74 protein-coding genes, 1 pseudogene and 1 CRISPR repeat array are annotated in these 88,924 nt (G+C 60.2%); of the genes and pseudogenes, 54 read left to right on the top strand and 21 right to left on the bottom strand.

Going from position 1 to position 88,924, the window contains the following annotated elements; all coding sequences use genetic code 11:
• The 3 genes from E4U03_RS13090 to E4U03_RS12720 all read left to right on the top strand — a co-directional run.
• The coding region (locus E4U03_RS13090; protein WP_209304109.1) for a hypothetical protein at positions 1–282 on the top strand (282 nt) is incomplete at its 5' end.
• 189 nt (positions 283–471) lie between these two features.
• Positions 472–1,929, top strand: coding sequence for an RNA-guided endonuclease InsQ/TnpB family protein (locus tag E4U03_RS02445; RefSeq protein ID WP_135011397.1), 1,458 nt, complete (start codon positions 472–474; stop codon positions 1,927–1,929).
• A 192-nt stretch (positions 1,930–2,121) separates the two neighbouring features.
• Positions 2,122–3,066: a CRISPR direct-repeat array (repeat unit 28 nt; unit sequence GTGATTCCCGTACATGCGGGGGTGGTTC).
• 2 nt (positions 3,067–3,068) lie between these two features.
• Positions 3,069–3,212 carry a hypothetical protein gene (locus E4U03_RS12720; protein ID WP_167752235.1) on the top strand — a complete coding sequence of 48 codons (144 nt, stop codon included), beginning with the start codon at positions 3,069–3,071 and terminating at the stop codon, positions 3,210–3,212.
• 64 nt (positions 3,213–3,276) lie between these two features.
• Here the strand turns inward: E4U03_RS12720 and E4U03_RS02440 are convergent, their stop codons facing one another.
• The gene (locus E4U03_RS02440; protein WP_135011396.1) at positions 3,277–4,179 is read right to left on the bottom strand and encodes a LysR family transcriptional regulator; all 903 of its coding nucleotides are present in this window, start codon (positions 4,177–4,179) and stop codon (positions 3,277–3,279) included.
• A 177-nt stretch (positions 4,180–4,356) separates the two neighbouring features.
• Between E4U03_RS02440 and E4U03_RS02435 the strand changes: the two genes are divergently transcribed.
• From E4U03_RS02435 to E4U03_RS02415, 5 genes are all read left to right on the top strand, one after another.
• Positions 4,357–7,842, top strand: coding sequence for a proline dehydrogenase family protein (locus tag E4U03_RS02435; RefSeq protein ID WP_135011395.1), 3,486 nt, complete (start codon positions 4,357–4,359; stop codon positions 7,840–7,842).
• A gap of 238 nt (positions 7,843–8,080) precedes the next feature.
• Complete coding sequence (gcvH, locus tag E4U03_RS02430; protein WP_135011394.1) at positions 8,081–8,467, top strand: glycine cleavage system protein GcvH; 387 nt, start codon at positions 8,081–8,083, stop codon at positions 8,465–8,467.
• A 277-nt stretch (positions 8,468–8,744) separates the two neighbouring features.
• Complete coding sequence (locus E4U03_RS02425) at positions 8,745–9,185, top strand: FHA domain-containing protein (RefSeq protein WP_135011393.1); 441 nt, start codon at positions 8,745–8,747, stop codon at positions 9,183–9,185.
• 2 nt (positions 9,186–9,187) lie between these two features.
• Positions 9,188–9,943, top strand: a complete 756-nt coding sequence (locus E4U03_RS02420; protein ID WP_135011392.1) for a MerR family transcriptional regulator — start codon at positions 9,188–9,190, stop codon at positions 9,941–9,943.
• Positions 9,944–10,170: 227 nt separating this feature from the next.
• Positions 10,171–10,764, top strand: a complete 594-nt coding sequence (locus E4U03_RS02415; protein WP_135011405.1) for a MerR family transcriptional regulator — start codon at positions 10,171–10,173, stop codon at positions 10,762–10,764.
• 84 nt (positions 10,765–10,848) lie between these two features.
• Here the strand turns inward: E4U03_RS02415 and E4U03_RS02410 are convergent, their stop codons facing one another.
• Positions 10,849–11,667 carry a ParA family protein gene (locus E4U03_RS02410; protein ID WP_135011404.1) on the bottom strand — a complete coding sequence of 273 codons (819 nt, stop codon included), beginning with the start codon at positions 11,665–11,667 and terminating at the stop codon, positions 10,849–10,851.
• A 291-nt stretch (positions 11,668–11,958) separates the two neighbouring features.
• Here E4U03_RS02410 and E4U03_RS02405 point away from each other — a divergent pair, with 291 nt between their 5' ends.
• The 3 genes from E4U03_RS02405 (at position 11,959) to E4U03_RS02395 (ending at position 17,214) form a co-directional block, all read left to right on the top strand.
• Entirely contained in the window at positions 11,959–15,408 is a 3,450-nt protein-coding gene (locus E4U03_RS02405; RefSeq protein ID WP_135011391.1) for a pyruvate carboxylase, read from the top strand.
• 124 nt (positions 15,409–15,532) lie between these two features.
• Positions 15,533–15,751, top strand: coding sequence for a hypothetical protein (locus E4U03_RS02400; protein WP_135011390.1), 219 nt, complete (start codon positions 15,533–15,535; stop codon positions 15,749–15,751).
• 56 nt (positions 15,752–15,807) lie between these two features.
• Positions 15,808–17,214 (top strand): mycothione reductase, encoded by a 1,407-nt coding sequence (locus E4U03_RS02395; RefSeq protein WP_135011389.1) that lies wholly within the window; start codon positions 15,808–15,810, stop codon positions 17,212–17,214.
• Positions 17,215–17,438: 224 nt separating this feature from the next.
• Here E4U03_RS02395 and E4U03_RS02390 read toward each other — a convergent pair whose 3' ends face one another.
• Entirely contained in the window at positions 17,439–19,484 is a 2,046-nt protein-coding gene (locus E4U03_RS02390) for an AMP-dependent synthetase/ligase (RefSeq protein ID WP_135011388.1), read from the bottom strand.
• 292 nt (positions 19,485–19,776) lie between these two features.
• Here E4U03_RS02390 and E4U03_RS02385 point away from each other — a divergent pair, with 292 nt between their 5' ends.
• A complete protein-coding gene (locus E4U03_RS02385; protein ID WP_135011387.1) occupies positions 19,777–20,520 on the top strand; it encodes a lysophospholipid acyltransferase family protein in 744 nt (247 codons plus the stop codon).
• A gap of 144 nt (positions 20,521–20,664) precedes the next feature.
• On the top strand, positions 20,665–22,026 hold the full coding sequence (locus E4U03_RS02380) for a class II 3-deoxy-7-phosphoheptulonate synthase (RefSeq protein WP_245207642.1): 1,362 nt from the start codon (positions 20,665–20,667) through the stop codon (positions 22,024–22,026).
• Between the two features lie 136 nt (positions 22,027–22,162).
• On the opposite strand, the gene E4U03_RS02375 is transcribed toward E4U03_RS02380, so the two are convergent.
• The gene (locus E4U03_RS02375) at positions 22,163–23,626 is read right to left on the bottom strand and encodes a serine/threonine protein kinase (protein WP_167752233.1); all 1,464 of its coding nucleotides are present in this window, start codon (positions 23,624–23,626) and stop codon (positions 22,163–22,165) included.
• 107 nt (positions 23,627–23,733) lie between these two features.
• On the opposite strand from E4U03_RS02375, the gene E4U03_RS02370 reads away from it, so the two are divergent.
• The gene (locus E4U03_RS02370) at positions 23,734–24,105 is read left to right on the top strand and encodes an Rv2175c family DNA-binding protein (RefSeq protein WP_135011384.1); all 372 of its coding nucleotides are present in this window, start codon (positions 23,734–23,736) and stop codon (positions 24,103–24,105) included.
• A gap of 83 nt (positions 24,106–24,188) precedes the next feature.
• On the opposite strand, the gene E4U03_RS02365 is transcribed toward E4U03_RS02370, so the two are convergent.
• Positions 24,189–25,301, bottom strand: a complete 1,113-nt coding sequence (locus tag E4U03_RS02365) for a polyprenyl synthetase family protein (RefSeq protein ID WP_135011383.1) — start codon at positions 25,299–25,301, stop codon at positions 24,189–24,191.
• Positions 25,302–25,426: 125 nt separating this feature from the next.
• On the opposite strand from E4U03_RS02365, the gene dinB reads away from it, so the two are divergent.
• From dinB to dnaE, 23 genes are all read left to right on the top strand, one after another.
• Positions 25,427–26,710, top strand: a complete 1,284-nt coding sequence (gene dinB, locus E4U03_RS02360) for a DNA polymerase IV (protein WP_135011382.1) — start codon at positions 25,427–25,429, stop codon at positions 26,708–26,710.
• Between the two features lie 142 nt (positions 26,711–26,852).
• Complete coding sequence (locus tag E4U03_RS02355; protein WP_135011381.1) at positions 26,853–27,251, top strand: DUF3040 domain-containing protein; 399 nt, start codon at positions 26,853–26,855, stop codon at positions 27,249–27,251.
• Between the two features lie 302 nt (positions 27,252–27,553).
• Complete coding sequence (gene mraZ, locus E4U03_RS02350; RefSeq protein ID WP_135011380.1) at positions 27,554–27,988, top strand: division/cell wall cluster transcriptional repressor MraZ; 435 nt, start codon at positions 27,554–27,556, stop codon at positions 27,986–27,988.
• Positions 27,989–28,035: 47 nt separating this feature from the next.
• A complete protein-coding gene (gene rsmH, locus E4U03_RS02345) occupies positions 28,036–29,031 on the top strand; it encodes a 16S rRNA (cytosine(1402)-N(4))-methyltransferase RsmH (RefSeq protein ID WP_167752232.1) in 996 nt (331 codons plus the stop codon).
• The gene (locus tag E4U03_RS02340) at positions 29,028–29,711 is read left to right on the top strand and encodes a hypothetical protein (protein WP_135011379.1); all 684 of its coding nucleotides are present in this window, start codon (positions 29,028–29,030) and stop codon (positions 29,709–29,711) included. Before rsmH ends, E4U03_RS02340 begins: the two co-directional genes overlap by 4 nt.
• 125 nt (positions 29,712–29,836) lie before the next feature.
• Positions 29,837–31,687: a peptidoglycan D,D-transpeptidase FtsI family protein gene (locus E4U03_RS02335; protein WP_135011378.1), complete on the top strand. Its 1,851-nt coding sequence runs from the start codon at positions 29,837–29,839 to the stop codon at positions 31,685–31,687.
• 69 nt (positions 31,688–31,756) lie between these two features.
• The gene (locus E4U03_RS02330; RefSeq protein WP_245207641.1) at positions 31,757–33,454 is read left to right on the top strand and encodes a Mur ligase family protein; all 1,698 of its coding nucleotides are present in this window, start codon (positions 31,757–31,759) and stop codon (positions 33,452–33,454) included.
• A gap of 15 nt (positions 33,455–33,469) precedes the next feature.
• Positions 33,470–35,065 carry a UDP-N-acetylmuramoyl-tripeptide--D-alanyl-D-alanine ligase gene (locus E4U03_RS02325; RefSeq protein ID WP_135011376.1) on the top strand — a complete coding sequence of 532 codons (1,596 nt, stop codon included), beginning with the start codon at positions 33,470–33,472 and terminating at the stop codon, positions 35,063–35,065.
• Positions 35,066–35,086: 21 nt separating this feature from the next.
• On the top strand, positions 35,087–36,205 hold the full coding sequence (gene mraY / locus E4U03_RS02320; protein WP_135011375.1) for a phospho-N-acetylmuramoyl-pentapeptide-transferase: 1,119 nt from the start codon (positions 35,087–35,089) through the stop codon (positions 36,203–36,205).
• A complete protein-coding gene (gene murD / locus E4U03_RS02315; RefSeq protein WP_135011374.1) occupies positions 36,205–37,740 on the top strand; it encodes a UDP-N-acetylmuramoyl-L-alanine--D-glutamate ligase in 1,536 nt (511 codons plus the stop codon). Before mraY ends, murD begins: the two co-directional genes overlap by 1 nt.
• Before the next feature lie 114 nt (positions 37,741–37,854).
• Entirely contained in the window at positions 37,855–39,681 is a 1,827-nt protein-coding gene (locus tag E4U03_RS02310; protein WP_135011373.1) for an FtsW/RodA/SpoVE family cell cycle protein, read from the top strand.
• 99 nt (positions 39,682–39,780) lie between these two features.
• Complete coding sequence (murG, locus tag E4U03_RS02305) at positions 39,781–40,878, top strand: undecaprenyldiphospho-muramoylpentapeptide beta-N-acetylglucosaminyltransferase (protein WP_135011372.1); 1,098 nt, start codon at positions 39,781–39,783, stop codon at positions 40,876–40,878.
• The gene (murC, locus tag E4U03_RS02300; RefSeq protein ID WP_228065713.1) at positions 40,875–42,365 is read left to right on the top strand and encodes a UDP-N-acetylmuramate--L-alanine ligase; all 1,491 of its coding nucleotides are present in this window, start codon (positions 40,875–40,877) and stop codon (positions 42,363–42,365) included. Before murG ends, murC begins: the two co-directional genes overlap by 4 nt.
• A complete protein-coding gene (locus E4U03_RS02295; protein ID WP_135011371.1) occupies positions 42,365–43,258 on the top strand; it encodes a cell division protein FtsQ/DivIB in 894 nt (297 codons plus the stop codon). The genes murC and E4U03_RS02295 overlap by 1 nt, the downstream gene beginning before the upstream one ends.
• A 195-nt stretch (positions 43,259–43,453) precedes the next feature.
• Positions 43,454–44,662, top strand: a complete 1,209-nt coding sequence (gene ftsZ, locus E4U03_RS02290; protein WP_135011370.1) for a cell division protein FtsZ — start codon at positions 43,454–43,456, stop codon at positions 44,660–44,662.
• Between the two features lie 122 nt (positions 44,663–44,784).
• Positions 44,785–45,621 carry a polyphenol oxidase family protein gene (locus E4U03_RS02285; RefSeq protein ID WP_135011369.1) on the top strand — a complete coding sequence of 279 codons (837 nt, stop codon included), beginning with the start codon at positions 44,785–44,787 and terminating at the stop codon, positions 45,619–45,621.
• A 29-nt stretch (positions 45,622–45,650) separates the two neighbouring features.
• Positions 45,651–46,463, top strand: coding sequence for a YggS family pyridoxal phosphate-dependent enzyme (locus tag E4U03_RS02280; RefSeq protein ID WP_135011368.1), 813 nt, complete (start codon positions 45,651–45,653; stop codon positions 46,461–46,463).
• Positions 46,464–46,619: 156 nt separating this feature from the next.
• Positions 46,620–47,336 carry a cell division protein SepF gene (locus E4U03_RS02275; RefSeq protein ID WP_245207640.1) on the top strand — a complete coding sequence of 239 codons (717 nt, stop codon included), beginning with the start codon at positions 46,620–46,622 and terminating at the stop codon, positions 47,334–47,336.
• 6 nt (positions 47,337–47,342) lie between these two features.
• Positions 47,343–47,645: a YggT family protein gene (locus tag E4U03_RS02270; RefSeq protein ID WP_135011367.1), complete on the top strand. Its 303-nt coding sequence runs from the start codon at positions 47,343–47,345 to the stop codon at positions 47,643–47,645.
• Between the two features lie 306 nt (positions 47,646–47,951).
• Complete coding sequence (locus E4U03_RS02265; protein ID WP_135011366.1) at positions 47,952–48,644, top strand: DivIVA domain-containing protein; 693 nt, start codon at positions 47,952–47,954, stop codon at positions 48,642–48,644.
• 160 nt (positions 48,645–48,804) lie between these two features.
• Complete coding sequence (gene lspA / locus E4U03_RS02260) at positions 48,805–49,377, top strand: signal peptidase II (RefSeq protein ID WP_245207639.1); 573 nt, start codon at positions 48,805–48,807, stop codon at positions 49,375–49,377.
• Entirely contained in the window at positions 49,377–50,330 is a 954-nt protein-coding gene (locus E4U03_RS02255) for an RluA family pseudouridine synthase (RefSeq protein WP_135011364.1), read from the top strand. The genes lspA and E4U03_RS02255 overlap by 1 nt, the downstream gene beginning before the upstream one ends.
• Positions 50,331–50,356: 26 nt before the next feature.
• A complete protein-coding gene (gene dnaE / locus E4U03_RS02250; RefSeq protein WP_135011363.1) occupies positions 50,357–53,893 on the top strand; it encodes a DNA polymerase III subunit alpha in 3,537 nt (1,178 codons plus the stop codon).
• A 96-nt stretch (positions 53,894–53,989) separates the two neighbouring features.
• On the opposite strand, the gene E4U03_RS02245 is transcribed toward dnaE, so the two are convergent.
• Positions 53,990–54,418 carry a winged helix-turn-helix transcriptional regulator gene (locus E4U03_RS02245; protein WP_135011362.1) on the bottom strand — a complete coding sequence of 143 codons (429 nt, stop codon included), beginning with the start codon at positions 54,416–54,418 and terminating at the stop codon, positions 53,990–53,992.
• 120 nt (positions 54,419–54,538) lie between these two features.
• Between E4U03_RS02245 and E4U03_RS02240 the strand changes: the two genes are divergently transcribed.
• The 5 genes from E4U03_RS02240 (at position 54,539) to nrdR (ending at position 57,952) form a co-directional block, all read left to right on the top strand.
• Positions 54,539–55,147, top strand: a complete 609-nt coding sequence (locus E4U03_RS02240) for an NAD(P)-dependent oxidoreductase (RefSeq protein ID WP_135011361.1) — start codon at positions 54,539–54,541, stop codon at positions 55,145–55,147.
• A gap of 30 nt (positions 55,148–55,177) precedes the next feature.
• Positions 55,178–55,528 (top strand): DsbA family protein, encoded by a 351-nt coding sequence (locus E4U03_RS02235; protein ID WP_135011360.1) that lies wholly within the window; start codon positions 55,178–55,180, stop codon positions 55,526–55,528.
• An 84-nt stretch (positions 55,529–55,612) separates the two neighbouring features.
• Positions 55,613–56,047 (top strand): MmcQ/YjbR family DNA-binding protein, encoded by a 435-nt coding sequence (locus E4U03_RS02230; RefSeq protein ID WP_135011359.1) that lies wholly within the window; start codon positions 55,613–55,615, stop codon positions 56,045–56,047.
• A gap of 36 nt (positions 56,048–56,083) precedes the next feature.
• Positions 56,084–57,454, top strand: a complete 1,371-nt coding sequence (gene hisD / locus E4U03_RS02225) for a histidinol dehydrogenase (protein WP_416220603.1) — start codon at positions 56,084–56,086, stop codon at positions 57,452–57,454.
• 21 nt (positions 57,455–57,475) lie between these two features.
• A complete protein-coding gene (gene nrdR / locus E4U03_RS02220) occupies positions 57,476–57,952 on the top strand; it encodes a transcriptional regulator NrdR (protein ID WP_135011358.1) in 477 nt (158 codons plus the stop codon).
• 91 nt (positions 57,953–58,043) lie between these two features.
• On the opposite strand, the gene ppgK is transcribed toward nrdR, so the two are convergent.
• Together ppgK and map are read right to left on the bottom strand one after the other, a co-directional pair.
• Positions 58,044–58,889 (bottom strand): polyphosphate--glucose phosphotransferase, encoded by an 846-nt coding sequence (gene ppgK / locus E4U03_RS02215; RefSeq protein WP_135011357.1) that lies wholly within the window; start codon positions 58,887–58,889, stop codon positions 58,044–58,046.
• A 26-nt stretch (positions 58,890–58,915) separates the two neighbouring features.
• Positions 58,916–59,821: a type I methionyl aminopeptidase gene (gene map, locus E4U03_RS02210; protein ID WP_135011356.1), complete on the bottom strand. Its 906-nt coding sequence runs from the start codon at positions 59,819–59,821 to the stop codon at positions 58,916–58,918.
• A gap of 123 nt (positions 59,822–59,944) precedes the next feature.
• Here map and E4U03_RS02205 point away from each other — a divergent pair, with 123 nt between their 5' ends.
• On the top strand, positions 59,945–60,145 hold the full coding sequence (locus tag E4U03_RS02205) for an SPOR domain-containing protein (protein ID WP_135011355.1): 201 nt from the start codon (positions 59,945–59,947) through the stop codon (positions 60,143–60,145).
• Positions 60,146–60,245: 100 nt separating this feature from the next.
• Here the strand turns inward: E4U03_RS02205 and panB are convergent, their stop codons facing one another.
• Entirely contained in the window at positions 60,246–61,130 is an 885-nt protein-coding gene (gene panB, locus E4U03_RS02200) for a 3-methyl-2-oxobutanoate hydroxymethyltransferase (RefSeq protein ID WP_135011354.1), read from the bottom strand.
• A 216-nt stretch (positions 61,131–61,346) separates the two neighbouring features.
• On the opposite strand from panB, the gene glnA (E4U03_RS02195) reads away from it, so the two are divergent.
• Positions 61,347–62,690, top strand: coding sequence for a type I glutamate--ammonia ligase (gene glnA, locus E4U03_RS02195; RefSeq protein WP_135011353.1), 1,344 nt, complete (start codon positions 61,347–61,349; stop codon positions 62,688–62,690).
• A 69-nt stretch (positions 62,691–62,759) separates the two neighbouring features.
• Positions 62,760–65,930, top strand: coding sequence for a bifunctional [glutamine synthetase] adenylyltransferase/[glutamine synthetase]-adenylyl-L-tyrosine phosphorylase (locus tag E4U03_RS02190; protein WP_280741414.1), 3,171 nt, complete (start codon positions 62,760–62,762; stop codon positions 65,928–65,930).
• A 157-nt stretch (positions 65,931–66,087) separates the two neighbouring features.
• Here E4U03_RS02190 and budA read toward each other — a convergent pair whose 3' ends face one another.
• Complete coding sequence (budA, locus tag E4U03_RS02185) at positions 66,088–66,840, bottom strand: acetolactate decarboxylase (RefSeq protein ID WP_135011352.1); 753 nt, start codon at positions 66,838–66,840, stop codon at positions 66,088–66,090.
• 110 nt (positions 66,841–66,950) lie between these two features.
• On the bottom strand, positions 66,951–68,375 hold the full coding sequence (gene glnA / locus E4U03_RS02180; RefSeq protein WP_135011351.1) for a type I glutamate--ammonia ligase: 1,425 nt from the start codon (positions 68,373–68,375) through the stop codon (positions 66,951–66,953).
• Between the two features lie 285 nt (positions 68,376–68,660).
• On the opposite strand from glnA (E4U03_RS02180), the gene E4U03_RS02175 reads away from it, so the two are divergent.
• Positions 68,661–69,122, top strand: coding sequence for an RDD family protein (locus E4U03_RS02175; RefSeq protein WP_135011350.1), 462 nt, complete (start codon positions 68,661–68,663; stop codon positions 69,120–69,122).
• Positions 69,123–69,134: 12 nt separating this feature from the next.
• Positions 69,135–69,836: a hypothetical protein gene (locus E4U03_RS02170; RefSeq protein WP_135011349.1), complete on the top strand. Its 702-nt coding sequence runs from the start codon at positions 69,135–69,137 to the stop codon at positions 69,834–69,836.
• A gap of 74 nt (positions 69,837–69,910) precedes the next feature.
• Here the strand turns inward: E4U03_RS02170 and E4U03_RS02165 are convergent, their stop codons facing one another.
• The 3 genes and pseudogenes from E4U03_RS02165 to lipB all read right to left on the bottom strand — a co-directional run.
• Entirely contained in the window at positions 69,911–70,660 is a 750-nt protein-coding gene (locus E4U03_RS02165) for a DUF4191 domain-containing protein (protein WP_245207638.1), read from the bottom strand.
• Positions 70,661–70,787: 127 nt separating this feature from the next.
• The gene (lipA, locus tag E4U03_RS02160; protein WP_135011348.1) at positions 70,788–71,795 is read right to left on the bottom strand and encodes a lipoyl synthase; all 1,008 of its coding nucleotides are present in this window, start codon (positions 71,793–71,795) and stop codon (positions 70,788–70,790) included.
• 69 nt (positions 71,796–71,864) lie between these two features.
• Positions 71,865–72,548, bottom strand: a pseudogene (gene lipB, locus E4U03_RS02155) (lipoyl(octanoyl) transferase LipB); the annotation flags it as partial.
• Positions 72,549–72,737: 189 nt separating this feature from the next.
• Here lipB and E4U03_RS02150 point away from each other — a divergent pair.
• On the top strand, positions 72,738–74,303 hold the full coding sequence (locus tag E4U03_RS02150) for a protein kinase (RefSeq protein WP_135011346.1): 1,566 nt from the start codon (positions 72,738–72,740) through the stop codon (positions 74,301–74,303).
• 108 nt (positions 74,304–74,411) lie between these two features.
• Here the strand turns inward: E4U03_RS02150 and E4U03_RS02145 are convergent, their stop codons facing one another.
• The 4 genes from E4U03_RS02145 to E4U03_RS02130 form a co-directional block, all read right to left on the bottom strand.
• Complete coding sequence (locus E4U03_RS02145) at positions 74,412–74,795, bottom strand: hypothetical protein (protein ID WP_135011345.1); 384 nt, start codon at positions 74,793–74,795, stop codon at positions 74,412–74,414.
• Positions 74,796–74,956: 161 nt separating this feature from the next.
• Positions 74,957–76,621 carry a 2-oxoglutarate dehydrogenase, E2 component, dihydrolipoamide succinyltransferase gene (sucB, locus tag E4U03_RS02140; protein ID WP_135011344.1) on the bottom strand — a complete coding sequence of 555 codons (1,665 nt, stop codon included), beginning with the start codon at positions 76,619–76,621 and terminating at the stop codon, positions 74,957–74,959.
• Positions 76,622–76,720: 99 nt separating this feature from the next.
• Complete coding sequence (lpdA, locus tag E4U03_RS02135; protein ID WP_135011343.1) at positions 76,721–78,115, bottom strand: dihydrolipoyl dehydrogenase; 1,395 nt, start codon at positions 78,113–78,115, stop codon at positions 76,721–76,723.
• Between the two features lie 177 nt (positions 78,116–78,292).
• Positions 78,293–79,807 carry a leucyl aminopeptidase gene (locus E4U03_RS02130; RefSeq protein ID WP_135011342.1) on the bottom strand — a complete coding sequence of 505 codons (1,515 nt, stop codon included), beginning with the start codon at positions 79,805–79,807 and terminating at the stop codon, positions 78,293–78,295.
• 295 nt (positions 79,808–80,102) lie between these two features.
• Between E4U03_RS02130 and E4U03_RS02125 the strand changes: the two genes are divergently transcribed.
• The 3 genes from E4U03_RS02125 (at position 80,103) to E4U03_RS02115 (ending at position 84,273) form a co-directional block, all read left to right on the top strand.
• Complete coding sequence (locus tag E4U03_RS02125; RefSeq protein ID WP_135011341.1) at positions 80,103–81,068, top strand: proteasome assembly chaperone family protein; 966 nt, start codon at positions 80,103–80,105, stop codon at positions 81,066–81,068.
• Between the two features lie 221 nt (positions 81,069–81,289).
• Complete coding sequence (locus E4U03_RS02120; protein ID WP_135011340.1) at positions 81,290–82,696, top strand: DUF4192 family protein; 1,407 nt, start codon at positions 81,290–81,292, stop codon at positions 82,694–82,696.
• A gap of 188 nt (positions 82,697–82,884) precedes the next feature.
• On the top strand, positions 82,885–84,273 hold the full coding sequence (locus E4U03_RS02115; protein ID WP_135011339.1) for an RNA polymerase sigma factor: 1,389 nt from the start codon (positions 82,885–82,887) through the stop codon (positions 84,271–84,273).
• 121 nt (positions 84,274–84,394) lie between these two features.
• On the opposite strand, the gene E4U03_RS02110 is transcribed toward E4U03_RS02115, so the two are convergent.
• Both E4U03_RS02110 and E4U03_RS12715 read right to left on the bottom strand, forming a co-directional pair.
• Positions 84,395–84,898, bottom strand: coding sequence for an Rv3235 family protein (locus tag E4U03_RS02110; RefSeq protein ID WP_135011338.1), 504 nt, complete (start codon positions 84,896–84,898; stop codon positions 84,395–84,397).
• Between the two features lie 20 nt (positions 84,899–84,918).
• Complete coding sequence (locus E4U03_RS12715; RefSeq protein ID WP_167752231.1) at positions 84,919–85,134, bottom strand: LysM peptidoglycan-binding domain-containing protein; 216 nt, start codon at positions 85,132–85,134, stop codon at positions 84,919–84,921.
• A 748-nt stretch (positions 85,135–85,882) separates the two neighbouring features.
• On the opposite strand from E4U03_RS12715, the gene E4U03_RS02100 reads away from it, so the two are divergent.
• A complete protein-coding gene (locus E4U03_RS02100) occupies positions 85,883–86,440 on the top strand; it encodes a hypothetical protein (protein WP_135011336.1) in 558 nt (185 codons plus the stop codon).
• Between the two features lie 10 nt (positions 86,441–86,450).
• On the opposite strand, the gene E4U03_RS02095 is transcribed toward E4U03_RS02100, so the two are convergent.
• Positions 86,451–86,681: a helix-turn-helix domain-containing protein gene (locus E4U03_RS02095; protein WP_135011335.1), complete on the bottom strand. Its 231-nt coding sequence runs from the start codon at positions 86,679–86,681 to the stop codon at positions 86,451–86,453.
• 211 nt (positions 86,682–86,892) lie between these two features.
• Here E4U03_RS02095 and E4U03_RS02090 point away from each other — a divergent pair, with 211 nt between their 5' ends.
• Both E4U03_RS02090 and E4U03_RS02085 read left to right on the top strand, forming a co-directional pair.
• Entirely contained in the window at positions 86,893–87,540 is a 648-nt protein-coding gene (locus E4U03_RS02090; protein WP_135011334.1) for an SAF domain-containing protein, read from the top strand.
• Positions 87,540–88,922: an AAA family ATPase gene (locus tag E4U03_RS02085; RefSeq protein ID WP_135011333.1), complete on the top strand. Its 1,383-nt coding sequence runs from the start codon at positions 87,540–87,542 to the stop codon at positions 88,920–88,922. The genes E4U03_RS02090 and E4U03_RS02085 overlap by 1 nt, the downstream gene beginning before the upstream one ends.
• Positions 88,923–88,924 lie beyond the last annotated feature (2 nt).

Below are 88,924 nucleotides of genomic sequence, written 5' to 3'. Positions count from 1 at the left end.
TCGGCCAGTAGGCGTAGGGCTCTTGTTTTGAGTTCTTGGGGGTATTTGGTGGGCATGGGTGAAGTTCCTTTGCTCTTTTTTGTTTGTTTCCAATGTACGGGGTCGGAACTAAACCCAGTACATATCAATTTGGTGGGCATGGGTGAAGTTCCTTTGCTCTTTTTTGTTTGTTTCCAATGTACGGGGTCGGAACTAAACCCAGTACATATCACTCATGTTTTTGCCGTTGGTGGGGCTGTTGTCTGGTTGGTGGGTGTGGGGTGTGCTCTTACTTTTGAATAAGCCTCTTTGTAAGTATAATTTTCTAAAAGCTGAGAGAAGAGCGATGACGCATTATTCTTTTATGAAAATATTTCTGCTATTTAGTATAAATTAATTTAAATACATCTTTTGTTTACTTATATGATAAAAGAGCGCTTCTGTTGAGAAGTGTGATGTTTGCTTTACTTAATCTTTGAACTAGGAGAAGATATGACTACTGAGATTGCCCATAAGGCCTTCAAATATCGCCTCAAGCCCACGCAGACTCAAGAGAACGCATTTCGACAGGCTGTTGGTGCTGCTCGTGTTGCCTATAATATGCTCACTGCCCTTAATCGTGATGTTCTCAGGCGAGGGTGGGAGATTCGTAATCAGCTCATCGAACAAGGACTGAGTGAAGCTGAGGCTAGTGCCCAGATGAAGAAATTAAGGAAAGAGGATCTGTCCTTAAAGATTATGTCGTCATTTGCTTGGCAAAAGGATGTACTTACTCCTGAAATTGCCCGTCATAAGCAGGCTGCCGCCCGTATCGCTGCCGGTGATCCCATTGAAAGTGTTTGGTCTGGCGAACGTTTTGCTGAGCCCTGGTTTCACGCCGTCCCCCGCAGGGCTTTTGTCTCGGGAGCAGACCAAGCAGCGACCGCTATAAGTAACTGGATGAAATCTGTTGCCGGGCAACGCGCAGGTAACAAAATGGGCCTGCCCCGATTCAAAAAAGCAGGTCGGTCCCATGATTCAATAACCATTCCTGTTGTTGATGGTAGCAGTCCAGCTGGTGGGTACGGTGCATCCTATAAGCGGGGTGAACCCCGTAAGGGATTTATTCAGGACCATCATCGTCTGCGTCTTGCCATGTTTGGCACAGTTGTTACCTACAATTCCACGGCTCCTTTGACTCAGTTGGTAACTCAAGGTGGAACGATTAAATCTTTCACTATTTCACGAGACGCCCAATATTGGTATGTATCTCTTCTAGTGGAAGCCCCTATCAATTTGTTGCATCGCCCGGGCCCGACCAAAGCTCAAGAGAAAGCCGGCGTAATCGGTGTTGATTTGGGAGTGAAGGCAAAGGCCGCGCTTTCAAACGGTGAAATTATTAATAACCCCCGACATCTTCAACTATCCCTTAAACGTCTCGCAAAGTTGCAAGTAAAACTTTCACGAACCCAAAAAGGGAGCAAAAATCGTGAACATCTTAAAAAACAAATCAGTAGATTGCAGCACAAAATTGCATTGCAGAGAGCGGCAAGTAACCACCAAATGACTAAAGAACTAAGTACTACCTACGTTGGTGTAGGAATTGAAGATCTTAATGTCGCAGGGATGACCAAATCTGCCTCTGGAACACTTGAAAATCCCGGGAAGAACGTGGCTGCTAAATCGGGGCTGAATCGGAATATCTTAGATGTGAGTTTTGGACAGATTAGAAACCAGCTTGAGTATAAAACCAAGATGTACGGTTCTGCTCTCACTGTCATTGGCAGATATGAGCCAACCTCAAAGCGCTGCTCACAGTGTGGTGCTATGAAATCTGACCTATCGCTTAAAGAGAGAACTTATATTTGTGTTGAGTGTAATTATCAAGATGATCGTGATATTAATGCGGCAAAAAATATAAGAAACCTTGCTGAGAAAGAGCTGGGCATGGTATCGTCAATCTCGTCATAATTGACAAGCTCGCCTGCGAACGAGGGAGAGTGTAAACGGCCGTTGCGGATGCGTCTCAAAACGAGGCAAGTCCCGCCTGAACAGCACCGGCAAGCCTAACCCCGTAAAGACGGGTACCGGTACATTGGGGTGGAAACGCCCCTTCTGCCCCGAAAATAAGTTAATACGAGGAAAAATGCCTAGTCACTTAGGGTGATTCCCGTACATGCGGGGGTGGTTCCGTCGCCCTGCATGACGACACCGCCCGCTACATGGTGATTCCCGTACATGCGGGGGTGGTTCCCACTGCTCGGGCTTCATGCCTAGGTCTGCCAGGTGATTCCCGTACATGCGGGGGTGGTTCTGGCGTCACGGATTTCTGAAATAATCCCTGCGAGTGATTCCCGTACATGCGGGGGTGGTTCCTACTTCCCCCGTTTCGGAGTTTGAGCTTGCCAGTGATTCCCGTACATGCGGGGGTGGTTCCGGCCCTGCGGTGATGTCCATGCTCTCCGGTGAGTGATTCCCGTACATGCGGGGGTGGTTCCCAGCAACAGCGGTTCCAATACCGAAGCATCGAGTGATTCCCGTACATGCGGGGGTGGTTCCTGGTGAAGTTGTTGACTTGGGCATCGATTCTCCGTGATTCCCGTACATGCGGGGGTGGTTCCGGCTAGCAAGTCCCGCCGCACCAAGGCAGATAGTGATTCCCGTACATGCGGGGGTGGTTCTCAGCCCCGCCGACTAGGTGTTTTCCCTAGTGGGTGATTCCCGTACATGCGGGGGTGGTTCTACCGTCCTCTTTTCAAACCACACCGGCTACGGGTGATTCCCGTACATGCGGGGGTGGTTCTCCGGCTAATGGCCTCTACGCTCATGCCATAGGGTGATTCCCGTACATGCGGGGGTGGTTCTGGAATAGTCAAGAGGCACGGGAAGTAGTCAAGGTGATTCCCGTACATGCGGGGGTGGTTCAAGCCCGGTTGCCCCTGCTTATAAGACTTCCGAGTGATTCCCGTACATGCGGGGGTGGTTCTTCGGCGGTGGGGATGAGTTCGTGCAGTTTCTCGTGATTCCCGTACATGCGGGGGTGGTTCCGGATGGATGTAACCATGACTAAGGAATTTGCTGTGATTCCCGTACATGCGGGGGTGGTTCCCGTGGACCTCAGGCTTACTCTGGCCGGAACTCTCGATATAGGGCAGGTTCCCCAAATCCAGTTAGGGGCCCGGGCTGTGCTCGTTACCGCAGCCTACGGCTACGACGAGGTGCAAGCCCCTGAACAGGTGCTCACCCGCCTCTAAGAGACAAGCGGACGCCCGCCCTATCTGGGGCGGGCGTCCGCTGATAAAAATCTAGTGAGTCGGGCTAAGGCAGCTGCCCCACCGCCGCCTTCAGCGCGTCTTTCACAGCCCTAATGGCGGGCTGGCCTGTGCTTTCGGTGCGGGTAGCCACATAAATCTCGCGGAAGGGGGCACCGGGCAATGGAATAGCCTTCACCCCGTGTGCCCGACTCAGCTCGTTGACGGCAGCGGGCAGGGCAAAGGACGGCATAATAGCCGCCGCCCCACCTGCCGCCAGCTGCAAATGTGTGTTCAAATCATCAATCACGTAGCGCACCTGCGGCTCATACCCCGCCGCCCGGCACTGGTTGATACCCCAGGTGCGTGACGTGTTGTGCTCACCCTCAAAAACCCAGGGGAGGCGGGCAGCATCGTCCAAGCTCTCAACCTCAGAATCAGCGGCAACCACTAGGTTGAGGGTGTCCTCGGTCAAGAGCTCAGAGGTGAGCTCGGGGTACTCGGGAATGTAATGGTGGGGGTAGGACTCCGCAATCACAAGGTCAAACTCCCGGCTTCGGGTCAGCGAGAGACCGGTTTCGGGGTCAATCTGCACCACATGCAGCTGCACCTGTGGGGCGTGCTCTGCCAGATGGGCTAGGGCACCCGGCAAAAGTGCTTTGGCTGCCGACTGGAAAATCGCCAGCCGTACCTGCCCGGCAGGTACCCCCTCCAACAGGGTGATGCGGGTGCGGGCAGCGTCCAGCTCCTTCAAAATATTGCGGGTGCTCTCCACCAGAATCAGAGCCTCGGTGGTCAGCTCCACCCGGCGCCCCACCTTACGCAGCAGGGGAGTGCCCACCTCTTTTTCCAGGGTGGTGATCTGCTGGGAGATAGCGGAGGACGTCAGGTGCAGGGCTTTGGCGGTTGCTGCGAGTGTGCCGCGCTCGTGGATCTCAAGCAGCATGGCCAGACGGCGCAAATCGTACATGGGGCACTCCTTAGGAAGGGGTGAATGGCGTCATGAATACAGATTAGCAGAACTAAACGTACTGCCTAAATAATATTCATTTTTTCTAATAGTGTAACTTACACCCAAAGATGGTGAAATGGATAACAAGTAACAAGTTCACCCCGCTCTCGTGCGGGCTAGCAGGAGGTACCACCCTTGGCACAGCCTTTTAGCGATACCCACCACCAGCAGCTAGCTGACCAGGCCGTCCAGCTCGTCGCCGACTGGGTCAAAGAAGCCCAGAACATCCCCGCCGACCCCGCAGCAGAGAAGCTGGCAGACGTCCTGAAGGACCCCCATGGACTTGAGTTTACCGTCGGCTTTGTCGACGGCGTGGTACGCCCCGAAGACCAGGCCGTTGCTGGTAAGAACCTGGGCCGTATCGCCCCCATCGTCCCCTCCTTCCTGCCCTGGTACATGAAGAGCGCCGTGGGCCTGGGCGGCAAGCTGGCCGCTCAGGCCTCCTGGCCCACCGTGCCGATCGCCCGCACCGTCCTGCGTCAGATGGTCGGCCACCTGATTGTCGATGCCCGCGACGAAAAGCTGGGCCCTGCCATTAAGCACCTCACCTCAACCGGCAACAAGCTCAACATCAATCTGCTGGGCGAAGCAGTACTCGGTGACCGCGAAGCAGAGCGTCGTCTGACCGAAACCAAGCGCCTGCTAGCCCGCGACGACGTCGACTACGTTTCCATCAAGGTGTCCTCCGTTTCTGGCCCCCACTCCCACTGGGCCTTCGAAGAAGTCGTGGACGAAGCCGTCCGCCGCCTCACCCCCCTCTACGAGCTGGCCGCTAACTCTCCCGCCCAGAAGTTCATCAACCTGGACATGGAAGAGTACAAGGACCTCGACATGACCATCGAGGTCTTCACCAAGATCCTTGACCAACCCCACCTGAAGAATCTTGAAGCCGGTATCGTGCTCCAGGCCTACCTGCCCGACACCCTGGCCGCGATGCAGCGCCTACAGGAATGGGCAGCTAAGCGTGTAGAAGCCGGCGGTGCCCGCATCAAGGTCCGCCTGGTTAAGGGCGCCAACCTCTCCATGGAAAAGGTCGAAGCCGCTGTGCACGGTTGGCCCCTGACCACCTGCGACTCCAAGCAGGACTCAGACACCAACTACAAGCGCATCCTTAACTACGCCCTGCAGCCCGAGCACACCAAGAACATCCGCCTGGGCGTTGCTGGCCACAACCTCTTCGACGTCGCCTTCGCCCTGCTACTGGCCGAAGACCGCGGTGTTGAAAAGGACATCGAGTTCGAAATGCTCATCGGTATGGCCTCCCAGCAGGCTGAGGTCATTCGCCAGCGTGTGGGCCACCTGCTGCTCTACACCCCCGTCGTGCGCCCCGAAGAGTTCGACGTTGCAATTTCCTACCTGGTCCGCCGCCTGGAAGAAAACGCCTCAAGCGAGAACTTCATGAGCGCCGTCTTCGACCTCGACTCTTCACCCGCCCTCTTTGACCGCGAGAAGAACCGCTTCCTGCGCTCCCTGAATGAGGTCACCGACGAGGTGCAGCCCCCGCAGCGCACCCAGAACCGTCTGGAAGAAACCGAAGAGAACGTCTTCAAGCCCGCCGACGGTACCTTCGAAAACACCCCCGACACCGACCCTGCCCTGGCCGGTAACCGCGAGTGGGGCCGCGTCATCCTGGAGCGTTCAAAGACCACCCAGATCGGCATCGAAACCCTGGCAGCCAACGAGCTGGGTTCTGCCGAGGATGCCGAAACCCTGGTTGCCGAGACCGTGGCAGCTGGCGAGGCCTGGGGCGCCCGCCCCGCTTCAGAGCGCGCTGAGATTCTGCGCAAGGTGGCGGTAGCCCTGGCAGTCCGTCGCGGCGACTTCATGGAAATCATGGCTCACGAGGCTGGCAAGACCCTGGACCAGGGCGACGTTGAAGTCTCAGAAGCCGTTGACTTCGCCTACTACTACGCCATGCTGGCAGAGCGCCTCGACTCAGTAGACGGTGCCCAGCATCGCCCGGTCAAGCTAACCCTGGTTATCCCGCCGTGGAACTTCCCCACCGCGATCCCCGTCGGTGGCGTTATCTCAGCCCTGGCAGCAGGTTCAGCGGTCATCTTCAAGCCCGCCTCCAACACCGCCCGCATCGGTGCCCTCATTGCTGAGGTGCTGTGGGAAGCTGGCATACCCCGCGAGGCCCTGCGTCTGGTCAAGGTCACCGACCGCGACGCCGGTTCAAAGATGATTGCCCACCCCGCCGTTGACCGTCTGATTCTGACCGGTGGCTACGAGACCGCCGAGATGTTCCGATCCTGGCGTAAGGACCTGCCCCTCTTCGGTGAGACTTCCGGCAAGAACTCCATCATCGTCACCCCCAACGCCGACCTCGACCTGGCGGTCAAGGACGTCGTCTACTCAGCCTTCGGACATGCCGGTCAGAAGTGCTCGGCGGCATCCACCGTGATTCTGGTTGGTTCGGTAGGGGAGTCCAAGCGCTTCTACAACCAGCTGGTTGACGCCGTGAAGTCCCTGCACGTTGCCCACCCCCAGGACATCGAATCAGAGATGGGCCCCGTCATCGAGAAGCCCGAGGGCAAGCTCAAGCGCGGCCTGACCACCCTGGGTGAGGGCGAAACCTGGATCATTAAGCCCGAACAGCTCGATGAGACCGGCCGCCTCTGGTCACCCGGCGTTCGCGCAGGCGTCAAGCCCGGCAGTGAATACCACCTGACCGAGTACTTCGGCCCCATCCTGGGTGTCATGAAGGCCGCCACCCTCGAAGAGGCTATCGAACTGCAGAACGCCACCGACTACGGTCTGACCGCTGGCCTGCACTCCCTTGACTCCGGCGAGCTGGAACTGTGGCTCTCCAAGGTTCAGGCGGGTAACCTCTACGTCAACCGCGGCATCACCGGCGCTATCGTGCAGCGTCAGCCCTTCGGTGGCTGGAAGAAGTCAACCGTAGGTTCCGGCACCAAGGCCGGTGGCCCCAACTACCTGGTCGCCCTCTCCGACTGGGAGACCGCAGAGTCCACCGCCACCACCGCTCCCTCACATGCGGGCGTCCGCTCCATCCTGGCTGCCCTGCGCGAGCCCACTGCCACCAACGACGGCTCCCTCGACATGCTGGCCCGCGCGGCAAGCTCCGATGCCGAGGCCTGGGCCACCGAGTTCGGCGTGGGCCACGACCCCAGCCAGCTGGGCGTTGAGCGCAACATCCTGCGCTACCTACCCGCCACCGTCCAAGTGCGTCTGGACGAGGACGGCGACCGCGACCGCGCCCTGCGCGTCCTGCTGGCAGGTGTAGCAGCCGGTGCCACCATCGAGTTCTCCACCGGCCAGAGCATCCCGGTAGCTGTTGCCGGCGCCCTGCGCGGTGTGGGTGTCACCTTGGTTGAGCAGAGCGCCGCCGCCTACCGTGCTTCGCTGGCCAAGATTGCAAAGACCCCCTCAAAGCAGCTTGAGGGAACCGCCTTCGAAGGTGCCCGCATCCGCTACATCGGTAGCGACGCCGCCAGCATCTACGAGGCACTCGACGGCCGCCCCGACATCGCGGTCTACTTCCAGCCTGTCACCGAAGCTGGCCGCATCGAGATGCTGCCCTTCGTCCGCGAGCAGGCAGTCTCCATCACCGCCCACCGCTTCGGCAACCCCTACAAGTTCTCTGAGGGTGTTATCTAAGAGGTCTAGGTAAGGACGCCCCACCCCGCTTTCCCCGTGCAGGAAAGTGGGGGGCGTCCTTTTTTATTTAAGAGAAAACCCGGTCGTTTTGGTGGCGCCCGCCACCAGCACCTGTACCCTGTGTCATATAATCGTTAGGTGAGAGCTCCTTCTCCCTCGTCGGAGCTCACCTCGTCGAGTTTCACGCACCTCGATCGGCACTCCCACAGAAGTCCCACAAAAGAAAAGGACACCTCCGATGAGCAACGTTCCTGCAGAACTCAAGTACACCAAAGAGCACGAGTGGGTCAGCGAACTCACCGCTGATGGCACCGTCCGCATCGGTGTTACCGACCACGCACAGAGCGAACTGGGCGACGTCGTCTACGTCGATTTGCCCGAGGTAGGCGAAACCATCGACGCAGAAGCAACCTTTGGTGAAATCGAATCCACCAAGAGCGTCTCTGACCTCTTTGCTCCCATCGCCGGTGAAGTTGTTGCCGTCAACGAAGACCTGGCAGATGCCCCCGAAACCGTCAACTCAGACCCCTACGGCGCGGGCTGGCTCATCGAGGTTCGCCCCAACGACGCCGCAGACATCGAAGGCCTGCTCTCAGCAGCTGACTACGAGGCAGAAATCGCCTAAAACCCGGCAGTAGCACCACGCTATGAGCCCGCGCAAGGGCCGTCTTTTCCACAGGAAAAGGTGGCCCTTTTGCTCTAGGTAAAAAACAGGAAAATTTGGTGGGAGAACACGGCGCGAACCGGGCAGAATAGAGGCGAAGTGGCTAAGATTAAACGAACGGTTCACTGTTTACCATTTCGTGACCTTGAACCGCTTACACCACACCACACATAACGTTTAGAACACAGGCACAGTATGGGCGTAGCCCCGCCGCCCGAAAATATAAGGACGAGACCGTATGGCCCAGCATGAAGCACACCCGCCCACAAGCACCATCGCTATGGTAGCCCTGGGCGTATCCCAGTCCCACAACCCCACCGCCGAAGAACGCGACCTGCTGGCAACCCTGCCCGCCGGGTCTGCCGTCCTCATTGGTCTGGACGGCCAGTTCAAGGGCGCCCGCTTCCTCCTGAACCCCGAAACCGACGAAGACGGTGTTGACCTGCCCATCATCGCAGGCCGTAGCCCCCAGTCAGACATCTACCTGGACGACGTCACCGTCTCCCGCCGCCACGCCCTCTTCATTCCCAACGCTGGCAGCTTCATCCTGACCGATGCTGACTCCCTGAACGGCACCTACGTCAACAAGGACCGCGTGGACGAGGCCTACCTGCGCAACGGCGACGAAATCTACATCGGCAAGTTCCACTTTGCCTTCTACCAGGGCCAGGGGCAGTAACCATGGCTCAGGCTCACTCTGCTGAAACTGCTGGGGCAAAAAACAAGACCATCGGTCAGGTGCTCAGCGCCCTCGAAGGGGAATTTGAGGGCATTAGCGCCTCGAAGATTCGCTTTCTTGAAGATAAGGGTCTGGTGAGCCCGCAGCGTACCAATACCGGCTACCGCAAGTACTCCGAAGAAGATATTGAGCGCCTGCGTTTTGTGCTGCAGCTGCAGCGCGACCAGTACCTGCCGCTCAAGGTGATTCGTCAGCGTCTGGCCGACATCGACGCGGGGTTAGCACCCGCCCCCGGCAGCGAACCTGCCGAGGGGCAGGGGAGCGGGGCGGACGCGTCCGCGCAGCCGGGGGCCGAAGAGCTGCCGAGCGCCCGCCCGGCAGCCGATACGGAACCGGCCCGCACCTATACCCTGCGTGAGCTGGGCCAAGCAGCCGGGGTCGATATGCCCCTGCTGCGTGAGCTTATGAACTACGGTTTGCTGGCTGACAACAAAGAAGAGTACGACCAGTACGACCTGGCCGTCACTAGGGTGAGCGACCAGCTCACCGCCCACGGCCTGCACCCGCGCCACCTGCGAGCCTTCCGGGCCGCCGCCGACCGCGAAGTCGACCTGGTAGAAACCGCGGTGGGCCCTCTGGCCCTGCGTAAGGACGAAGAGTCCCAGGCTCGTGCGGCCGAACTCGCCGGTGATATTGCCCAGCTACTACTCCGCCTGCACATGGCCCTAGTGGCCGGGAGTATGCCCAGCTTCGACTAACCCCACCTATCCTTGCGCGAAGGGCACCGGGTGAACGTGGTCTGTCTTAATGACCAGAACCACGTTAAAACGCCGGTGCCCCTGCCGACCGATTAACCGGCAAAAGGGTTGCCGGGCAGGTAGGATAAGAGAGTCCATGATCAGTTCAAGGGAAGGAACCTCAAACCGTGACACAGTACAACGGTGAACCTAGCGCCCCCGCCGCGCTGCGAGGCGTACCTGCCCCCATGGATCAGCCCCTGCTGGGCTTTGAAGAAGTCATGCCCCGCACCTCACCGGTGGGTGAGCAGGGCGTCCTCTTTGACGACCCTGTTTCTCTGGTTGACGAGAACCTGGGCTACCGCGGCCCCACCGCCTGCAAGGCTGCGGGCATTACCTACCGCCAGCTCGACTACTGGGCTCGCACCCACCTGGTGGAGCCTACCGTCCGCTCGGCCCAGGGCTCTGGCTCCCAGCGTCTTTATTCTTTCCGCGATGTGCTGGTGCTCAAAATCGTCAAGAGCCTGCTCGATACCGGCGTATCTCTTCAGCAGATCCGCACCTCGGTCGACCATCTGCGCTCCCGCGGCGTTGAAGACCTCGCCGGAATCACCCTTATGTCCGACGGCGCTTCGGTCTACGAATGCACCTCGGCTTCTGAGGTGATTGACCTGGTACAGGCAGGCCAAGGCGTCTTCGGCATCGCCATCGGCCGTGTCTGGCGCGAACTGGAAGTATCGCTGAGCGAACTGCCCGGCGAAAGCACCGCCCAAGAAGTGCCGCAAGAAGCCGAAGTGCACGACGAACTTTCGGCCCGCCGAGCCCGCAAAGCCGGCGCCTAAAGAGCATAGAAAACTACCCCGCCTCGCAGCCGCGATGGTGGGGTAGTTTTTTTGCTGCGCTGTGAGCCTGCGCCCCTATACGTCTTATTCCGTAGCGTCTACATCGTGCAGGCCTGCCAGCAGCGCGGTGAAGGCGATAGCGAGTTCCTGAGCTTCTTCCTCGGGCCAATAGTGCACGGGATAGGCAGATCCTTGAATGCGCTGGAGCAGGTGCGTCTCGGGCAGGATAGTTTCAGCGACCAGGCCGCCAAAGAGAACCTTCATTTCTTCGATGCGGTAGTCGTGTTCGGGGTCGCCTGCACGTACCTTATTGATCACGATGGAGGCCGACTCCACGGCGTAGGGGGTATTTTCTTCGAAGCGGGCGATAGCGCGCAGAGTGCGCTCGGAACCCGCGACGGAGAAGAGGGAGGGCTCAGCGACAGACAGCACCCGGTCAGAGGCAGCCCAGGCCATCTCGGTGAGACGGCCCAGGGTGGGCGGGCAGTCGATGAGAATTAGGTCAAAGCTCTCACGGGCAGGCTCAAGGAGGCCTGCCAGGCGGGGGAGCAGGGTGGCTGAGTCGAGCTGTTCTAGGGCAGTAAGACGGGCGGACGCGCGCCCAACCCAGGTGCCTGCGTCCTGCCCGGTGCGGGAGGCGTTGCCCAGGCTACCGAGGGCAGCCCACGAAGCGGGGGCGAGCTCGTCTGCCAGGGAATACTCGGAAGGGGCGAGCAAAATGGTGCCCATGTCGGTGCCTTCGGTGGTATTGACGCCTAGGCCGGTTGAGGCGTCCCCGTGGGGGTCGAGGTCGATGACGAGGGTGCGGAGCCCGCTGGCCTGGGCTGCGGACGCCAGCCCCAACACGACCGATGTTTTGCCTACGCCGCCTTTTAGACTGCTGATACTTACCACGCTGCTCATTGCCACGAAAGCCTCTCGAATTCGGCGGATACACACTGACCTTCTATGCTACCGAACAGGGCAGGTGCCTGACGCTGGGCAGTACAGAAAGTCAGGGAAGCTCACAGCCTACACCTCGGTCGTATGTAGTCATGCTCACAATAAAATCTTTTCGTTACGTCCCGCATCACAAAAAATGAGACAAAACCAGGTGCTTTGGGAAGTCTAAAGATATATTTGAGGTGTTCACACACGAACTGTGGCTTAGCCTCACCGCACCCCGCTGTGCTGGGTGGGGCGGAACGGAAGAAAATGTTTTCAAAGATTCTGGTCGCTAACCGCGGCGAAATCGCAATCCGCGCCTACCGCGCGGCCTACGAGCTCGGCGCTAAGACCGTCGGCGTCTTCCCCTACGAAGACCGCCACTCCATTCACCGCCAGCAGGCCGATGAGGCCTACCCGATTGGTGAAGAGGGCCATCCCGTCCGTGCTTACCTCGATGTTGAGGAGATTATTCGCGTCGCCAAAGAAGCCGGCGCTGATGCTATCTACCCGGGTTATGGCTTCCTCTCGGAGAATCCTGATTTAGCGCGCGCCGCCGCGGATGCCGGTATCACCTTCATCGGCCCCCCGCCGGAGGTTCTGGAACTGGCCGGTAACAAGGTTGAAGCGCTGAAGGCTGCCCGCCGTGCCGGTATCCCGGTGCTCAAGTCCACCGAGCCCAGTGCAGACGTTGAAAAACTGCTGGCTGAGGCTGAAGAAATTGGCTTCCCCATCTTTGTCAAGGCTGTTGCCGGTGGTGGTGGCCGTGGTATGCGCCGCGTTGAGAAGCGTGAAGACCTGCGCCCCTCTATGGAAGCGGCGATGCGCGAAGCCGACACCGCCTTCGGCGACCCCACTGTCTTCCTTGAGCAGGCAGTGCTGCGCCCCCGCCACATTGAGGTGCAGATCCTGGCCGACGGTGAGGGCAACATCGTTCACCTCTTTGAGCGTGACTGTTCCCTGCAGCGCCGTCACCAGAAGGTCGTTGAAATTGCTCCCGCCCCCAACCTCGATGAAGAGATCCGTCAGGCCCTCTTCCGCGACGCGGTCAAGTTCGCCAAGGAACTGGGCTACGTGAACGCAGGTACCGTGGAGTTCCTAGTCGATACCGCCGGTGAACGCGCTGGCCAGCACGTCTTTATCGAGATGAACCCCCGTATCCAGGTTGAGCACACCGTGACCGAAGAGGTCACCGACGTTGACCTGGTACAGTCCCAGATGCGCATTGCTGCCGGTGAGACCCTGGAAGACCTGGGCATCCGCCAGGAAGATTTGCGCGTGCGCGGCTTCGCCCTGCAGTCCCGCATCACCACCGAAGACCCGGCGAACGGCTTCCGTCCCGACGTTGGCAAGGTTACCTACTACCGCTCAGCCGGTGGCTCTGGCATCCGCCTGGACGGCGGTACCGTCTACACCGGTGCCCAGATTTCACCCCACTTCGACTCCATGCTGGTCAAGCTCACCTGCCGTGGCCGTACTTTCGAGGACGCCGTCCACCGCGCTTCTCGCGCCCTGGCCGAGTTCCGTATTCGCGGCGTCGCCACCAACATCCCCTTCATCAAGGCGGTGCTCGAAGACCCCACCTTCCGCGCTGGTGATGTCTCTACCCCCTTCATCGATGAGCACCCCGAGCTGCTGACAAAGAAGCCTTCAGCCGACCGCAGCTCCAAGGCTCTGCAGTACCTGGCAAATGTCACCGTGAATAAGCCCCACGGCGAGCGTATCGAGGGTCTTGACCCCCGCTGGAAGCTACCTGCCTTCCCCGGCGATAAGATCGAAGAGCCCTACCGCTCACCCTTCGACGCTTCTACCCACGAGCCCCCGGCAGGCTGGCGTCAGCGCCTGCTCGAACTGGGCCCCGAAGGGTTCGCTAAGGCTGTACGCGACACCAAGGAAGTGTTGATCACCGACACCACCTTCCGTGACGCCCACCAGTCCCTGCTGGCCACCCGCGTCCGCACCCGCGACCTGCTGGCCGCCGCGCCCGCAGTAGCTCACGTAACCCCCGAGCTCTTCTCAGTAGAAGCCTGGGGCGGTGCAACCTACGACGTCGCCCTGCGCTTCCTCTCCGAGGACCCCTGGGAGCGCCTGGCCCACCTGCGTGCGGCCATGCCCAACCTCCCCATCCAGATGTTGCTGCGCGGCCGCAACACCGTGGGATACACCCCGTACCCCACCGAGGTCACCGACGCATTCGTCAAGGAAGCAGCCGAGACCGGTGTCGATATCTTCCGTATCTTCGACTCCCTCAACGACGTCTCCCAGATGACCCCGGCTATCAAGGCCGTGCGAGCCACCGGCACCGCAGTTGCCGAGGTCGCTATCTGCTACACCGGCGACATGCTGGACCCAGCCGAGCAGACCTACACCCTGGACTACTACCTGAACCTGGCTGACCAGGTAGTAGAAGCCGGCGCCCACATCCTTGCCATCAAGGACATGGCCGGCCTGCTGCGTCCGGAAGCTGCCCGCCGCCTCGTCACCGCCCTGCGCGAGCGCTTCGACCTGCCCGTGCACCTGCACACCCACGACACCGCAGGTGGTCAGGTCGGCGCCCTGCTTGCCGCTGTTGAGGCTGGCGTGGACGTTGTTGACGTGGCTTCTGCATCCATGGCAGGTACCACCTCCCAGCCGTCCTTCTCAGCCCTGGTCGGCGCTCTCCAGTACACTGACCGCGCTCCCTCCATCACCCTGGAAGCTGCTTGCGCGCTTGAACCCTACTGGGAAGCCGTCCGCACCATCTACAAGCCCTTCGAGATGGGCTTGTCATCGCCCACCGGTCGTGTCTACACCCACGAAATCCCCGGTGGACAGCTCTCTAACCTGCGCGCTCAGGCAACCGCCCTGGGGCTGGGGGAGCGTTTCGAGGACATCGAGGATATGTACGCAGCTGCTGACCGCATGCTGGGGCATATTGTCAAGGTAACCCCCTCCTCCAAGGTGGTTGGCGACCTTGCCCTGCAGCTAGTCGGTATGGGCGTCTCACCCGAGGACTTTGAGAAGGACCCGCAGAAGTTCGATATCCCCGACTCGGTGATTGGTTTCCTCAACGGCGAGCTGGGCACCCCGCCCGCTGGATGGCCCGAGCCCTTCCGCACCCGTGCCCTGGAAGGCCGTAAGCTCTCCAAGCCCTCGGTCAACGACCTGTCAGCCGAAGACCTGGAAGCCCTGAACGGGGACTCAGCCACCCGCCGAGCCACCCTCAACCGCCTCCTCTTTGCCGGACCCACCCGCGACTTTGAGAAGGCCCGCGAGGAATTCGGCGACCTGTCGATTCTGCACACCCGCGACTTCCTCTACGGCATGATGTTCAAGCGCGAACACGTGATTTCGCTGGGTAAGGGTGTGCGCTTGATTGCAACCCTGCAGGCTATCTCAGAACCCGACGAAAAGGGTATGCGCGAGGTTATCTGCACCCTGAACGGCCAGCAGCGCACCGTCAACGTCCGCGACACCTCCGTGGAGTCCAACGTGAAGGAAGCTGAGAAAGCGGATGCTTCTAACCCCGGCCACATTGCAGCCCCCTTCGCAGGTGGCGTGTCTATCTCGGTCAAGCCCGGCGACGAAATCTCAGCCGGCGACCAGGTAGCCACCATCGAGGCCATGAAGATGGAAGCCTCCATCACCTCAGCGGTTTCAGGTACCGTCGAGCGCGTTGTCTACAACGAGGTCTCTCAGGTAGCTGGTGGTGACCTGTTGATCGTGGTCAACGTCAAGTAACCCCCATATCAGGAATACCTAAGGGGCGGACGCCCGCACCCGGCTTACGTAAGCCGGGGCGGGCGTCCGCTCTTTTGCTCCCAGTAGGGACCAGAAAAGTGCCGATACCTGTAGGCTAGGAAGCATGAACGTAACTCACCTGATGATTATTGGTTTTGGCGCGATCCTGCTGCTAGCTGGGGTTCTTGCTCCGCAGGGCGGCTGGAATATCTATGTGATGATTCTGGGCTTCCTGCACATCGTGGTCGGTAACGTGCTGGTTTTCCGCCAGATGCAGAAGAACTTCCGCGAAAATGCAGAAGCTGCAGCACAGGCACACAGTGGAGCTGACAGCCGGGAATGAAACCTTAGCCTATCCCGTTGAAAACCACAGACGTACCCCGCACGAAAGGTAGCCCCATGAGCTCACCCCGCCACTACGACCTCATCATTATCGGATCTGGCTCCGGTAACTCCCTGCCCAACGAGGACTACGAGGGCAAGAAGATTGCAATCATCGACGGCGGCCGCTTTGGCGGTACCTGCCTTAACGTGGGCTGTATTCCCACCAAGATGTATGTCTACCCGGCCTCAACCATTGCCCGCGCTAAGGACGCTGCCCGTCTGGGCGTAGAGCTAGAGCACAAGCACACTGCCTGGCGGCAGATTCGCGACCGAATCTTCGGCCGTATCGACGCTATTAGCGAGGGTGGGCTGGCCTGGCGGAAGTCCCTTGGGAATGTGGATGTCTACGAGGAGTACGCTAAGCTGACCGGCCCCCGGAGCGTGGTTACTGCGTCCGGTCTTGAGCTGACCGCCGACCAGCTGGTACTGGCTACCGGCTCCCGCGTTACCCTGCCCCAAGTCCCCGGTATCGACCTACCCCAGGTGCATACCTCAGATACCGTCATGCGCATTGATGAGTTGCCCGAGCGCGTGGTGGTTATCGGCGGCGGCTTTATCGCAGCCGAGTTCGCTCATGTCTTCTCGGGTCTGGGTGCTCAGGTGACCCAGGCTGTGCGCTCAGACCGCCTGCTCCGCAGCCACGACGATACCATTGCCGAAATCTTTACCCGCGAGGCTGCCCGCCAGTGGGACCTGCGCACCAACCGCGCCCTGAAGGCTATCGAGCCTGCCGACGACGGGTCTGCGACGGTGGTATTTGAGGACGCCGGTGAGCGGGTTACCGTACCCGCTGACCTGGTGCTGGTAGCAACGGGCCGCACCCCCAACTCCGATACCCTCGATGCCGCCACCTACTTTGATGTGGATGAGCGGGGCCTGGTGCAGGTGGATGAGTACCAGCGGGTGCTCTCCGGCGGCCAGCCGGTCAAGGGCGTCTGGGCCCTGGGCGATGTGAGCTCCCCTTACCAGCTCAAGCACGTGGCTAACGCCGAGATGCGCACCGTGCAGTGGAATATCGTGCACCCCGACCAGCTGCGGGCCACCGATCACCGCTACGTGCCCGCTGCTGTATTCACTCACCCGCCCATTGCCACTGTGGGCCTGACCGAAAGCCAGGCACGGGAGCAGGCTGCTGCTGAAGGGTTCGAGATTACCGTTAAGGCGCAGAAGTTCGGTGACGTAGCCTACGGCTGGGCTATGGACGATAGTGAAGGTGTCTGCAAGCTCATCGCCCGCAAGGATACCGGTGAGCTACTGGGTGCCCACCTTATTGGTGAGGAGTCACCCAACCTGATTCAGCCCCTGATTCAGGCCATGAGCTTTGGTCTGAGTGCCTGCGATATGGCTCGCGGCCAGTACTGGATCCATCCGGCCCTGACCGAGGTTGTGGAGAACGCCCTGCTGGGGCTTGAGCTCGACTAGGTGTTCCAATAGAAATACAAAATCCCCGAGCTGAAATTGGCTCGGGGATTCTTCTATATACGGGCAGATAAAGGGGCTACTGCTTATTCATAATGGGAGGTGGAGCAGGCTCACAGCGAAGCTGCTGGCTCGGCGGCTGGCGTGAATCGCCCTTGTGAGCGAAGCGAACCAGGCGAGAGGGCCGGCAGCGAGCGTGAGCCTGCGAAACCGCTTATGAATATGCTTTATTGAGACTGTTCTTCGTTGCTCTGATCCTTAGCTCCGGGTAGGGGAGCAACCTGCTGGATTTTATCTGCCAGCTCGTGTAGCTTCTGCCCCTGGGCCTCGGTGAACTCCTGAATCTTCTCGGCCTGCACAGCCTTGAACTGGTCCCATTTCTCGGCCTGCTCGGCACGCAGCTCCTGAACACGTTCAGCGGTATGCGCGGCGGTCTCGGTCACGGTGGACTTGGTGCGGTTGTACATATCTTCAACATAGGAGTTGAAATCAGCCAGCACCTGCTTGCGGCGAACCTTCATAGAGGGGGTCAGATGCCCCTCGGCCTCGGTGAAGTCCTTATCGAGAATGCGGAACTCACGGATAGACTCGGCCTTCGACACAAAGGCGTTGGCGTCGTCGATGAACTTCTGAATAGCCTCGCGGACGCGGGGGTTGGTGGACGCCTCCTTGAGGGAGAGGGTGCGGGGCAGGCCGATACGCTCAAGCTCATCGGGCAGGACGTCGGGGTCCAGGGTAATGAGCGCCGAGATGAAGGGCTTCTCATCACCCACCAGCATGGCCTGGGAAACGAAGGGGGACTGGCGCAGACGGTCTTCGGCGGGCACCGGCATGACGTTCTTACCGCCGGCGGTGACAATGATTTCCTTCTTGCGGCCGGTAATAAAGATTTTGCCGTCGTCGTCGATGCGGGCCAGGTCGCCGGTGCGGAACCAGCCGTCCTTGGTGAAGGCCGCAGCGTTCTCTTCGGGGTTGTCGAGGTAGCCCGAAATCAGGCCGACGCCCTTGAACTCGAGTTCGCCGTCCTCAGCGATACGGGCAGAGCCACCGGGAATCAGGGTACCCACGTTGCCGATATCGAAGTTGCGGATGCGGCCAACGGCCAGGGGAGCGGTGGTCTCGGTCAGACCGTAGCCCTCAACGACCTCGATGCCCACAGCGTGGTAGAAGTGACCGTAGTGGGGGGCTAAGCGTCCGCCGCCGGATACCGCGAAGCGCACCTTACCGCCCATGGCGTCGCGCAGCTTGGAGTAAACCAGCTTGTCGTAGAACTTGTGCTGCAGGGTGAGGGTGCGGGTCATCTTGCCCGCAATCTTGGCCTGGGACCACTTGATAGCTACGTCTACTGAGCGGTGGAAGAGCTTGGCGTTGACCTTACCGCCCTTCTCAGCCTTCTTGATAGCTCCCTCGTAGACCTTTTCAAAGACGCGGGGCACAACCAGCAGCATGGTGGGCTGGAAGGAGGCCAGGTCGGTGGAGAGGTTCTTGATGTCGGGGGCATGGCCTACCGTCAGGCCCGCGTCGAAGGCCAGCACCTGAATCAGGCGACCCAGCACGTGGGCCAGGGGCAGGAAGAGCAGGGTCGAGTTGGTCTCGTTGGCAATCTCGGGGATGGTGAGCTTGGTATTGGCAGAGAGGCGGACGAAGTTGCCGTGGGTAATCGGGCAGGCCTTGGGGCGGCCGGTGGTACCGGAGGTATAGACGATGGTGGCTACGGTATCGAGGTTGGCGAGGGACCGGCGTTCTTCGACATCCTCATCAGAGATAGAAGACCCATCGGAGACCAGGGTGGGGAGAATCGAATCTTCAATGACCCAGACGTCCTTGAGAGCATCAAGGGAGAGCTCATCATCAGTGAGCTTACGGGCCTGGCTAATGACGTCTGCCAGTTTGCTGTTCTCGACGAAGATAGCCTTAGCACCGGAGTGAGACAGAGCCCAGGCAGCCTGGGCAGGAGATGAGGTCTCGTAGACGGGTACTGTCACAGCGCCCGCGTGCCAGATAGCAAAGTCAATCAGGGTCCACTCGTATCGGGTACGGCTCATAATGCCAACGACGTCGCCCGCCCCAATACCTGCGGCCATAAGACCCTTGGCTAGATCAATGACCTGACGGCGGAAGTCCTTTGCTGTAACGGGCACCCAGTTGCCGGTCGATTTCTGCACCCGGTAGACCAGAGGATTGCGACTGTCCTGAGCGCGGCGTTCCACCATGTCGGTGATGTTGACTGCCGGATCAACAGTAACAATCTGGGGGGAGTGAATTTCTTTCACGGTGTTACCTTGTCTCTAACGGGCCCCGGCGGCGGGGGAGGGCTAAGGTGCGCTGGCGACGATGCCGGGCACGCGGTTCTTCCTGGCCATTTTACAGCCCGCCCCCGGCTAAAATCCCACTTTTGCGGGGTGTGACGCTCTGAGGGGAATAGCTTCACCTCGTTGGGGAGGGCTTTGTAACTCCTGTTTCTGAGCTGGTCGCCCTCGGGCATACAATATGTAGTGGAAAGCCGCTCGCTGACTGCTCTAGCCACGAGACCCCTGATATTGCCCTATCGCAAGGAGAGATACCATGTATATGCAGCTACGCACCGTGCTCAAGCCCTTCTTGCAGCGGGCCTATCACCACGAGGTTGTGGGGGTCGAAAATATCCCGGTAGCAAGCGGCGCTATTTTGGCAAGTAACCATGTGTCTTTTATTGATTCTATTTTCTTGCCCCTTGCGGCTCCGCGTCAGGTATTTTTCTTGGCTAAGTCAGACTACTTCACTACTCCCGGTCTTAAGGGGCGCCTGATGAAGTGGTTTTTCACTTCTGTGGGCCAGCTGCCCATTGACCGTTCTGGTGGTGCTAAGTCGGCTGAATCTCTGGCTGCTGCCGTCACTGCCCTGCGCGAGGGTAAGCTCGTGGGTATCTACCCTGAGGGGACCCGTAGCCCCGATGCTCGCCTCTACCGGGCCAAAATTGGTGTGGCCCGCCTGGCCCTGGAGGCCGGAGTCCCCATTATCCCCGTTGCCCAGTTCGGTAACGAGGACGTGCAGGTGCCCGGCTCCAACCGCCTGCGCCTGCGGAAGGACGGCAAACCGATCCGGGTGAAGACCGTCATCGGTCAACCCATCGACGTGACCCCCTATCTGGGGCGGGACGACGAATGGGCCGCCCAGCGGGAACTGGCAGACCTGGTCATTGAGCGGATTAGCCAGATGATCGGCCGCCCCATCACCCCGGTCTATGCAGCCGACGTTAAGAAGCTTATGACGGCTGAAGGAATCAGTGCGGACGAGGCTACCAGCCGCCTGCTTGAAACCCGCCCCTAGCTCGTCCGCCCCATTCTAAGAGCTGTATGTCACATGGTGGACACAGCTTTGAACCCTCCACATCAAGCCCCAATACTTTTGAATAAGAGACAAGAGCCTAACCCTCAGCTAGGCTCTAGCGACCACATACAAAGGAGTCACCCCGTGACCAACCCCGGCGCCGTACCCACCCCGAACGACTTCCCCGAACTCGAAGAGTGGCGCTCCCTGCACATCGACCAGCATCCCCAGTGGGCTGAGCACCCCGACTTTACCGCCGTCATCAATGAACTGAACAGCGTCCCTCCGCTGGTTTTTGCCGGTGAGGTTGACCAGATGCGCGCTGACCTAGCTCGCGTTGCCGAAGGTGAAGCCTTCTTGCTGCAGGGTGGCGACTGCGCCGAAACTTTTGCTGGTGCTACCGCCGATAAGATTTCAGGCCGCGTGCGCACCCTGTTGCAGATGGCCGTTGTGCTGACCTACGGTGCCTCTATGCCCGTGGTTAAGATGGGCCGTATGGCAGGGCAGTTCTCTAAGCCCCGCTCATCGAACGACGAGACTCGCGACGGCGTCACCCTGCCCTCCTTCCGCGGTGAAATGGTTAACGGTTTTGACTTCACCGAAGAATCCCGTGTACACGACCCCAACCGTATGCTGCGCGGCTACCACACCAGCGCCAGCACCCTTAATCTGATTCGGGCCTTCACCAAGGGCGGTTTTGCTGACCTGCGTTCGGTGCACTCCTGGAACAAGGGCTTCACCTCCAATCCTGCCCACGCCCGCTACGAGTCCATCGCCGGCGAAATTGATCGCGCCATCAAGTTCATGGAAGCCTGTGGCACCGACTTTGGCCCCCTGAAGACCACCGACGTCTACACCGGCCACGAGGCCCTGCTACTGGACTTCGAGCGCGCCATGACCCGCGTTGACTCCCGCACCCACCTGCCCTACGACACCTCCGCCCACTTCCTCTGGATCGGTGAACGTACCCGTGGCTTGGACGATGCCCACGTCAACTTCCTCTCCAAGATCCGCAACCCTATCGGCGTGAAGCTCGGCCCCACCACCACTGCCGACGATGCCATGGCCCTGATCGACAAGCTGGACCCCAACCGCGAGTCCGGCCGCCTGACCTTCATCACCCGCATGGGCGCCGGCAAGATTCGCGAAAACCTGCCCGCCATCGTTGAGGGCGTGCAGAAGGAAGGCGCTAAGGTCGTATGGGTCACCGACCCCATGCACGGCAACACCATCTCTGTACCGTCCGGTTACAAGACCCGCCGCTTCGATGACGTCATGAACGAGGTTCAGGGCTTCTTCGAGGTGCACGAGGCCCTGGGCACCTTCCCCGGCGGCATCCACGTAGAGATGACCGGCGACGACGTTGCTGAATGCCTGGGCGGTTCTGACCCCATCGAAGAAGCAGCTTTCGCAGACCGTTACGAGACCCTCTGTGACCCGCGACTGAACCACCAGCAGTCCCTGGAAATCGCTTTCCAGGTCGCTGAGTACCTGGCCCGCCGCTAAGGCTAAGGCCTCTAGGGTACAGAGCAAGCCGCCGTTACCTGCCTCTTGAACACAGGTTTCAAGAGCAGGGCCACGGCGGCTTTTTCTTTGCGTGGCTTCTAGGCGGGCACTAGGGCCGGGCAGGAGCGGGCGGGTGCTAGAGAATCAGGCTGGCCAGCCACCAGCCCACAAAACCTGCGGTCACAAAGCCCAGCAGTATCAGGACTAGGATCAGGGCCAGGGCTGCCGGGGATAGCGGCGGACGCCAGCGCTCAGCAGGGGTACGCCGCTGCGCGTCGGTCCACTGGGCAGGGTTGGTGGGGCGCACCGAGGCTGCTTGCGGGGCGGACGCGGGTGTGGCGTCCGCGCGCTCGCTACGGTAGGCGGCAGCCCGCTGCCGGTTATATCCGGCTGAGATAGGGGGCTGCTCGACCACCGCTGGGTCCTGGTCAGCTTCATGCTCAGAGAGCTGGGCATCGAGGACGGCCTGGGTTTCGGTCTTGGGCCCAACCCTGGGGAAGTCGGTGGGGGCATAGACCTCAACGGGGGCATCCGCGGCAGAGCGAACAGCCTGCTCATGCTCGCTGAGCGGGCCAGAAGAACCTGCATCGAGTAGGTCATCGGCGGCCCCAAAGCCGGTGATAGCGGTCTGCCCGTGGCGTACCCGCCCCGACTGTTCGGCGATGTCGGCAACATCCTCCCAGAGGGTAGCAGTGGGTTGGTCTGCCTGATCTAGGCGGTAGCCCTTTTCCTGCTCGCTGGCGCGGGCCTCAATATCGCGCAGGGCCCGGTAGAGTTCGGTGGCGTCCTGGGGACGGTCGCGGGGATTGCGGCGGGTGCACCAGCTCACCACACCCGCGATGTCAGAGGAGATGCCCTCAGCCAGGTGGGTGAGCGAGGGAATGTCGGTGTTCATGTTGTGGTAGAGCACCTGCTGGTCGTTATCGGCCCCGGCAAAAGGCATACGGCCGGTGAGTATACGGTACATCATCACGCCCAGGGCAAAAATATCGGCAGGAGGACCGACCGGCGAGGCAACGTCGAGGATCTCGGGAGCCACAAAGGAGGGGGTGCCCATGAGCTGGCCGGTGGCGCTCTGGTCGGCCCTGCGTGTCAGGCCAAAGTCGGAGAGCTTAACGCCCTCTGTATCGGCTTCTAAGAGAATGTTAGCGGGCTTGATATCGCGGTGAATCAGGTGGTGGGCATGTACCTCAGACAGGCCCTCAACCGCAGGAATCATGACATCGAGCATCTCGCCCACCGACAGCACCGGGCGCAGCTGCATGAGCTGGGCCAGGGTACAGCCGTGCACGTATTCCAGCACCAGGAACATGACCTGCTGGCCGTGCACCAGCTTGGTGCCCTCGTCGATGACGCCCACCACGTTCTCGTGTTGAATCTTCTTGAGCGCCGAGCCCTCCCTAAAAAACTTCTGTTGCTGGGCGGGGTCGGTAGAGAGATGGGGGAGCAGGACCTTGAGAGCCACCGGGTTATCTGACCACAGGTCAACCGCATGGTACACCTCGGCCATGCCACCGCGCGCAATTAGGTGGCCCACCTCAAAATGGCCTTTGAATATCACCCCGGTCAGCCAGGGGGCAGCAGAGAAGTCATCAGTCATCCTCACCATTGTACGGGCGGCCCCTGGGAAGAGGCCGAAAACCAGCCTTGGGAGCTACCGGGCGGGCTTGCCTACCGATTCCCCGGTTTCTGGGGCACAATGGATAGGTGACTGATGAAAAAACTACACCCGAAGTAATTGCTCTGGTTGGCGACTGGCTGACCATCCCCGATATCGCAGAAGCCCTTGACCTCAAGGTCACCCGCGTCCATAACCTGCTGGCTGACGGAACCCTGCTGGCCGTGCGCGACCCCGAAACCGGCGTCCGTAAGGTCCCCGCCCTCTTCATGCGTGAAGACCGCGTGCTTGAGCCCCTCAAGGGCACCCTGAGCGTGCTGGCCGATGCCGGCTTCACTGCAGAAGAAGCTATCGTCTGGCTCTACACTGCTGACGAGACCTTGCCCGGCCGTCCTATCGACGCCCTGATTGAAGGTCGCAAGACCGAAATCCGCCGCCGCGCCTCGGCCCTGGCCTGGTAAGGCTTTTAAAGATTTAGATAGAGAACAGCAGGCTCACACTCCGGTGTGAGCCTGCTGCGTTTAATCAGTTCTACAGTGGTGTGCTAGAAGGAGCGGTGCAGGGCCTTGGCGGCAATGGCCCGCAGGGCCTGCTGCACGGATGCTTCGAGGTCGAGGGACTCAAGGGCAGCTAGGGCCTCGTCCCCCTTGGCCTGAATCATCTCTTCGACGGCCTGGAGGGCACCGGAGTCTCGCATGAGGTCTTGGAGCTCTTGGATGGTTTCTGCCCCCGGGGTGGGGGAGCCCAGGGATTCTTCGAGGAAAGCCCGCTGGCCGGCATTACTCTTCATGGCGGTAAAGGCCGTGAGGACGGTGCGCTTGCCCTCGCGCAAGTCATCGCCGGCAGGCTTGCCGGTGGTTTCGGGCTCGCCGAAGACCCCCAGTACGTCATCGCGTAGCTGGAAACCCTCGCCCAGGGGCAGGGCAAAAGCCCGGTAGCCTGCAACCAGTTCAGAGTCCTGGCCGTGAGCCAGGCCCAGCCCCAGGGCCCCGCCCAGGGCAATGGGGTGTTCACAGGAGTATTTAGCGGCCTTGTAGCGAATCACATTCTTGGCCCGTTCAAGGACAACTTCTGGCTCTTCTTCGGGCACGACTTCGCCCACAATATCGAGGTACTGGCCGGCCATGACCTCGGTGCGCATCAGGTTAAAGATAAAGCGGGCCTCGCTGGCGGCGGTGAGCTCAGGAATGGACGAGAACACCATTTCTGACCACGACAGGCACAGATCTCCAGCCAAAATTGCGCTTGATACACCGAAGGATGAGGGGCTGGTCTTATAGCCTAGCTCCCGGTGCATGGTCTCAAACCGGCGGTGCACGCTGGGGGCACCCCGTCGGGTGTCGGAGGCGTCGATGATGTCATCGTGGATGAGGGCAGCGGTCTGGAAAAGTTCGATCGCTACACCCGCCCGAACGATGGACTCGGTCGCTCCCGCTCCACCTGCCCCGCGGTAGCCCCAGTAGGCTAGCAGCGCCCGAAGACGTTTACCGCCGGTGGAAAGGGCGCGGACGGACTCCAACAGGGGCAGGGTCTCAACCGAGACGGTTGCCATAAGTTCCTGCTGGGTATCAAAAAAGCGGCCCATTTCGGCTTCGAGAGCCTCAAGGTAGGCTGCGGACTCGTCGGGGCCGGTAGCGGGGGCTGGCTGGGGGGTCATGACGTCCTTGGGTCTGGGGATAGCTCTGCACACCAGTCTAGTAGATAGGGGCCTGCACCTGGTCAAAACTTACCTGACTGGCTAGGATAGATTAGAACATAGTTTCGATAGATGAGGTGGGGTGCATGGGCCAGCTGGCTGCTAGGGGTGGGCATGCGGACGCACCTGCCCGCATCATTATGCACCTCGATATGGACGCCTTCTTCGTCAACGTCGAACTTCTTACACAGCCCCAGCTGCGCGGGCGTCCGCTCATCGTTGCCCGCAACTCGCCGCGCTCAGTCGTCCTCTCCGCCTCCTACGAAGCCCGCCGCTACGGGGTGCGCTCAGCCATGCCCCTGGCCCGCGCTCGCCAGCTCTGCCCAGCTGCCCTGCTGCTGGAGCCGTCCGCCCACTATCGCAGCTACTCGGCCCAGGTCATGACTATCTTGGGAGCCATCACCGACCGCCTAGAGCAGGTCAGCGTTGATGAAGCTTTTCTGGATCTGACCGGGGCCGTCCGTGCCCAGGGGAGCCCCATCGATATCGCCCAGCAGGCCCGGGACCGCATTAAAACCGAGCTGGGCCTACCGAGTTCCGTAGGGATTTCATCGAGTAAATTCGTTGCCAAGATGGCCTCGGCCGGATCCAAACCCAACGGCCTCTGGGTGGTCCCGCCCCACCGGGTGCAGGAGTTCCTGGACCCCCTGCCGGTGGGCAAGCTCTGGGGCGTCGGAGCTAAAAGTGCCACCCACCTTGAGGGGCTGGGTATTCATACCGTCGCCCAGCTGCGGGAATACGACCTGCCCTGGCTCCAGGGCCGCTGCGGGCAAGCGGCAGGCCTGCACCTCTATGAGCTAGCCCGCGGTATAGACCGCCGCGAGGTCACCCCCGAGCGTATCGAAAAATCAATCGGGGCCGAACATACCTTCACTGCCGACCAGACCGATGCCGAAGCGATTGCCGCCGAGCTCTACTCCCTCTGCCTGACCGTAGCCCGCAGACTGCGGGCCGCCGGGCGGCAAACCCGAACCCTCAGCCTCAAAATCCGCTACTCGGACTTCGAAACCCTCACCCGCTCCTGCCCCCTACCCCTTGCAACCGTATCTGGCCGCGTTATGTTTGATGCCGTCATCGCCCACCTCAAACAGCTCGAGGTCTTACAGGCGGACGGCTCCTCCCACCGGCCAATACGCCTGCTCGGCGTGCGCGCAGAAAAACTTGAAGGGCGGGACGCCGGTGTGCAGATGCAACTCTTCACCCCAGGCTCACCCGGAGCGGCTAAACAAGCTGCCTTGCCGACCCAGGATTCCTTTGCCGAAGAATGGGAAGAGGCGGAAAACGCCATGGACACCATCAATGCCCGCTTCGGTGCCAAGGGCCTCCTACCCGCTAGCCTGCTCACCCCTGGCGGCCGAAAAGAGCGATGAAATGAGAGGTCATTTTCAGGGAGCGTCTAGGCTGCACCCAAGAGCTACCGGTAAGATGAGTAGACAACCTAACGCGCGCTCGCGTACGGGCTGCTCGCCCCACCTGCGCGTTCAGGCTCACCGCACAAGCTAAGGAGACACCATGGCGCTTTCAGAACGGGAACAGGAACTTCTTGCCCAGCTCGAAAAGCAGCTCAACGAAGACCCCGCCTTCGCGTCAACCATGACCGGCCCTCAGCCCCTGGTGGCTCCCGCTGTTACCTTATCTCCCCGTAACCTGGTCATTGGTGCCCTTGCTGCCGTTGTTGGCCTGGGCGTTATTATTGCCGGGGTATCCACCAAGATTATTCTTCTGGGCGTTCTTGGCTTCGTGCTAGCAGCTGCCGGAGTCTACTTTGCCACCACCGCCCCCAAGGGCGCGAAAGCTACCGGTGGTGGAGCGTCCGCCCGCCCAGCCCCCTCAAAAGCTAAGGGCAATTCCCGCTTCATGCAGAACCTCGAAAATAAGTGGGACGAACGCCAAGGTGGCTCCCGTTTCTAGCCCCCTTCCCACCCCTATAAATTAACCGCCCGGTTTGTGCCGGGCGGTTTTTTTGTATGCCTCCAAAGTTATATACGGAGCGGCGGGCTGGCCTCGGTGAAAGGGTTCGAGCTGAGTCCTCTGTGGCAGAATCGGTTGCAACCGTCACATTCCGTGTGAAAACACTCAAAAACCCGGTAAAAATTCCGTATTTGGTACATTCGGTGGGGCATAGTGGAGTAAAGTGGAGGAGATAGAACAACACTGGTGTAGTTTCCCTCTTGCTGGGGGAAGCACAGACGACAGGTAGAGGCGGTGGTGCCATGTTCCTTGGAACCCACACCCCGCGTCTGGACGCCAAGGGGCGCCTGATTCTTCCCGCGAAATTTCGCGAGCAACTAGAAGCAGGTCTAGTGCTTACCCGCGGGCAGGAGCGCTGCCTCTACGTCTTTACCATGACCGAGTTTGAGCGCATCCACGAACAGTTGCGCACAGCTCCGCTGTCGTCAAAGCAGGCGCGAGACTACATCCGAGTTTTTCTATCGGGCGCCTCCGACGAGGTACCCGATAAGCAGGGGCGAATCACCATACCTCAAAACCTCAGAGACTACGCTGGGCTAGAAAAAGACCTCACGGTCATCGGCGCAGGCTCACGAGCAGAAATATGGAGCACCGAAGCCTGGGAGGCCTACCTGAAGGAACAGGAAGAAGCCTTCTCCGGCACCGACGATGAGATCCTGCCAGGGCTCATGCTCTAACCCCAAAAGACAGCGGACCACAAAACCACCAACGCGAGGAGCACCCCTTGACTCAGGTAGAGAACCTCTCACCCGGCAAGGATGCCAAAGACAGGCACGTGCCGGTCATGCTTGACCGCTGCCTCGACCTCCTCGCGTCCGCAATTTCCCGCCCCGGCGCCGTCGTCATCGACGGAACCCTGGGCATGGGCGGCCATTCTGAAGCCATGCTTGAGCGCTTCGAAGACCTCACCCTCATCGGTATCGACCGGGACCTCATAGCCCACAAACTCGCCGGTGAGCGCCTGGCCCGCTTCGGGGACCGCTTCATCCCCGTACATGCCGTGTACGACGAGATCCCCCGCGCTATGGCAGAAGCCGGCGTCACCCAGGTCGACGGCGTGCTCTTTGACCTGGGCGTGTCCTCCATGCAGCTCGATGAACGCGAACGCGGCTTCGCCTACTCCTACGACGCCCCGCTCGATATGCGCATGGACAACACCGAGGAACTCACCGCCGCTATCGTGGTCAACACCTACGAAGAAGCAGAGCTGCGCCGCATCATCCGCCAGTGGGGTGAAGAAAAATTCGCAGCCCGCATTGCCTCCCGTATCGTAGCGGCCCGCACCGAGCGTCCTTTTGAAACGACCGGCCAGCTGGTCAAAGTAATTCAGCAGGCCGTACCCGTAGCCGCCCAGCGCAAGGGCGGGCACCCCGCCAAGCGCACCTTCCAGGCCCTGCGCATCGAGGTCAACCACGAACTCGATGCCCTAGAGCGTGCCATACCGGCAGCAATCGACGCCCTCAACCTGGGCGGACGCTGCGTGGCCATGAGCTACCACAGCCTCGAAGACAAAATCGTCAAACGAGCCTTCACCGCCCGGGCCACCTCCAGCGCCCCCAAGGGTTTTCCCGTTGAGCTCGAAGAACACAAACCCGAACTCAAAATCATCACCCGCGGTGCTGAACCCCCCACCGAGCAGGAGATTGAAGAGAATTCGCGGGCGGCGTCCGCAAAACTGAGGGCAGCAGAAAAAATCAAGACACCAAAGGCAACACGATGAGCGCGGAACCCCGTTTCCCTACCTCAACCGACGAGGGCGGGCAGCTGAACAAGCCCCGCCTGTCTGTGGTGCGCGATGAACCCCAAGAAGCAGCCCCCGCCCGCCGTCCACTCTCACGCTCCCGGGCCCTGCGCGCTACCTCCAACCGCTGGCGCGTCTTCGTGGCCCTGGGCGCCATGCTCGTCGCCCTGCTCACCGTGCTGGTGCTGAGCATCGTCATGGCCTCCCGCCAGTACGACCTGGTTGAGCTACGTGCTCAAGAGCAGGCCCTAATCCAGCAGAATGAGGCCCTGGCCCAGGAAATCGAATTCCACCAGGCCCCCCAGGATCTGGCTATCCGCGCAAGCCAGCTAGGGCTGGTAGCTGCCTCTAGCCAGGCCACCCTTGACCTGCAAACCGGTGAAATCACCGGCACCCCCCTGGCCGCTGTTGAAGGCGAAGCAGCAACAAAGAACCTGATTGCACCCCCTGCCCTGGCCGATACCCAGGCCTACGAAGAGGCCAGCGCCCGGGCCGAGGAACAGCGCAAGAAGGAAGAATCCGAAGCCAAGGCCTCAGCAGAAGCATCAGCCAGCGCTGCCGCTTCAGCGAGCGCCCAGGCCTCAGCTCCTGCCAGCGCCTCAACCGCGGCCCAGACCTCAGCCCAGCCGTCCGCTGCGGCGAGCACAGGCGGTCAATAGCAAGCGCGTGATACGGTGCCTGCCCTGGTGGCGGGCACCTGTTCGCCTTATGGGCTAGCGGGCCTACCGCGCGGCGCGCGGGCCACAGTAAAGAGTGAACCACAGCGGAAGAGAAATAGGGGACGATGAGCGGCACTGAGCAGAACGAACCCGTACAGGGCATCAAACGCACCGTTGGGCGGCGAGGCTTTATCGCGGGTACCCTGGGTATCGGTGGTCTGGGCGTCGTGGGCCTGCGTCTTGCCTGGGTGCAGGGTCTTGACCCGAACGGTCTAGCCGACGCTGCTAAGGCCCAGCGTACCCGTAAGCAGACCATCCCGGCCCTGCGCGGGGAGATTCTCGATATCAACGGCAACGTGCTGGCGCGCAGTGTGCAGCGGTACAACATCACCGTTGATCAGTCTGCCGTGGCGAATTTTAAACGCTACACCGAGGAAAGCCGTGACCCGGTTGAGGTGACCCCCACCGAGCTGGTGTATGAGCTGGCCGACATTCTTGAAATGAGCGACGCCGATGTGAAGGCGGCGCTCGATGGCGACCTCAAATACAAGATCGTGAAGGAGAACGTCACTCCTGCGATCTATAACAAGGTAGATGCCCTGGGCGCTCCCTATATCTACGGGGAGATTCTGTCTGACCGTAAGTACCCCAACGGCCAGGTGGGTGGCTCGGTGGTGGGCCGCTTTAGCGTTATTGAAGAAGCCGTGGACGGTACCAGCGGCGAGACCCGCCAGGTGAACAACTCGGTGGGTATCGAACGTACCATGGGGGAGCACCTAGCCGGTATTGACGGTGAACGTATCTACGAAATTTCAGCCGATGGCGTCCGCATCCCTATTGGGGACGAGCAGAATATCCCTGCCCAGGACGGTAAGAGCGTGCGTCTGACCATTAACCAGGACGTGCAGTACTTTGCCCAGCAGGTGGTCAAGGCCCGTGCTGAGGAGTTGAAGGCTGAGTGGGGTACGGCCATTGTGATGGACGTGCGTGACGGCTCAATTCTGGCCCTGGCAGATTCTTCGACGATGGACCCCGGTGCTGAGCGTTTTGAGCTGGCCGATATGAACCCCCGCGCTATTACCCAGGTCTTTGAGCCTGGCTCTACCGAGAAGATTTTGACCACCGCGGCCGTCTTTGAAGAGGGTATTGCTGAACCTGAGACCGTTTACGATGTGCCTGCTGAGCTCGAAATTGACCAGCAGACCATCACCGATGCTTTCGTGCACCCCGCCCAGAAGCGCACTGTTGCCGGTATTATTGCTGACTCGATGAACACCGGTACCGTCATGATGGGCAGCAAGCTCACCAAGGAGCAGCGCTACAACTGGCTTAAGAAGTTTGGCATGGGGGAGTTCACCGGTATTGAGCTGACCGGTGAGTCCCAGGGCTTGGTCAGTGACTGGCGGGACTGGGATATCCGCCAGCAGTATACGGTTCTCTTTGGCCAGGGCGTTGCCCAGTCGGCCTTGCAGACCTCAATGATTTTCCAGGCTGTGGCGAATAAGGGGGTTATGCTCAAGCCCCGAATCGTTGATGCTGTGATTGATGCGGACGGCACCGAGGAAGTCCGCGAGGGCGATGAAGGTACCCGCATGGTGAGTGAGGAAACAGCTCGTAAGACTTTGCAGGTGATGGAAGCTGTGGTCTACCAGGGTGGCGCTAAGGGGGCCCAGATTAACGGTTACCGGGTTGCTGGTAAGACCGGTACCGCAGAAAACGTGGGTGAAGGTTCTAGCACCTATGACGGCTGGACTACCTCTTTTGTGGGGGTTGCTCCTACCGAGAACCCTCGCTTCCTGGTCTCGGTAACCATGCACCGTCCGCAGACCACGGCATCGGCTGTTGGCCTGGCCAACACTACGGCCCAGTTCGCGGAGATTATGGAGAAAACCCTGCACATCTACAATGTGCCGCGCTCCACTACCGAGCCGCAAGAGACCCCTAAGTTCGCTGAGGGCCACGACGAAAACGGCTAAAGTAGACCCTATTAGCACTCGCGCCGCACAGCGCACCTTGACATAGACCGCCCATTGGAGGGAAAGCCCGTGACAGAAAACCGAGCACTTGATGGCAGCGCCCAGACCTTGCGCCCCCGTCAGGTTACCGAGCGCACCTGCGCTGAGGTTGCCGACTGGCTGGCCGAGGTTGGGTTAGCGGCCCAGCTGGTGCAGGCGTCCGCCCGCCCTATCACCGGTATTACCATGGACTCCCGCGAAGTGCAGCCCGGTGACCTCTATGTTGCCCTGGGCGGAGCAAAGGCCCACGGTGCCTCCTTCCTTCCTGCAGCAATCGAGCTGGGGGCATCCGCCCTGCTGACCGACGAAGCGGGCCTTGAGATTGTGCGCGAGCTGGGCCTTCCCGAGGGCCTGGGCATGGTTACTACCGACCAGGTGCGAGCTGCTGTTGGCCCGCTCTCTGCCCGTATCTATGCCTCCCAGCCCAGTAGTGGGGGAGCGCCCCGTCTCTTTGCGGTGACCGGCACCAACGGCAAGACCACCACTACCTACATGACCAACTCGATCATGCAGGCCCTGGGCCACACTACCGGCCTGATTGGTACCATCGAGATTCTTGCCGGTGGCCAGGCTATTCCCTCTAAGCTCACCACTCCCGAGTCCCCCCATGTGCACTCCCTCATTGCCCTGATGCGTGAGCAGGGTATTACCAGTGCAGCGATGGAGGTGTCATCCCACGCCCTGGACTACCGCCGCGTCGATGGCATCCGCTACGACATTGCGGGCTTTACCAACCTCACCCAGGACCACCTAGACCTGCACGGCACCATGGAGAGCTATTTTGACTCCAAGGCCGAGCTCTTCACCCCGGCCCGTACCCGCCGCGCCGTCATTACCGCCGACGACCGCTGGGGCCTTGCCATGGCAGAGCGCGCGGTTCAGGCCCTGGGAGCCCGCGCCGTGGTGCGCCTCTATACCAACTTCGGTGCCGGCTACGAGCCGGGGGCGGACGCTCTCACCTCCCTTGCTGCCCAGGACTGGGCTCTGGTGCAGGTAGAGCGCTCCTCCGGTATCGGCCACTCCTTTACCCTGCGCCGTGGCGACGGTTTTGAACTGCCCAGCGCCACCTTACTCCCGGCAGATTTCAACGTCTCGAACGCTGCCTTAGCTGCCGTAATGGTCTTTGAGAGCGCCCGCGACGGGCTAGAGCGCGACCGCATCACTGAAGTGCTAGCCCGCACCGAGACCCTGACCCCCGTTGTCCCCGGCCGCATGCAGCTGATTTCCACCGAACCCACTGCCCTGGTGGACTTCGCCCACAATCCCGATGCCCTCAAACGTGCCCTTGAGGCAATTGAGCCTGCTGATGCGGACGGCAAGGTCATTATCGTTTTTGGTGCAACCGGTGAACGCGACCAGACCAAGCGCCCTCTTATGGGCGAAATCGCGGCTACCTACGCCGATATCGTGGTGGTCACCGACGATGATCCCCACGGCGAAGACCCTGCCCCCATCCGCGAGGCTGTTGAGGCCGGTGCTCTCGCGGCTCTTGAAGCCGGTGCCCGCGTCCACCGGGTGCTTAACATTGTGCCCCGTGCCGCTGCCATTGATGAAGCTATCGCCCTGGCCGGCCCCAAGGACTCGATTCTGGTCGCTGGCCGCGGCCACGAGGTAGCCCAGGACGTTGCCGGTACCGATATTGACCTTGACGACCGGGTAGAGACCGCCCGCGCCCTTCAGGCTGCCGGTTTTAGTGTGCTCCCGGCCTACCAGAACCACCAGAAGTAACCTAAAGGTAAACCTATGATTGAACTTTCAGCGCTTGAGATTGAAGAAGCTGTAGCGGGTACCCTGCTGGGCCTAGACTCCACCGGTGCTTCTGCCCTGACCTGCACTTCTGCTACCGCTGACTCCCGTGAGGTCGGCCCCGGCTGCCTCTTTATCGCTAAGCCCGGTGAGGTAACGGACGGCCATAACTTCCTACCCGCCGCCTTCGAGCAGGGGGCCTCTCTATCTCTTGTTGAACGTGAGGTTCAGGACGCCGCCGGTAAGCTCTACCCCTCAATTCTGGTAGACGACGTTGTGCTGGCTATGGGCCGTCTGGCCGCCTACATCGTGGCCCGTCTGCGTGAGCGCGGCGACGTGATGGTCGTGGGCATTACCGGTTCTGCGGGTAAGACCACCACCAAGGATCTGCTGGCCGCCATCTTCGGTGCAGAGGGCAAGACCGTAGCTCCCATCGGCTCCTTCAACGGTGAAGTCGGCGTACCGCTGACCGTTTTCCGGGCCGAAGAAGACACCAAGTATCTGGTCATTGAGATGGGCGCTGACCGAGTAGGTAACATCAAGTACCTGACAGACATGATTTCCCCGGACTACGGGGTTGTGCTCAAAGTGGGCACCGCCCACGCCGGTGAGTTTGGTGGCGTCGATAATATCGAAGCGACCAAGGGCGAGATGGCCGAGGGCGTCCGCCTGGGCCTGGGCCTGAACATCGATGACTACCGGGTGAGGCGCATGCTGAACCGGGCGTCCACCCCCGTCACCTACTTCGGCGTTGAAGGACGCGAAGCGGAACTAACCCACACCGCTAACCCCGGCGTGGCAGAAAACCGCATCACCGCGTCCAAGCTCACCACCACCGATGAAGGCAAACCCGTTTTCACCCTGACCTTCCCCGACGGGCAGGCCTACGAAATTAGCTCCCAGCTCATCGGTGAACACCACGTCTACAACCTTCTGGCGGCAGCCACCGTTGCCTACCAGGTAGGAATCGCCCCCGACCGCATTGCCCAGCAGCTCAACACCGCTGGGGCAGCCTCCAAGTGGCGTATGCAGCGTACCGACCGGGCCGACGGCGTGACCGTCATTAACGATGCCTACAACGCCAACCCCGAGTCCATGACCGCTGCCCTGCAGACCCTGGCCCAGCTGGGCCGTCAACCCTCCACCAACCGCACCTGGGCCGTGCTCGGTGCCATGCTAGAACTGGGCGACCAGACCCTGACCGAACACGACCGCATAGGCCAGCTGGCAGTACGCCTCAACATTTCTAAGCTCATTGCCGTAGGCGACATCGCCAAGCCCATCTACAACACCGCCCACCTGGAAGGCTCCTGGGGCAGTGAGGCAACCTGGGTTGCCAGCACCGAGGAAGCCTTCGAACTCCTGCGCGGCGCCCTAGAACCGGGCGATATCGTCCTCTTCAAGTCCTCAAACGGGGCTGGCCTGGGCCTTCTCGGCCAAAAAGTTGCTGACTATGAGGGCAACCTCACTCACAATGAAGGTGATAGTGGGCAATCACAGCCCTGGTTAAGCGCCGGTGACTTTGTTCAGGCACTAAACTCAGACAGTGGCGCCCAGCCCGATGCTGCCGCCAAGACCACAGATAACTCATAACCGGGAAGGCACAGACACCACATGATTTCCATCCTGTTGGCTGCCGCTTTCGGCCTGATCATCTCGATTGCCGGAACCCCGCTCTACACCAAATGGTTGGTGAAGCAGCAGTTCGGCCAGTTCATCCGCGAAGACGGCCCCACCTCACACCAGACCAAGCGGGGCACCCCCACCATGGGCGGCGTCATGATGATGGCAGCAACCGTCCTCGGCTTCTTCCTGGCACTGGGTCTCTCAGCCCTGCTCACCGGCACCACCCTGGCCCCGTCGGCCTCGGTGCTGCTGGCAATGTTCCTTATGCTGGGCATGGCGGGCGTTGGCTTCATCGATGACTTCCAGAAGATTTGGAAGAAGCAGAGTGAGGGCCTGACCCCCAAGGGCAAGATTATGCTCCAGGGGCTGATTGGTACCCTCTTTGCCGTGGGCGCCCTGCTGATTAAGGACGAACGCGGCTGGTCACCTGCCTCCTTCAATCTCTCTTTCACCCGCGATATCTCCTGGCTCGACCTGGCCTTTGCCGGGCCCGTGGTGGGTATCATCCTCTTCATCATCTGGGCCAACCTGATTGCTACCGCTACGACAAACGCTGTGAACCTCACCGATGGCCTGGACGGCCTGGCAACCGGTGCCGCCATCATGGTCTTCAGCGGCTACCTGCTAATTTCTATGTGGCAGCAGCAGCACCTATGCGCCCCCGTCTCCCTCGATAACGTCTGCTACGAGGTACCTGATTCAGGGCAAATGGCTATGCTGGCTGCCTCCCTGATTGGTGCCCTGACCGGCTTCCTCTGGTGGAACACCTCACCGGCCACCATCTTCATGGGCGATACCGGCTCCCTGGGCCTGGGCGGTGCGCTAGCTGCTTTCGCTATCATCACCCGCACCCAGATGTTGCTCCCCATCATCGCTGGCCTCTTCGTCATAATTGCCATCTCCGTCATCCTGCAGGTGGGCTACTTCAAGATGAGTGGCGGTAAGCGCATCTTCCGTATGGCACCCCTGCAGCACCACTTTGAGCTCAAGGGCTGGACCGAAGTCAACGTTGTCATCCGCTTCTGGATTCTGGCTGACCTGTTCGTGGCAGTGGCCCTGGGCATCTTCTACGGTGACTGGCTGCTGAGCAATGGAGGTGTCTTCTAATGAAGGCAAGTAACGCAAACCCCGTCTACGGCTACGAGCGCCTGGAAGCGCTGACCAGCTGGGAATCCGACTGGGCCGGCCTGCGCGTGGTCGTAGCGGGCCTGGGCATCTCTGGATTCTCATCCGCTGACACCCTCATCGAGCTGGGTGCCCGCGTAGTTGTGGTGGACGGTAACGATAACGAGGTCACCCGCGGCAAGGCAGATACCCTCAAGATTTTGGGCGCAGCCGGTTCGGTGCTGGGCACCGGAGCCATGGACGCCCTGCCCCTAGTCGAGGGCCAGCCCGCTGACCTAGTGGTCACCTCACCCGGGCTTGCCCCCACCATCGGCATTCTGGCCGATGCGGTAGCCCAGAAGATCCAGATCTGGGGCGATGTAGAGCTAGCCTGGCGCTTGCGCCAGCGCGAAGGACGCAAGGTCGCCCCCTGGCTGGCCATTACCGGCACCAACGGCAAGACCACCACCGTAGGCATGACCGAATCTATCCTGCAGACCGCAGGCTACAAGGCCATTGCCGTGGGTAACGTCGGCACCCCCATCCTGGATGCCCTGCGCGACCCCGTCGACTACGACTTCTTCGCCGTGGAGCTCTCCAGCTTCCAGCTGCACTGGACCTACTCCATTTCGCCCTTAGCCTCTGTCGTGCTCAACGTGGCAGAAGACCACGTCGACTGGCACGCTGGCTACGAGAACTACCTGGCCGATAAAGCCCGTATCTACGAGAACACTCAGGTAGCCTGCATCTTCAACGCCAACTACCCCGAGATCGTACAGATGGTCGAAGAGGCGGACGTCGTCGAGGGCGCTCGCGCCATCGGTTTCTGGGCCGATACTCCAGGTCTTTCCATGCTGGGTGTGATTGACGGCCTGCTCATTGACCGGGCCTTCCTCGGTGACCGCCGCAACCAGGCCCTGGAAGTGGCCGAAGTTGCAGATACCGGCCAGCTGCCGACCAAGCACACCGTAGAAAACGCCCTGGTTGCCGCTGCCCTGACCCGGGCAGCCGGTATTGAACCTGAACAGGTCAAGGCAGGCTTGCAGAACTACGAGCCCGGTGCCCACCGCATCCAGCTGGTGGCCAACACCCACGGGGTGCTCTGGGTCAACGACTCTAAGGCCACCAACCCCCACGCAGCGAATGCTTCGCTGGCCTCGTTCAACCCCGTGATTTGGGTAGCCGGTGGCCTCTCGAAGGGCGTGACCTACGACGAGCTGGTTGCTGAACACAAGGACCGCCTCAAGGCCGTGGTCATGATCGGCACCGACACCGCAGCCCTGGTATCAGCGCTGGCTGAGCAGGCCCCAGATGTGCCGGTCTACAAGATCAGCGAGAGCTCCCTGCTGGCCGATGCCAGCGACGGACGAGCCGTCATGAAACTGGCGGTCGCCAAGGCCCACGAGATTTCGGAACAGAACGACACCGTACTCATGGCCCCTGCCGCAGCCTCAATGGACCAGTTCACCTCCTACGCTGAACGCGGCAACGCCTTCATCGACGCGGTAGCCGACCTGGTCAATCAGATTAATTCCTAAAACCTACCGATGCGGAGGGCGGGTAATCAGTAACCACTGGTTCCCACCCTCCCTCACCTTTAACCGCACCTAGGGCGGGGCGCCCTTACCCGAGAGAAGAGAAGCGAAAAGACTATGAGACTGGCAACAGAAACCCGGTCACCGCAGCGTCCTGGCTTGATTCGACGAGCCTGGGGGCGGGCCCGGAGCACCTGGGAGAACGCCCAGGTGCGTTTGGGCTCCATGGTGCTGACCGATGTGCCCATCGTACTGGTGGTGACCGCCACCGTGCTCACCCTCTTCGGCGTGATGATGGTGCTCTCTGCCTCAAGTGTGGAACAGATTTCATCGGGTGCGGGAGCCTTCAGCCAGGCCCGCTCCCAGGGCATGTTCGCGGTACTGGGTCTCGTTGCTATGCTGCTCGTGGGCTACCTGGTACCGGTAATCTGGTACCGGCGGCCCTGGGCGGTGCACACCCTGCTGGGGGCAGCAGCCCTACTGCTCATCGCCGTGATTTTTGTAGGTAGCACCGTCAACGGCAACCGCAACTGGATTAACATCGCTGGTTTCTCGATTCAGCCCTCAGAATTCGCCAAACCCATCATGATTCTCTGGCTGGCCTCGGTCTACTCCCGTCAGGGGCGCATCGACCGGGGAACCCTGGCCCAGACCGCCTACAAGGGGCTCATTCCTGCCCTCCTCGGCTTTGGTCTGATTATCACCCTGATCCTGGCAGGCCACGACGTGGGCACCGTACTCATCTACGCTCTCTTCTTCAGTGCAATCTTCCTGGCGGCCCGTCCCTCCCGCGGGCTCGTGATGATTAGCGCGGGCCTGGGCACCTTGGCAGCCATCATGATGGTAGCCATCAGCCCCAACCGCATCGAGCGTCTCTTCAACACCTTTGCCTTCTGGCGCGACTGCGTTGAGGCCACCTGCGACCAGGCCAACTCTGGCCTGGCAGCGCTCGCTACCGGCGGCTTCTGGGGTGTGGGCCTGGGCCAGTCCCGCCAGAAGTACAACTACCTGCCCGAAGCCCACAACGACTACATTTTCGCGGTGGTCGGTGAAGAACTGGGTCTGATCGGCGCTATCGCCGTCCTGCTGCTCTACGCAGCTCTGATCTACTGCGCTATGCGTATCCTGCTGCGCTCCTCTGACCTCTTTATCCGCTACGCCACCATCGGCATCATCACCTGGATCGTCGGCCAGGCCCTGCTCAACATCGCCATGGTAGTAGGGCTCATGCCTGTCATCGGTGTGCCCCTGCCCTTTATTTCTGCTGGTGGCTCCGCTCTGGTGTCGTCGCTGACCGGCATCGGTATTCTTATCGCCTTTGCCCGGCAGACCCCCCTTAACCCGATTGTGGGGGAGCGTACCGGCATCGCCAACAGCAAGATGCAAAAGGACGCCGCCCGCCGCCTTGCCCTGGCCCGTATCGCTGAGCGGGAGCAGGCCGTCATCGCTGCAGACCCCGACGGCACAGGCTGGACTCTCGATAAGCTCACCACCCGCCTGGGCGCCCTCGTCGACGGGCGTACCCCGGCACGACCGGCGGCGTCCGCCCCTCAACGCACCCAGGGGAGTGCACGCACCGTGAGGCCTTCGGCAGCTACGGCGCGTCCGTCCGCCCAGACCGTCCGCCGGTCAAGCCCCCTGTCAGCTGAAGCCAGCGCCGAGGCCGCTATGGCCCGACGCTCTAGCTCGGCCAGCGGTGCCCGCCCCTCTGCCAGCGTGCAGCAGGCTCACACCCGCACCACTGCGGCTCAGCCCCAGCACCCTGCCCGCCCGGCTGCGCCCACCACCGCAGTCAAGCTGCTTGCGGCAGCCTCACGAGCTACTGCCCATCAGCCTGCCGGACCGCAGACCACCGAGCTGCAAGCCCCCGCCCCCAAGGAGCAAAAACTGCCCGCTGGCCTGCGCACTATCCGCAAAGCCCGCAAGCTCCCCGAGGAGCACTAAGAGGGTAAGGTGGCTCACGACAAGAGGCCTCAAGGTGTGCCTGTAGCCCAATCCGCGTAAACTAAGGGTCGAAACAGAACACTAAGGGAGTGAAACCTGATGACCCACGCACCCACTGTTGTGCTGGCAGGCGGCGGCACAGCCGGGCATATCAACCCCATGCTGGCCATTGCCCGAGCCCTCCAGGAGCGCGAGCCTGACGTCACCATCATGACTGTCGGCACTGAAAACAGTATGGAGGCCCGGCTCGTACCGGCAGCAGGCTTCGACATCAGCTTTATCCCTAAGGCGCCCTTCCCCCGTCGCCCCAACCTGGACGCGATCAAGTTCCCTGGCCGGTTCCGGGCATCGCTCAAGCAGGCCGAGAAGATTCTGACCGACACCGGGGCGGACGTCTTAGTGGGCGTAGGTGGTTACGTGTGCACCCCCATGTACCTGGCAGCCCGTAAGCTCGGTGTACCCGTAGTAATCCACGAGGCCAATGCCAAGCCTGGCCTCGCCAACAAGGTTGGCGCGAAGAAGGCTGCCCTGGTAGCTACCGCCTTCCCCGATACCCCCATCGCCGGTGCCCGCACCGTGGGTATGCCTATGCGCCAGAACATCGCCAACCTCGACCGTGCCTCTGAACAGGGTGCTGCCCGGGAGCGTCTGGGCCTTGACTCAGCCCTGCCTACTCTGGTGGTCACCGGCGGGTCCTTGGGCGCCTTGAGCCTCAACCGGGCAGTTGCCGAAATCATCGATGAGATTGGCCCGGCAGGCTACCAGCTACTGCACATCACCGGCCGTGACAAGGCGGTTAAGGACGAGTCCGGGGTACTCCGTACCGCCCCCGGCTACCAGCAGGTTGAGTTCATTACCTCCATGGAAGATGTCTATGCAGCTGCTGACCTTATGATTGTGCGCTCTGGTGCGGCAACCGTCAGCGAGGTCGCTGCCGTGGGCCTACCGGCTATCTTTGTTCCCTTGCCCATCGGCAACGGCGAGCAGGCTCTCAACGCCCGTTCCCTGGTGGCTGCCGGGGCAGCCCTGCTGGTAGACGACTCAGATTTCACCGCTAGCTGGTTCCGCCAGAATGTACCTGCTCTGCTGGCAGACACCGATAAACTTACCGACATGGCAGAAAAGTCCTACCGGCACGGCATCCGCGATGCCGCGCAGGTTATGGCAGACGAAGTACTGAAGGCGGCCCGCGCATGAGCACCTCACTAATGGATCTTTCAATCGACCTTCCCGCACCCCTCAACCCTCCCTTCCCCGAGCGTCCGGCCCTGGCCGATCTGGGCCGGGCGCATTTTGTGGGTATTGGCGGGGCCGGTATGTCGGCTATCGCCCGGCTGATGCTGCGCGCTGGCATGACCGTGAGCGGGTCTGACCAGGCTGAAAGTGCCGCTGTCGATAGCCTGCGAGAGCTGGGTGCCCTGGTATCGGTGCCCCAGGCAGCTGAAAATATCGAGGGTGTCGATACCGTGGTGATTTCAACCGCGATTCGTGAGGATAACTCCGAACTCGCTGCTGCCCGGGCCCGCGGCCTGCGCGTGCTGCACCGCTCTGAGGCTCTGGCGGCGACCATGCGGGACTCCAAGGTGATTGCGGTCGCCGGTACCCACGGTAAGACCACTACCTCATCTATGATTTCGGTGATGCTAGACGGCCTGGGGCTGGACCCCTCTTTTGCGGTTGGCTCTACCATCTCCGGCTATAACACCAATGCCCACCTGGGGGCGTCTGGCCCGGACTCCTGGTTCGTAGCTGAAGCTGATGAATCCGACGGCTCCTTTGTACGCTACCGCCCCGAGATTGCGGTTATTACCAACGCCGAGCCCGACCACCTGGACTTCTACGGCACCAACGAGCGGGTTTTCGAGGCATTCAACCGCTTTATCGCCTCTATGGCACCCAGCGGTGTCTTCGTGACCTGCTCTGACGACGCCGGCGCAGCCACCCTCGCGGCTCAGGCCGCGGACGCCGGCGTGCAGGTTGTCACCTACGGTGAGGGGGGGGGCGCTATGGTTTGCCTGACCGGTATCACCTCTGAAGGAACCGACTGCTCTTCAAACCTGGTCTGGGACTTCACCGTAGGCGGCCAGCAGTTCGCGGGGCAGATTACCCTGACCCTGCCGGTGCCCGGCATTCATAACCAGCTCAACGCTACGGCGTCCTTTGTCTGTGCCCTGCTGGCAGGTGCCAGCCCCGAAGAGGCCGTGAAAGCGCTGGCCCACTTCTCGGGTACTGACCGCCGCTTTACCCTGCGCGGCGAGGCAGCCGGGGTTAAGGTCTTTGATGACTATGCCCATCACCCTACCGAGGTGCACCGTGCTCTGGAAACTGGCCGCACGGTTGCCGCCGGGCATAACCTCTACGTGATTTTCCAGCCCCACCTTTTCTCCCGCACCAAGGAGTTCGCTACCGAATTCGCTGAGTCGCTGTCTCAGGCTGACCGCAGCTACGTGCTTGATATCTACCCTGCCCGTGAGAAGCCCATGGAGGGGGTGACCAGCCACCTCATCACCGAGGCCGGTTTCTCCGAGGTGTACTACGCTGAGAGCACTGACCAGGCGATTGACGCTGTCGTAGCCGCCGCTCTGCCCGGCGATATCATCATGACGGTCGGCGCCGGTGACGTGACTGCCCTGGGGCGGGTGCTGGTAGAGAAACTTTCTGCCCGTGAAGGTGCTGCGCTCTAGTGGCCGATGAAAAGAAGCCCCGTATTCGCCTGAACTCCGCTAAGGTAAGCCAGCTACCAGAGGCTGGCGATAACCTGGTGGATATCTCTGAAAACAGTCGTTTCGCCCAGTGGCGCCAGGCCCAGGAAGAGGAGCGGCAGAGCGGGCAGAGCGAGCCTCAGAGCCTGCCTTCTGCTCCCGTGCAGTTGCGCCCCAAGCGTCGGGCAGCTGGTAGCTGGAAGAAGTGGGCCTACGGGGCGGGTACCCTGGTGCTCGCTACCCTGATTTTTGTGGGGGTTGTTTTCTTCTCGCCCCTGCTGGCTACCCGGACGATTACGGTAGAAGGCGCTTCTCTGCTAGACGAGGCTACCGTGCAGCAGCAGCTGAGCCAGCTCCAGGGAGCGCCCATGACCCGCATTAGCGAGGCTGAGGTTGCCTCTCTAATCGGTAACGAGAACGTGCTCTACGGGGTGACCCTGCAGGCGAATCCGCCCCACGAGCTGGTGGTGCAGCTGCATGAGCGGGTGCCCGTGGCTGTGGTGGAGAATGAGGGTAGCTTCGTGCTGGTTGATAACGAGGGCGTGCAACTGGGCACCGCAGCCTCGGTCGAGGACGCCGGCGTTCCGCTGGTTGCCGGAGGCCTGGATATTCTGGGATCGGCTGCTTTTAGTACCGTAACCGGTGTACTGGCGGCCTTGCCGACCTCGATTTTGTCTCAGGTATCTGAGGCTAAGGCCGACTCTGCATCAACCATTACCTTGGAAATGGTGGACGGGACGCAGGTGGTTTGGGGAACCCCGGAAGACAGCGGCCTTAAAGCTAAGGTTCTAGTTCAGCTTATGGATTCCGTGAATAGCCAGCAGGCCGTAGAAACCTACGATGTTTCAAGCCCCCTCGTCCCCACCGTAAAATAGTTTCAACTTCTACCTAAAGTTCCTCCTTGACCTTGATATTTTCTGAGAAAAATAAGGTCACGGGTGAAACGAGGGCGACATTGCAAGGTGAAGTTGATACTCTTTCATTGATTGAAACAATAGGTTTACTCCAATCTCAACTTTCACTCTGAGGTTGAGTTGGTTTGAAACAAGGCACAAATTAGTAGGGAATCCATGGATACAGCAACTCCCCAGAACTACCTGGCAGTCATTAAGGTCGTCGGTATCGGCGGCGGTGGCGTCAACGCTGTCAACCGCATGATTGAGGTTGGTCTGCGTGGCGTTGAATTCATTGCGATCAACACCGACGCCCAGGCTCTGCTCATGTCTGACGCCGACGTCAAGCTCGACGTGGGTCGCGAACTGACCCGCGGCCTGGGTGCAGGCGCTAACCCCGACGTTGGACGCCAGGCAGCAGAAGACCACGAACAGGAAATCGAAGAGGTACTCAAGGGCGCCGACATGGTTTTCGTAACTGCAGGTGAAGGTGGTGGCACCGGTACCGGTGGCGCTCCCGTTGTTGCCCGCATCGCCCGCTCCCTGGGTGCACTGACCATCGGCGTTGTGACCCGTCCCTTCACCTTTGAAGGCCGTCGCCGCTCCAACCAGGCCGAGACCGGTATCGCCGCCCTGCGCGACGAGGTCGACACCCTGATCGTTATCCCCAACGACCGCCTGCTCTCCATCTCGGATCGTAACGTCTCCATGCTCGACGCCTTCAAGTCAGCAGACCAGGTTCTGCTCTCCGGTGTCCAGGGCATCACCGACCTGATCACCACCCCCGGCCTGATTAACCTCGACTTTGCAGACGTCAAGTCCGTCATGCAGGGTGCAGGTTCAGCTCTCATGGGTATCGGCTCAGCCTCCGGTGAAGACCGCGCCGTCAAGGCAGCCGAACTGGCTATCGCCTCACCCCTGCTGGAAGCATCCATCGACGGTGCTCACGGCGTCCTGCTCTCCATCCAGGGTGGTTCAGACCTGGGCCTCTTCGAAATCAACGAAGCTGCCCGCCTGGTGCAGGAAGTTGCTCACCCCGATGCCAACATCATCTTCGGCGCCGTCATTGACGACGCTCTGGGTGACGAGGCTCGCGTGACCGTTATTGCTGCAGGCTTTGACTCGGTCAACCCCGAAACCAACTCCAACAACACCAACCCCGCCGCTAACCAGGCTGCTCGTACCCAGCAGAACTTCGGTGGCGCTTCAGCAGCTCCCGCCGCAGGTTCTGGCTTCGGCTCAGCACCCGCAGCAGGTAATAGCTGGAACAAGGGCGGCAACGACGTTCCCACCAACGCTGGCTTCGACGTTGACCTGCCCCCCGTTGTTGAGGACTCCCAGGCAGCACGTCGTGATACCCTCGATGTGCCCGACTTCCTGAAGTAAAAACTTCAGACCCACCCTAGACGGAAAATAAGCCGTCTAAAGGTCGAGAGGGGGTGAAAGCTAGACTTAGCTTTCACCCCCTTCAGCATTTCCCGCTCTTTTTCGAAAGATAGGCAAGGCCCATGTCCGACGCTCTTTTCTCCCATCGGCTAGTAACTCTGGCAAACGGCGCTCGAGTCAATGTGGCCTTCACATCGGCTGCTGCCGGTAACCTGGGGCTGCACGTGGGTAGTAATCTTGAGCAGACGCTATCCTACCGTCAGGCCCTTGAAAGCACGCTACTGGGAGAAGAGGCCTCCTGTGGCTTTAGCTACCTCAACCAGGTGCACGGCACCGTGGTCTTTGATGCGGATGTCTCAGACCGGCAGGGTGTCGAAACTGAGAAGGGTCTTAGCCCTCAAGAGATTCTCGATACTGCACCGGTCGCCGATGCCGCCGTCTCTCGTGAGGATAGGCCCCTGGCCATTATGGTGGCTGACTGCATTCCCCTGGTCTTTGTGGGGGAGCACGCTGTAACGGGCCGGCCGGTCCTGGGCGTGGCCCACGCCGGGCGCCGGGGCCTGCTCGATGGAGTGATTCAACGCCAGGTTGAGGCCATGGCACAGAAGGGTGCCGAGAACATTCAGGCCTGGACTGGCCCCTCGATCTGCGGACGCTGTTACGAGGTTCCCGAAGCCATGCGGCAGGAATCTGCTGAGCTGATTCCCCAGGTCTATTCCACTACCTCCTGGGGTACCCCCGGTCTTGACCTGCCTGCCGGGGCCCGCGCCGTCCTTGCCGCCCTGCCGCAGGTAACCCGCGTGCATAGCGACCTTGCGGCCTGTACCTTTGAAAATGAGCACCTCTTCTCACACCGCGGCCATACTCAGAGGCAGGAACCTGCCGGGCGCATCGCCGGCCTGGTCTGGGTAGAAGCTAGCCCTTTGGCCACTGAGGTGCCCAGCCCCTCCCGCCTGTAACCCAGATGCCCGCTCTAAGGAATGGAAATATGACTCTGATCTACAGCCCCGAACGCCGTGCAGAACTCAGCGACCGCCTGGCTCAGGTGCAGGCCCGCATCCAGGATGCCGCGGAAGATGTGAGTGGCGCCCGAACTGCCTCGTCCCCCCTGCCCGAGCTGATTGTGGTTACTAAGTTTTTCCCGGCCTCAGATGCCGCCGCCCTGTACGATGCGGGTGTGCGCGCTGTGGGTGAGAACCGCGACCAGGAGGCCGCTGGCAAGGCTCGTGAGCTGGCCGCCTACACGGGCAGCGATGACCCGCTGCACTGGTCCTTTATCGGCCAGTTGCAGACCAACAAGGCTAAGTCTGTGGTGCAGTATGCGCACGAGGTGCAGTCGGTTGACCGCCCCCAGCTTGCCGATGCCCTCTCTAAGGCCTACGTCAATCGCCTGGCCCGCTATGAGAACGGTGAGGCAGACGCTCCGGCAGCACTGGCACAGGGTGGTCTGCGCTGCCTCATCCAGGTAGGGCTCGATACCACTGTTGAAGCCACCGCCGGGCAGGCTGCCCTGGGCGCACGCGGGGGAGCAGACCCCACCGAGATTTTAGCCCTCGCCGACCACATCAGCTCCCTGCCGGGCCTCACCCTGGGCGGGCTCATGGCGGTTGCCCCGCTGGGTCAGGACGCCGTAGCCGCCTTTGAGAGACTGCACGGCTACTCCCAGCAGCTGCTGGAACACTACCCCGAGGCCACCACTATCTCAGCGGGTATGAGCCACGACTTGGCTGAGGCCATACGCTGGGGAGCTACCTCGGTGCGGGTTGGCTCCTCGATTATGGGATCCCGTCCGGCCCACTAAGGGCAGATGCCCATAATTCACCGGGAATACTGAGGTTTCCCTTGGGCTTGTCTGCGAGAAAGACAGGCAACTTTTTGGTACCGTAAAAGGTTGATAGGAACAGAGGTTTTGAGCCCCCGTCAACCGGCGGACAGGCTACTCATAGGGAGGGTAAGAATGGCTCGCACACTACACCAGGCAATGGCCTACCTGGGCCTGGGCCAGGTAGAAGACGAAGCGCAGCGCACAGAGCGGCCCCAGCGCCGCTCCGAAACGATCTACGAAGAGACCGTTTTCGAGGCCGACGACCACTACGACGCCTACCCTGATGAGCTGGCTCCCGCCGAAGGGCGCGCCCATATCTCATCAACCGCCGACCGCGACGTCCTTCTGGGTATTTCACCTGAGACCCCCCGTAGCCGTCCGGCTCCCGAAGCAGCCACCGGCAGTGTTTCTGTAGCCAAGGCCGACGACCAGCTTCTTGAGCAGGCCGAAAGCACTAGCACCGACTGGGACTTCCCCGGTACCCACCAGCAGGCACCTAGCTATACCTCAACCGCCCTGACCCCCTCCTTCTCCGAAGAAAGCAGCGAAGAATTGCGCCGTATCACCACCATTCACCCCCGCTCCTACAACGACGCCAAGATTATCGGTGAGTCCTTCCGTGAGAACATCCCCGTGATTATGAATGTCACCGACATGGGCGATACCGACGCCAAGCGTCTCATCGACTTTTCTGCCGGCCTGGCTTTTGCTCTGAACGGCCACATCGAGCGTGTGACCGACAAGGTCTTCCTGCTGACCCCCGCTAACCTTGAGGTTCTTGGTGCCGAGGGCACCGAGGTTCCGGTAGCTCTGGACAGCGACGACGTCACCCCCTTCAACCAGGCCTAAACCGCAGTGGGCTATCTCTTTGCACTGCTGGCCATCGCGGCTTACCTGCTAATTGTTGTGTTCATGATTCGCCTGGTGCTCGACTGGGTGCAGATGTTTGCCCGCTACTGGCGGCCCAAGGGCCTAGTGCTGGTAGTTGCTTCGTTTGTGTATGCGGTCACTGACCCGCCCATGAACGCCGCCCGCCGCCTGATTAAACCCATTAACCTGGGTGGTATCTCCCTGGATTTGGGCTTCATGATTCTGTTGATGGCTCTTTGGTTCGCCTATTCTCTGCTAACCAACCTGGCCTACAACCTCTCCGTTTAGAGCCGGGTGGGCACATGCCTGTTGCACGCAGAGCGTGCCAGGTGGCTGATGAAGCTTGTCGGTCAGCAGGCTGGGGGTTGTCCCCTCAAGTGGTGACGTGACCAGTGGCTCACACTTAACTGGGGTCATAGTGTTGCGCGGTGCCCCTTTGCCAGGTAATTTTGTGTTGTAGTAAATTAGGGGACTACCCGAACTTTTAGCGCGCTGAAAGTTCGAGCTTCATGCGCCTGACTCCAGCACATACTGCGCACCGGGAACACTACGGGCCAAAGCATAAAGATTTTTAGAAAATAGAGGTGAACGATCGTGGCACTCACGCCTGAGGAAGTAATCAATAAGCGCTTCCAGCCGACTAAGTTCAAGGAAGGCTACAACCTTGAAGAGGTTGACGATTTCCTTGATGAGATTGTCATTGAACTGCGCCGCCTGAACGCCGAAAACGCTAGCCTCAAGCGTCAGCTTGAAGAGGCTGAGGCGAAGATTTCACTGGCTCCTGCCCAGCAGCAGGGCGGTGCCCTGGCCGAGGCTGAAATCGTGGTTGATTCTCAGCCCGCTGCAGTAGCTCCTGCTCCGGCAGCAGCACCTGCCGCCGCTGATCCCACCCTGTCACCCTCTAGCGCCACCGGCCTGCTGGCTATGGCCCAGAAGGTCCACGATGACTACGTCTTCGAGGGCAAGCGCGAGCGTGAACGCCTCATCACCGAGGGCCGCGAAGAAGCAGCTCAGCTGGTCTCAGAAGCCCAGAAACAGTCCAACCGTGTTCTGGGTGACCTTGAAAAGACCAAGAGCAACCTCGAGGTTTCTGTTGCCAAGCTGCGTTCCTTCGAGAACCAGTACCGCACCTCCTTGCGCGATTACCTGAACAAGCAGCTGACCACCCTCGAAGAGACCCCCGCTCTTGAACCCAAGGCTGAGGGCGCTCCCGCCGCAGCGGCATCACAGTCCCAGGGCTTCGGTGCGTTTGGCCAGCGTAACGGGGTTTTCAGCAACAACTCCTAGGCTTTCCTAGTGTTTAGGCGGTAGCCTCAATATGCTCAGGCGGCTCCTCGGTAAGAGAGGCCGCCTGAGATGTTTAAGATACCGCCCTGCGGTACCAGCTGGGTGCCGAACACGATAAGCTGGTGTGTGCAGTTTTTGATGTTTGAAGGCAGGGAGTACGGTGGCTAATACCCAGCAGGAGGGCACAGTTTTGGTGCCGGTTCGTACGATTCCTGGGGTGGCTAAGACCCTGTTAGCCCTGGCCCTCTTTGCCCTGGTATACGGAGCTGACCAGTGGGTCAAGCACCTGGTAGAGACCACCATGACCGTGGGGCAGACCATCACCGTGATCGACGGCTTGCTCTGGTGGCGTTATTACCTGAACCTGGGTGCTGCTTTCTCTATGGGAGAGGGGTCGACCTGGCTGTTCACCCTGATTTCAACGGTGGGTGCCCTGGTGGCGCTGACCCTACTGGTACGGGCTAAGACCTTACCCTGGGTTATTCTGTTGGCAACCCTGGCAGGGGGTATTGTGGGCAACCTGCACGACCGCCTCTTCCGTGAGCCTGGCTTTGGCATCGGGCACGTGGTCGATTATATTTCTGTACCGAATTTTGCGATTTTTAATATTGCCGATGCCGCTATCTGCGTATCGATGGCGGCGATTGTTCTGCTGACTTTTCTGGGCTACCGCATGGACGGTCAGCGTGAAGTACGAGCCGATAAGGCCAAGAAGAACGAGGTGGGGGTCTAGTGTCTCAGAAGATTGAACTGACATTTGTGGTAGGAGTCGACCAGGCAGGTTCCCGGCTTGATGCCCTACTCGCTGAGCTGAGCGGCCAGTCGCGCACAACGGTGAGTGGCTGGGTTAAGGACGGCGAGGTTCAGCTTCTCGATGCCAAGGGCAGGGGAGTGAAGGCTAAGGCTTCGTCCAAACTGCTTGAGGAAATGACCGTGCAGGCTTCCGGTACCCCGCCGCGTGACCTCACGCAGGTTGAGGCTGAGCAGGTTGACGGTTTTTCGATTGTCTACCAGGATGACGACATCGTGGTGGTCGATAAGCCCACCGGTGTTGCTGCCCACCCGTCGATGGGCTGGCACGGCCCCACGGTTGTCGGGGCCCTGAAGCACGCTGGTATCGATATTGCTACCAGCGGTGCTGCTGAGCGTCAGGGCATTGTGCACCGCTTGGACGTGGGCACCTCGGGGCTGATGGTTGTGACCAAGAATGAGCGAGCCTACTCGGTCATGAAGAAGGCTTTCAAGGACCGCACCGTCACCAAGGTCTACCACACTCTGGTGCAGGGGCTACCCGACCCGCTCAAGGGCACTATCGATGCCCCCATTGGCCGCCACCCCGGCAGCGAATGGAAGTTCGCGGTCAACGAGGACGGCAAGCCGGCCATCACCTACTACGAGGTGCTCGAAGCCTTTGGGCCAGCGTCCTTGGTTGAGGTGCACCTTGAAACCGGCCGCACCCACCAGATTCGTGTGCATTTCTCTGCCCTGCGCCACCCTTGCGCGGGCGACCTGACCTACGGGGCAGACCCCACCATGAGCGCGCATCTGGGCCTCACCCGCCAGTGGCTACATGCCCACCGTCTGGGCTTCACCCACCCCACCAGCGGCGAGCAGGTGGAGTTCGAAAGCCCCTACACCCCTGACCTTCAGTACGCTCTCGATACCCTGCGTGAGGGCAACTTCTAGAGCCCGACGCTAAGGACGCAACCCGCATGGCTAACACCGACTTCACCCACCTGCACGTGCACACCGAGTACTCCATGCTCGATGGTGCTGCCCGTCTAACCGACCTCTTTGAGCACTCGAAGCAGCTGGGCATGAATGCCCTGGCAACCACTGACCACGGCTTCCTCTTTGGTGCCTTCGATTTTTGGAACAAGGCCAATAACGCCGGGGTTAAACCCATTATCGGTGTGGAGGCCTACCTGACTCCGGGTACTGCTCGTCAGGACCGCACCCGCGTGAAATTTGGTGAGGGCGGGCGCGATGACGTCTCCGGTGGTGGTGCTTATACCCATATGACCATGTGGGCAGAGAACACCCAGGGCATGCACAACCTGTTCCGGGCGTCCTCTCTGGCCTCGCTTGAAGGCCACTTCTATAAGCCGCGTATGGACCGGGAGCTACTCCAGACCTACGGTAAGGGCCTAATCGCCACCACCGGCTGCCCCTCGGGTGAGGTTCAGACCCGCCTGCGCCTGGGTCAGTACAAGGAGGCAATGCAGGCTGCCAGCGACTTCCGCGATATCTTCGGCAAGGAAAACTTCTACTGCGAGCTCATGGACCACGGGCTTGATATCGAGAAGAACGTCATGGCCGACCTGCTCAAGCTGGCCAAAGAACTGAAGCTTCCCCTGGTTGCCACTAACGACCTGCACTACACCCACGCAGAGGACGCCAAGGCTCACGCCGCGCTGCTGTGCGTGCAGTCAGGCTCCACCCTGCAGGATCCCAAGCGCTTCAAGTTCGACGCCGATAATTTCTACCTCAAGTCGCCGGCTGAGATGCGCGAGCTCTTCCGCGACTACCCTGAGGCCTGCAACAACACCATGGAAATCGCCGAGCGCTGCTCCGTGGAATTCAATACCAAGGCCAACTACATGCCCAACTTCCCCGTGCCCGAGGGCGAAAACGAGGAATCCTGGTTCGTCAAAGAGGTTGAGCGCGGCCTGCACTACCGCTTCCCCAAGGGCGTGCCCGATGAGGTGCGCAAACAGGCCGAGTACGAGGTGGGTATCATCTCGCAGATGGGCTTCCCTGGCTACTTCCTGGTGGTTGCTGACTTTATCAACTGGGCCAAGGAGAACGGCATCCGCGTGGGACCGGGCCGTGGCTCGGGTGCAGGTTCCATGGTCGCCTACGCCATGCGTATCACCGATCTGAACCCGCTGGAACACGACCTGATTTTCGAACGCTTCCTTAACCCCGACCGCGTCTCTATGCCCGACTTCGATGTGGACTTCGATGATCGCCGCCGTTCTGAAGTGATTCACTATGTGACCGAGAAGTACGGCGAAGACAAGGTGGCAATGATCGTCACCTACGGCACCATCAAGGCTAAGCAGGCTCTCAAGGACTCCTCCCGCGTGCTGGGCTACCCCTTCTCCACCGGTGAGCGCCTGACCAAGGCCATGCCCGAGGACGTCATGGGCAAGAACATTGCCCTGGCCAACGTCTACAACCCCGAGGATAAGCGCTATAACGATGCCCAGGAGCTGCGCGACCTCATCGAATCTGATGCCGATGCTTCGAAGGTCTTTGAGACCGCTAAGGGTATCGAGGGCCTGAAACGTCAGTGGGGTGTGCACGCGGCGGGCGTCATCATGTCGAGCCGCGACCTGATTGACGTTATCCCCATCATGCGCCGTGAGCAGGACGGCCAGGTTATCACCCAGTTCGATTACCCCACCTGTGAAGGGCTGGGGCTGATTAAGATGGACTTCTTGGGCCTGCGCAACCTGACCATCATCTCGGATGCGATTGAGAACATTAAGCTCAACCGCGGCGAAGACCTGGACCTTGAAACCCTGGAATTGGATGACGTCGAGTCGTACAAGCTCCTGGCGCGCGGTGACACCCTGGGTGTCTTCCAGCTCGATGGTGGGCCCATGCGCCAGCTGCTCAAGCTCATGCAGCCTGACCACTTTGAGCACATTTCGGCGGTCTTGGCGCTCTACCGCCCTGGCCCCATGGGTGCGAACTCCCACACCAACTACGCCCTGCGTAAGAACGGCCTGCAGGAGGTCACCCCCATCCACCCGGAGCTCGAAGAGCCCCTGGCAGAGATCCTCGATACCACCTACGGCCTGATCGTGTATCAGGAGCAGGTTATGGCGATTGCCCAGAAGGTCGCTAACTACTCCCTGGGTGAGGCAGATATTTTGCGTCGAGCTATGGGTAAGAAGAAGAAGGAGGAACTGGATAAGCAATATGCCACTTTCCACCAGGGCATGCTCGATAACGGCTACTCCGAAGGGGCGGTAAAGGCTCTCTGGGATATTCTGCTGCCCTTCTCTGACTACGCCTTTAACAAGGCCCACACAGCGGCCTACGGTCTGGTCTCCTACTGGACGGCCTACCTGAAAGCCCGCTACCCCCAGGAGTACATGGCAGCACTGTTGACCTCAGTGGGTGATGACAAGGACAAGCTCGCCCTCTACCTGAACGAGTGCCGCCACATGAAGATTACGGTGCTGCCACCCGATGTGAACGAGTCGGCCCTGAACTTCACCCCTGTGGGTGACGATATCCGCTTCGGCATGGGCGCTATCCGTAACGTGGGTGCCAACGTGGTTTCTGCCATGGTCGATGCCCGCGAAGAAAAGGGCCGCTACGAGAACTTCAACGACTTCCTGGCCAAGGTGCCTATTGTCGTCTGTAACAAGCGCACCGTGGACTCCCTCATCAAGGCCGGTGCCTTTGACTCGCTGGGTCATGACCGGCGTCCGCTTTCCATGATCCACGAAGAGGCCGTCGACGCGACCGTCTCGGTCAAGCGTCAGGAGGCTGCCGGCCAGTTCGACCTCTTCGGCGGGCTGGGGCTGGACGACGATAACCCGGCGAGCGAGCTGGCGGTGCAGATTCCGGATGTCCCCGAGTGGGAGAAGCGCGATAAGCTCAACTTTGAGCGCGAAATGCTGGGCCTCTACGTCTCTGACCACCCCCTACGCGGTCTCGAAGATGCCCTTGATGCGCTGTCAGATTCCACGATTCAGGGGCTGGTTTCTGAGGACTCGGTCAAGCCGGACGGCGCAATTGTGACCGTTGCGGGCATGATTACCAGCGTCTCCCGCCGTATCGCGAAGAACTCGGGCAACCCTTACGCCCGTATCGAGATGGAAGACCGCACCGGTTCTATCGAGGTCATGTTCTTTGGCCGCGCCTATGAGCCGATTGCCGGTGTGCTGGCCGAAGACCTGATTTGCACCATCAAGGGCCGCCTGCAACGCCGCGATGACGGTTCGGTGACCCTGAGCGCCCAGGAGCTGAATATCCCCGAGATTTCAGCCGACGGCACCGGCGGCCCGGTCACTATCGCTATTCCCGAGTACAAGGCGACCGAGGAGACCCTGGGCCAGCTACGCGATATTTTGTGGAATCATAAGGGGGAATCAGAGGTGCGTATCGCGATGACCACCCGCACCAAACGCCTGCTCATCCGGTTAGGTGCTGACCTGCGGGTCAACCCCAACCCGGCCCTCTTTGGCGACCTCAAGGTGCTGCTGGGCCCGGCCTGCCTGGACCTCTAGGTACCTAAAAAGCACTGAACGTGCCGCCTGAATCCGAGCGGGGGAGTAAGACTCCTGCACTCGGAACCGGGCGGCACATTCTTTTTAAGGGTGCTGTTAGAGAGCCTGGGCGGCGTCGTAGCGCTCGCGGTTAGCTTGCACCTCTTCCAGGTGGGTTTCTGCCCAGAGACGGACGGCGGTGAGCGGCTCAACGGTGGTCAGCCCCAGGTCAGTGAGCTGGTAGTCCACGCGCGGGGGCACACTGGCGGTGATGTGGCGGGTCAGCAGCCCGTCGCGTTCCATAGAGCGCAGGGTTTCGGTCAGCACTTTGGGGGAGACCCCCTGGATGGTGTTTTTGAGATCCTTGAACCGTACCGGCTCACCGTCTGCCAGCACGGTGACAATCAGGGGAGTCCACCGGTCGGTGAGATGGCGCAGCACGGTGCGCGAGGGGCAGTTCTGGTCGAGGACGTTGGTGGGTAGCTGCTCTGCTGCCGGCTGGGAGGCGGGGCGGACGTCCGCGCTGACCTGGGGCGATGATGTCACGGTGGGCCTTTCTGAAAGTTTTTTAAAAATCCTTTAATAGTTACCTTGAGGTAATTGGTTTCTAAAATATACTATAGAATTGTTCGATACGGAAAACCAACTCTTCAAGGAGAAAACCCCATGAACATCTCAGTGATCGGCGCAGCAGGTATGGTCGGCTCAGCAATCGTTGCAGAAGCCCAGAACCGCGGCCACCAGGTAACCAGCTACACCCGCAGCGGCTCAGCAGGCACACTGGCCCTAGACCTGGCCAACACCAACGCCCTGGTAGATGTCATCAACTCATCCGAGGCAACCGTCATCTCCGTTGCTAGCCGCGACGACTACTCCGCAGCCATCGCCGCCCACCGCTCCCTCATCGCAGCAGCCCCCATCGGACGCTTCCTCATCGTCGGCGGTGCTGGCGCCCTGCAGGCCGGCGATATCCAGCTCTTCGAAACCCCCGACTTCCCCGAAGAATACCTGACCGAAGCCAAGACCTTCGCAGCCGTCCTCGATGACTACCGTGCAGCGTCCGACCTGAACTGGACCATGCTGGCTCCCTCACCCATGATCGCCCCCGGCGCTCGTACCGGTGACTACCGCACCAAGCTGGATGTACCCGCCGGCATGTTCGTCTCAACCCAGGACTTTGCGGTCGCCGCCATCGATGAGCTGGAAAAGCCAGCCCACCAGGGTGCCCGCTTCACTGTTGCCTCCGCCGACGAAGCTGCTGCCCAGGGTCAGTAAGAACAGACTCTGGATAAGAAGGGAAGTAGCATGCGTGAACTCGTTTATGTGCTCGATACCTACTGCGGCTGGTGCTACGGCTTTGGCCCGACCGTGCGGGAGCTGGTGGCTGACCCCGAGGTGAGCCTAACTGTGCGTCACGGTGCTCTTTTCACCGGCGACCGCAGCGCCCCCAGCGCTGAGCGCCTGGGGCTAGATGCTGAGGCCGTCCGGGTAGCCCTGAAAGATCCGGACGTCGCCGCCCGCGCAGCTGCCGAGCATCAGCAGGTGCTGGGGCTGGGCGTGGACCATTACCCCACCCTACTGGCCGTGACCGAGCGCGGCCTGGTCGAGGTGGGCTCACCGACCGCGAGTGCGGCCGAGATCAAGGCAGCCCTCTAGCTATATACCCCAGTTTTCGTGCAGATACCCCAGGTAAAAACTGGGGTATCTGCACTTTAACGGGGGGGTACTAAACTGGAGTCCATGCCCCTTTCCACCTTCCGCGCTCTCTACGAGGCGGCGTCCGCGTCCGCTCTGGCCCTGCCTGCAACCGAGCTCTACCGCTTCACCTCCCGCAGCGACGCCGAAGCCGCCCACGTGGGCGGCAAGTGGTTCATGGTGTTAGCTGAGAAGGGCGGCACCCAGCTGGTCAACCTCAAAGCCCACCCGGCAGACGTTGCAGCTATTATCGAAACCCACCCGGCGGCGCGCCCTGCCTGGCATATGAACAAAACCCACTGGTACAGTCTCGTACCCCACCCAGATGTGACCGGCGAGCTGCTAGCCGAGCTCATCGCCGAGTCCTACCTCACCGTGGTCGAGACCCTGCCCGCCCGCAAGCGTCCGCCCGGCTGGCAGGCCGTGGCAGAAAAACTCAAGGCGGCAGAATCTCACCAGCCGGAAAACCCACAAGCCTAACCCGCAGCGGCTTGACGGCCGCGTTAAAATCAAAGAGTGAGCATAACAGACAACACCCAGAACTCCACTGCACCCGCAGACTTCACCCTGCGCACCATCGACCTGCGCGGCAGCAACCACTCTTATGCCGAGCTGCGCCGTATCGTCCCGCGCCAGACCACAGAGTTCGTGGGCAACGCGCTCACTACCGTGCACGAAATCCTCGAGAACGTACAGGCCTGCGGCGCTCACTACCTGCGAGAACTTTCCGCCCGTTTCGACGGAGTAGAGCAGGGCGCCCTGCGCATACCGCAGAGCGCTATCGACCGGGCGGTCGAGAACCTCGACCCGGGCGTCCGCAAGGGCCTAGAAATCGCTATCGAACGCACCCGCGCTTTTGCAGCCGCCCAGCGCCCCGCCGACCAGACCATCGAAGTTGCCCCCGGGGCCGTCCTCACCAACCGCTGGACCCCCGTGCGCCGCGCCGGCGTGTACGTGCCCGGCGGTCTGGCCGTCTACCCCTCATCGGTCATCATGAACACCGTACCCGCCCAGGCAGCGGGCGTCGGCTCCATTGTGCTCTGCACCCCGCCCCAAAAAGAATTCGACGGACTGCCCCACCCCACCATCCTGGGCGCAGCCGGACTGCTGGGCATTACCGAAGTCTGGGCCATCGGCGGCGCCGGTGCTCTGGGCGCTATGGCCTACGGGCTGGACGACGCCGGTGAGGTTCTTGAACCCGTCGACACCATCACCGGCCCCGGCAATATCTTTGTCGCCATGGCCAAGCGGGCTTTGCAGGGCGTCGTGGGTGTAGACGGCGAAGCTGGAACCACCGAAATCGCCGTCATCGCCGACGACACCGCCAACCCCGATTACGTTGCCGCCGACCTGATCTCCCAGGCCGAACACGACCCGAACGCCGGGTCCGTCCTCATTACCCACAGCCCTACCCTCGCCGCCGCTGTGCAGGAGGCCATCAATCAACAAGCAGCAGCGACCAAGCACAGCGAACGCGTTGCCACTGCCCTGACCGGCCCACAGTCCGGCGTGGTGCTCACTGACAGCCTCGAAGCCTCAATCGCGGTGGCCGACGCCTACGCCGCAGAGCACCTTGAGATTCACACTGAGAAGGCAGAAGAGGTAGCTGGGCGGGTTCGCAACGCCGGTGCTATCTTCATCGGCCCCTACTCACCGGTGCCCCTGGGCGATTACGCGGCAGGGTCCAACCACGTCCTGCCCACCGGCGGTTCAGCTGCCTACGCATCGGGGCTCAACACCACCGTCTTTATGAAGGCTGTGCAGCTGATTAACTACAGTCAGAGCGCCCTGGCCGAGATCGGCGATGCCATTGTCGCGGTTGCCCACGACGAAGACCTGCCCGCCCATGGTGAAGCTATCACCGCGCGTACCGGCCAGACCAAATAAGGTACCCACCGGAGGAACCACATGAACTGTCCCTTCTGCCGTAATTCCACCTCAAAGGTGGTCGACTCGCGAACTACCGACGATAACTCAGCAATTCGCCGCCGCCGCCAGTGCAGCAACTGCGGCAAGCGGTTCACCACTGTCGAAACCACCGCTGTTTCGGTGATTAAACGAAGCGGCGTGACCGAACCCTTTGACCGGGCCAAGATTGTCTCTGGCGTGCGTAAGGCATGCCAGGGGCGGCCCGTGGGGGAGGACGACCTGGCTAAGCTAGCGCAGGAAGTCGAAGAGGCAATTCGCGCTAAGGGAATCGCTGAGATTGACGCCCATGAGGTAGGGCTATCTATTCTTGAGCCCCTGTCGAAGCTGGATACCGTAGCCTACCTGCGTTTCGCCAGTGTCTACCAGGCTTTTGAGTCGCTCGATGACTTTGAGCGGGCTATCGCTGCTCTGCGCGAGGCGGGGGCGGACGAGGGGGAGCAGCCTACCCTGCTCTAGCTCCAGCTAAAAGGACGCCGCCCACCCACCTTCTGCCTTGCGGCAAGAAAGGTGCGCGGGTGGCGTCCTTATTTTTGGGTGCTAGCGGGGCCTAGCCTTGGGCGGCGGCGCGGCGCTCGTGTTCGCTGGGGTGGCCAGCTGCCCACAGGGCAGCACCCACAATGCCAGCGTTGTTCCGCAGCTGGGCCATAACCATGGGGGTGCGGATCTCATCCTCAAAGTAGGGCATGAACTTCTCGGGGTTCTTCGAGATACCACCGCCGATGATGAACAGGTCGGGGGAGAAGAGAAACTCCACGTGGGAGAAGTAGCGCTGCAGACGCTTACCGTACTTCTTCCATGACAGCTCGTGAATCTCGCGGGCACGGGCTGATGCACGAGATTCAGCGTTGTGGCCGTCAATCTCAAGGTGACCCAGCTCAGTGTTCGGAATCAGCTGGCCGTTGATGATGAGGGCTGAACCAATACCGGTGCCCAGGGTAATCACGGCAATCAGGCCGTCCTTATCCTTACCCTGGCCGTAGGTAGCCTCAGCCAGGCCGGCAGCGTCCGCGTCGTTCAGGGCGTAGACGGTACGGCCGCCCAGGGCCTCGCTCATGATGCCCTCAAGGTCAGCGCCAATCCAGGACTCGTGCACATTCGCAGCAGAAAGGGTAACACCGTTCTTCACGATGGCGGGGAAGTCGATACCGATAGCCGCATCGGGCAGGGGAGCAAGCTCGCGGCCCTGCAGCTCATCAACGATCTCACGGACCACAGATGCGCAGGCCTCGGGGGCGGCAGGCTGCGGGGTGGGGATGCGGAAGCGCTCGCCCACCAGCTGGCCGGTACGGATATCAACGATACCGCCCTTCATGCCGGTGCCTCCGATATCGATACCGATAACCAGGTCAGCTGCGGTAGGTGCCGGGACCACGGGGGTGACTGCGTCAGTCATGAGCGCTCCTTTGAGAGTGATGGTGTTTAGGGCAGGGTAAGGATGTCCACGCCGTCAGCGGTGACAACCATGGTGTGTTCAAACTGGGCGGTACGCTTGCGATCGCGGGTGACGACGGTCCAGTCGTCCTCCCACATATCCCATTCGATGGTGCCCAGGGTGAGCATGGGTTCAATGGTGAAAATCATGCCCTCTTCGATAACGGTGTTGTAAGCAGGGGCCGCATCGTAGTGGGGGATAATCAAGCCGGAATGGAATTCACGGCCCACACCGTGACCGGTAAAGTCACGCACCACGCCGTAACCAAAGCGGGCGGCGTACTTTTCGATGACGCGCCCGATGACGTTGATTTCACGGCCGGGGCGTACCGCCTTCATGGCGCGGTTCAGGGCCTCTTCGGTGCGCTCAACCAGCAGGCGGGACTCTTCATCCACATCCCCAACGAGCAGGGTGCGGTTGGTGTCACCGTGCATATCGTGCAGGTAGGCGGTCACGTCGAGGTTGAGAATATCGCCGTCTTCAAGCACGGTGGAGTCAGGAATGCCGTGGCAGATGACCTCGTTCAGCGAGGTGCACACGCTCTTGGTGAAGCCGCGGTAGTCAACGGTTGAGGGGTAGGCCCCGTGGTCGCAGATGTATTCGTGCACCAAGACGTCGATGTCGTTGGTGGTGGTGCCGGGAACAGCGATCTTTTCAGCTTCAACGATGGCTCCGGCGGCAATTTTGCCGGCTGCCCGCACTTTTTCTACTTCTTCGGGGGTGTAAAAGTTTGAACCCTGACCCTCGTTGGCTTCGGGCTTGCCCACGTATTCGGGGCGGACGATATGCGCTGGTACCGGGCGCATGGGGGCTACGACGCCGGGCGTCAGGTTGCCCACGGGGGCTTTACCCGGCTCAGTGGGGAGGTTGTGGCTGTTTGATGATGTCGACATGCCTTCTAGCTTATCCGCTGCGCACCGGCTGGCCCGCCTAGGAGCATTGCCAAAAGCTGTATCTTTTGCCTAACCGGGCGTAAAGTGGTGCGTGCAACATCAATCAACTACAAAGGAGACCCTGTGTCACTGAACGACTACACTCCTGGCCCCCACGACACCCAGTACTGGTACAACCTCAGCACCGGCCAGGTCGAGGAGGGCCAGCAGTCCAAAATCACTGAGCTCTGGGGCCCCTTTGCTACCCGCGAAGAGGCAGAGCAGGCCATGGAGAAGGCGAAGAAGCGCAACGAAGAATGGGACGAGGGCAAGGACGCCTGGTAAGGAAGGAACTTCTCTCTAGCGTTGAGAAAACTGACCCGGGCTCGCAGCGAGCGCGAGCCCCGGGTTAGCTGCCTCCCTAACTCTTGGCAACGCAGAATTTTTAACTGTCGAATCGGTGCTCCGCCGCCGGGTAGGTGCCTGAGCGCACATCTGCCCGGTAGGCGGCTGCTCCTTCGAGCAGAGTGTCGTAGAGGTTGGCGTACTGCTTGACGAAGCGGGCCATCTTGCCCTGCCGCAGGCCGAAGGCGTCCTGCCAGACGAGCACCTGCCCGCTGACGTCCGCGCCCGCCCCGATACCGATGATGGGGATGCGTACTGAGGCGTCGATGTCGGCGGCAACGTCGGAGCGGGTCATTTCCATGAGCAGGCAGAAGGCTCCGGCGTCTTCGAGGGCCAGGGCTGTGTTTTTAAGTGCCTGACCGCCATCGCGGCCCTGTACCCGGTAGCCGCCGAGGGCGTGTTCAGACTGGGGCGTGAAGCCGATGTGGGCTATCACGGGTATGCCCGCTGCAACCATGGCGCGCACGTGGTCTACGTGGTGGGCGGTGGCTTCCATCTTGACCGCGTGCGCTCCGCCTTCTTTCATGAAGCGCACGGCGGTTGCTACGGCCTGGGCGGGGGACTGCTCGTAGGAGCCAAAGGGCAGGTCAGCGACGACCATAGCCCGCTTAGCTGCAGTAGAAACAGCTTTGACCAGGGGAATCATCTCGTCAACGGTAATGGTGAGGGTTGATTCCTGCCCCAGCACATTGTTGCCCGCAGAGTCGCCAATGAGTAACAGCTCGATGCCGGCCCGGTCGAAGATGGTGGCGGTTAGGGCATCGTAGCTGGTGAGCATGGCGAACTTTTCACCGGCGTCCTTGGCCTGCTGCAGGTGCACGGTGCGCACCTTTTTGACGGCGAGGACGCTTGCCTCGGCGTCCTGAGGGGTGTTGGCGGGGGTAGGAGTTGAGGACCCGTAGGGTGCTGTTTCTTCGTTGAGCATGCTTTAACTCTAGTAGCCTGTAGGCGCACCGCAACCGGAGTGGGCCCGCTTTATCTCAGTCGGTGAAAGAAATGTTTAAAACACGTTACTGTTACCGGGCTGAGAGCGTGCCAGGTGGGCACGTAAGGTGGTTACGCTCTAGAGTTGATGCTAAGGATTCGTTTGCCCGCCCACCGGGGTGCGGGCGCCACCTTTAGACATGAACGGATAGGTTACATGGATCGTCAGCAAGAATTCGTTTTGCGCACCATCGAAGAGCGCAACGTGCGTTTCGTCCGCCTCTGGTTTACCGATGTGGTGGGCCAGCTTAAGTCTGTTGCTATTGCACCGGCTGAGGTTGAGAGCGCCTTCGACGAGGGTATCGGTTTTGACGGTTCATCTATTGAGGGCCTGTCCCGCGTGTACGAGTCAGATATGCTGTTGCAGCCTGACCCCTCCACCTTCCAGGTGCTACCCTGGCGCGGGGATGAAGAGCCGACCTCTCGCATGTTCTGCGATATTCTCACCCCTGACGGGGAGCCCAGCGCCTCAGATACCCGCGGCGTGCTCAAGAACGTGCTGTCTAAAGCAGCGGGTATGGGCTTTACCTGCTACACCTCACCCGAGATTGAGTTTTACCTGCTCAAGTCAAAGGAATTGGGCCCCAGCGGCTTCCCCGAACCGGTCGACTCCGAAAGCTACTTCGACCACACTCCCGGCGGCGTGGTCCAGGACTTCCGCCGCAAGGCAGTGACCACCCTGGAAGAAATCGGCATCTCGGTGGAGTTCTCCCACCACGAGACCGGCCCCGGCCAGAACGAAATCGACCTGCGTCACGCCGATGCCCTGCAGACCGCCGATAACATCATGAGCTTCCGCACCGTGATCAAGGAAGTCGCCCTCTCCCAGGGCATCTACGCCACCTTCATGCCCAAGCCCTTTACCGAGCACGCAGGCTCCGGTATGCACACCCACTTCTCCCTCTTCGAGGGCGACACCAACGCCTTCTTCGAGGCAGGGGCCGAGTATCAGCTCTCCCGCACCGCCAAGCACTTTATCGCCGGCGTCCTGCGCCACGCCCCCGAGTTCACCTCGGTCACCAACCAGTTCGTCAACTCCTACAAGCGCCTGTGGGGCGGCGGCGAGGCCCCCTCCTACGTCTCCTGGGGCCACAATAACCGCTCCGCCCTGGTGCGGGTTCCCCTCTACAAGCCCAACAAGATGCAGTCAGCCCGCATGGAGTACCGCGGTATCGACTCAGCTGCCAATCCCTACCTGGCCTACGCCGTCATCCTGGCAGCCGGTCTGAAGGGCATCGAAAACGAGTACGAGCTGCCCAGCGCCGCCGTCACCGAAGACATCTCGGTGATGACCAGCGCAGAACGTCGTGCCATGGGCTACCACGCCCTGCCGTCCTCTCTCCACGACGCCATCCACCGCACCGAAGAATCAGAGTTCATGGCCGAAACCCTCGGCGAGCAGGTCTTTGACCAGTTCCTGCGCAACAAGCGCCGCGACTGGAACGCCTTCCGCGCCGAAGTAACCCCCTACGAACTCAAGAACAATCTCGGTATCCTCTAGTGCCCGTATGCAGGCGCAACACCACAGGCGGTGTTGCGCCTGCTGTAATTAATCCCTAAGGAGACAGCGGTGACCCAGACCCCGCAGAACGAAACCCCTGAAGAAGCCGCCCGCCGCGCCGAAGAAGAACGCAAGGCCCAGGTGCGTCTGATGAGCGAGATGGCATCCCTGGGGTTCTACGATGCGGCTAAAAGCGCCCGCTGGCTCAACTCCCGGGAGCTAGAAGGTCTAGACCGCGCCAAGCTGTTTGAGGGTCTGCGCCTAGCTCCTTCTCCCGATATCGCCCTGCCTGCCCTGGTCAGACTCATTGAACGCGCCCCCAAGGTGGCGCAGCTAGCAGAGCTGGGGGCGGACGCCGAGGCCCTCTACCGCTTACTGGGCGGCTCCGAGGCGCTGGGGGAGTTCTTGGTTCGCCACCCCGAGCACGCAGACCTGCTAGAGATTAACCCTACGGCTTTTGACGGCCAAGATTTTCCCGTCTCGCTGCTGCCCGAGACCGACGAAGAATACCTCACCCCTATCGCTCCGCTCGATACCGTCTACCGCCGCGACCTGCTAACGGCTGTGGGAGCCGATCCGGCTACGTCCGCCCCGGTCGCCCAGCTCACCGGCAAGGAAGCCTACACTGCCCTGCGTGTTGCCTACCGCCGTCACCTGACCAAACTAGCAATCTACGACCTCACCAGTTTCGCACCGGTGCAGTTCATGCCCACCGTTGGCCGTCTTCTGGCAGACCTGGCCGCAGCAGCCCTCGAAGGGGCCCTGGCAATCGCCCGCGCCGAAGTAGCCCAGAACCGCAGCGAACAAACCGTAGCCGCTGTAGAACTTGCCATCATCGGCATGGGCAAATGCGGCGCCCGCGAACTCAACTACATATCAGACGTCGACGTGGTCTACGCTGTCGCCCATAAACCCCTGGCTGACCTCCCGGAAGACTTTGCCCCCCTCGACGAAAATACCCTGACCCAGATCGGTACCGAGCTGGTCATGATCCTCTCCAAGGCCATCATGGCCCCGGCCCCCGAGCCCGCCCTCTGGGAGGTCGACGCTAACCTGCGCCCCGAAGGTAAGGACGGCGCCCTGGTACGCACCGTGGAGTCCTACACCACCTACTACAAGCGGTGGGCCGAAAACTGGGAATTCCAAGCCCTGCTCAAAGCCCGCCCCATCGCAGGTACCCCCGAGCTGGGCGTCCGCTGGGCACGAGCCATGCGCCCCTTCATCTGGGAATCTGCCGCCCGCGATTCCTTTGTAGAGTCAGTGCAAGCCATGCGCCAACGCGTCACCGACAACATCCCTGCAGCTGAGATTGACCGACAAATCAAGCTCGGCCCCGGTGGCCTGCGCGACGTAGAATTCACCGTTCAGCTTCTGCAGCTCGTGCACGGCCGCACCGATGAAAGCGTCCGCACCCAGAGCACCACCGACTCCATCGCGGCCCTCGCAAAAGCCAGCTATATCGGCCGCAAGGACGCCCACGACTTCGCAGATAACTACGCAACTCTGCGTGTGATGGAGCACCGCATCCAGCTGCTCTACATGCGCCGTACCCACCTGATGCCGGTCAAAGAAAACGACCGGCGTTCGTTAGCGCGCGCCATGAACTCCCCCCTGGCCCCCACCCAGCTGACCGAGCCAGAGATGCTCAAGCAGTGGGCCGGTATCAAACGCGCCGTGAAATCCCTGCACGAGCGCCTCTTCTTCCGTCCGCTGCTGGCCGCTGTCGCCCACCTCTCCAAAGATGAAGTGGCCCTCACCCCGCAGGCGGCGCAAGACCGCCTGGCAGCCCTGGGCTACAAGGACCCCCGCCGCGCCATGGGCCACATCGAAGCCCTCACCAAGGGTCTACGCCGCTCAGCCGAAATCCAGCGCACCCTCATGCCCGTGCTTCTGGGCTGGTTCGCCAAGGGCGTGGACCCGGACGCCGGCTTACTCGGCTTCCGCCGCATCAGCGAGTCCCTGGGCGGCACCCCCTGGTATCTGCGAATGCTCCGCGACTCACCGGCCGCTGCAGAGCGCCTCTGCACCCTGCTGGCGTCCTCCCGCTTCATCACCGACCTGCTGGAAGACACCCCCGAACCTATCGCCTGGCTCGACCGCACCGAAGACCTCAAACCCCGCGCCACCGACGTCATCATCGGCGAACTACGCTCCCAGCTCACCCGCCACACCGACTCAGCCGAAGCGATCCGAGCCGTCCGCATGGTGCGCCGCCGCGAAATTCTCCGCCTCGCCATGGGCGAAGCGCTCGGCATCAACAGCAACGCAGAAGTAGCCCACGGCCTATCCGACATCGACCGGGGCGCCATCCAGTCGGCTCTTGCCATCGCCGAACGAGAAACCTACATCGATGGCCGCACCCCGCTAACCGACGTAGCGGTCATCGCCATGGGCCGCCAGGGCGGGGCCGAAATTGGCTACGGATCAGACTCCGACCTCATGTACGTGCACATACCGCGCGATGGAGCCGACGAAAAAGCCGCCCAGATCGAAGCCACCGACCTCATCAACCGCATGGTCGCCCTGCTCAAACAACCCACCACCCCGCCAATCCGCGCCGAAAAAGTGCTCGAAATCGACGCTGACCTGCGCCCCGAAGGCAAGGCAGGAGCCATGGTGCGCTCGCTGGAATCCTTCCGCGAATACTACGAGCGCTGGGCAGACACCTGGGAATTCCAGGCCCTGTTGAGGGCCCGCCTCTTCGCGGGCTCCGAATACGTAGGGGCAGCTTTTATCGAGCTCATCGAGCCCTACCGGTACCCCACCACCTTCCCCGCGGAGAAGGTCACCGAAATCCGCCGTATGAAAGCCCGGGTCGAAACCGAACGCATGCCCCGCGGGGCCGATAAGACCCGCCAGCTCAAACTGGGCAGAGGCGGGCTGACGGACGTCGAGTGGCTGGTCCAGCTTCTACAGCTCCAGTACGCTCACCGGGTCGAGGGCATGCGCACCACCTCCACCCTCAAAGCCCTGGACGCCGCTGTGCAGGCAGGGCTGGTTGATGAACGGGACGCCACCCTGCTCTCATCAGCCTGGAAACTGGCCTCCAAGATACGCGGCCTGAACGTGCTCCGTACCGGCCGCGCCTCGGACACCTTGACGACCACCCGCTCAGACCTTGAAGCTGTCGCCCGCTGGTGCGGGTATGCCCCCAACTCTGCGCGCGTCCTCGAAGATGACTACCTACGCATCACCCGCCAGGCCCGGGCCGTCTACGAAAAGCTGTTCTACCCGGGGTAGAAGACGGTTTACCGCTCTAGGTAGCTTACCGGGCTCGTGCTCGCTGCCGACCCTCTCATCTGGTTCGCTAGCGCTCACAAGACGATTCACGCCAGCCCCGAGCCAGCAGCTTCGCTACGAGCCCGGTAGCGCTACTTGGGGGCAACAGCCTAACTCACTAGTGCTTCTCAGCCTTTGAAATCTGGTCTGCCAGGTCTTCGGGTGATAGGTCTGCGTTCGAGAAGGCTTCGTTTAGGGGCAGGCGTAGGCGCAGGCCGGTTCCGGGGCAGATTTCCACGTGGGCGCTGCGCAGTTTGAAGTCGACCACGTGCCCGCCGCGGGTGCGCTCGTCGTCGATGAAGTGGGCGTGGCAGCCGGGCACACCGATACCCTGCTCGTAGATGGGGGTACGGAATCCCACGATGGTGCCGGGTACATTGTCGAACTGGACGATGTCTTCACCTTCTACAGCGTCTACCATCTTGGGGTAGGGCTTCTCCTGCTTCTTGACCGTGCGGGTGCGTACCCACTCGAAGTCGCCCACGATCTTGATGGCGTACATGTAGTTATCTGACAGGGTGAAGTTATCCAGCACCTGGCTAGCTGAGGTGCGCAGCAGGTTGGTGGGGAGGTCGCGCTTGATGGCGGGCACGAAATTAGTGATGACGGCAAAGGGAGTCTTCTGGTCGAGCGAGGCGAGCGAGATGGAACCGTCGTAGCGCATCTGGTAGCAGGTGCCGTCAAGCACGATCATTTCCCCGTCGAGGCCGTCGAAGGTGCCCACGCCGAAGTTTCCGTGGCCCAGTAGCTCACCGATGGTCATATCCCCGTCGTAGATGCCGTCGAGAAGCTGGCTCATCAGGCCGGTTTGGAAGACCTCGTTGCGGTAGATGGTGCTGCGGCCTTCGAGAATGGTGCTTTGGGGGCTCATGGGTCTCTCCTTGAGTAAGCGGGGGTGGTGCGCAAAAGCCGCGCTGCGGCGTCCTTGAGGTGCGGACGCCTAGCGCGGCTTTGTGCTTGTGAATGTCAGTTTACCGGGGCTTAGACGCCGTAGTACATCTGGTATTCGAGGGGGTGGGGGACCAGCAGCAGGGGAACGAGCTCGTTGCTGCGCTTGTAGTCAATCCAGGCTGAGATGAGGTCTTCGGTGAAGACATCGCCTGCCAGCAGGAAGTCATGGTCCTTTTCGAGGGCGTCAAGGGCTTCTTCAAGGTTGGCGGGTGCCTTCTTGATGTCTGCTGCTTCTTCGGCGGGCAGCTCGTAGAGGTCCTTGTCGATGGGTGCAGGGGGTTCGATGCGGTTGCGGATGCCGTCCAGACCTGCCATGAGCTGGGCTGCGAAAGCCAGGTAGGGGTTGGAGGAGGGGTCGGGTGCACGGAACTCGAGGCGCTTGGCCTTGGGGTTGGTGCCGGTGATGGGGATGCGGATACCGGCGGAACGGTTGCCCTGGGAGTAGACCATGTTGATGGGGGCTTCGTAACCGGGAACCAGGCGCTTGTAGGAGTTGACGGTGGGGTTGGTGAAGGCAAGAACTGATGAGGAGTGCTCAATCAGACCGCCGATGTACCAGCGGGCAACATCTGAGAGGCCTGCGTAGCCGCGCTCGTCGTAGAAGAGGGGCTCGCCGTCCTGCCAGAGTGACTGGTGGCAGTGCATGCCTGAGCCGTTGTCGCCGAAGACGGGCTTGGGCATGAAGGTGACGGTCTTACCCCACTGGTCCGCGGTGTTCTTGATGACGTACTTGAACTTGAGCAGGTCGTCTGCTGCCTGGGTGAGGGTGGAGAACTTGTAGTTGATCTCAGCCTGGCCGGGGGCGCCTACTTCGTGGTGGGAGCGCTCTACTTCGAGGCCTACCTCGTCGAGGGCTACGCACATGGCGTCACGCAGGTCGGCCTGCTTGTCGACGGGGGAAACGGGGAAGTAGCCGCCCTTGGTGTTAGTCTTGTTGCCGAGGTTGCCGCCTTCTTCCTTGCGGCCGGAGTTCCAAGGTGCCTCATCTGAGTCGATCTTGAAGAAGACTGACTGTGGGGTAACTTCGTGCTGGACGTTTTCGAAGACAAAGAATTCTGCTTCTGATGCGAAGAAGGCGGTGTCGGCGATGCCGGTTGACTTCAGGTATTCTTCGGCGCGTTCGGCGACGCCGCGGGGGTCGCGGTGGTAGGATTCACCGGTGCGGGGGTTGACGATGGAGCCGGTAACGACCAGGGTCTTCTCAAGGCGGAAGGGGTCAACGTAGCAGCTGGTGACGTCGGGGATCAGCTGCATGTCTGATTCGGCGATGCCCTGGAAGCCGCGGATTGAGGAGCCGTCGAACATCTGGCCTACGGTGAAGAAGTCTTCGTCGATAGCCTTAGCGGGCAGGTTGAAGTGCTGCTGCACGCCGGGCAGGTCGCAGAAGCGGATGTCAACGAACTTGATGTCTTCGTTCTTGATGAAGTCGAGGACTTCCTGTGCGGTAGTGAACATGGTCGTTTGTTCTCCTTGAGTTGTTTTCGACCCATGGGTGCCCGGTTGGGTGGGCTCCCTCGCTGTTGTTTCTAGCCTAGGGCGTATTTTTTGCCCTAAAGTATCGTTTTTGTTTCGCGTGTGTAACGTACCGGCGCTTGAGTTGCATTGGTGTTACGTGGGTTTGGGTGGCTAGGTTTCCCTTTTCTAGTGTAGGTGGTTTGGGGTCAGGTTTCTCAGAGGGTAGGACGCCTGCGCCCGGTTTTCTTGGGCGGAAAAGGGCTAAGAGCGGGTAAGGTTAGTTGGGTGGTTACGAGAAGAGATTTAGGTTCTTGGATAGAGGGGGCTCCTACCGACCAGGAGTACCCCGGGCAGAATATGGGCAGGCCGCGGTCGGGGCGGGGTTCTATCGCCCGCCCGGTGCGCCGTTTGCTGGCCTTCTGGATTGACTGGCTGCTCATTGAGGGCATGTTTTTTGTGCTGGGGCAGACGGTTTTTCCGGGCGTGAATACCGCTGTGCTTGATGTTGCCCAGCTGGTTATTTTCTGGCTTTATATGGTTGCTGCTGCCGGTTTTATGGGGCACATGGTGGGGCATTTTGCCCTCGGTATGCAGGTACAGCAACTTGATGGTAAGCCCGCTGGCTGGCTGACCGCTCTGATCCGTCAGTCTATGGTCATGCTGGTGCTGCCCGTTGTCATTATGGATGCCGACCAGCGCGGCCTGCACGACCGGGCCCGCCACACTATTTTGGTGATGATTCGATAAATGAAAGACGATATGACGAACCCTACCGGCGAAGAGCCACAGAAAGAGAACGACCCGGCGCTACCGTCCTTTCTGACCCAGCCCAGGCCAATCGACAAGGTTCTGCTGAGCCTGCTCGCCTTCATGACCATTTACTCAATGGTCATGATTCCCCTGCGACCTAGTCTGCTGGTCAACGCGCCCTGGCTGGTTTCTTTGCTGACCGGTTCGGGGCTGGGACTGCTAATCACCGCTGCCCAGAATCAGGGAGCTGCCCTCATGCTGGCAGCCCTAACCGCAGCTGCTGCCGCCAGCCACATCAAGTTCATGGCGGTCTACTTCTTTATGGGGAAGCACTGGGGGCAGGACTTCATCACCTGGCTGTTCGCTAACCACACCCCCCTGTGGTGGCGCAAACTTGAAGGTTTTGTTGAGAAGCACCTCTTTCTGAGTCTGCTGCTGGGCTTTATCCCTTTCTCACCGATTCCGGCTACGATTCTGGTGGCTATCGCCGGTATCCGTAAACTCAAGGGCTGGGTTATCGGCCTTTACATCTACCTGCTAGCAATCGGCAATAAGCTCTTTTACCTCTACCTGGGGTTGCGTTTCGGCGAGGGCATCCAGCCCACTCTTGAGACCATTGACCGCTACATGATGCAGATAACCCTGGCACTGATCGCCTACGTTTTCATCATGAACTGGTGGCGCGGTTCAAAGAAGAAGCCCATGCAGTAGAAGCCTGTACGCATCAAGAAGGGGCCCGCTCAACATCTGTTGAGCGGGCCCCTTCTTGATGGGAAACCTGCGGCTTAGCGCATGCCCCGACGGTCGGGGCGCATACGCATGGGGTCAATACCCTTAGGAATAGCGTTCAGCATGTTGTTGTGCTTCGAGAGCGAATCAATGCGGTTAGCTACCTGGTGCATTTCCTGCTGGGTGAGCTTCTTGGGCAGCTTGTTCATGGTCTTGGTGAGCTGCTTGAGTTCAACCTGGCCGTCAGCGTGCCCGGTGTTGATGACGGTTACGGGAACGGTCGGTACGATCTTGGCGTACTTGAGCTTTTCCTTCTGGACCAGACCGTTGACACGGCCGGTAGGCCCTTCGGTGACCAGGACGATGCCGGGGCGGCCGATGGCGCGGAAGACGACGTCCTGGGACTTGTTAGCGGCTACGGGCTGCTGCTCGAAAATCCAACCGCGACGCAGGGTTGAAAGAGCTGCACCGGAGCGACCGGGCTGGCCTTCCAACTGGGCGAAGGCTGCCTTTTCTGCCCGGCGGGAGAGCACCATGACGGCGAAAAGAATGCCCAGGGGGATACCGATGAGAAGGAAGGTAATCCAGTTGTTGAGCAGCAGGCCGATGAGCAGGAAGACCAGGACGGTGCCAAAGAAGACCAGAGCAAGAATCCAGGGGATGTTGGGGTCCTGCTCGCGGGTCATGGCATAGACCTGCTTCATCTGAGCAAACATGCCGGGGCCGCGCTGGGCGCGGCGCTCTTCGCGAGCCTTTTTCTTTTCTTCGCGGGTCTGTGCGCGGGCGCTGCCACGGGATTCAGCCACTGTGTTTCCTTCGTGAGTCGATTCTGAGCGGGCGGGTACGATACGCGCCCTAACTTACCCATTCTATACGGCAAGCGCCCACCGATGAAACCGGTGGGCGCTTTGAAACCCTAGGGGTTAGCCTCCTTTAGGCCCCTGCTGCTACCAGGGAGCTGGCCTCCTGCATAGCAAAGCCTGAGTCGTCGATATGCGACAGGTGCTCAGGGATTTCGCGTCCCTGCTTCTTCATGGCACGGGCCCAGAGCTTACCTGCACGGTATGATGAGCGCACCATGGGGCCTGCCATCACGCCGGCAAAGCCAATTTCTTCGGCCATCTTTGAGAGCTCAATGAACTCGGCGGGCTTGACCCAACGCTCGATAGGGTGGAAGAGCGGGCCGGGGCGCAGGTACTGGGTAAGGGTAATCAGATCGCAGCCGGCATCGTGCAGGTCGCAGAGGGCCTCGTACACCTCGTCATTGGTTTCACCCATGCCCAGAATCAGGTTGGACTTGGTAATCAGACCGGCTTCCTTGCCCTGGGTGATGACGTCCAGGGAACGCTCGTAGCGGAAGGCGGGGCGAATCTGACGGAAGATACGCGGGACGGTTTCAAGGTTGTGAGCGAAGACCTCGGGGGCTGCGTCGATGACCTGCTGGACGTCCTCTTCCTTACCCTTGAAGTCGGGGATCAGGATTTCGACGCCGGTGTTGGGTGAAACGCGATGAATCTGGCGGATGGTTTCCGCATAAAGCCAGGCACCGCCGTCCTCAAGGTCGTCACGGGCCACGCCGGTAACGGTGGCGTAGCGCAGCCCCATCTTCTTGACGTTGAGGGCCACCTTAAGGGGCTCGGTGCGGTCAATGGCAACGGGCTTACCGGTGTCGATCATGCAGAAGTCGCAGCGGCGGGTGCATTCTGAACCGCCGATCAGGTAGGTTGCTTCGCGGTCTTCCCAGCACTCGTAGATGTTGGGGCAGCCGGCCTCTTCACACACGGTGTGAAGGCCAGAGCCTCGGGCTAGGTCAACCATTTCTTTGTATTCGGGGCCAACCTTGGCCTTGGTTTTGATCCATGAGGGCTTCTTCTCGATGGGGACCTCTGCATTGCGGGCTTCAACGCGAAGTAGCTTGCGGCCTTCTGGCTGGGCGCTCATGAGGTGGGGTTCTCCTTTTGGTGGTAAACCTGTGGTGGGTGTGCTGGCAGCTTCTGCCGGGGGAGCGGTTTATGCGCTGGGGGCCGGTGTGAAGTCGGCGGCGAGCTGGTCGGCGTAACGGGCCAGCTCTTCTTCTACCCGGTCAACAATATCGGCGGGGGTTATATTCCGGCCAAGTTGTTCGCTGATGGTGGTGACGCCCGCATCGGTGATGCCGCAGGGAATGAAGGCGCCGAAGGGGTCGGTGGGGTTGTTGCAGTTGATGGAGAAGCCGTGCATGGTGGTGTTCTTTGCAACGCGGATGCCGATAGCTGCAATTTTTTTGTCTTGCACCAGGGCGCCATCGCCTAGCACCCAGACGCCTGAACGCCCCTCGACTCGCTGGCAGGTGATGCCCAGGTCGGTCAGGACATTGATGAGCACCTCTTCGAGCACCCGCACGTAGCGGACGACGTCGATAGGCTCGGGCAGCTGCACGATGGGGTAGCCAACCAGCTGGCCAGGGCCGTGCCAGGTGAGCTTACCGCCGCGGTCAATTTTGATGACGGGCACGCGGTTATCGGTCGGGTATTCGTGGTCTTCGGTGCGCTTACCGGCGGTAATGACTTCTTCGTGTTCTAGCAGTAGGACGGTATTTTGCCGGACGCCGGTGGCGACTTCTTCGTGGACGGTGCGCTGGTAGTCCAGCGCGGAGGTATATTCCACATAGTCGGGGGCAAGCCCGACCCGTTCAAACAAAAGTGCCATACCTTCTAGGGTAGCCCTTTTGGTGGTGGGGTGAAAATATTCAGGGAGACTCTGGTCGTCTGAACCTGGGGTGTGGCGCTGTGACGATAGATGCCGTTTTTATCCACAGGGTACCTTCATGCAGTTGACTAGTGTAAATGCTGCCCCTGTGGATACTCCCGGCGGTGGCGCTGCCAGGTGGTGTATAGCTAAAGCATGAGTACCCCCATAGACCTACCCCAGCCGACCCGGGCGTCCGCACCGCCTGAACCAGAAAACGACCAGGCCCTGCCGATACCCGGTAACCTACCCGATGTAACCCCGCGCTACCGCCTTGAAAGCGGAGCCCACCACAGCACCTGGATAGTGGATTGCGGCTATCAAAGTGCCGCGCACCTCGAGCTGCAGGCGGGCCCCTATACCCTGACTCAGATCACCGGCGACACAGAAGCTAGTGCGAAAGCCGCAGAACGGCTGTGTTCCCTTACCCCTCACCCCGCAGTGCTGAGGGTCGATGCGGTTACCTCATCGCAGGACTCCTACCATATCTGGTATGAACCGGCCGAGGCTGGCACCCTCGCCGACTATTGCCGAGCCAAGGGAAAACTGCCCCTGGGGCAGGTAACCACCGTTGCCCGGGCTCTCACCCAGGCACTGGCCTACCTCCACGAACAGGGCTTTGCCTATTCTGCGCTAGTGGCCCGCCACTGTGTTTTCACCGTGCGGGGCGAGCTGAAACTCCTTGCCCCCGATATCGATACCCGCCCACTGGCGTCCGCGGTACAGAAGAGCCGGCAGGCAGATGACATCGCAGCCTGCGCTGCCCTGCTCTGGCTCTGTCTCACCGGGGAAGAGCCTAAAGCTATGCGGCTGAGGGCTCCCCTGAACCTGGCTGTACCCCAGGCCAGCGAGGCCCTGGCCCAGACCCTTGAGGACGCTATCGACTCTCGTGCCCAGCAGCCCCAGCTTGCTGACCTACTAGCACTTATTGAACTGGCGGCAGACCTCGAGCCCCTCGAACTCCATCTCAGCGCCCACCAGAGCGCGCGTCCCCGTCTTCCTGCCTACAGGCAGCCTGCGCCAGTAGAGCCCCGCCGGGCGGTGAAACAACGCCGCCAGATTTACGGGAAACTGCCCGATGTATCGCGGGGGAGCAAGGTGCCTCAAGGCGGGCTGCCCCATATTAGGAGGAAAGATAAAGGCCCCGGACGACTACCGGTAGGGCAGCATCTGCGGGAGCGCTGGGCCCTGAGTGGCGCTCTCCTGATAGGGGCTCTAGCCCTGGGCGGGGCCGGGTACCAGCTGTTCTCATCAGAGCCCCAGCATGATGTAACTACCCCGGCAGCGGTTGAGCAAGACCAGGCAGTAGCCCTAGAACCCAGCGATGACGACATAGCTCTTCTCGCAGCAGAGCTCGTAGCCGCCCGGAGCCGGGTACTTGCTTCGGGAGAAACAGCGAGAATGAGCGATTATACGGTTTTAGGCTCACCCCTGGCTGAAGCCGATAGCCAGCTACTGGCAAATGAAGGTGCAGCCGCTCTAGCCGATATGAGCACAGAACTGGTTGATATCAGCGAGATTACGGCAACCGAGAACGGCTACAGGCTCCTGGCTACGGTGCAAGCGACCGGCTATAGCCCCGCCGGTAGTGACCAGGAACTGGCAACGCAGGGTATAAGCCGGCAGGATGGTAGGGTGCTCCAAAGCGTGGAGCTGATTCTCCAAGCCGAGGGTGGAACCTACCTGCTGATTGAGGCGCGGCCCCTGTCCCTAGAGCCCTAGAGCTGTCCGCCCTCTAGTCCCTGCTGCTCTGTTGCTATATAGACCAGGGGCGGTGCACCAAACCGGTACACCGCCCCTGCTATCAAGAACCTAGGTGTTCTCGCCTTATTAGATCTGGGGGTACTGCATGAAAACAGCGATAGCGATATTGATCAGAGCCAGGCCACCAACAGTATGGGCCAGGGCTACGTTCTTACCGTTTTCAGGGGTGCCCAGGGCGCGGGCAGCCTTGTACTTCTTCTGGCCCATAAAGGCAGCTACAGCGATGACCAGGGCAATCACCATCTTGATGCCAATCATCATGTGGTTCAGAGTCATGTTCTGTGACATCTGGATGAAGTAGAGAGCAAAACCGGTAACGACCTGCAGCAGGGCCGCGTGGAACTGGCCGGGCAGAACGATGCCCTGCTTAAAGGTGCCTAGCCACAGGCCGAAAACCATTGCGGCACCAACGATGTGCAAGAAAAGAAGAATTGAAAATGCGATAGCCATGATGACAAGTCTACGTAATACCTGTTTGTTTAGCGACAGTTCGCCACTAAAACCGGTGTGGGGGTGACCACGCAAGACCCTATAAAAGACAGAAGAGTGCCCCGCTGGCTGCTACCAGCGGGGCACCCGAAAGCCTAGTTCAGAGAACTAAGAGCTGTGGTTTAGAGACCAACCTCAGCTTCGAAAGCTGCTTCTTCAAGGCGCTGCTTGAGGAAGGCCAGGAAGCGGCCAGCGTCTGCACCGTCTACAACGCGGTGGTCGTAGGTCAGTGAGAAGTAGGCCAGTGAGCGGATAGCGATAACATCGTTACCTTCGGCATCCTGGATAACAGCAGGACGCTTGTTGGTGGAGCCGATGCCCAAGATCGCTACGTTGGGCTGGTTGATGATCGGGGTGAAGAAGACACCGCCGGTCTGGCCGGTGGAGGAGATGGTGAAGGTTGAACCTGACAGCTCCTCGGGGCCGACCTGGCCATCGCGGGCGCGCTTGGCAACGTCGTTGATCTTCTTGGCGATACCTGCGATGTTGAGGTCGCCGGCGTCCTTGACAACAGGAACGAGCAGGCCCTTGGGGGTGTCAACTGCCAGGCCGATGTTCTCGGAACCGTGGTAGGTGATTTCCTTAAAGTCATCGCTCATGGATGAGTTGAACTGGGGGAACTGCTGCAGAGCTTCGGTGACTGCCTTGGTGAAGAAGGGCAGGAAGGTGAGCTTGGTGCCCTCGCGAGCCTCGAAGCCGGCCTTAGCCTTGTTGCGCAGGGCAACCAGACGGGTCAGGTCGATTTCCTGGACGGTGGTCAGCTGAGCTGAAACAGCCAGTGACTCAACCATGCGCTTAGCAACGGTCTGGCGGATACGGGGAGCCTTTTCGGTGGTGCCGCGCTTTGAGGACGCTGCAGCCTTGGGGGCTTCCTTCTTGGCAGGAGCTGCGGTTGCGGGAGCTTCAGCAGCGGGTGCTGATGCTGCGGGAGCAGCGCCCTTCTTAGCTTCAGCAGCAGCCAGGACGTCCTGCTTGCGGATGCGGCCGCCAACACCGGTGCCCTTGATGGTGGATAGGTCGATACCTTCCTGCTTGGCCAGCTTGCGGACCAGGGGAGTGACGTAGGCTTCGCCGTTTTCGCCGGTGGGCAGTTCAACAGTGGGAGCCTCGGCAGCTTCGTCGGTGGAGGAAACAGCGGGTGCTTCTTCCTTCTTCTCTTCTATGGGAGCAGAAGCGGCTGAAGCGTCACCGATGATAGCCAGAACCTGGCCGACTTCGGCGTCCTCATCTTCCTGGATGCGGATTTCGAGCAGGGTACCTGCTACGGGTGAGGGAACCTCGGTGTCGACCTTGTCGGTGGAAACCTCTACGAGGGGCTCGTCAACAGCAACCTCTTCGCCAACTTCCTTGAGCCAGCGGGTGATGGTGCCTTCGGTGACGGACTCGCCCAGGGCGGGCAGGGTAACTTCGGTGCCAGAAGCTGAGCCTGAGGACGCGGGTGCGGCAGCGGGTGCCTCTTCCTTCTTTTCCTCAGCTGCGGGAGCTTCTTCCTTCTCTTCAGCCTTGGGGGCTTCTGCGGCGGGGGCATCGTCAGATGAGCCTGCGCCGGAGCCGTCGCCAATAACGATGAGGGGCGCGCCGACCTCGACGTCCTCGTCCTCTTCAACGAGAATCTTCTCAACAACACCGGCTACGGGTGAGGGAACCTCGGTGTCGACCTTGTCGGTGGAAACCTCAACGATGGGCTGGTCAACCTCAACGGTTTCGCCAACCTCAACGAGCCAGCGGGTAACGGTACCCTCGGTTACGGATTCGCCCAGTGCGGGCAGTTCTACGGTGGTGGACATAGTCCTTCGTGCTCTCCTTGTGAGTGATAAAAATCTGTAGGGGGTAGGCGCTGGCCCTATAACCAGGGTCAAGGCCAGTGCCTACCGCAGGGGCTTGTCTTAGCCGTGCAGGGGCGCGCCTGCCAGAGCCATTGCAGCCTCGCCCAGAGATTCGTTCTGGGTGGGGTGGGCGTGGATGAACTGGGCGACATCTTCGGGGAAGGCTTCCCAGACAACCCACATCTGGGCCTCACCAATCTGTTCGCCCATGCGCTTACCAACAGCGTGAACGCCGATGATGGGGCCGTTCTTCTCACGGACGACCTTGACCAGACCGCCGGTGCCCAGGATGGAGGACTTGCCGTTGCCAGCCAGGTTGTACTCTGCAACCTCAACGTTTTCCTTGCCGAACTTCTCTTCAGCCTTGGGCTGGGAGTAGCCGATGGAGGCGATCTCAGGCTCGCAGAAGGTGACCTTGGGGATGTTGATATCTTCAACAACCTGGGGGTTAAGGCCTGCGATTTCTTCGGCAACAAAGCGGCCCTGCTGGTAACCGCGGTGGGCCAGCTGGACGCCGGGGACGATGTCACCGATAGCGTAGATGTTGCCAACGCCGGTGTGCAGGCGCTCGTTGGTGATAACAAAGCCGCGGTCCATGGTCAGGCCCTGCTCGTCGTAGCCAAAGCCCTCGGTGTTGGGGCCACGGCCGACAGCAACAAGAACGATGTCTGCCTCGAAGACGGTGCCATCTTCAAGGGTGATCTTGGCGCCGTTGGCGTCCTGTTCAACGGTCTTGAAGAACTTGCCCAGGGAGGACTTGATGCCGCGCTTCTTGAACTCGCGCTCAACGACCTTGATGATGGAGGGGTCTTCATTGGGAACCAGGTGGGGCAGGCCCTCGATGACGGTGACCTCTACGCCCATGGAGTTCCACATGGAGGCGAACTCGGAACCGATGACGCCGCCGCCCAGAACGATAGCGCTCTTGGGCAGGTAGTCCATCTGCAGGGCTTCGGTGGAGGTGAGCACGCGGTCACGAATCTCGATGCCGAAAGTCTTGGAGACAGAACCGGATGCCAGGATGATGTGCTTGCCCTTGTATTCGGTGCCAGCGACGGTGATGGTATCCTTGCCGGTGAGCTTGCCTCCGCCCTCGATGACGGTGACCTTCTTCATCTTGAGAAGGCCGGTCAGGCCCTTGAACTTGCCGGCGACGATGCCGTCCTTGTAGTCACGAACCTTAGCCATGTCGATGGACTCGAGGGTGGTGTTTACACCGTACTTTGAAGCGTGCTGAGCCTCGGAAGCGAGTTCTGCAGCGTGCAGGTAAGCCTTGGTGGGGATGCAACCGGTGTGCAGGCAGGTGCCGCCCAGGTTGCTCTTTTCGATCAGACCTACGGTGAAGCCCAGCTGTACCGCGCGCAGAGCTGCGGAGTAACCGGCGCTACCGCCACCGAGGATGAGGATATCGAATTCTGTTGTTGCCGAATCGGCCACGTTGACGCTCCCTTGCATGGGTCGCGGAGGCCTAAGCCCCCTTATGTACTGTCGTTTTCTAGCTTATCCCTTGAACGCGTCCACCTGCCACTATTGGCAGGTGTTTTATTGCTCGGGTGGGTATGATTACACCCCGTTACCTGCTAGAACGCGGGCAACGGGGTGCAAATGTAAAAGTTCCCTGGAAAGTAAGGCTTAGGCGTAGGCCTCGATGAACTTAATTAGTGTGGCGATGGAGTGGCCGGTGCCTTCCTTGGGGGTAAAACCGTAGGGGCCTTCCTCGTTGAAGGAGGGTCCTGCGAAGTCCAGGTGGGCCCAGGGAATTTTGGCGCCGTCCTTTTCGCCCACGAATTCTTCGAGGAACTGGCCTGCTACCAGCATGCCACCGTAGCGGGAGCCGATGTTCTGCAGGTCGGCGACGGGTGACTTGAGGCTCTTGCGCAGGTGCTCGGGCATAGGCATGGGCCAGTAGTCTTCACCGGCTTCGGTAGCTGCTTCAACAACCTGCTGGCGGACGGTATCGTCACCCATGACCGCTGCGGTGCGCACGCCCAGGGCGATGAGCTGGGCGCCGGTGAGGGTTGCGATGTCGAGAAGGACGTCGGGCTCGCCCTCGGAGGCCAGGGCCAGTCCGTCGGCCATGACCAGGCGGCCTTCGGCGTCGGTATTCATGACTTCAACGGTGTGACCGCTGCGCATGGTCAGCACATCTTCGGGGCGAATGGAGTTGCCGCCGGGCATGTTCTCAGCCAGGCAGAGGTAGCCGTGTACGGCAACCGGCAGGTTGAGCTCAGAAGCTGCTGCTACGACGTTGAGGACGGTTGCGGCACCTGCCATGTCGGACTTCATGGTGGTCATGGAGCCGGCGGGCTTGAGCGAAATGCCACCGGTGTCGAAGGTGATGCCCTTCCCCACAATGGCGATGGTCTTTTCAGCCTTCTCGGGGGTGTACTTGACCTCTACCAGGCGGGGCTTGCGCTCTGAGCCCTGGCCTACACCCGCGATGCCGCCGAAGCCTTCGGCGACCAGTTCTTCGTAGTCCCAGACCTTGGTTTGAACATTTTCAAGGTCCTCTACGCGGGTAAGGGCACGCTCTGCGAAGGTTTCGGGGTAGAGATGGGAGGGCGGGGTGTTGACCAGGCGACGGGTATGGTCAACGGCCTCACCCAAAATGAGAGCCCGAGTCAGAGCACCTTCTGCCTCAGCGGGGGCTACATCGGTGACAATGAGAACCTCGGCGACGGAAGCCTTGACCGATTCGGCAGTCTTGGCCCGCAGCTGGGTATCGGCAAAAGCGCCGTAGGCGGCGCCTTCTGCAATAGCTGCTACTTCCTCAACGGATTCTGCGCCCAGGGCGAGGGCTACGGTCTCTACACCGGCAAGCTGGCGGACGGCTGAGCCCGCTGCGTAGCGCAGGGCAACACGGTGGGCAGCGGCGTCTTCCTTCTGAGAGCCTAGGCCGATGAGGGCAACGACGTCGGCGCCGGCTTCATCGAAGCCGGGAAGTCGAACGAGCTCGTCCTGCCCGCCGCTGACGCCCAAATCTTCCAAAATAGCCTCAAGGCCCTCGGCGGTTTCTGCGTCGAGGGGGTTAGTGGCCAGTGAGGGGCCTTCCTTGCCGGAATACACACCGAGCACCAGCACATCGGCCTCAAGGGCTTCAAGGTCGGGGGCGGTTACAGAGAATAACAAATCGTGAGAATCGCTCACAGAAATCTCCCTTCGCAGTAGATATAAGAGGGGCAGTCGCACTCTAGGGCAACTGCAGTATCGTCTATAAGCCTAGTCCTAAAAGCCTCGCGAATGTAATCTGCGCAACGCCCCTTGCTGCTAAATCACCGCCGAGCGAACAGGCAGAGGCGCCAGGGTGAGAATTTATGGTCTTGGAAGGAATAGTTCTGTATATTCCCAGCGTTATACCTGCGACATTAGGCTACACAGTGGCTACACCCTGGAGTACTATAGAGACTCACAGAAGACGGGAAGAAAGAAGGGGGCTAGGAAGATGGCGCACGAAGATCGGCTGTATATAGCTCACGCCGGGGCGTTTGAAAACGACCGATTGAGAGGTCTGCCCCTCGTCATTGCCCTCTCACACCCCCAGGACGCCGGTGGCACCGCGGGGCACCTGGGTGAAGTGCTTCTGCATGAACTTGATAATGTGCCGGTCATCGAGTTTGATGCTGACCGCCTGCACGACTACCGGTCACGCAAACCTCGCATTACCTTCAAAAAAGACCACTACACCAACCCGGTACTTCCCGAACTCAAGCTGTACGCGGTAGAAGACCGCCTGGGTAAGCCTTTCTTGTTGCTGACCGGTGCTGAGCCCGACTTGCTCTGGCAGCGATTTACGGCCGATGTGGTGGATATTGCCCAGCGTCTTGAAGTGTCGGTGGCCCTGTCCGTGACCGGTTTCCCCATGCCAGTGCCGCATACCCGACCTATCCCCGTGACAGCGCACGGGTCCCGTAAGGACCTGACGGTCGGCATTTCCTCCTTCCAGCCCGAGGCTCTGGTGCCAGGGTCGGTATCGAGCCTGCTGGAGGTGCGCCTGACCGAGGCCGGCATTGGAACCGCCGGTTTCGCAGTGAATGTGCCGCAGTACCTGTCGGAGTCGGAGCTGCCCCAGACCGCGCTTGTTGCTATGGAGCACCTGTCACTGGCCGCTAAGCTGAGCCTGCCTTCAGACCGTTTGCGTGAGCTGTCTGAGAACGTTCAGCTACAGATTGACGAGCAGGCTAGCGCTAGCCCTGAAATTCAGATGATGATTCAGCGCCTCGAAGAGTCCTACGACGCGAACGCCGCCCAGGGGTTCGGTAGCCTCCCCCTTTCTGAGCGTGCCGCTGGTCGGGTGCCCAGCCGGGATGAAATCGGTTATGAGGTAGAGGCCTTCTTGGCTCAGCTCGATCACAACACTCGGGATGCGGACGGCGACGGCCCCCGCGGCCTGGGCCCCTCCGGTTCCTAAACCGGCCCGGGCCTGGCCCCGCGGTGAAGCTACCTGTGGAAACCCGCTTTAAGGGCGTCATAGATGCGTCACAGGTTCACCGATTTATGGGAAGCATGTGCTCCATGAAGGCTTGATTATTTCCTTTGACATGGGCGGATACCGGATGCCCAGCGGGTGGGGAATATCCACAGGCCCGCTTGGGCTCGTCTTAGATACTCTTCTCTATCAGCCTGATAGGTATGACAGAGAATCACCACACCCCAGAAGAACCTATCGTTACCTACCTCAGCTCGGAGCGCGACGTCCTCGCCCTTGCCCTGCATCTTTTAGGCTACTGGCCTGAAAAGTCCATCATGCTCTTGGCCCTGAGTGACGGGGGAGCAGGGCCCCTGCTGCGCGTTGATATGCCCGATGTTTCTGAGGTAGCGCCGGATGACTTTCTGACCTATACCTTCGAGGCCTTCCCCACCCATAGCCCTACAGGGGACCCCATCACCAGCGTATTCTTGCTGCTCTTCGCCGACGGCGCAGCCTCCGGAGAAGTGGATGTTTCGGTAGAAAAAACCTTCCTAGAAGCAGCCCAATGCTATGCGGAGCTCGCGCCAGCCCACGCAACCCTTCACGGACTGAATATACTCGATGTGCTTGCGGTAGGGCAGCAGGCCTACTGGGCTGTGAACCCGGCTGAAGGGCAGCTGGCTCCTGCCGGTTTTCTAGACGAGATCTTGACTAGCCCGCTGTATAGCGAACTGGTAGCCCACGGGTCGCTTGTCGCGAGTGATGCACATGAAGCCCAGGAACTTAAGAATCGCACGGCGCTGGGAACTGAGGACCCTGATGGGCAAGAACGTTGGCAGGTTAATGCGGAAGCCTATAGCGCTTTCTACTTGGAAGAGAAACAAGAGCAAAATTCCCAAGAAGCCTGCCAAATTGCTGCTGAACTAGAGCTGTGGGAGCAGGCTATAGATGCTGTTACTTCCCTGCTTGTTGGGTCGCAGGGTAGCAGGGGGCTCTACTTCGGGACCTTAGCCGATACTATACGCGCCAAGGTGATTCCCGATGCAGCTGGTTTTCTGATCGCTTCTTTCGATAGCTTTGCAACCCTCCAGCTCGTGATTCTTCAGGCCTGCCGCACCCTCAAAGACTCGTTAGCAGCTCTGAGAGCTCTAGAACAGGGGGGCCAAGCGCTGGGGCTGAACAGGCAAACTGCGGGGGATAGGGTTCTGCCCCTGCCGTCAACCCTGCACCGGTACCAGCTCGATCGTCTCAGTCAGTCTGAACAGGGTGTGCACGAGCAGATAGATAGCACCGAAGACAGTCTGAAGGAAATGGCTGAAACTCTCTTTGGTGTAGATCCCACCCCGCCAGACTGGAAGCGCCTGGAAGCTTTGTGGCATTTGGCAGCCGTGCTGGAAAGCTCCGCTACGGGAAAGGCCGAAGCTTCCCTTCTTGCTGCACAAGCGTGGGTGAGCTGGATGCGGGGCAACTCTACGGAAGCCTTCTACCTGCTGGAGGCTATTGACAGCACCTACCGCGATGGGGGCTCTTTACCCCTGCATTACCTTTTGAGTATCAGTGCTTTCCCTACCTGGCTTACTCTGCCCGGTGGAGCCCCAGAGACCTACGTGACCAAGAACAGCAGATAAGCGGCCGAGCCTTCTTCGCTAGAAAACCTAAAACATGTCATACTTGACTATTGACCCCGCTCAAAGTGTCTCTCAAAAATACAGCTTCCTATCGGGAATAGAAGCCCCTACCCGGGCGTTATACCCACCGATAGATACCCTGGAAACTGTATTGTGCGAATCGATCACTTGACAGGGTCTTAGGTGTTTTGACCGCGAACACCGCATCACACTCGCTACGGTCAACTAGCTCAGAAAGGTTTTCTGTGTCACCAGCCGCACGCAAGAAAGCAGCCAGCGAAACCGCTGCAACCAAAGCCACCGCTAAAAAAACCTCAACTCGCACCAAAGCAAAAAAGGCTGACGAGGCAGCAGACGCCGTAGAAGCAGACGACGAAGAAAGCGCCGCACCTCAGCGAGCCCCCAAGAAGACCGCAGCTAAGAAGGCTGCCCCCAAGAAGAGCCGCAAGGCTAAGGACGAGGACGACGATTTCGCCGACGACGATATCGATCTGGACGACGAGCACCTCGATAGCGACGACATCGAAGATGTCGATGAAGACGAGGCAGACTCTGTCACCAAGGAAGAGAAGAAAGAAGCTGAAGCTGTAGCAGCTAAGGGTTCTGGCTTCGTCCTGACCAACAACGATGAAGACGACGCTCCTGCCGTCCGCGTCGTTACCCCCGGTGCTACCGCAGACCCCGTCAAGGACTACCTCAAGCAGATTGGTAAGGTTGCCCTGCTGAACGCTGAGCAGGAAGTCGACCTGGCTATGCGTATTGAGGCCGGACTCTACGCCGAGCACAAGCTCAAAGAGAACCCCGACATGGACCCGCAGCTCAAGAAGGAACTGCGCTGGGTGATTCACGACGGACGTCGCGCTAAGAACCACCTGCTGGAAGCCAACCTGCGTCTGGTGGTCTCACTGGCCAAGCGTTACACCGGCCGCGGCATGCTTTTCCTCGACCTGATTCAGGAAGGTAACCTGGGCCTGATTCGTGCCGTTGAGAAGTTCGATTACTCAAAGGGCTTCAAGTTCTCAACCTACGCAACCTGGTGGATCCGTCAGGCTATCACCCGTGCAATGGCTGACCAGGCCCGTACCATCCGCATCCCCGTGCACATGGTTGAGGTTATCAACAAGCTGGCCCGCGTCCAGCGTCAGATGCTGCAGGATTTGGGCCGCGAACCCACCCCTGAAGAGCTCGCTAAGGAACTCGATATGACCCCTGAAAAGGTCATTGAGGTTCAGAAGTACGGCCGCGAGCCGATCTCCCTGCACACCCCTCTGGGCGAGGACGGCGACTCTGAGTTTGGCGACCTGATTGAGGACTCCGAAGCAGTAGTACCTGCCGATGCTGTCTCATTCACCCTTCTCCAGGAGCAGCTGCACTCGGTTCTTGATACCCTCTCTGAGCGCGAAGCAGGTGTTGTTGCTATGCGCTTTGGTATGACCGACGGCCAGCCCAAGACCCTTGATGAAATCGGCAAGGTCTACGGCGTTACCCGCGAGCGTATCCGCCAGATTGAATCAAAGACTATGTCTAAGCTCCGTCACCCCAGCCGTTCCCAGGTTCTGCGTGACTACCTAGACTAAAAACCGAACTACTGTAGTGCGGTATAGGCGGGTGCCCTTGAGTGTTCTGACTCGAGGGCACCCGCTTTTTTGATGGGGCTGCTGGCATAAGAGAAGGTGGGAGTTGCTAGCTATCTGGGAGTTATGCGATGGCGAGGGTGGCGATTTTCCAGTTGCCCCGTTTGCGTTCTGCCCGTAGGGCTACGGCCCGGGTACGGACGTCGTCGGTCACCAGCAAACTCATTTCATAGGCAGTTTCAGCGACTTTCTGGACGATGATACGTCGCGGGCGGATTACAGCAGGTGGCTTGCTGGGGCAAAGGGCCTGGGGGTAATGACGCTGCCGGTAGCGAATGGCGGCTTTTGCCTGTTCAAGCTGCTTTTCTAGGGTGCGGTAGCAGCCGGTTGTCATCCAGGGAGCTAGATGGTGCTGAGGCCTGCGCCCCATGAAAACTTCGATGGCAGCGGTACCAATGCGAACCCCCAGCTGCTCAAGGGCCTGCTCTTCTTGATTGATAAAGGAGAGGCTGACGGCAGGTTCTGCTGGCTGGCCCTTTTCAAAGTAGGGTGCATATTTTTCGGCGTATTCGGTAGCTTCGACGATGATGTATTTGCGGTCATCGCGTTCTGGGAAAGCGGTTTTCATGGTGTGCTCCTTTGCAAAACCTAGCGGGGTAGGGTAATCGTTTGACCTGGGAAAATTAGGGTGTCCAGGGTGGGGATGGTTTTGTGGTTGAGTTGCCAGATAGTGTGCACGAGCGCTAGTACTTCAGCTCCTGAGGCATCGGGAGTCAGTTGGTCTTCTGCGATACTCCATAGCGAGTCACCCGGGGCCACGGTATAGGTAGTAGCTGCTACGTCTTCTGAAAAATCCGGCTGCACGCGGGTAGCACCCCCGAAGAGGGGGGGGGAAATGGGCTGGTAGCTCTTTGTCGTAACGGGAAGAACCGTGATTGTTGCACGTCCCTGGGGGTGTGCTTGGGAAAAGAGGGGTGAAGTAGCAGAGGCTAGGGTGGAGTCATCTGATAATGCCTCGACGTCGTGATTAATTTGAGAAGCATGAGGGAATAGGGGCGAGCTTGTTTCGCCGTTGTGCACTCTTGCTGTTACCGAAATAGCTTGCTCAAGGGGAAGGGCATAGGCCTGGGTGGGTGCTAAGGCCCCCAGACCTAAAGAAGCTCCCGCAAGTGTTTTAAGGAGTCCTGGGGCCCAGGCCGGCAGTTGTATGTGCAGGGTAGAGCGTCGGGCACGAGCTAGGGCGCTGTAGTAGAAGCCTAAACCAGCTAGCCACCAGAGGGCGATACAGAGGCAAAGCAAGCCAGCGGTAGCGCAGACTAGCAGGCTCATCCAGCTGCCCGGGCTACGAGAAGTGAGCCCTAGACCTTGATTCTCTTCGCTCAGAAGTGAGTGAAGTAGCATGCCTGATGCGCCAGCTCCACTCAGCGCTAGGAGGGGAATCAGATTAGCTGTGCATAGGGCAAAAAATCGCGATGCCACTTCTTTCACCTCAAATCATGTCATTTGATGTAGTTTGATGATTTATGTATCATATTACTTCCCTTTGTGGTGGATTCAAGAGGCTTGTAGCAAATTTTTCAACAAATTTTCGTTGGCGGGGTATCCTCAGTGCATGGCACACCTAGATTTGCTCTTCCGCGATTACGAAATCCAGATGGAAGCACAAAAACACCGAGATTACGAGGCGGATGCTCGCGAGCTCCGCCAGATAGAGCTTTCTCGAGTCACCGTGGCTGACCGTTTGGCAGCCCAGCTTGGGCAGCTGCTGACTATTCACGGGTCTACTGGAGATATTTGGTGGGGGAGACTGGAGACTTTAGGGCTGGGTTGGCTTCAGCTAGAGACGGACGCCGGCGGCCTCGTTCTTCCGCTTGCGCACCTTCTTTACTGGGAGGGCGGAAACCATCAGGCCGTGGGTGAAGCCCATGAAGTGTCTCGCAAGCTCACGCTGGGGTCTGCCCTGCGGGCTCTCAGCGCAGCCCAGCGTGATATCCACATTTATCATGCAGGAGGAACAGGTCTCACCAGTGCGGGTAGGGTTCGGGCTGTCGGCGCTGACTATTGTGAAATCATAGGCATACAGGCGCACAAAGAGGACTCCCGCGGAACTCGGGGAACTCCACGATGCGTCCTCTTCACCTCAATTGCCGCTATCAGGGTAGCGGGATAAACAGTCTGTTTTAGGAGATATCGGCTCGTTCGGCCTGCTCGGCCCGAATAGCTTCTTCGGTCATCGCATAGCGCTCGCTGATATATGCTTCGAGCATGCTCTTTTCAACCCGCCACTGGTTTCTGCCGCCAATCTGGATGGCCTTCAGCTCCCCCGAGCGCACCAGGGCGCGAGTTTGGCTGGGGGATATATTGAGAATTTCACCGACGTCGGTCAGTGTGAGAAAGCGCTGTTCAACCATATCTGGTTCCTTCTGAAATGGGGGAGTGAGTGGGGGATTCTTTGCTTAGTTTAGTGCATTTTGAACTACCTTGATAGAAGAAGCAAGGCCTGTGGATAACTTGCTGGATTTTGCGTAACTTTGGTCAAAAATACGTGCAATCTTTGAAATTGATGTTCTGATTAGGGAAACTGCTGTCAACGAGGAAAACTTCCTGACTCAAAGAGGTGTCATGATGGCTCAAGAAAATCTTGCTCCCCGTTTCAGAAAGCTGGGGTTCCGCGATCCTAAGCTGCTGGCGGGCGTCCTAATTATTCTTCTCTCGGTTCTGGGCGTCGTCGGCCTTATCCGAGCTACCAATCAGACTCAGCCCTACTATGTTGCCAGTAAAGATATCGGTATTGGTGAAAAAATTACCACTGATAACGTGACAACTGCCCAGGTCAAGCTAGGTGAATCAGCAGGTCTCTACCTTTCAGCGGAGCAAGTAATCGCTGACGGATCGGTAGCTACCCGTCCGCTAACGGCGGGGGAGCTTCTCTCACCCCGGTCGCTGTCCACCGAGGTAAGCGATGGGCGCAGGCTCGTTACCCTGCTACTTGATCAGTACGCGGTAGCCGAATATGTTCCTGGCAACCGGGTAGATATTTGGGTTGCCTACAAGACAGAGGGGGCCAACTCGTACGGTGATCCCGTGGTCATCGCAGAATCAGCCGAGGTGCATTCTGTAACGGCCCAAGAATCTGTGATTGGAGGAACCGGACGTTCGGCTGTTGAGCTGTGGGTAAACCATGACGTCCTGCCCACAGTCCTCGGTGCCACCAGCAGGGGAGCGGTCATCAGCCTGGTCCCGTCGGCCTACGCACCAGGAGGGAACTAATGCAGGTTCCTGTCGTTGTTGTTGGCGATGAGGGCGGACGTTTCGTTTCAGCCATTGAATCTCAGCGTGGCCAGGTGAGCGTGGTCAGACACGTGCACGATATCGGTGAAATGCTGGGACTTGCACAAAGCGGCCTTGCCCGCGCTGTGCTGATCGTGACCAGGGGAGAAGAGCTCACTCTTTCCATGGTCAAATCCCTGCACCACCTTGAGGTGGCAGTGTGTCTTGTCAATGACCAGGGAACCCAGCCTCCTATAGAAGGCATCCACTCGATTGATTCTCTAGCCGATACCGCAGAGATCGTTAGCGAGATCGAAAAGGCCGTCGATACCCTGTTGAATTCAGAGCAGACCGGTGAGCAGGCCAACCAGGCTCAGCACGAGGAGCCTGCCCTCTCTGCCCCGGCTCAAAGTCACCCCAAAAGGGGCGATGAAAAGCAGGACGCTCCTGCCCCCTCACCTGCGGAAGGGAAGGTGGTAGCGGTGTGGGGCCCCTACGGTTCACCGGGACGTACCACCCTGGCCATCAACCTGGCAGCAGCCTACGCAGAAACAGGGTACTCGGTTTGTTTAGTGGACGCAGATACCTACGGGGCGTCCGTGGGAGCTGCTCTAGGCCTTACTGACGACTACTCAAGCCTCGCCCAACTCTGCCACCATGCAGACCGGGGAGGCATAACCCAGCAACAGCTCAAAGAACTTACCCACACCGTCTCGTACCGCTCCCACTACTTCGATATCATCACCGGCATCAACCGGCCAGATCGCTGGGTAGAGGTACGCTCAAACGCTCTCGACCTCGTACTCGATACACTGGTTTCAACATACGACCTGGTGGTTATCGATACTTCTTTCTGCCTTGAAGAAGACCCAGCTCTGAGCTTTGACGGTTTGACTCCCCAACGAAACGACGCAACCCTGACCAGCCTGGGGCGAGCTGACCACCTGATAGCTCTTGGCCTAGCAGACCTTGTGGGCGTACCGCGTCTTATCAAAGCCTACGACACCCTTAGCCAGGTACTTGGACCGGCCCTTGATGAAAGAATCAGCATTGTCTTCAACCGCGTCCGAACCGAGGCCCTAGGCCCATCTGCCCAGGCCGCCCTCGAACACTCCTGGGAGCGATTCGGGCCCAGCCTGCCCATAGCAGCCCAGCTACCAGAAGACAGCGCAACCGCTGATAAAGCCCGCCTAGCAGGAACAACAATTCTTGAAGCAGCCCCACAGACAGAACTGGCCTGCCAGCTACAGGGGCTCGCCGACACCAGCCGAAATGCCCTAGGGATTGGAAAACCTGCCCCATCACTAGCGCCCCCTCCGCGCCTGAGCATGGTAGAAAAGAAGAAGCCCTGGGTGCGCTTTACCCGCCGCCCCCGCTCCTAACC

The organism is Rothia nasimurium, assembly GCF_004569295.1.
Lineage (GTDB): Bacteria > Actinomycetota > Actinomycetes > Actinomycetales > Micrococcaceae > Rothia > Rothia nasimurium_B.
The sequence above is the reverse complement of the archived record's forward strand: the minus strand, read 5'-3'. Positions and strand labels throughout refer to the sequence as shown.

Bases quoted from the DNA above. Each gene is read 5' to 3' on its own strand.
- murC (WP_228065713.1), top strand. From the start codon at position 40,875: ATGAGCACCTCACTAATGGATCTTTCAATCGACCTTCCCGCACCCCTC.
- E4U03_RS02235 (WP_135011360.1), top strand. From the start codon at position 55,178: ATGCGTGAACTCGTTTATGTGCTCGATACCTACTGCGGCTGGTGCTAC.
- E4U03_RS02340 (WP_135011379.1), top strand. From the start codon at position 29,028: ATGAGCGCGGAACCCCGTTTCCCTACCTCAACCGACGAGGGCGGGCAG.
- E4U03_RS02280 (WP_135011368.1), top strand. From the start codon at position 45,651: ATGACTCTGATCTACAGCCCCGAACGCCGTGCAGAACTCAGCGACCGC.
- E4U03_RS02415 (WP_135011405.1), top strand. From the start codon at position 10,171: ATGGATCAGCCCCTGCTGGGCTTTGAAGAAGTCATGCCCCGCACCTCA.
- glnA (WP_135011353.1), top strand. From the start codon at position 61,347: ATGGATCGTCAGCAAGAATTCGTTTTGCGCACCATCGAAGAGCGCAAC.
- E4U03_RS02325 (WP_135011376.1), top strand. From the start codon at position 33,470: ATGATTGAACTTTCAGCGCTTGAGATTGAAGAAGCTGTAGCGGGTACC.
- mraY (WP_135011375.1), top strand. From the start codon at position 35,087: ATGATTTCCATCCTGTTGGCTGCCGCTTTCGGCCTGATCATCTCGATT.
- E4U03_RS02150 (WP_135011346.1), top strand. From the start codon at position 72,738: ATGAGTACCCCCATAGACCTACCCCAGCCGACCCGGGCGTCCGCACCG.
- E4U03_RS02095 (WP_135011335.1), bottom strand. From the start codon at position 86,681: ATGGTTGAACAGCGCTTTCTCACACTGACCGACGTCGGTGAAATTCTC.
- dnaE (WP_135011363.1), top strand. From the start codon at position 50,357: ATGGCTAACACCGACTTCACCCACCTGCACGTGCACACCGAGTACTCC.
- E4U03_RS02420 (WP_135011392.1), top strand. From the start codon at position 9,188: ATGGCTCAGGCTCACTCTGCTGAAACTGCTGGGGCAAAAAACAAGACC.
- murG (WP_135011372.1), top strand. From the start codon at position 39,781: ATGACCCACGCACCCACTGTTGTGCTGGCAGGCGGCGGCACAGCCGGG.
- murD (WP_135011374.1), top strand. From the start codon at position 36,205: ATGAAGGCAAGTAACGCAAACCCCGTCTACGGCTACGAGCGCCTGGAA.
- mraZ (WP_135011380.1), top strand. From the start codon at position 27,554: ATGTTCCTTGGAACCCACACCCCGCGTCTGGACGCCAAGGGGCGCCTG.
- E4U03_RS02285 (WP_135011369.1), top strand. From the start codon at position 44,785: ATGTCCGACGCTCTTTTCTCCCATCGGCTAGTAACTCTGGCAAACGGC.
- E4U03_RS02375 (WP_167752233.1), bottom strand. From the start codon at position 23,626: ATGACTGATGACTTCTCTGCTGCCCCCTGGCTGACCGGGGTGATATTC.
- E4U03_RS02445 (WP_135011397.1), top strand. From the start codon at position 472: ATGACTACTGAGATTGCCCATAAGGCCTTCAAATATCGCCTCAAGCCC.
- budA (WP_135011352.1), bottom strand. From the start codon at position 66,840: ATGAGCCCCCAAAGCACCATTCTCGAAGGCCGCAGCACCATCTACCGC.
- nrdR (WP_135011358.1), top strand. From the start codon at position 57,476: ATGAACTGTCCCTTCTGCCGTAATTCCACCTCAAAGGTGGTCGACTCG.
- panB (WP_135011354.1), bottom strand. From the start codon at position 61,130: ATGCTCAACGAAGAAACAGCACCCTACGGGTCCTCAACTCCTACCCCC.
- E4U03_RS02170 (WP_135011349.1), top strand. From the start codon at position 69,135: ATGACGAACCCTACCGGCGAAGAGCCACAGAAAGAGAACGACCCGGCG.
- E4U03_RS02405 (WP_135011391.1), top strand. From the start codon at position 11,959: ATGTTTTCAAAGATTCTGGTCGCTAACCGCGGCGAAATCGCAATCCGC.
- glnA (WP_135011351.1), bottom strand. From the start codon at position 68,375: ATGTTCACTACCGCACAGGAAGTCCTCGACTTCATCAAGAACGAAGAC.
- E4U03_RS02085 (WP_135011333.1), top strand. From the start codon at position 87,540: ATGCAGGTTCCTGTCGTTGTTGTTGGCGATGAGGGCGGACGTTTCGTT.
- E4U03_RS02110 (WP_135011338.1), bottom strand. From the start codon at position 84,898: ATGAAAACCGCTTTCCCAGAACGCGATGACCGCAAATACATCATCGTC.
- lpdA (WP_135011343.1), bottom strand. From the start codon at position 78,115: ATGCAAGGGAGCGTCAACGTGGCCGATTCGGCAACAACAGAATTCGAT.
- E4U03_RS02090 (WP_135011334.1), top strand. From the start codon at position 86,893: ATGATGGCTCAAGAAAATCTTGCTCCCCGTTTCAGAAAGCTGGGGTTC.
- E4U03_RS02120 (WP_135011340.1), top strand. From the start codon at position 81,290: ATGACAGAGAATCACCACACCCCAGAAGAACCTATCGTTACCTACCTC.
- E4U03_RS02440 (WP_135011396.1), bottom strand. From the start codon at position 4,179: ATGTACGATTTGCGCCGTCTGGCCATGCTGCTTGAGATCCACGAGCGC.
- E4U03_RS02365 (WP_135011383.1), bottom strand. From the start codon at position 25,301: ATGACCCCCCAGCCAGCCCCCGCTACCGGCCCCGACGAGTCCGCAGCC.
- E4U03_RS02395 (WP_135011389.1), top strand. From the start codon at position 15,808: ATGAGCTCACCCCGCCACTACGACCTCATCATTATCGGATCTGGCTCC.
- E4U03_RS02400 (WP_135011390.1), top strand. From the start codon at position 15,533: ATGAACGTAACTCACCTGATGATTATTGGTTTTGGCGCGATCCTGCTG.
- ftsZ (WP_135011370.1), top strand. From the start codon at position 43,454: ATGGATACAGCAACTCCCCAGAACTACCTGGCAGTCATTAAGGTCGTC.
- dinB (WP_135011382.1), top strand. From the start codon at position 25,427: ATGGGCCAGCTGGCTGCTAGGGGTGGGCATGCGGACGCACCTGCCCGC.
- E4U03_RS02230 (WP_135011359.1), top strand. From the start codon at position 55,613: ATGCCCCTTTCCACCTTCCGCGCTCTCTACGAGGCGGCGTCCGCGTCC.
- E4U03_RS02410 (WP_135011404.1), bottom strand. From the start codon at position 11,667: ATGAGCAGCGTGGTAAGTATCAGCAGTCTAAAAGGCGGCGTAGGCAAA.
- sucB (WP_135011344.1), bottom strand. From the start codon at position 76,621: ATGTCCACCACCGTAGAACTGCCCGCACTGGGCGAATCCGTAACCGAG.
- gcvH (WP_135011394.1), top strand. From the start codon at position 8,081: ATGAGCAACGTTCCTGCAGAACTCAAGTACACCAAAGAGCACGAGTGG.
- E4U03_RS02355 (WP_135011381.1), top strand. From the start codon at position 26,853: ATGGCGCTTTCAGAACGGGAACAGGAACTTCTTGCCCAGCTCGAAAAG.
- E4U03_RS02425 (WP_135011393.1), top strand. From the start codon at position 8,745: ATGGCCCAGCATGAAGCACACCCGCCCACAAGCACCATCGCTATGGTA.
- E4U03_RS02100 (WP_135011336.1), top strand. From the start codon at position 85,883: ATGGCACACCTAGATTTGCTCTTCCGCGATTACGAAATCCAGATGGAA.
- ppgK (WP_135011357.1), bottom strand. From the start codon at position 58,889: ATGACTGACGCAGTCACCCCCGTGGTCCCGGCACCTACCGCAGCTGAC.
- E4U03_RS02145 (WP_135011345.1), bottom strand. From the start codon at position 74,795: ATGGCTATCGCATTTTCAATTCTTCTTTTCTTGCACATCGTTGGTGCC.
- E4U03_RS02335 (WP_135011378.1), top strand. From the start codon at position 29,837: ATGAGCGGCACTGAGCAGAACGAACCCGTACAGGGCATCAAACGCACC.
- E4U03_RS02275 (WP_245207640.1), top strand. From the start codon at position 46,620: ATGGCTCGCACACTACACCAGGCAATGGCCTACCTGGGCCTGGGCCAG.
- E4U03_RS02385 (WP_135011387.1), top strand. From the start codon at position 19,777: ATGTATATGCAGCTACGCACCGTGCTCAAGCCCTTCTTGCAGCGGGCC.
- lipA (WP_135011348.1), bottom strand. From the start codon at position 71,795: ATGAGCGCCCAGCCAGAAGGCCGCAAGCTACTTCGCGTTGAAGCCCGC.
- E4U03_RS02240 (WP_135011361.1), top strand. From the start codon at position 54,539: ATGAACATCTCAGTGATCGGCGCAGCAGGTATGGTCGGCTCAGCAATC.
- E4U03_RS02310 (WP_135011373.1), top strand. From the start codon at position 37,855: ATGAGACTGGCAACAGAAACCCGGTCACCGCAGCGTCCTGGCTTGATT.
- map (WP_135011356.1), bottom strand. From the start codon at position 59,821: ATGTCGACATCATCAAACAGCCACAACCTCCCCACTGAGCCGGGTAAA.
- E4U03_RS02125 (WP_135011341.1), top strand. From the start codon at position 80,103: ATGGCGCACGAAGATCGGCTGTATATAGCTCACGCCGGGGCGTTTGAA.